Genomic DNA, 112,568 nt, shown 5'->3' with positions numbered 1-112,568 from the left:
CAGACAGCCCGCTTCGCCCGTAACAGCAAGAATACCGGCCAGCACAGCATCGACCGACGGGGAGGCGAAAACCTCGCCGCAGACGGCGGCGGTCAGCATGCCCTCGCCCACAAAACCGGCGTGTGCGGGCTCGTGACCTGACCCGCCGCCCGAGATGAGCGCGACCTTTGACTTGTCCCAGTCAGCGCGGCACACGACCTTGATATGCGGGTAGCCATCCAGCCTGCAAAGCGCGCCGCCGGATGCGGCCAGCACCCCGTCGATTGCATCGGTGACGAGCGTGTCTTTGGTGTTGATGAACTGCGCCATTGCTCTCTCCCTTCAGTAAATCCGGTCGCCCTGCGCATCAAAGCACAAGGGGTCCCGGGGGGTGATCCGGACGTGCCCGCCGGGTGTGTAGTCCGTATGCGGGTCAGCCAGAGTTGTGATGTTATGTCCGTCCAGTTGCAGGTGCAGACGGCTGTGATCGCCGAGCCGTTCGATACGGCCGATTGTCGCTTCGCGACCTTCGCCCTGGGCGACGTGTTCGGGCCGCAGACCGATCCGGTGTGCGCCTTTTGGGGCGGTGCCGAAAAGATCGGCGGGCAGAATGTTGATGCGCGGCAGACCAAGCCGTGACGCCACATAGACCGAGTTCGGGTTTTCGTAGATGTCGCGCGGCGTGCCGTATTGCACCAGCCGTCCCTCGTTCAGCACGCCCACATGGGTGGCCATGGTCATCGCCTCGATCTGGTCATGTGTCACATAGAGGATCGTGGCACCGAGGCTGGCCTGGATGCGCTTGAGCTCGATCCGCAGATCGGTGCGCAGCTTGGCATCCAGCGAGCTGAGCGGCTCGTCCATCAGATAGACCTGCGGCTCGCGCACCAGGGCCCGCCCGATAGAGACGCGCTGCATCTCGCCGCCCGACAGTGCCGTCGCCTTGTTGTCGAGCTTGTGAGAGATCTGCAGGACAGAGGCGACCTCGTTCACCTTGCGGTCGATCTCGTCCCGCGGGGTTTTCAGGATCGGGGATTTCAGCGGAAATTCCAGGTTTTCGCGCACGGTGAGATGCGGGTAGAGCGAGTATTGCTGAAACACCATGGCCACATCGCGCTGGGCCGGTGTCTCGTCGCGCAGGGGGCGCCCGCCAATGCTGATCTCGCCCGCGTCGAGCTTTTCCAGGCCCGAGATCAGGCGCAGGGTTGTTGTCTTGCCCGCCCCTGTCGGGCCCAGCAGAACCACAAATCCACCATCGGGAATGGTCATGTCGATCTCTGCGACACCGACGGTGTCTCCGAAGGATTTGGAGACACCTTTGAGGACGACCTCAGCCATTGGAAAGCACCTCGTGGTTCAGGTCGGACACCAGGGCCTGACCGGAGTTTTTGTCAAAGAGCGTGATGGTGGCAGGATCAAATCCAAGGCCGATTGTTTCGCCCACGGTGGCCTTTTTCCCCGCGGGGACACGGGCTTTGAGATCACCGTTGGGCGTATCAAGCGTGATGATCTGGGTGGTCCCGAGGTATTCTGTTGCCAGGACCTCGCCCCGGTAGGTGCCGCTGTCAGAGAGGGCAACATGCTCGGGCCGGACCCCAAAGACCAGACTGCCCGTTGCGCCCTGCCGCTGGCGCGGTATCCCCAGCGCCTGGCCATTCATCTCGACGCTCTGAGCGCCCTCGCCGACGGTGCCCTCGAACGCCAGAAAGTTCATCGACGGCGAGCCGATGAAGTCGGCGACGAACATTGTGGCGGGTTTGTCATAGATCTCCTGGGGGGTGCCGAACTGCTCGACCACAGCGTTGTTCATCACCACGATCTTGTCGCCCATCTGCATCGCCTCGAGCTGATCGTGGGTCACGTAAACGGTGGTCGCGTTCATGCGGTCGTGCAGGGCGCGCAGCTCTTCGGACATATGTTCGCGGAATTCCGCATCGAGCGCGCCGAGCGGCTCGTCCATCATAAAAGCCTTTGGATCCCGTACGATAGCACGCCCGAGTGCCACGCGCTGACGGTCACCGCCGGAGAGACCGCCCACCGGTTTTTTCAGAATATCGCGGATGCCCAGGATGCCCGCGACCTCGTCCACCTTGTCGCGCACAGCGGCGCGTTTCATGCCCTGGCTGACCAGCGGATAGCTGAGGTTTTTGTAGACGTTCATATGCGGGTAGAGGGCGAACATCTGGAACACAAAGGCGATGTCGCGCTGGCTGGGGGGCTTCTGGCTGATCTCTTCGCCGTCGAGATAAATTTCGCCCGAGGTGGGCAGCTCCAGGCCCGCAATCATGCGCAGTGTTGTGGTCTTGCCGCAGCCCGAGGGGCCCAGCAGCATAAAGAATTCACCGTCCTCGATGGTAAAGGAGCTTTCCTTTACCGCCGTGAAATCCCCGAATTCCTTGCGGACGTTTTTGATAATTATCTGCGCCATTATATGCTCTGCCGGTCAGGGGTTTTGAGTGTAGCGGGCGGGGCGATCCGGAAAGGCCGCGGCGCTGCGTGAGGTGTCAGCCATTTCGTCATTCCGGAAAGTGGGACACGACGATGAACATCACCGTGCCGATCAGGGTTGTGATGAAGGAATAGGTGTACCCCCACATCACAAACGGCTGCATCAGCATGAAGACACCCAGTGCGATGAGGATGGTCGCGACCATCTCCCAGGGGCCGCGTCTGAAGCGCAGCAGACCGGTGAAAAAGTTGCTCATGTCAGGGCCTCCCGGAGGGTGATTTCGGGCTGTCGGTGGGCTGTCGGTTTTGCGTCGGTATTACGTCGGTAAAACGTCGGTGCGCGGCGCGCGGTGGGGCAGGGTCTGGTTAAGGTCATTTGCGTACCGCTTTGAGGCGTGAGTGCCGTCCCGAAAAGGCGCCGGGGGCGCGTTTCAGGCGCGAACGGGCGGAGCCCCGGAGGTGAACTGTGCTGTATCATTTGCGTACCGCTCCGAAGGTTATCCCGCGCAGCAGGTGCTTGCGCAGCGCCACGGTGAAGATCATCACCGGCAGCAGGAAGATGGTGGCGCCAGCGGCCACGGCGGGCCAGTCGAGACCGCCGACCCCGATGATCGTGGGGATGAAAGGCGGGGCGGTCTGGGCGGTGCCGGAGGTCAGCAGGACCGCAAAGGCGTATTCGTTCCAGGCAAAGATCAGGCAGAAGATTGCTGTCGATGCGATGCCGGTAGCAGCCTGGGGCAGCACGACTTTGTAGAAGGCCTGGAAGCGGGTGTAACCGTCGATCAGCGCGGCTTCCTCATATTCGCGGGGGATCTCGTCGATGAACCCCTTGAGCAGCCAGACCGCCAGGCTGATGTTGACCGCCGTGTAGAGCAGGATCATGCCCAGATGTGTGTCGGACAGACCGAGCTGGCGGTACATCAGGAAGATCGGGATCGCCACCGCGATGGGCGGCATCATCCGCGTGGAGAGAATGAAGAACAGCAGGTCATCGGCCAGGGGTATTCTGAACCTGGAGAAGGCATAGGCGGCAAGGGTGCCCAGAAAGATGGACAGGAAGGTGGAGCCGAAGCCGATGATCACCGAGTTGAGGAACCGCTCGCCGAATTTCGACGGACCCGCGATGACCATATCGTACTGGCGCACGATGTCTTCGTACCAGGTCTCTGGCGGGTTGGCGGCCAGGAATTCGTCCGTCTGCCGGGTGCGGGTGGTGAACAGGTTCACGTAGCCTTCAAGCGTGGGTTCAAAAAGCACCTTGGGCGGATAGCTGATGGCATCTGCGGGGGATTTGAACCCGGTCAGCATGATCCAGGCCAGCGGGATCATGGTGATCACCGCGTAGAGGATCACGAGGCTGCCGGCGAACCATTTCGACCGTTTACTGGGTTCTGTGACGGAGAAGCTGCTCATGATGGGGCGCCTGTCTGATGGGCTGTGATGAAGAGGGGGCTGCCTGCCCCCAACGCCTGCGGCGTTTCCCCCGGGGATATTTGTGGCCAGAAGATGCGGGGCGCGCTGCGGGGTGCCGGTGTCATCGTTCTTTGACCTTGTTGAGGGCTTTGACGTAGATGCTGGCGAGGCCAAAGACGGTGACGAAGAGGATGATCGCATAGGCCGAGGCGTAGCCGGTGCGCCATTTCTCGAAGGCCTCGCGCTTGAGGTTGATGGAGGTAAGTTCGGTGGTGGAGCCGGGGCCGCCGCCGGTCAGCTGGACGACGAGGTCGAACATCTTGAAGTTTTCGATGCCGCGGAAGAGCACGGCCAGCATCAGGAAGGGCAGCACCATCGGGATGGTGATGGTGAAGAACTGCCGGAGTTTGGAGGCGCGGTCGATCTCGGCTGCCTCGTAGATATAGTCGGGGATGGAACGCAGGCCCGCCAGACAGATGAGCATCACGAAGGGCGTCCACATCCAGGTATCCACGATGACGATCGACCAGGGGGCGAGATCAACAGAGCCGAGCATCTCGAAACTTGAGGGGTCTTTGCCGGTGAAGAAGGCGATGATGTAATTGAACAGGCCGATCTGCGGCTGGTAGAGGAATTTCCAGAAGTTGCCGACTACGGCCGGGCTGAGCATCATGGGCAGCACGATGATCGTGGTCCAGAGGTCGTTGCCTTTGAATTTTTTGTTGATCAGCCAGGCCAGGGTAAAGCCGATGAGCACCTGAAAGAAGATGGTCCAGAACAGGAAATGCGCTGTCGCCTGCATGTTCAGCCAGATGTCGGTGTCTGTCAGGATGCGTTCGTAGTTGCGCAACCCGACCCATTCGACCTCGCGGTTCAGGCGGTTGGCGCGGAAGTTGGTAAAGCTGAGACGGATCGTCCAGATCAGCGGGAAAATGTTGATCGCCAGCAGCAGGAAGATCGTGGGGGCCACGAAGATCCAGGCGATGGCGCGGTCGCTCAGGCCTTTGATCTTGCGGGCCACGGTGGGCGGTGTGGCCCGGGCCGCGCGGGAGACAGGAGTTTCGGACATGTGGACGCAACTTTCCCGGGGCGGGACGGGCGGGGCCGTCCTGCCGGTTGGTCAGGAGACAGGGTGGGGCCCGGTTCGGAATGGGCCCCACCCTGAGGTGAGGGTCAGAGTTTGCCTTCGTCCTCGAAGGTTTCTGTCCAGTCCTCGATCAGCTTGTCGAGCGCTTCCTGGGCTGTGCCCTGATCGGCAACCACATAGTCGTGGATGCGTTTCTGCATGGCCAGCAGCAGTTCGGCGTAGGCCGGTTCCTGCCAGAAGTCCTGTACCGCGCCCATGGCTTCGAGGAAGTCACCGGCAAAGGGGGCGCTGTCCACGAAATCGGGGCTTTCCAACACGGCCTTGTGGGCGGAATAGCCACCCAGATCCCACCATTTCTGCTGGACCTCGGGGTTGGCGAACCACTTGATGTACTCAAGCGCTGCGTCCTGCTTGTCGGAATAGGCCACCACCGAGATGCCCTGACCGCCCAGTGTGGAGCCGGCCTGGTTTTGCGGCGGGTTCACGAAGAAGTCGATCTTGTCGCCGCCGGTGTTCGGGTCTGCATAGAGGCCCGGGAAGAAGGCAAACCAGTTCATTGCCATGGCCACCTGGCCCGATTTGAAGGCGTCGAGGCTTTCCCCCATGTAGGAGTTTGTGTAGCCCGGAGGCGTCGCGGTTTTGTAGAATTCTTTATAGAATTCCAGCGCCTCGACGGCTTCTGCGGAGTTTACAGCGCCTTCCATGTCATAGGCGCCCGGGGTGTTTTCGTATTTGAAACCCCAGGGATAGAGCGCGGATGTCACGCCCATGGTGATACCTTCGGAGCCCCGTTCGGTGAAGATCGCAGCGCCATAAACGGTCTGGCCGTCGATTTCACGGCCCTGGAAGAACTGCGCAATTTCGAGCATCTCTTTCTGGGTTTTCGGCTCGCCCAGCTCGCGGCCTGTTTCGGCTTTGAAGGCGTCGCGGATGTCGTCACGTGCGAACCAGTCTTTGCGGTAGAACCAGCCGTTGGCGTCGCCCATGGCGGGCAGCGCGTAGTAGTTCGGCGTGCCTTTGGGCCACGTGGAATAGGCATAGACGGTGGCATCGGCGAAATCGCCCATGGAGATGCCTTCGGCGTCGAAGAAGTCGTTCAGTTTCACGTAGTGGCCGTTTTCCGCGCCGCCCCCGATCCACTGGCTGTCGCCGATCAGCAGGTCGCAGAGTTTACCGCCCGAGTTCAGCTCGTTGAGCATCCGGTCGGCAAAGTTGGGCCAGGGGATAAACTCGAAGCTCATGTTGTGGCCGGACTGGGCTTCGAATTCCTTGCTGAGCTCAACCAGAGCGTTTGCCGGATCCCAGGCGGCCCAGCAGAGCGTCAGATCGTCTGCCTGGGCTGTTGCGCCAAGGCTGGCGACGGCCATGCTCAGCGCGCTGACGGTGGTCAGTTTTGAAAATTTCATGTGATTCCTCCCTATGAGTCCTGTCCGACCGGTCGCTGCCGATTCGGTTGATGACTGTCTGTGACGCTAAATGAGGTGCGTACCTCATGTCGACATATTTTTGAGGGACGTACCTCAAAAAGGGCTTAACTCAATGTTTTTAAATATATTAAAGATTCCTTAACCATAATATCGATTGGCCGGGTGCCCGGGTCAGTGCCGCAGAGAGGTCAGGAAGATTGCCGTATTTTCCGCTCGCGCCAGATGATCATCAGCCCGCCGGCGATGATGAGGAGTGCGCCGGGAAAGAGCTGTTGCCAGGGCGTTTCGTCAAAGAAAATCCAGCCGAGGATAAAGGCCATGGGGATGCCGAAATAGCTGAACGGAGCGAGATCGCTCTGTTCGGCCATGCGGTAGGATACCACCAGAAAGAGCACCGCGGTGCCGCCGAAAGCACCCATGGCCATGAGCCAGCCCAGTTCTGCCGTGCTGGCAACGGGGCTGAAGCCCCCCAGCGCCAGGGTGATCAGGACGGATGCAACCAGGGCCGCGACATTCGAATAAAGACTGATCAGCGGGCTGGGCACATCATCGTCGATCATCCGGGACGTGACGCCCACCAGCGCATAGCAGACCGCAGCACCCAGCGGCAGCAGCGCGTAGGGGGTGAAAACATCCGTGCCGGGCCGGACGATCAGGATCACGCCGACAAACCCGATGACTACGGCGCCCCAGCGCAGGCGCCCCACCTTTTCCCCCAGAAGGGGCACGGCCAGGGCAGTCATGAACAGCGCGTTGGAATAGGAGATCGTCGCAGCGGTGGCAAAGGCGAGCACCGCAAGCGAGGCATAAAAACACAGCTGTGCCATGGTCACGATCAGCCCGCGCAACAGCGCCAGTTTCCACTGGCGTATCCGCAGCGGCCTGCCAGCGGTGCGCCAGCTGCGCGCCGCCATCAGCGCGATCATCGCGGGAAACAGCCCGAAGAGGTTGCGCCAGGCCGACAGTTCAACGGCGGAATAGCGATCCGACAGTAGCTTGATCACCAGCCCCATGGCATCAAAGAGCGCGAGGGCAATCAGGCTGAGGACAATGGCGAGGCCGGTCCGGTCGGTGGGGCGCATCGGGGGGAAATTCCGTTCTGGGTGCGCCCAGCTTGCCCATCGCGGCGCGGGTGTCACGCAAATTCGTCTGCGTCAGCTGTCGGGGTCGACGCGCCCGCGCAGGGATTTGACTTCTCCGCGTACCTTTTTGGCTTTGAGCCTGCGTTTTTTGGAGCCCAGGGTCGGGCGCGTGGCGATGCGTTTTTTTGGCGCGACGAGTGCTTTGCGTATGAGCTCTGCCAGGCGGTCGCGCACGATATCGCGGTTGCGGGCCTGGCTGCGGGTCTCGTCGCATTGCAGCACCAGCGCGCCTTCGGTCGTCCAGCGGCGCCCGGCGAGGCGTTTCAGCCGGGTTTTCACCGCAGGCGGCAGGTTGGGCGAGCGCGCGGCCTCGAACCGCAGCTCGACGGCGGAGGAGACCTTGTTGACGTTCTGGCCGCCGGGGCCGGAAGCGCGGATAAAGCTTTCCGTCAGCTCCCAGTCTTCGATTCTGATGTCTTTGCTGATCTCAAGCATCGGGGGGGGCGTCCCGGATGGCCAGACGACCCGAAATACTGACCGAATTGCCGGAGGGGTCTTTGGCGTTGGCAAAAACATAGCCGTCGGCCTTGTGCAGCGCGCCGAACTCCAGCCCGCGTTTGGCGCATTCCGCAACAAAGGCGGGCACATCGCGAATGGTAAAGACCAGTTTCACCGCCGCCTGGCCCTGGCGGATGCCCTTGCTTGCGGGGTGCAACAGCAAAACAGCGCCACCTGCTGCCGGGCGCAGTTCGACGATCCGGTCGCCGGGCAGATCGTGCCGGGTATAGCCGAAATGATTACAGTAAAACGCCGCCATTTCATCGGTTTTGCGGGTATAGAGGAGGATGCTGGAGAGCGTGGGTGACATCTGTACCTGGTCCTGACTGGTGCCGGACCAGTCTAACGTAAAAGGGCCACACTGTGAAAAAGGGCCACACTGTGAAAGTGTGGCCCAATCGAATGGTTTCAGGAGGGGGATCGGTTAGACCGAAATCCACTCAGGAGTTCTGCCCGTCAAGGGCTGCCTCAGCAGGCGACCTCCAAAGCTGTTCCGACACCTCGCTCCAATACCTTTCTTGACACTGGATCACCTCCTTTACCTATCTGTTGACGTTGACAGAATCGTCGCACAGGTTTTGGAAATCACCAAGCTTTTTTTCGTTAACGAAAGCCTAATGGGCGGCAGTTGCCCGCGCGGTGATCACACGGAAAGGGATCAGCGCCAGCAGTGCCAGGCTGAGCTTGACCATCCAGTCCGCGATGGCCAGCGAGACCCAGAGCGGGGCGGCAGGGCCGAACCCGAGGATGGGCAGAACCTCGCCCGCCCAGGAGACATCATTTGCGGGCTCGATGAAAACCAGGCTGGCGGAAAAGGCGATGGTGAAGAACAGCGCCGTGTCGACCGTGCTGCCGATCAGCGTCGAGGCCAGCGGCGCGCGCCACCAGCGGCCGTCCCGCAGGGCAGAGAAGATCGCCACATCCAGCAGCTGCGCCGTCAGGAACGCAAGGCCCGAGCCAAGTGCGATACGCAGAGTGACCAGCGGGCCAAACTCGCCGATGATCTGGGTGCCGATGAGCGAGCAGAGGATGCCCACGATGAAACCGGCAAAGACCACGCGGCGCGCGGCGGCGGCACCGTAAACGCGGTTCATCACGTCGGTCACCAGAAAGGCGAGCGGGTAGGTGAACGCGCCCCAGGTCAGCCAGTTGCCAAAGAGGAACTGCACAAGAATGTTGGACGCCACCACGATGGCGGCCATGGCAATAATGCCGGGAAGGTGAGCGCGTGTCATAAGATGTATCCGTTTTGACAAGGTTGCGGCACTTGGCAGGCCCGGTCGGGCCGACGGGCGGTCTTTACGGCGGATGGCCGGGGGGCGCAAGTCAGTCGGTGAGGATGTATTCCACAATTTCCGAGCGCAGGACGGGCAGGAAGTTGTCATCTGACACCATGGTCAGGCGGATTTGGCCCGTGCCGTCGCGCCAGACGGCGATGCCTTCGAGATTGCCGTGGGTAAAGAGCGGGGTTTGGAGAATCACGCGGATGTCCTCAAACCCTGTGTCGGTGACGGCCATGCTGCGGATCTGGCTGCGAAAGCCAAAGGGGTAGAGCCCGCGTTCCAGCAGATAAAGCCGCCCGTCGGGGCCGAAATCTGCGCCCGTGGGTTTGAACCCTTCGGCCAGTGGCAGGGTAAAGGGCTGCTCCCAGGGGTGGGGGTGGGTCCTGCGATAGACGAGCGCCTCCCAGGCACCGGAAGCGACCCCCTCGGGGATGGCAAAGAGGGTGCCGTCTGCGCTGATCGCCAGGGCCTCCATCCCGCCGTTTTGCGGCAGGGCGCGCCAGGACCGGGTGTAGGACGGCCAGACCGCCGGGGCGTCCCAGGTGTTATAGCGCAGCACGCGGTGAGCATGCTCAAAGGAGACATTCAGGCGGCCTGTATCATCCAGCGCCAGGCCCTCGGCATCCGTATGAGGAAAATCGCGCTCATTTCCGTACTGATCGACCAGCGGCTGAAAAGCGGCGATCGTGGCGCCGGTCAGGGTGCCGTTCTGCCGTGTGAAGGTGCCGGTGGCGACGTGCCCGCGGTCGGTCACCAGATACCAGGTGCTGCCGTCTGCTGTGACCTCGATCCCGGAAAAGCCCCCGGCCCAGTCTGCTTCTGTTTCGGTGGGTATCACGGCGCTCAGCTGCGCGGGCTGCTCCCCTGGCGGCACAGCGGGTGGTGCAGGTTTCAGCGCAAACCAGGGGGCGACCCCCATGGCAAAGATCAGCGGGACTGTAAAACGGCGGCGCATTGTGCGGGCAGATCCGCGAGCACAAGCTCGCGCCGGGGGGGGCGGGGTTTGGCGTTGGGATCGGGGGGCGGTGGGTTCAGGATGTTGTTGACCCAGGCCTGGGCATCCGCGCAGCCGTCGCCTGGGGGCGGCGGGGCCTGATCAATACAGCCGTCGGCACCCGCCGGGCATTTCAGCCGCACGTGGAAATGATAGTGGTGCCCGAACCAGGGCCGCACCTTGTTGAGCCACGATCTGTCGCCTTTTGCATCCTGGCACATGCGCACCTTGGCCCCCGGAAAGATGAAAATCCGCGCCACGCGCGGGTCAGAGGCGGCGGCTTTGATGATTTCCTGGTGCGCGGGCGTCCAGTTGTTGTTGACGAAAGCACCGCGTTCGCGGCGCAGGGAGATCGAGGAGATGTTTTCGCGCTCGGTCGCCGACAGCGCGAGGTTATCCGCAGGCCGCAGCCAGATATCTGCATCCAGCCCGATCTGGTGGCTGGCGTGTCCGGACAGCATCGGGCCGCCGCGCGGCTGGCTCAGATCGCCGACATAAAGACCGTTCCAGCCCGGCTGGCGCGCGGCCTTTCGGCTGAGGTCCTGGACGAAATCCACGGTTTCGGGATGGGCCCAGTTGCGGTTGCGCGACAGGCGCATGGCCTGCCATGTGGGTCCTGTTTCGGCCAGCTGCGCGGCCCCGGCGACGCAGCCTTTGGCGTAGCTGCCCAGCGGGCCGGGCTTTTGCGCCGAGGCGGCCTGTTTGGCCCCAAAGAGCTTTTTCGCGACGACATTGGCATTGCCCGAGGTCGCGATGACCGGCTCGGGCGTGGCCCGGGCCTGGGGGGCGGGAGCCTCGTCGCAGCTGGCCAGAAAGAGTGCGGCGAGAACGGTCAGAAGTCCCGTGGTCAGACGTGTCATGCGGCGCGGTCTCCTTTTGGGTTGACCCATATGAGCACAACCAGGGCGAGAACGAAAAGACCTATCAGCGGCGAAATGCCCAGACGTGCGTTCTGGGTCACGGTGGTGACAAGGCTGATCAGGGCGGGGGCCAGAAAGGCGGTTGCCTTGCCCGAGAGCGCGAAAAGGCCAAAGGCCTCTGTCGGGCGGTCGGGATTGGTGTGGCGCACCATCATCGAACGCGACGCGGCATAGAGCGCCCCGCCCGCACCACCGATGGCTGCACCACAGATAAAGAAAGTAATGTCGGGCAGCGACGAGCCTGGTGCCAGGGCTGCGCCGAAAAAGCTCTCGCGCGACATGCCGACGATCACGCTGCAGACCGCGATCAGGATGAAAATACAGACCCTGATAACGGGTTTTGGGCCGTATTTCTCGTCGAACAGCCCCCCGACCCAGGTGGCAATGGCCGCGGTGATCGCGCCGATGATGCCGAAGATTGCGATATTGGTCAGCGACCAGTCCAGCACCAACCGGGCATAGACGCCGCCAAAGCCGTAAAGCGCATTAAGCGCATCGCGGTAGAGCATGGAAGAACCCAGATAGGCCGCCAGGCTGGGGCGTTTCAGGACCTGCGCCAGCGACTCGCGCAGATCGGCCATGGCCGCCGAAAAACCGCCCTGTTTCACGGCGGGTTTCGGCTCCCGCACCCAGGCGAAATAGGGGATCATGAAAATGGCGAACCACCCGGCGATGAAGGGGCCGACAAAACGCGTGCCCTCGCTCTGGGCGGGGTCGAGGCCAAAGGCGGGAGCCAGACCGATGAGTGTCGTGCCGGCCTGCTGGTTGGCCTCGAAGAAGAACAGCAGCATGATAAAGAGCGACACGACCCCGCCCCAGTAGCCCAGCGATGCGCCCACGCCGCTGATCCTGCCGATCGTGTCCTCGTCGCCCAGGCCGGGCAGCTGGGCGTTGACGAAGATCAGCGCGAATTCGGCCGCGACAAACCCGATGGCAAAGGCGTAAAGGCAGAACCACAGCGCCGAGCCGTCCGGCACCATGTACCACAGCGCCGCAGAGGCCAGGACATAGACGCCGGAAAAGGCCACGATCCAGGGCATGCGCCGCCCGGTGCTGTCGGCATAGGCCCCGATCACCGGGCCCAGCGCTGCAATAAAGAGACCGGCCACCAGCTGGGCATTGGCCCAGACAGACTGCGCACGGGCGTCGGCGGCATTCCCGGCCATGCCGGATGCGGTGAAGTAATCGGTCGCGACACCGGCAAAATAGGGGCCGAAGATAAAGGTCAGACCCAGCGTATAATAGGGCTGTGCCGCCCAGTCGAAGGCGAACCATCCCCAGATCCGCTTCTTTTCTGCTGTCATGCCCGTGTGCCTCTTTAGGGTTTCTTAAGCTAAAACAGGCACAAGCGCGCGGCGCAAGCACTGCTTTGGAACCAGGTGCCGGACGGGCCGGGTCTTGCCCTTTGGCGGTCACCTGCTTAACTGAAGCGCAACGCAAAGAGAGGACCCCTGATGCAATCGCTGTTCGAAATCCTGATGCTGCTGCTCAACGTTGTGTGGTTCTTTATTATTGCCCATGTGATCATGAGCTGGCTGATCAATTTCCAGGTCCTGAACACCCAGCAGCAGCTGGTCGCCCAGATCTGGTATATGCTCAACCGGATCCTCGAGCCGATCTATGGCCCGGTGCGCCGCGTGCTGCCGCAGCTGGGTGGGATTGATCTGGCGCCGCTGGCGGTCCTGCTGATTGTGGCCATCCTGCGCATTGTACTGGTCAACAACTACGCGCTTTTCATCTGATTTTCCGCCTCCGGCGGGAGTATTTGGCCAAGGGTGAAGCATCGGGGCTTGTTCACGATTCCTTAGTGTGGGACTCTGCACAAAAGAGCAGATCAACCACAGGAAACAGGCATGACAGGCGCGGCGGAGCTGTTGCAGACGGTCTTTGGATTCGAGGCGTTCCGGCCCGGTCAGGAAGAGATCGTGCGCGCGGTCTCGGAGGGCGAGAACGTGCTGGCGATCATGCCCACGGGCGGCGGCAAATCCCTTTGTTTTCAATTGCCTGCGCTGATGCGGGAGGGGGTGACGGTGGTCATCTCGCCACTGATCGCGCTGATGCGGGATCAGGTGCGTGCCCTGCAGGAGGCGGGCGTGTCGGCGGGAGCGCTGACCTCGGGCAATACGCCTGAGGAAACGGATGCGGTTTTTGAGGCGCTGGAGGCGGGCCGGTTGCGGCTGCTGTACATGGCACCGGAGCGGCTGGCCTCGGGCGGGGCCATCGGGCTGCTGCGCCGGGCCGGTGTGTCGATGATTGCGGTGGATGAGGCGCATTGCGTGAGCCAGTGGGGGCATGATTTCCGCCCTGACTATCTGCGGATTGGGGCGCTGCGCCAGGAGCTGGGGGTGCCGCTGGCGGCCTTTACTGCGACGGCGGATGCGGAAACCCGGCAGGAAATCGTGGAAAAGCTGTTTGACGGCACAGCACCGCGCGCTTTTCTGCATGGATTTGACCGGCCCAATATTCATCTGGCTTTTCAGGCAAAAGACAACCCGCGCCGCCAGATCCTGGCCTTTGCCGGGGCGCGGCAGGGGCAGTCGGGCATCGTGTACTGTGGCACCCGGGCCAAAACCGAAGGGCTGGCTGCGGCTCTGCGCGAGGCGGGTCATGTGGCGATCCATTATCACGGCGGTATGGAGGCCGAAGACCGCCGGATTGCCGAACGCAGGTTTCAGCAGGAGGACGGTCTGATCGTTGTGGCCACGGTGGCCTTTGGCATGGGTGTGGACAAACCGGATATCCGCTGGGTGGCGCATGCGGATCTGCCCAAGTCGATCGAGGCCTATTATCAGGAGATCGGTCGTGCGGGGCGCGATGGTGCACCGGCGGAGACGCTGACGCTTTTTGGTCCGGAAGACATCCGCCTGAGACGGTCGCAGATTGACGAAGGACTGGCCCCGCCGGAGCGCCGGGCCGCGGATCACGCGCGGCTGAATGCTTTGCTGGGTCTGGCAGAGGCTCTGGCCTGCCGGCGCGAAACGCTGCTGCGCTATTTCGGTGAAACAGAAGTGACATGCGGGACATGCGATCTGTGCGACAGCCCGGCGGATGTATTTGATGGCACCACGGCGGTGCGCAAGGCCCTGTCGGCCATTCTGCGCACGGACGAGCGGTTTGGTGCAGGCCATCTGATTGATATTCTGACCGGCAATGAGACGGACAAAATCCGCCAGCATGGGCATCAGAGCCTGCCCACCTTTGCCGTCGGCAAGGAATATGACCGGCGCGCCTGGCAGGCGGTTTTCAGGCAGATGATGGGGCATGATCTGGTGCGCCCGGACCCCGAACGCCACGGGGCGCTGCGCATGACGGATGCGGCCCTGCCGGTTTTGCGCGACGAGGCGACGATTGATCTGCGCCGGGACAGTATCCGGGCGGCAGCGTCAAACCGCAGACCGGCGGTCAAAGCGATGGTGTCGGACGAGGACGCGCCGTTGCTGTCGGCCCTCAAGGCGAAACGCCGCGGCCTGGCGGAGGCCGCACGGGTGCCGGCCTATATCATTTTCACCGACCGGACGCTGATCGAGATGGCGGAAAAGCGCCCGCGCACCCTGGATGAGATGGCGGGGATCGGCGGTGTCGGTGCCAAAAAACTCGACAGCTATGGTGACGCTTTTCTGGAAGTGATCGCGGGGGAAGCACCACAGATGCACCCGACGCGGCGCAAACTGGCCGGTCGGGCGGCGGGATCGGTCTATGACCGTCTGCTGGAAGTGCAGGCCGAACTGGCGCGCGGTGCGGGCGGGCAGGACAAACCGCTGAGCTGCCCCGCCTCTTTGCTGGCACGGATCGCACAGCTGCATGCGCCGGATGCAGCGCTGCTGGAAAAACTGCTGGGGGACAGGCGGGCCGAGCGATTTGGCCCTGCCTTTCTGGACGTCCTGCGGGAGGCGGGCTAAGTCACGCGCAGGAACCGGATGAACGGGTGAGGAGACGAATATGCTGGTGGTGATTTCGCCTGCCAAACGACTGGACTGGGCCCCGCGCGATGTGGCGACCACCCAGCCCGATTTTCAGGACGATGCGCAGCGTCTGGTGCGCACGGCGCGCAACCTCACCCTGGGCAGTCTCAAAGGGCTGATGGGGCTGAGTGACGATCTGGCCAGGTTGAACCGGGACCGGTTTCAGGCCTTTGAGGAGACACCGGATGCAGAGCTGACACGGCCTGCGGCGCTGGCTTTTGCAGGCGATACCTATCAGGGGCTGGAGGCGGCAAGCCTGTCGCCGGATGATATGGCCTGGGCGCAGGAGCATCTGCGCATTCTGTCGGGTCTTTACGGGGTGCTGCGCCCGCTGGATGCGATCCAGCCGTACCGGCTGGAGATGGGCAGCCGTCTGAAAACCCGCCGGGGGGCGAGCCTCTATGACTACTGGCGCGATCAGCTTTCCAAAGCGCTGAACGCGCAGGCGGAAAATGTCGGTACAGAGGTGCTGGTGAACTGTGCAAGCCAGGAATATTTCGGCGCAGTTGCACCCAGGGCGCTGAAACTGCGGGTGATCACACCGGCGTTTATGGAAGACAAGGACGACGGCAAGGGCCCGCGGATTGTGAGCTTTTTCGCCAAAAAGGCGCGCGGTGCCATGGCACGCTTTGTCGTGGAAAACCGTCTGCGTGATCCTGCGGGGCTGGAGGATTTCGACAGCGGCGGGTACCGGTTTGAGGCCGGGCTCTCTGAACCGGACCGTCCTGTGTTTGTGCGGCCCTATCCGGCTTCCTGATCGGGCTCCGGTACGGGGCTGATGGCGCCTTCGGGGCAATGGGCCAGAATGCGGGCGATGATCTCGGGCTTGCGCAGCGGCTTGGTCATGTAGTGATCGAGCCCGGCAGCCAGGATCTCCTTTTCATCGCCGGCCATGGCGTGGGCCGTCAGCGCGACAATGGGTACGCGGGTGCCGCTGTCTTTTTCGAGCTTGCGTATCTCTTTGGCGGCACCTTTGCCGTCGAGCCGCGGCATCGAGATATCCATGAAAATCAGGTCGGGCTCAAAGCTTTGCCATTCTTCAACGGCTTCGATTCCGTCGCAGGCAAATTTCAGATCGATGTCGAGGGTTTTGACCATTTTTGAGAAGACCAGGCGGTTGGTTTTATTGTCCTCTGCGGCCAGCACGCGCATCTGGCGCGGTGTCGCTGGTTCCTCGGGCGGCGCTTCTTCGGCCGGGGCGGCCCGGGTGTCTTCTGCTGCGGCACCCTTGTGCCGGAACCCCGGCATTGCGGGGGCGGCCGCCGTGGTGGCATATTTGCCAAAGACCTCTTCGGACAGCCAGGAGTAGAGATCACTGCGCAGGAACGGGCGCTGCAGCATCTGATCAGCAGACTCCCGGTCGGGGCTTTTGCGGGCGTGGCTGATGTTGCGACAGAGCGCGTAGACCGGCCCGGTGTGTCCTGCGTCCCGCATTGCGGTGGCCAGCGTCAGACCGTCCTGATCCGGCAGATCCCGGTCCAGCATGACCAGATCAACGGATGTATCCAGCTGCTCCAGCGCAGCTCTGGCAGTGTTGCAGGCGGTGACCCGCAGCCCCAGTGTCTCCAGCTGAATGCGCAGGTGGTTCTGTTCGGCCCGGGCAGCATCCACCAGCAGCACGTGACGCAGCGCCTCTGCGGGTGCCGGTGGGGTGAGCGTTGCGGGGCCGGTGCATTTCAGGGTCAGGCTGAAGCTGAATTCCGAGCCGATGCCTTCTTCTGAGGTGACGCTGATATTGCCACCCATCATCCTGACAAGACGCTGGGTGATTGCCAGGCCCAGCCCGGTACCGTCAAACTGCCGGTTGCGTTCGTTTTCGACCTGATTGAATTCGCCGAAGACGTGGCTGATCTGATCTTCGGGGATGCCGATGCCCGTGTCGCAGACACTGACCGTCAGCTCCAGCGCGTCGTTTGCCTCTGCCGGGGTGCCGCGCACGCGCACGGTGACATGCCCCTCTGCGGTGAATTTGACCGCGTTGCCGATGAGATTCGTCAGCACCTGGCGGATGCGTCCCGGATCTCCGATCAGGTCACTGGTCAGGCCGAGGTCATAGTCCATCAGCAGGCCGACGCCTTTTTCATGGGCCGAGGACTGGAGCAGGGTCAGAATATCATAGATCGACTTTTCGAGATCGAAGGGTTCGGGATGCAACTCCAGGCGGTCGGCCTCGATCTTGGAGTAGTCCAGGACGTCGTTGATGATGACCAGCAAGGCTTCACCCGAACGTTTGATCGTATCGACGTAAAGCTGCTGTTCTTCGTCCAGCCCGCCTTCGAGCAGCAGATCGGCCATGCCGACCACACCGTTCATCGGCGTGCGCAGCTCGTGGCTCATATTGGCGAGGAAGGCGGATTTGGCACGGTTGGCACTCTCGGCCACGGTCCGCGCGGCTTTGAGCTTTTTCTCGTATTCGACCGATTCCGTGATGTTCAGACCCAGCGAGATAATGTCGCCATCAGGGCCACGCTGGTCCAGCAGGCGGATGTACTGCCCGTTCCACAGCTGGATCACCTCGGGCTGTGGGTCGGGGGATTGTACGCGGTCGATCATGTACTGGCGCCAGTCAGCAGGTGCCATATCGCCGGTATTCACAATCCCCTCGTCCGTCAGCAGTTGCAGGATGGTGACATAGTTCACCCCGGGTCTGACGTCTTCCAGCCCGTCAAACACCGCGAGATAGGACGGGTTGGCCATGATCATTTCAAGATCGGGAGAGAAAAAGGCAAAGCCGTCCTTGATGGTTTCGATCGAATGCCACAGCCGCCGTTCGACGCGCTCGATTTTCTCCTGAGCCGCACTGAGATCCGATTTGACACGTTTGTTTTCGTCGCGGACGGTCGCCACTTCTGCCCGGGTTTCGACGATCTGATCGGACAGGTTGCGCGCGTGCTGACCCAGTTTGCGATTGGCAGCAAAAAGCTCCGCCTGCTTGACCTCCAGCAGGCGTTCTGCGGCAAGCCGCCGTCGTCGTTCTTCTGCCAGTAGATTGGCAAGGGTCATAAAATCATTCGCCTGCAGCTTTGTGCTGACCGGCCTGTGATAGGCGCTGCGTGGTGAATAACGGCTTAATGCGCGGGGCCAGGGCGCCCCTGATCGCAGAATTTTTGCCCGAAAAACAGCCCAGGCGCGTCAGCGGCGTCCTTCACGTAACCATGCGGTTGTAATGAGCGCGGCAGCAAGCAACAGCACCAGCCAGCCCGGCAGAAGCGTCGTCTGACGCACGTCGCGGGTTTCATAGGCATCTCTGGGAGTCAGGCCAATCCAGCCGCGCCCGGCTGCGGGGCGCCCTTCGCGCACGTCGCGCAGACGGGGCAGGCCGTTTTCCAGCCGCAGGATTCCCCCCCGCAGGCTGGCGACAACCGGTTGCAGGATGTCGCCGGTTGCAATCGTCTGTTCAAACTCTTTGGGGGCGGAGGGCCCCAGACCGATCACGGCGATCTGCTCGCCGTTCTCAAGCCGGTAGAGGCCGATCTCCGGCCCCTCGAACACGGTCTCAAACACGCCGGGACGGGCCTCGGACAGCTCAAGTTCCGTCACATTGCCCGATGGGTCCGTCAGCCGCAGAGGCGGCACGGTTTCTTCCAGGGTGCGGCGCTGAATACGCATGGTCTGGCCGGTGGCCTGGGCAGACAGCGCCTCTTCTTCGAGCTCGGGCTCTTTCATCATCCAGTGGGCCAGACGGCGGAGCAGTTCCAGCTGCGGGCCGCCGCCTTCATAACCACGGCTCCACAGCCAGGCGTGATCAGAGGCCACCAGCGCCACGCGGCCCAGCCCGACACGGTCCAGCACCAGAAGCGGGCGTTCGCCGGTGCCGGACATGACCGTGTGGCCGGTGGTGTCGGTGATGTCCACCTGGCGCAGCCAACGCCCCCAGTCACCGCCCCCGGGCAGATCCGTTGTCACCGGGTGGCGCGTGCCAAGCTCTGTAACAGTGGGCCGGTAAGGCTGGTCTACCACCCGCGCGGTCGGCGCGCCGGGCAACACCGACCCCAGCGGAGAGCGATAAAGACTGTCCGCACCGGCAAAATCGGGCCCTGCGGCGACCAGTACGGCACCGCCCGCGCGGATGTAGTTGGCAACGTTGTCGAGATAGAGCGAGGGCAGGATACCCCGGCGTTTGTAGCGGTCGAAAATGATCAGATCAAAGTCGTCGATCTTTTCCAGAAAAAGCTCGCGGGTGGGGAAGGCGATGAGAGACAACTCGCTGACCGGCACACCGTCCTGCTTTTCGGGGGGGCGCAGGATCGTGAAGTGTACCAGATCCACAGAGCTGTCTGATTTCAGCAGGTTACGCCATGTGCGCCCGCCGGGGTGCGGCTCGCCCGAGACCAGCAGAACGCGCAGGCGGTCGCGCACACCGTTCATCTGGATCAGGGCCTTGTTGTTGCGGTCGGTAAGCTCGCCCTCGGCCAGCGGGACGGTGAATTCGATCACATTGCGCCCGCCGTGCGGCAGGGTGACAGGCAGCTCGATATCCTCGCCCAGTGGCACCTGGAACTCCTGGGGCTCGGCCCCGTCCACGGATATCTGCAAGGGTGCTATCACAGCGCCCGGGGGGGCGGCACCCATATCCTCGATGCGCAGGGTCAGGGTGACCGGCTCGCCGATGATGGCAAAGGCGGGTGCGTTGCGCACCGAAAGGCGGCGGTCCCAGTCGGTTTCTTCACCGGTGAGCATCAGGTGCATGGGAGCCGGCAGATTTACCGGCAGATCCGCGTCATGCACGCGCCCGTCACTGAGTGCGATGATCCCGGCGATGCGCGCACGGGGTTCTTCGGCCAGGGCTGCAGACAGGGCCGTCATCAGCTGCGTGCCCGCGTCGCCCTCGCCATCGGGTACGGTCACGCGGCGCACTTCGGTATTGCTGCGCGCGGCGATCCGGTCTGCCAGGGTATCAGCCGCTGTGGCGGTCTGGTCCGGCCGGTCCGAGAGGGTCTGGCTGGCGCTTTCGTCCTCGAGCATCACCACGATATCGGTCAGCGGCGCGCGGTCTTCCTGCTGGTAAGAGGGATTGCAGAGCGCGCCCAGCACCACCAGGGCAGCCAGCCCGCGCAGCGGCCAGCCGTTAAGCCCGCGCAGCCCGGCCAGCACCACGGTGGTCACGGCAATCACCGCAACAACGGTGATCATCGCCCAGGGGACGAGAGGGTCAAAGATAACGGTGCCGGTCACTGGCCAAGCCTGTCGAGAAGGGCAGGGACATGCACCTGGTCTGATTTATAGTTGCCGGTGAGAACATGCATGATGAGATTGACACCAAAGCGGTAGGCCAGTTCGCGCTGCCGCTCGCCGGTAAAGCCACGCCCGACCGGCACCATGGGGGCGCCGTTTTGTGTAATGGCCCAGGCGGCGGCCCAGTCGTTGCCGCCAATGACAACCGGGGTCACTCCGTCATTGAGGTTGCGGAAGGGCATGCCTTCGATCTGTTCGGCATCGGGTGGTGCGGCCTCGACCCAGACCTCGCGGCTGGTGTGGCGGCCCGGAAAGTCCTGCAACAGGTAAAAGGTGCGCGTCAGCACGTGGTCTGTGGGCAGTGGTTCCAGCGGCGGGATATCCAGGGCGGCGGCAAGATCCTGGAGTTTGCGCCCGTTGGGGCTGGAGCCGCCAAAGCGCGAGATATCCGCGTCGCGCGTGTCAAACAGGATCAGCCCGCCGGAGCGCAGGTAGGCGTTGAGTTTGGCATAGGCTTCGGCCGAGGGGCGCGGCTGGTCCGGTGTCACGGGCCAGTAGAGAATGGGGAAAAACGCCAGCTCGTCCATTTCCAGGTCAACGCCTACAGGTTCGGCAGGCTCTACCGACGTGCGGAAATACAGCGTCTGCGACAGACCGGTCAGCCCGGCCTGCGACAGCTCATCCACCCGTGCATCACCGGTGCGTACCCAGGCCAGCGCCAGTTCGGCCGTGGCATTCAGCGCAAAGGCATCCGCTTCGGCATCGGCATCGGCGGTCTGTGCGCTGCCTGGTCCGGTGGGCATCAGAAGCAGCGCCAGAACCACGGCAGCGGCGGTGTTCACCCGCCCCAGTAAGCGCCCGGACAGGGCAAGCGAGGCGACGACATCTGCCAGCAGCAGCAGAACCGAGAGGCTGAGCAGCCATCCGGCAACGGGTTGTTCGGGCGGCACGGCAAAACCGCGGATCGGAATGTCAGCAGGCCAGGCCGCCGGGGTCAGCGTTGTCTCTGCGCCGATCACATTGCGCGCCAGACGCCGGTCGCCGTCGGCATAAATGCCAGGCTGCATGTCCGGGCCCGCGGGCGCATTGATCAGATCGGGGCCGGGAACGCCGGGCAGATTGCCCGCGTCCGACAGGGTGCCAAAGCCGTCCATCACCTGTTCGGGTGTCCAGGTTGTGCCGTCCAGCTGTGCGGCATCCGGTGCCGAGGCAGAGGAGGAGACAGCCAGCCGTTCGAGCATCTGCACAAAGAGACCAGAGAGCGGCAGCGTGGACCAGTCTGCCGTGGCGGTAATATGAAAGAGCACAATCTGTCCCTGTTCGCGGGTTTTCCGGGTCACCAGGGGCGTGCCGTCTGTCAGCTCGGCAATCACGCGTTCTGCCAGTGTCGGATCGGGCTGGGCCATGACCTGGCTGGTGATCTGCACGTCATCGGGGATGCGCAGGCCGAAAAAGGGCGAACTTTCCCGGAATGGGGCCAGGGTTTTCGGCTGTCCCCAGCTCATGGCACCGCCGACAGTACGCCCGCCTGTGCGCAGACGGACGGGCATCATCGGATCCTCGTCGATGCGCGAGATATCACTGGCGGCCACCCGTGGCCCGGCAAAACGCACCAGCATCCCGCCTTCGTCGATCCAGGCACCAAGCCCTTCGGTTTCGGCAGGCGACAGAGTTGCGACATCGGCAAGGACGATCACATCCGGGTTGGCAGGCAGCACATCGCTGATTGCGCCGCGGATCAGATCGGCATTGGGGGCCAGCGCCTGCTCAATGTAGTGCAGCGGCGAGAGCAGCTGGAGACCCTCGCGGCTTTCCCGTCCGGCGATCAGCGCGACCTCGCGGCGGCGGAGCGCGTCATCGGCCAGCGTGGTGGCCCCGGCAGAGCGCTGCCCCTGAATGTCAAACCGCGTGATGCGCGCGCGCAGTTCGGCTGGCAGCGACAGGGCCGTTGATGCCTCTGTCTCGCCCGCTGCAAAAACAGCACCGGCGCTGGCGAGTATCGACGCGTTGCCCGCAGGGTCGCGCCCCTGGGCCTGGATGGTAATTTCGCGTTCCGGCCCGCCGGCTGCGCGCAGGGCGGTCAGCTGTACCGCGCCGTCCTCAAAACCGGCAGGTGTCAGGGCCAGAACGTTTGCCGCCGTCTGGTAAATCTCAACGGCACCTGCGTTGCGGAAAGCGCTCAGCACATCCTCGCGGCCCGGGAAATCAAGGCCGTCACTGAACCACATGGTATCAAACCCGCCAAGCGCGTCGGCAAAAGAAACGGCCATGGCGGCGCGCGCGGCATCAGGTTGCCAGGCGGCGGGGCGGAACCCGGGCAGGCGGCTGCGCCAGGCATCAGCAGCCTGGAAAACCGGGGGCTCGGGCCGGGCCATATCCAGAAAGGCAACGGTGCGCCCGGCGCGGCTGGCGCGGGTCAGCTGTGCCTCAACGGCCTCTGCCTGTTCGGACCAGCGCGTGGCACCGCCCCAGCTGCCATCAAGGACAATAAGCAGCGGCCCGTCGCCCTGTGCGGCATCCGCTTCGGGGTTCAGCACCGGACCGGCGAGGCCGATGATAATCGCCGCGACTGCCAGCATGCGCAGCAGCAAAAGCCACCAGGGCGTTCGGTCAGAGACGGTTTCGTCGTCCTTCAGCCCCAGCAACAGCGCCACGCCCGGAAAGCGACGGCGGATCGGCGCAGGCGGCACGGCACGCAGGATGAGCCAGAGGATCGGCAGCGCAAAAAGCGCCATCAGCAGCCAGGGCGCCGTGAAACCTATCCCCCCCAGAACCGTCATCTGATGCTCCCGGTGTCGAGCGCACGGTAAAGCCACAGGAGTGCGGATTGTGCGGTGCTGTCTGTGTGATGCAGGCCGTATTGCCAGCCTGTTACGGCGCAGAGCTCGGAGAGTTCGGCCTTGCGGCTAGCCAGCCGGTCGAGATACCGGTCGCGCAGGTCGCTGGCCTTGAGCGTCTCATGGCTCAGACTGCCGCCCACACTTTCGAAAATCGTGCGTCCGCGAAAGGGAAAGGCCTCCTCAGACGGGTCAAGCAGATGCAGCAGTACGCCGCGCACGCCCCGGTCTGCGGCCTTGGTCAGGGCCAGCCGGACTTCGGAGACATCGCCCATGAAATCCGAAACAAACACCGCCCTGGCAGAGGGGATCATCGCGCGGTGCTCGGGCGGGCTGTAGTCGTCCGTCGCGTCGGTTGTGAACATCTCCGCCAGACGCAGGATCTGGGTATTGCCGCGCCGCGGTGGCAGCGCGGTGCCGGTCAGCCCCACACGTTCGCCGCCACGCACCAGCAGAATGGCTGCCGCCAGCCCGAGCAGCCTGGCGCGGTCTGCTTTCTGCGGGAGGTTGTCGTTGCTGGTGAAGCGCATCGATGCGCCCTGGTCCACCCAGAACATCACTGACTGGGCAATCTGCCATTCCCGTTCGCGCACGAATTCCGTATCGCCCCGCGCGGACCGGCGGTGGTCGACCATGCGGCGGCTGTCACCGGGCTGGGCCGGGCGGTACTGCCAGAAATCATCCCCCATGCCGGAACGCCGCCTGCCGTGATCGCCCAGCAGGACAGAACCCGCCAGGTGTTCGGCACGGGCCAGCAGCGCCGGAAGCGAGGCGGCTTCGGTTTCAGCACCGGCACGGAGGGCGGTTGCTGTGCTCACGCGGCGGCCTTCGCTCCGGCAAGTCCGGCGGCGGTCTCGTCGATCAGGCCCTGCAGGCTGTCGCCCCGGGCACGCGCTGCAAAGTTCAGCGCCATCCGGTGGCTGAGCACAGGCCGCGCCATATCGAGTACATCCTCGGCCGAGGGCGCAAGACGCCCCTGCAGCAGCGCGCGGGCCCGCACTGTCAGCATCAGCGCCTGCGCGGCGCGGGGTCCAGGACCCCAGGCAACGGTCTCGCGGACCTGCTGGCTGGCGCTTTCTTCTTCGGGGCGGAAGGCGCGGACCAGATCGAGGATCATCTCGACCACGCTGTCGCCCACGGGCATCCGGCGCAGCAGCTGTTGCGCGGCCAGCAGCTCGCCGGCGGTAAAGACTTCGGTTGATTTCGCCTCGCCGTCCCCGGTGGTGGCCAGCAGGATGTCGCGTTCGGTGGTGCGGTCCGGATAGGGGACGTCAATCTGTACAAGGAAACGGTCCAGCTGCGCTTCGGGCAGGGGATAGGTGCCCTCCTGCTCAATCGGGTTCTGCGTGGCGAGCACGTGGAACGGTACACCAAGCGCGCGGTTTTCGCCCGCAACGGTAACCGTTTTTTCCTGCATCGCCTGGAGCAGCGCGGATTGTGTCCGTGGTGACGCGCGGTTGATCTCGTCGGCCATCAGAAGCTGGCAGAACACCGGCCCCTGGATAAAGCGAAAGGCGCGCGAGCCGTCCGGGGCGGTGTCCAGCACCTCGGAGCCCAGAATGTCGGCTGGCATCAGGTCGGGCGTGAACTGCACACGGTTGCCGTGCAGGCCCATGACCGTGGACAGGGTTTCGACCAGGCGGGTTTTCCCAAGGCCAGGCAGACCGATGAGCAGCCCGTGACCTCCACAGAGCAGTGCGGTCAGCGTCAGATCGACGACACGCTCCTGCCCGATGAACCGTTTGGTGATCGAATCTCTGGCCGCGTTCAGCTTCTCACCGAGCGCTTCGATCTCTGCGACCATGTCTTCTGCATCACTCATGACATTGTTCTCCGATGGGTTATATGTCTGATGTAACTCTATCGCGACGAAGGGAAATGGCAAAAGCTATGAGTGGACAAAAAACCGTGACCCCTTCGGCGGAAAGTCTCGCTGCATCGTTAACTGCCGCAAAAACACGCGGATTGCCGCCCGTTCATCTGTGGAATCCGCCGTTTTGCGGCGACCTCGACATGCGTATTGCGCGGGACGGTACATGGTTTTACCAGGGCACGCCGATCGGCAGGCCCGGACTGGTGAAGCTGTTCTCGTCAATACTTAAGAAGGAAGATGGTAAATATTTCCTTGTCACGCCGGTAGAAAAGGTTGGGATCACGGTTGATGACGCCCCTTTTGTCGCCGTCGACTTTGAGGCGACCGGCGCAGGGGCAGAGCAGACACTGCGGTTTGAAACCCAGGTCGGCGACAGGATGCGCGCAGGTCCGGACAACCCGATCCGTGTGGTGCGCGACGCGCAAACCGGTGAACCGTCGCCCTATGTTCTGGTGCGCGCTGAGCTTGAGGCGCTGATCGACCGCAAGAGTTTTTACCGGCTGGTGGATCTGGGCGTGCATCACGATGACTGGTTTGGCGTCTGGTCGGGGGGTACGTTTTTCCGGATCATCCCCAGTGCCGAGCTGCCCTGAAACCCGCTCCGACACTGTGAGCGTTGCTCTGCGGACACTCTGCTGAATTTGTCGAATCTGAGCACGCTGCAGGCCCTTGGGTCCGGCAGAAACCGTCTCTAACGTGCAGAACAGTGAATTGGAGGTGTGGTGATGCGGATCGCGGCAAACCTGGACCGGCTCTGGGCCGATCTGCCATTTCTGGACCGTATTGAAGCCGCCGCGAGAGCCGGGCTGACAGGCGTTGCAGTACCGTTCCCCTATGACATGCCCGCGCGGGAAACACAGCTGGCTTTGTTGCGCGCAGGCCTGGATCTGGTGCAGATCATGGTGCCGCCGCCAAACTACACCGGCGGGGTGCGCGGCTTTGCTGCGGTGCCGGAAAGTGCCCGGCGGTTCCGATATGATATGCGGCGCGCGCTGCGCTATGCGCATGAGCTGCGCGTCACCAGCCTGCATGTACTGGGGGGCGTGGCCGCGGGTGACGCGGCACGGGAGACACTGGTGGAGAACCTGCGCGCCGTGGCGGATGATCTGCCGGGTCATATTTCTCTGACCATCGGGTGCGAAGCGGAACCGGGGGCGTTTTTGTCCGACAGAGACACCGCGGTGGAAGTGCTGCGCGAGGTTGCCTCGGAGCGGATCGGGCTGGCGCTGGACCTGCCGGTCGATGCTGCCGCCGCCGACACGGCGCTGACAAACTGTGCGGATGTTGTGAAGGTCATCTGCCTGCCCGAGGATCCGGGTGCTGGCGGGGTTGCGCTGCGACAGTCCCTCGCCGCCAGCGGATATGACGGCCTGGTCATCGCGGCCTGGCCGCTCTCTGGTCAGTCCGCGCCAGACCTGACAGGACTTAAAGCGCTGACTGCCAGCTGAACCGGATCAGTGCGCCACAGCCCAGTTCGCCCCGGTGCCCGCATCCACCGTCAGTTTCACGTCCAGCTTTACAACCGGGTCAGCGGCATTTTCCATGATGTCCCGCGCGGCAGCGATCAGATCATCCTCTGAGCCCTGATCCACCTCGAACAACAGTTCATCGTGTACCTGCAGCAGCATCTTGGCAGGCAGGTTTTCGATAGCCGGTGGCATACGGATCATCGCCCGGCGGATCACGTCAGCCGCCGTGCCCTGTATCGGCGCGTTGATCGCGGCGCGCTGGGCAAATCCGGCGCGGGGGCCTTTGGCGGCAATCTCGGGCGTGTGGATGCGCCGGCCAAAAAGCGTCTCTACATACCCATGTTCTTTCGCAAAGGCCTTGGTGTCGTCCATATAGGTGCGGATGCCGGGAAAGCGTTCAAAGTAGCGGTCGATAAAGCCCTGCGCTTCTGAGCGTGGAATGCGCAGGTTGCGTGCAAGTCCAAAGCCGGAGATGCCGTAGATCACACCAAAGTTGATCGCCTTGGCGCGGCGGCGGACGTCAGGCGTCATCTCCTCCATCGGCACGTCGAACATCTCGGACGCCGTCATCGCATGGATGTCCTGACCATCGGCAAAGGCCTGTTTCAGCGCCGGGATATCAGCAATATGGGCGAGGATACGCAGCTCGATCTGGCTGTAATCCAGCGCGACGAGGGTCTTGCCCTCTTCGGCGACAAATGCCTCGCGGATGCGGCGGCCTTCTTCGGTTCGGATCGGGATATTCTGCAGGTTGGGGTCTGTTGAGGCCAGCCTGCCGGTCGATGCGCCCGCGATGGAGTAAGAGGTGTGTACCCGACCTGTGTCCGCGTTGATGTGATCCTGCAGCGCATCCGTATAGGTCGATTTCAGTTTGGAAAGCTGCCGCCAGTCCAGCACGCGCGCGGGCAGTTCGTGCATGGTGGCGAGGTCTTCGAGCACGTCCGCGCCGGTGGCATAGGCACCCGTCTTGCCCTTTTTGCCGCCCTCTATCCCCATCTCATCAAACAGGATTTCGCCCAGTTGCTTGGGAGAGCCGACGTTGAATTTACGGCCCGCCAGTTCATAGATCTCATCTTCCAGCCCGGCCATTTTCTGGCTGAAGGCGTTGGACATCTGCGACAGCGTGTTGCGGTCCACTTTGATGCCCGAACGTTCCATGCCAGCAAGCACCGGCACCAGCGGGCGCTCCATGGATTCGTAGACACGTGTGACCTGTGCGCGGTGCAGCATCGGCTTGAAATGCTGCCACAGACGCAGGGTGATGTCCGCGTCCTCGGCGGCGTAGGGAACCGCATCTTCCAGTGGCACCTTGTCAAAGGTGATCGCCGATTTACCAGAGCCTAACAGGGGCTTTATCGGGATCGGCGTGTGGTTGAGATGGCGTTCCGACAGCGTGTCCATCCCGTGCCCGTGCAGCCCGGCGTGCATGGCGTAGGACATGAGCATTGTGTCCTCGATCGGGGCCACATCCACGCCGTTCTGCGCGAAAATCTTGGCATCGTATTTCATGTTCTGCCCGATCTTGAGGATCGACGGGTCCTCGAGCACAGGTTTCAGCATATCCAGCGCGTCCTGGACCGCCATCTGCCCCTCTGCCAGCGCGTCCGAGCCAAAGAGATCATCGCCCCGGTGCGCTTTGTGGATCAGCGGGACGTAACAGGCGCGCCCGGGACGCACACACAGCGAGATACCCACCAGATCAGCGCGCATTTCGTCCAGACCGGTGGTTTCGGTGTCGACGGCGACATGCCCGTATTCATAGATTTCATCGATCCAGGTCTGCAGCGCTGCGGCATCGCCGACCTTTTCATAGCCCGCACGGTCAAAGGGCACGTCCTCGATCTGTGGCGCGTCGGGGGCGGCGGCGGGCGTGTCCTCGATGGCGGGCGGCTCCACGCCCAGCTGGTCCGCGATCCGCTTTGTCAGGGTCCGGAACTCCATCTCGGCCAGGAAAGGCATCAGGGCCTCGGGGTCCGGGTCGCGTACTTCGAGATCATCGAGGGTAAAGTCCAGCGGCGTGTTTTCATCCAGCAGCACCAGCGTGCGTGACAGGCGGATCTGCTCGGCATGGTCGATCAGGGTCTGACGGCGTTTGGGCTGTTTGATCTCTTCGGCGCGCTCCAGCAGCGCATCCAGATCGCCGTATTCGTTGATCAGCAGGGCGGCGGTTTTTACGCCGATGCCGGGCGCCCCCGGCACGTTGTCGACGGAATCGCCCGCCAGCGCCTGCACATCAACCACGCGGTCCGGATAGACACCGAATTTCTCGAACACCCCCTCGCGGTCGATGCGTTTGTTCTTCATCGCATCCAACATTTCCACACCGTCGCCCACCAGCTGCATCAGGTCCTTGTCGGAACTGATGATCGTGCAGCGCCCACCGGCGGCACGGGCCTGCACGGCCAGGGTCGCGATGATGTCGTCTGCCTCGAAACCCTCTTTTTCCTTGCAGGCGATGTTGAAGGCCTCGGTCGCGCGCCGGGTCAGGGGGATCTGCGGGCGCAGGTCTTCGGGCATGGCCTCGCGGTTGGCTTTGTACTGGTCATAGAGGTCGTTACGGAATGTATGGCTGCCCTTGTCAAAGATCACAGCCACATGGGTGGGGGCGTCCGGGCCGGTGTTTCCCTCCACATAGCGGTGCAGCATGTTGCAGAAGCCCGACACCGCCCCGATGGGCAGCCCGTCTGACTTGCGGGTCAGCGGGGGCAACGCGTGATAGGCGCGGAAAATAAATGCCGATCCGTCGATCAGATGAAGATGGTGCCCTTTGCCAAACGCCATGCCGGTCTCCTCAGATGCCTGTCAGCGTTCATGGCGCGACGGCGGCCCGAAGTCCAGAACCGTAAAGGCACAAGTGGGTGTCCGGAGCGGTTGAAAAATCCCTCAGGGACCATGCATCACGCGATGTGATGAGATCTGTAACTTCAGACGCCGCCACGTGATCGGGGTTTTCGCCGGGCGCTTCAGCCGCCCAGAATCGAATCAAGGTTCTGCATGAGCCCGACAAGAAGCATCGCACCGGCAATGATCAGAGCTACAATCAGTACCACCTGCACAAAAATCGCGGCGGCGCTGATCGCGATGCCGCAGGTTGCAGCGCGTTTCGGCTCGCGGCGGATATACGCGATGATGGCACTCAGAACGCCCATCACGCCCAGTGCGGGGGTCGCCGCCATCAGAATGCGGTCAATGTCCCATGCGGGCTGCACGATGGTTTCCGGCGGCTGCGGCACGCCCTGCACAGCACGCTGGGCGGCGGCTTTCATGTTCCCGGCAATGTCACCAAGTGTGGTGCCGATGTCCGGCTGCGGGCTGAACGGGCCTGCATAGAGCACCAGAAGGGCGGTCAGCATCCCAAGAGCGCCCAGCCCGATGGCTGCGCTGGAAAAGAAAATACTCTGGTTCTGATCGTCCATTTTTGTGGCTCCCCGATGTGCGCTGCGCAGGGATAGCCGACAATCATGGCAATTTCTGGCCGTGGATCAGGCTTTATCGGCAAAATCGCGATGGATGTATTTGCAGTCGCAGTACCCGCATTCGACCCAGCCCGTGTCTTTGGGGATCTGCAGCCAGACGCGCGGGTGGCCCAGTGCGCCCTCTCCGCCGTCACAGGCAATGCGGTAGCTGTCGACAATCTTGGTTTCGGGCGCTTGCAGGGTCATCAGGGCTTCCTCGGGATCGCTTGGGCCCCGTTATGACCAAAGCGCGTGTGCGGGGCAAGCCTGTCTGCGGTTTTCCGGAGTCAGGATCTGTCGATACGCAGCTGATAGCAGTTGTTGCGGGCGGACCGGACGTGGATGAAGGCCACGCGCGGGTTCGCAAAAACGCGCTGGATTTTGTCGGCGATCCGGGGTGTGGGGGTGATTTCGCCGGTGCCATAGACGATGCGTTCATCCGCTGAATACCCTTTGAGCAGATAGTCCGGCGATGTTTGCAGGATGTCGGGCACCACGTCTGCCGCGGCCCTTGTGCAGGGGGCAGCACAGACAAAGACCGGCCCGGTTTCGGCATAGGGCTGGAGCGTTGCAAAGGGGCGGTGTGCGAGAATCAGCATCGCCTCGCCTTTGGGGATGTCGCGCAGGCAGTGACGGCAGGGGTTTCCCTGTCCGTCGGAAACCGCGCGCTCGGGCGTCTGTCCGTTGTCATCGGGTGCGCCGGCCTGCCATTTCCGGACGGTTTCAGTCTCTGTTGCGGTGTATCTGTGCATATCGGGGTCCTTTCGTCTGGTGCCGGTATGGCGCTGTTCCCGCGTTCGTGCGACCCGGATTTTGCGCAATCACAAAAGGACTCCAAATAAGAACAAAAGGTGAATATAAGAGAAGCCTGCCATGTTTACCGAGCTCAGCATCACCTCGAATTTCTCGTTCCTCAAAGGGGCTTCCCACCCGGAGGAATATGTCTCCCGTGCCGCCGCACTGGGGATGGAGGCGCTGGCGATTGCGGACGAGAATTCCGTGGCGGGGATCGTGCGGGCGCACGCCCGGGCCCGCGAGATTGCCCGCCAGGTGCAGGAGCGCCAGAACTGGGATGCGCAACATGGTCTGACTGGTCCGCCGGCACCATCAGGTGCATCCGTCCGCCCGCCGCTTTACGTCCGCCCGCGGCTGATTCCTGCAGCACGCCTGGTGTTCACCGACGCCTGCCCCGTGACGGTGCTGCCTGAAAACCGCGCGGGCTGGGGTGCGCTCTGCCGGATTCTGTCGGCAGGTCGTCTGCGCGCCGTGAAAGGGTCCTGCGATCTGCAGCTGAGTGATCTGCTGGAGCGGGGCGGGGGGGTGCAGCTTATCCTCTGGCCACAGGCGCAAAGGGCAGAGCGCGGCGCGGGCGGGTGGGTGCAAACGGCGCAGGCGCTGACGCGCCGCTTTGCCGGAAAGCTGCACATCGGTCTGCACCCTGTCTATGACGGGCGCGATGCAGAACGCTTTGCAGCATTGACGGCAGAGGCCAACCGTCTGGGCCTGCCAACACTCGCCAGTGCCGCGCCGCTCATGCATCACGGTGCGCGCCGCAAGCTGGCGGATGTGGTCACGGCCATCCGTCTGGGCCGCCGGGTGGATGATCTGGGCCGTGACGCCCTGCCCAATGGCGAGGCGCGCCTGCGCTCAGAGACCGAGATGCGGCGCCTCTTTAAAGGGTTCGGGGACGCGGTCGATCGCGCATATGCCCTGTCACAGAGACTGGATTTCTCGCTGGACGAGCTGCGTTATGAGTATCCGCTCGAAGGGACAGAGACAGAAACACCCACCGAACGGCTGCGCCGGCTGGCGTATGAGGGGCTGGACTGGCGGTATCCGTCCGGTGCCCCGGAAAAGGTGCACAGGTTGCTGGAGCATGAGCTTACCCTGATCGCTAAACTGAAATACGAGCCCTATTTCCTGACGGTGCGCGACATCGTGGCCTTTGCCCGCAGCCGGGATATTCTGTGCCAGGGGCGCGGGTCGGCGGCCAATTCGGTGGTCTGTTACTGCATGGGGATCACGTCGGTCAGCCCCGAGATCGGCACAATGGTGTTCGAGCGTTTCGTCTCTGAGGCGCGGGACGAGCCGCCTGACATCGATGTGGATTTTGAGCATGAGCGCCGTGAAGAGGTGATCCAGCACATTTATGAGCGTTACGGCCGTCACCGCGCGGGGCTTTGTGCGACGGTGGTGCATTATCGCGGCAAACGCGCCATTCGCGAGGTCGGGCGCGCCATGGGCCTGACAGAAGACACGATTTCGGCGCTCTCCTCGCAGCTCTGGGGGTTTTTCTCGACCAGAGGCATCGAGGCGGAACGCATGGCCGAGATCGGTCTGGATGCCGGCGACCGGCGCCTGCAGCAGACCCTGGCGCTGGTGTATGAGATCAACGGTTTCCCCCGGCACCTGTCGCAGCATGTGGGTGGCTTTGTCGTGACCGAGGGTCGTCTGGACGAGCTGGTGCCCATCGAGAACGCCACGATGGAGGGCCGCACGGTCATCTGCTGGGACAAGGATGATATCGAGACACTGGGCATTCTGAAGGTGGATGTGCTGAGCCTTGGAATGCTGACCTGTATCCGCAAGGCCTTTGATCTGCTGAAGGTGCATCACCAGACGAGCCATACCCTGGCGACGCTGCCGCCCGAGGACGAGCAGGTCTATGACATGCTCTGCCGGGCAGACAGTATCGGCGTTTTTCAGGTCGAGAGCCGGGCGCAGATGAATTTTCTGCCGCGCATGAAGCCGCGCAATTTCTACGATCTGGTGATCGAGGTGGCGATCATCCGCCCCGGCCCCATTCAGGGGGATATGGTGCATCCCTATATCCGCCGGCGGAATGGCGAGGAAGCGGTCAGCTTTCCCTCGGACGAGCTGGGCGAGGTGCTGGGCAAGACGCTGGGCGTGCCGCTTTTTCAGGAGCAGGCGATGCAGATCGCCATCGTGGGTGCGGGCTTTACCCCCGATCAGGCGGACCGGCTGCGCCGCTCTCTGGCAACGTTCAAAAAGCACGGGAATGTCAGCGAATTCCGCACGCTGTTCCTGCGGGGGATGAAACGCAAAGGCTATGAACAGGATTTCGCCGAGCGCTGCTTTTCCCAGATCGAGGGGTTCGGATCTTATGGGTTTCCCGAAAGCCATGCCGCAAGCTTTGCCCTGCTGGTCTATGCCTCGGCCTGGATCAAATGCCATCATCCGGGGATTTTTGCCTGTGCATTGCTGAATTCCCAGCCGATGGGGTTTTACGCACCGGCGCAGATCGTACGGGATGCGCGCGAGCATGGGGTCAGGGTGCGCCCCGTCTGTGTGAATGCCAGCTTCTGGGACAATACGATGGAGCCTGACGGCCAGGGCGGGCTGGCGCTGCGCCTGGGGTTCCGCCAGATCAAAGGGCTGAGCGAGGAGGATGCCAGCTGGCTGACAGCGGCCCGGGGTAATGGCTACCGCTCTGTCCGCGATGTCTGGCGGCGTGCGGGTCTTGCCCCGGCAATGATCGCGCGGCTGGCGGAGGCAGATGTTTTCGCCGGGCTGGAGATGTCCCGGCGCGACGCGCTCTGGGAGGCCAGGGCACTGGTGCCGGGCGCGCCGCTGCCGCTTTTTGCCGGAGATATCGAGGGAGAGGCGATTGATGAGCCAGCCGCCCTGCTGCCGGAAATGACCTTGGGCGAAGAGGTGGTGGAGGATTATGTGTCCATGCGGCTGACGCTCCGGGCGCATCCGCTGGCGCTGTTACGCCATATGCTAACGCCCGGGCCGTGTGGCGAGGCCGGGCAGATTCGTGCCTCCGGCGGGGATATTTAAAGCCAGAAGAAGCCGGCCGCCGGGAAACAGGTTCACCCGCGCCGGATCAGCCGTTACAAGGCCAGAAACACAAAACGTGGAGACGAGCAGATGAGCGCACCAAAACCCGTTGTTTTATGTATTCTCGATGGGTGGGGGATCAGTGACCGGCGCGAGGGAAACGCGCCTCTGCTGGCCGATACGCCGAACATAGACCGTCTGATGGCGACCTGTCCCAATGCCACGCTGGTGACCTATGGGCCGGATGTAGGCCTGCCGCGCGGTCAGATGGGCAATTCTGAGGTCGGACACACAAACATCGGTGCGGGCCGGGTGGTTGCCATGGATCTGGGACAGATCGATCTGGCGATAGAAGAGGGCAGTTTTGCAGAAAACCCCCGGCTCAGAGACTATATCGCTGCGCTGAAGGCCACAGGCGGTACCGCGCATCTGATGGGTGTTGTGTCGGATGGTGGCGTGCATGGACATATCAGCCACATGATTGCTGCGGCAAAGGCTCTGCGCGATGCGGATCTGCCAGTGGTCATTCATGCGCTGACCGACGGGCGCGATGTGGCACCAACCTCAGCGCCCGAGTTTATTGCGGACCTCATGGCGAAACTGCCGCAGGGCGTCACGGTTGGCACTGTTACGGGCCGGTATTTTGCGATGGACCGGGACAACCGCTGGGACCGGGTGGAAAAGGCATATGCCGCAATTATCCGGGGGGGTGGTGCGCAGGCGGCAACGGCATCAGAAGCTGTGCAGGCTGCACATGCGCGCGGCGAGAATGATGAATTCATCGTGCCGACAGTGATCGGGGATTATGCCGGTGCCCAGGACGGTGACGGGGTGTTCTGTCTTAATTTCCGCGCGGACCGGGCGCGCGAAATCATGGCAGCCATCGGCGCGCCGGCGTTTGACGGTTTTGATCGCGGCAGACGTGTGGACTGGGCGGCACTGATGGGAATGGCGCAGTATTCAGAGGCACATTCCGCCTATATGACGGTCATGTACCCCAAGCCGGAAATCGTAAACACACTGGGCGACTGGGTGGCGCAGAAAGGCTTGCGGCAGTACCGCCTGGCGGAAACCGAAAAGTACCCGCATGTGACGTTTTTTCTGAACGGTGGCGAGGAAGTTTCTTTCAGCGGTGAAGACCGGAAGATGCCAAAATCACCGGATGTTGCGACCTATGATCTGCAGCCGGAGATGTCAGCGGGTGAGGTAACGGATGCTTTTGTCGGCGCGATAGAGGCAGGTTACGACCTGATTGTCGTGAACTATGCCAACCCGGATATGGTCGGGCACACTGGTGATCTGGCTGCCGCGATGCGGGCCTGCGAGGCCGTGGATCAGGGTCTGGGGCGGGTGCTGGACGCACTGGAAAAGGCAGGCGGTGCGATGATTGTCTGTGCGGATCATGGCAACTGTGACGTGATGATTGACCCGGCAACCGGCGGGCCACACACCGCGCACACGCTGAACCCTGTGCCTGTTGTTGTCGTCGGTGCGCCCGGGGGGGCTGTTCTGTCAGACGGGCGTCTGGCTGATCTTGCGCCGACGGTTCTGCATCTGATGGGGCTGGAGAAACCGGTTGAGATGACAGGCAGGTGTCTGCTCTCATGAAGTTTCTGGCTGTACTGATTTTTATGCTGCCGGTGTCTCTGGCGGCCGATACAGCACAGGATGCCCGCGATGCACTTGGGCGACTGGAGGCGGCGCAGGCAGAGTTGGAGGAGGCCACCTCTGCCCGTGACAGAGTGCGGGCACTTACAGAAACAATTCATGCCTTTGAGGATGGTCTGTCGGCGGTGCGCAGTGGTCTGCGCCGCGCCGGCGCGCGTGAGGCTGATCTGGCGGCTGATCTGCAGCGCCGGGATAAAGAAATTGCCGGCCTGCTGAGCACGCTGCATGGTGTGGGGTCCGGACCCTCGCCTGTGATGATGCTGCATCCGCAGGGGCCTGCAGGCAGTGCACGGGCGGGCATGATCCTGACGGCACTGGCACCGGAGCTGAATGCACGGGCCATCGGGTTGCGGGAGGATTTGCAGGAACTGCAGCGGCTGCAGAGCCTTCAGTCTGATGCGGAACTGCGTCTGAGCGAGGGGCTGACCGATCTGCGGCAGGCCCGTGCGCTGCTCAGCGAAGCGATTGCAGACCGCAAAGAGTTGCCGCGCCGCTTTACCAACGACCCGGTGCGGGAGGCGATCCTGATTGCTTCTGCCGATACACTGGACAGTTTTGCGCGCGGTCTGGAACGCATTTCGGAAAACGAGACCGGCGAGCCATGGCTGGCGGCCGAGGTGCCGCAGGGCGATCTGCCACTGCCAGCCGTCGGCGACGTGCGACGCGCCGCCGGTGAGGCCGATGCCGCCGGTGTTGTGCGCCCGGGAATAGTGTTGGGGACGCTGCCCGGTGCATTGGTGACGGCGCCGGTGGATGCGACTGTCCGGTATGCGGGCGCGCTGCTGGATTTCGGGAACGTCGTCATCATAGAGCCGCATTCGGATGTTCTGATGATCTTTGCGGGCCTCGAAACCCTCTATGGCGCTGCCGGTGAGGTCGTCGGGGCGGGTGCGCCGCTGGGCCTGATGGGCGGTGTGCAGGCAACAGCCGAAACAGAAGTTTCAACAGATAGTGATCGGACTGGCGCACAAGCGACAGAAACGCTCTATATAGAGGTCAGAAAGAATAATGTGCCTGAGGACCCGAGCCTCTGGTTCCGAACGGATAAGGATAGATAACCGGTATGAAGAAATTTGCTATGGCCGCACTGGGCGGCACGCTCGCGGGTGTGCTGGCGACCACGCAGGTTGCTGGTCCGCTGCTCGCGCAGGATCAGCAGCGATCCGGGAATGTGTATGAACAGCTTGATCTGTTTGGTGACATTTTCGAGCGTATCCGCGCCCAGTATGTAGAAGAAGTCGACGCCGGAGAGCTGATTGAGGCCGCAATCGACGGTATGCTCACCTCTCTGGACCCGCATTCCAGCTATCTCAGCCCGGACGATGCCGCGCAGATGCGCGTTCAGACGCGCGGTGAGTTTGGCGGTCTGGGGATCGAGGTCACCCAGGAAGAGGGCTTTGTTAAAGTTGTCTCGCCGATAGATGGCACACCGGCGGATGAGGCTGGCATGGAAGCGGGTGACTTTATCACCCACGTCGACGGCGAATCGGTGCTGGGTCTGAGCCTGGATGAGGCCGTCACGATGATGCGGGGCCCCGTTGGCTCGGAGATCATCATCACGGTTGTCCGCGAAGGCGAGGCAGAGCCCTTTGACGTATCGATTATCCGCGACACGATCAAACTGACCGCTGTGCGCACACGGACAGAAGGCGACACAGTTGTTCTGCGGGTCACCACATTTAATGACCAGACCTATGCCAACCTAGAATCCGGTCTGAAAGAACAGATCGAAGAGGCCGGCGGCATGGATCAGATCAATGGCATTGTCGTGGATCTGCGCAACAACCCCGGTGGCCTGCTGACCCAGGCGATCCGTGTCTCGGATGCCTTCCTCGAAAAGGGTGAGATCGTCTCGACCCGCGGACGCGAGGTTCAGGATGGTGAGCGTTTCAATGCCACGCCGGGTGATCTTGCCCAGGGCAAGCCGATTGTGGTGCTGATCAATGGCGGTTCGGCCTCTGCATCCGAAATTGTGGCTGGTGCCTTGCAGGATCACCGCAGGGCCATCGTTGTGGGCACGAAAAGCTTTGGCAAAGGGTCGGTTCAGACCGTGATGCCCCTGCGCAGCGATGGGGCGATGCGCCTGACTACAGCGCGGTACTACACGCCGTCAGGTCGTTCGATCCAGGCGCTGGGTGTTTCGCCAGACATTATTGTCGAGCAACCCCGTCGCAGCCCTGAAGAAGATACCGCAGAAGAAGAAGCGCGTACCTCCCGCTCTGAAGCGGACCTGCGCGGCAGCCTGAACAATGACAGCCTGTCGGATGATCAGATTGAGCAGATCAAAGCGGACCGGGCCAAAGCAGAAGCCGCTGCCGCCCTGCGCGAAGAAGATTATCAGCTGGCCTATGCGATCGACATTCTGAAAGGCCTGTCAGCAATCGGTTCCCAGGACTGAACGAGGGCAGAGACTCGTAATATTCAAATCCCCCGCTGAAGTGTCAGCGGGGGCTTTTTCTTTTCCCGGGCAGTCACCTGCGGTGCCGGATGATCCGGTTTCAGAATGGTGGCGCGGCGTTCGTGCCATGGCGGCTCAGAATGCCGAGAGCTGTTGCGCCCGCATCGCGCGTCAATGATGCCAATAACGGTATTTCCCGCTTGTAAGCCCGGGTTTTGAGCCCGGATCGCCAGTGTCTTCAAAAAGCATCGCCCCGCACGAAAAATGCGCGGGGCGCTTTGGTCACAGCTCCATGTACTCATGGCCCTCGTGTTTGCCGCCCGGATGGGTCACTGCACCCAGGTATGTCGGCCCGACCAGCTGCGCGTATTTCCACAGGGCACCGGCGCCATAAATCGTCTGGCGCGGGCCTTTCCAGTTTTCTTTGCGCGTTGCGAGTTCGTCGTCAGTCAGATCAACAGAAATCGTGCCTTCAAGCGCGTTGAGCGTGATCATGTCGCCATTTTCCAGCAGCGCGATAGGCCCACCGTGTGCCGCCTCTGGTCCGACGTGGCCCACACAGAACCCGCGTGTCGCGCCGGAGAAACGCCCATCGGTGATCAGCGCCACCTTTTTGCCCATGCCCTGACCGGAGAGGGCCGCTGTGGTGGCCAGCATCTCGCGCATTCCCGGGCCGCCTGCGGGGCCCTCGTTGCGGATCACGAAGACATCGCCTTCCTCATAGGTGCGGTTCTGCACCGCCTCAAAAGCGTCCTGCTCGCATTCGAACACGCGCGCCGGACCGGTGAAAAGCAGGTGCTGCGGTTCCATTCCGGCAATTTTCACAATCGCGCCTTCGGGGGCCAGGTTGCCCTTGAGGCCGACAACACCGCCGGTTTTCGACAGCGGTGTTTCCACCGGATAGATCACGCGGCCATCAGCTTCGAGGCTGACTTTGTCGATCTCTTCGCCGATGGAATAGCCCGTGGCGGTCATGCAGTCTTCGTGGATCAGGCCCGCTTTGCGCAGTTCTTTCATGACAACCGGAACACCGCCTGCCTCGTACAGGTCTTTGGCCACATAGGCCCCGCCCGGTTTGAGATCGACGAAATATGGGGTGTCGCGGAAAATCTCGCAGACGTCTTCAAGGAAGAAATCGATGCCAGCCTCATGCGCCATGGCGGGCAGGTGGAGACCCGCGTTGGTTGATCCGCCCGTGCAGGCAACAATACGCGCGGCATTTTCAAAGGCTTCGCGCGTGCAGATGTCGCGCGCGCGGATGTTTTTCTCGATCAGGTTCATCACGGCCGCACCAGAGGCTTCGGCATAGGCGTCGCGGCTTTCGTATGGTGCGGGTGCCCCGGCGGAATTGGGCAGTGCCAGGCCGATCGCCTCGGACACACAGGCCATGGTGTTGGCGGTGAACTGGCCACCGCAGGCACCGGCAGAGGGGCAGGCCACCCGCTCAAGGATTTCCAGTTCGGCCTCAGACAATGAGCCGCTCTGCTGACGTCCGACGGCCTCGAACATGTCCTGAACGGTCAGGTCACGGTTGGCGAAATCCTCGGGTACCGCGGCACCGGTTGGCGCGCGGCCCGGCAGGATGGAGCCACCATATAGGAACACCGACGGCACATTCAGACGGATCATCGCCATCATCATCCCCGGAAGCGATTTATCACAGCCCGCAAGACCGACAATCGCATCATAGCAGTGCCCGCGCATGGTCAGTTCCACCGTGTCCGCAATTGCCTCGCGGGAGGCGAGCGAGGAGCGCATGCCCTCGTGACCCATGGCGATACCGTCGGTCACCGTGATTGTGGTGAATTCGCGTGGTGTGCCGTCTTCGCGTTTCACACCCATTTTCACCGCCTGCGCCTGACGGTTCAGCGCGATGTTACAGGGCGCGGCTTCGTTCCAGCAGGTGGCGACCCCCACCAGCGGCTGGTGAATTTCCTCATCCGTCATCCCCATCGCGTAATAGTAAGAACGGTGTGGTGCGCGTGCCGGGCCTTCGGTGACGTGGCGGCTGGGCAGTCTGGATTTGTCAAAGCGCGGTGTGGACATGGAATTACCTCTTCCTCGGACAGTGCCAGACCGGAATAGCCATCCGCCTCAGGCGCTGCAAGGCTCAAGCGTTCATTCGTGCACAGGTATGCAGCGGCACTGCGCGCTTGTATTGGCAAAACTGCGCGCCTAAGTTGTCCAGCAGGGCGAAATCCGGCTGCGCTGTGTTGTGGCCGAGGGCGACCTGTCCCCGGACCATTCGGAAAGCCGGTTTATGGAACCAACACTTTTCTCCTTTATCTGGAAGTTCTCGCGCAAAGAGCAGCTGTTTTTGCTGTTCTTCACGATTTTCACCTTCCCGTTTCTCTATGCGACGCTGGAACTGCCCAAGCGGATCATCAACGACGCGATCGGGGCAGATAAGGACGTCGTCACTGTTCTGGGTACAGATTTCAGCCAGACGCAGTTTCTGCTGACGCTCTGCGCGCTTTATCTGGGGTCCGTTCTGATTCACGGGCTGCTGAAAATGCGGCTGAACACCATGAAAGGTGTGCTGGCGGAAAGACTGCTGCGCCGCTTCCGCTACAGACTGATTGGCCGGATGATGCGTTTTCCGCGCGCCTATTTCCGCTCCACCAGCCAGGGCGAGCTGGTGTCGATGGTCACTTCAGAGGCGGAACCGATGGGCGGCCTGATGGGCGATGCCGTGGCACAGCCTGTGTTCCAGGCCGGTCAGATGCTGATTATCGTGATCTTTCTTTTTGCTCAGAGCGTGTGGTTTGGCATTGCAGGGATTGCGCTTATTCCGCTGCAGGCCTGGCTGATCCCGATGCTGCAGCGGCAGATCAACCAGTTGAATAAAAAACGCATTGTCGAAGTGCGTCAGCTCGCAGCCGAGATCGGAGAAACCGCAGCCGGTATCACCGACCTTCGGACCAACGGGGGCTGGCGGTACCGTCTGGCGGGCTTCACCAGCCGTCTGGGCCGGCTGTTCGAAATCCGCTTCCAGATCTACCAGAAAAAGTTTTTTATGAAGTTTCTCAATAACTTCATTACACAGCTGACGCCGTTCTTTTTCTATTCCGTCGGCGGCATTCTGGCGATCCGGGGCGAGATCACCGTGGGGGCTCTGGTGGCCGCTCTGGCAGCGTACAAGGATCTGTCCAGCCCCTGGAAAGAGCTTTTGACCTACTACAACCAGGTCCAGGATATGTCGCTGCGCTGGGAAATCGTGACTGAGCGGTTCGCGCCGACAGGCATGATCGATGAGGCGCTTTTTGAGGGCGAACCAGAGGAAATTCCACACCTTGATGGCGCGATCTCTGTCCGGAATGCCACGGTGCGCAATGCGGACGGAAACGCGGTACTGGAAGGGATCAACCTGGAGATTCCCGCCGGAGCCCGTGTAGCGATCAAGGTGCCCAGTCAGGTCGAGCGCACAGCCTTTGCCGAGCTTCTGACCCGCGAGGTCATGCCCGCGCGCGGCAATATAACGATTGCAGGTCACGATCTGGCCGGGCTGCATCAGGCGGTCATCGCCGCGCGGATCGGATATGCACATTCGCGGCCCTATCTGTTTGACGGAACACTGGGTGACAATCTGCTGATGCCGCTCAAATCCAGCCCCAAAACGGTGCTGTGGGACCCGGATCGCAAGGATCGCACCGCTATCGAAGCACTGCGATCCGGTAACAGCCCCGACAGCCTGCAGGCCGACTGGCTTGATCCGGGGCTTGCGGGTCTCAGCTCAGCCGAGGAAATCCGTGGCTGGTGGTTCCAGCTTGTCGAGGCGATGGGCCTTGATGAATTCATGTTCCGCCGGATGCTGACCGCGCGTATGGATCCGGAAGATCACCCCGAACTGGCGTCGCGTCTGGTCCGGCTGCGCGAAGAGGTGCACGGCATTCTGAAAGAGCAGGGTCTGGATACAGTTGTGAACCGGTTTGATCCGGACGTGTTCAACCCCTCTGTCCCGCTGGGGGGCAACCTGATGTTCGCCGCTCCGAAACGCGACATCAGCCAGCAGGGTCTGGCCGCCGAGCGCGATTTTCTGTCGCTGATCATAGAGCTTGGCCTGGCCGAGCAGGGTATTGCCATTTCGCAGACACTGATCGAAACACTGCACCAGACCTTTGGCATGGATGGTACAAGCCACCCGCTGTTTACGGCTCTGGGGATCGAAGACACGCTTTATGAACGCCTGGTAGACATCGCGGCCCGGCGCCAGGACAAGGGCGATCAGGCACTGACCGAAGAGGAATTTGCGCTGCTCCTTACGGTGCCTTTTGCATTCAGCGCCGAGCAGATCGGTCCGGCTTTCCCCGAGACGTTCAAAGAAGAGATCCTGCAGATCCGCAAAGCCAAGAGCGAGGAAATGCGGGCCCGCGCGCAGGATCTCTTTGTGCCCATCTCACCGGATAATTACCTGCCACGTCTGACCGTTCTGGAAAATGTGCTCTATGGAAAACTGTCCGCAATTGCGGGCGTCAAAGGAGAACTGGTCGAGGATATCGTGTCCGAAGTTCTGTCACGGCACGACCTGAAACGGCTGGTGGCGGAAACCATTCTGGACGTGCAAACGGGCCTGGGTGGCTCCAACATGGCCTCTGTTTTCCAGGAACGTGCCGCTTTCAGCCGTGCGGGCATCAAACGCCCCGATATCCTGATTCTGGATACCGTTCTGGCCAGTCATGACACGGAAACCCGCAGCCGGACCCGCAGCCGTCTTCAGGAGCTTTTGCCCAAAACAACGCTCATCTTCCTCGAGGAGAAATTCGCCAACCCCGAAGCCTACGACATCTACGTTGAAATCCAGAACGGCCGGATCGATGGTGAGGCGTCGATGGAAACGCAGGATGAGAGCGACAGCGGATCAGACGACCTGCGGCGCAAAATCCGGGCAATCTCGCGCACTGATCTGTTTGCCAATCTCGACGCGCGCAGTCAGCGTCTTCTGGCCTTTTCCGCGACCTGGTTCACCGCAAAGCCAGGCAAGCGCATATTCTCGATGGGCGAGCGGGCGGACGCGGTTTATCTGTGCCTGTCTGGCCGCGCCATGATGAGCTATCGCGACGATGATGATGTATCGCGGGATGTGACCGCTGTGGAACCAGGCAGGCTGATCGGTGATCTGGCGATTATTCTCGATGAGCCCCGCCAGCTGGATCTGGCCGCTGTGGAGGAGACGAAGTTCCTGCGGATCGGGGCCGAGCAGTTCCGCTCGGTAATCGAAGATGATCCTGTGGTGCTGATGCGTCTGCTGCATACTGTTGCCGAACACCTGACGGGTGCGGCCGAATTGCTGCGCGAGGCGCGGGTCAATGTGCGGGACCGTGCCGTGGAACTGACCGCCGCTGCAGAGGGTGAACCGGCAGGCGAGCCGGAAAAGACCGGCGGCTGAAGGATGCTGAACCAACAGGATTACCGCGCCCATGACGCGCTGATTGAACCGGTGCGCAAAACGGCGCAGCTTTGGCGGCTGGTTATGGGGCTGATTCTGGTGGCCGGCGTTTACCTGCTGTGCAACCAGATGTTCTTTCAGTTTCTGGGAACGATTCTGGGACCGGGCGCGATTGAATTTTTTGTCGGGCTCAATGCAGGCGTGTCCCCGGTCAGCATGCTGGTTCTGCTGATGACTTTCGGCTTTATGATCTTTGGCGTTGCGATTGCTGTCCGGGTCGCGCACAGCCGTGGCATTACCAGCGTTTTCGGGGATATTCGTCAGACCCGCCGGCAGTTTACAGATGTCCTGATCGTTTTGCTCATTCTGAACGTGGCGCTGGTTATCCTGCCGCCCTGGGGCATGGGGGGAACCCTTGAACCTAACCTGAACCCTGCCACGTGGGCGCTTTTGCTGCCGTTGTCCGTGGGGGCTGTCTTGATCCAGGTCAGTGCCGAGGAGGTGCTCTTTCGCGGATATATCCAGCAGCAGCTGGCGGCGCGCTTCAGAACACGGCTTATCTGGCTTGCAGTACCGTCGCTGCTGTTTGGGCTGGGTCACTATATGCCGCTGGAGGCCGGACCAAATGCCTGGCTGATCGCGCTCTGGGCGGTGATCTTTGGCCTGCTGATGGCGGATCTGACCGCACGGTCAGGCACGCTCGGACCCGCAATTGCGGTCCATTTTGTCAACAACATCGCGGCAATCCTCTTTGTGTCTCTGCCGGACGGGCTGTCGGGGCTGTCGCTGTATGTGACGCCGTTTTCGATGGCCGATACCGATACGCTGCGCGCCTGGCTGCCGGTTGATTTTGCGTTGATGTTTGTCAGCTGGCTGGGCGCACGCCTTGCTCTGCGCCGCTGATTGCACTTTCCGCAACGCAGCCTTATTTAGGGACTGAACGTAACAGGGGTGGCGGTATGAACTGGATCACGAACTATGTCCGGCCGAGGATCAATTCGATCTTCTCGCGCCGCGAGACACCGGACAATCTGTGGACCAAGTGCCCTGAATGCGGAACGATGCTTTTTCACAGGGAAGTGTCAGACAACCTGAATGTCTGCACCAGCTGTGACCACCACATGCACATCACACCAAGAGACCGCTTTCAGGCGCTGTTCGATGGCGGGGTCTTCACAGAAGTCGCGGTTGAAGCACCGGGTGTGGACCCTCTGAACTTTCGTGACCAGAAGCGGTATCCTGACCGTCTGAAAGCCGCGCAGAAACAGACCGCTGAAAAAGAAGCGATGCTGGTCGCGCAAGGCGAGATCGGTCGGACACCGATCGTTGCGGCGGCCCAGGACTTTTCCTTTATGGCCGGGTCTATGGGCATGTATGTCGGCAATGCGATCATCGCCGCTGCGGAAGAGGCGGTGAAGCTCAAACGCCCCCTGATCCTTTTCTCTGCCGCCGGGGGCGCGCGGATGCAGGAGGGGATCCTGTCGCTGATGCAGATGCCGCGCACAACCGTCGCAGTGCAGATGCTCAAAGAAGCGGGTCTGCCGTACATCGTGGTGCTGACCCATCCGACGACCGGTGGTGTGACGGCAAGCTATGCCATGCTGGGCGACGTTCACATTGCAGAACCCAATGCGCTGATCTGCTTTGCGGGTCCGCGCGTGATCGAACAGACAATCCGCGAAAAGCTGCCCGAGGGGTTCCAGCGTGCAGAATATCTGTTGGATCATGGGATGCTTGACCGTGTGACGCCGCGCGGTCAGATGCGCGAAGAGCTTATCACCATAACCCGCATGCTGCTGGGCATGCCGCCCGCTGTTCGCGCTGACCTGCCCGCACCCGACCCCGAGCAGGAAGCCACGGCAGAAGCCGTTGATGCGATGCTCGAAGAGGCGGATCTCGCGCCACAGGACCCCGCAACGAAATGACGGTGGCCACATCTGACGTCATTCTGGAGCGGATGATGGCGCTGCATCCCAAGGTGATTGACCTGACGCTGGACCGAGTCTGGCGTCTGCTGGATGCGCTGGGAAACCCGCAAAACGACCTGCCGCCTGTCATCCATCTGGCTGGAACAAACGGCAAAGGGTCGACGCAGGCGATGATCCGTGCCGGGCTGGAGGCTGCGGGCAAAAGAGTTCATGCCTATACCAGCCCGCATCTGGCGCGCTTCCATGAACGGATCCGCGTGTCGGGAGAACTGATTTCGGAGCCGGACCTGACGGCTGTTCTGGACGAATGCTATGCCGCCAATGGCGATGCCGACATCACCTATTTCGAGATTACAACCTGTGCCGCCCTGCTGGCCTTTGCGCGGGCGCCGGCGGATTTTACTCTGCTGGAGGTCGGTCTTGGAGGGCGTCTGGACGCGACCAATGTGGTTGATGCCCCTGCACTGACAGTGATCACGCCGGTGTCGCTGGACCACCAGCAGTTTCTGGGCGACACGCTCGGACAGATTGCGGGTGAAAAGGCGGGAATTATCAAGCGGGGTGTTTCCTGTGTTGTATCGCGTCAGACCGACGAGGGAATGGATGTGATCGAGAGCGTCGCCGCCCGCCACGCCGCCCCGTTACTGGCCTGGGGGCAGCACTGGCATGCTGCGCCGGACCGGGACCGTATGGTTTACCAGGACGATACAGGCCTGCTGGACCTGCCGCTCCCCAATCTGCCCGGCGCACATCAGATCATGAACGCGGGTGCCGCGCTGGCGGCCCTGCGACATCTTGGGATCGGAAACGATGCCTGCGAGGCTGCTGTAACACGGGCGCACTGGCCGGCCCGCATGCAGCGTCTGCGGGAGGGTCCGCTCGTTGATACCGCCGGTGCGGCAGAGCTTTGGCTGGACGGGGGCCACAACCCTGCAGCAGGCGAGGCGCTGGCGGCACATCTGGCGACACTGCCGGAGCGACCGACCTGGCTGATCTGTGGTATGCTGAACACCAAGGATATCGGCGGCTACATGCGCCCGCTGGCGGACTGTGCGGATGGTCTGGTCGCGGTCTCCATACCCGGTGAACGCAACACGCTGAGCGCGGAACAGACGGCGGCTGCGGCATCGGGTGCGGGTTTCGATGCCTCCCAGGCGGAAAACACTGCCGGGGCCGTGGCACAGATCATATCGCACACCCCGCACGCCCGTATTCTGATCTGTGGGTCGCTGTATCTCGCCGGGGCTGTCCTGCGCGAAAACGGGTAAAGCGCGCCAGGATCACTGCAAAATACAGTTTCGCAAGGTGGCTGTTGGCGGTGCGCGCGGCGGGCGTCCCGATCTGGAATGCTCTGACAGACTGAAATCTGCGCCGAGCGGGAACTGCGCCTCCCGGGGGGCACATTCATGCCGGGCATCCGGCCATATGCCGGCCATCCCGTATGCTCCTGCGCCGACAGCGTGGGGCCTGCGCGCCACGGACCCGTTGTTGCGGGCGGTTGCGGTGCAGCCCGGAGACTAAAGCCCCCATCCCTCTGACTGCATCTCGCGCAGGCGGGATGCTGTACGCTCAAACTCGAAGGTGCCCTCGCCCTCCAGATAGAGCATTTCCGGCTTGGCAGCCGCAGAGCAGATCAGCCGCACACGCGCCTCATAGAGCGCGTCAATCAGGGTTACGAACCGCTTTGCCTCATTGAAATTGCTGCGCGACAGGGTCGGGATGTTGTCCAGCATCAGAACGCGGATGGTTTCGGCCAGCACCAGATAATCTGCCGGACCCAGATGCCTGCCGCAAAGGTCGTGAAACCCGGCACGGGCAACGCCATTCCGAAACGCAGGTATCTCAACCTCCCGGCCTTTGACCCGGAGCACCAGCGGGTCTGCGGGACCACCGCTCAGATCCTGCCAGACGGCATCCATTGCCGCGCGGCTGTCACTGTTGATCGGCGTAAAATACACCTGTTGCCCACCCAGGCGGTTCTGCCGGTAATCTGTCGGGCTGGTCAGTTCATGCACCACCATCTTTTCCTGGATCAGTGCGATGAACGGCAGGAAAAGATCACGGTTCTGACCGCCTTTGTAGAGATCATCAGGCACCCTGTTCGATGTCGTTACAATGACCACGCCGTCTGCCAGAAGTGCTTCGAACAGCCGGCCGACGATCATCGCATCGGTGATGTCAGTGATCTGCATTTCGTCAAAAGCCAGCAGACGCACAGAAGCGGCAACCCTGGCGGCGACAGGGGCGATGGCATCGCTGGCGCTGGTTTTGCGTACCTCGTGCAGGGCCGCATGAATTTCCTGCATAAACGCGTGAAAATGCACCCGCCGCGCCGGCACATCGCCCAGATGATCGACAAAGAAGTCCATAAGCATGGACTTGCCGCGCCCGACCCCGCCCCAGAGATAGAGGCCCCTGGGGGGCTCGGGTGCTTTGCGAAAGAAACCTTTTTTCACCGGTGTGCTGAGTGCGGTCCTGATCCGCTCAAATTCGGGCAGTACGGCGATCTGGGCAGGGTCCGGTTGCAGCGTGCCTTCGGCGGCCATCCGGTTGTAGATATCGAGCAGCAATTCCATCTTTCCGGCATAGCCTGGCCTGCGCGGTGGGGAAAGAGGCGGACACATCAGGAAAACTGATGCGAGGACAAAAACTCCTGATTTGACGGGCGCCTGCCAATCGTTACGGTCGCGGCAGGTCAGGAGTAACCACATGTCCGAACGCGCCCCACTCTTTACGCCGGTTCTGATTGTCGGGCTGGTGATCATCATGGTCAGCTTTGCCATCCGCTCGACATTTGGCCTGTTCCAGATCCCGATTGCCGAAGAGTTCGGCTGGCTGCGCGCCGAGTTTTCGCTGGCCATCGCCATCCAGAATCTGGCCTGGGGAATCGGGCAGCCACTGTTCGGCGCACTGGCCGAAAAGATCGGGGACCGCAGAGCGATTGTCCTGGGCGCAGTATTCTATGCGCTGGGTCTGGTGTTGTCAGCGAATGCGGTGTCACCCCTGGAGCATCAGCTTTACGCCTGGTTGCTGGGCTTTGGCATTGCAGGCACGGGGTTTGGGGTGATCCTCGCTGTTGTTGGCCGTGCGGCATCGGACGAAAACAGGTCTATGTCACTGGCGATTGTCTCGGCCGCGGGCAGTGGGGGGCAGATTTTCGGCCCACCCGTTGCTGAATGGCTTCTGAGCGTCATGCCCTGGCAGAGTGTCTTCATTGTTTTTGCCGTGGCGATCATGGCGGTGATGCTGACGCTGCCCATGATGCGTGCACCGGCCATGGCGAGCAGGTCAGAGCTGGATGAAAGCCTCGGCGAGATTCTGGTCAAGGCGTTCAAAGACCCTTCTTATACCTTTATCTATCTGGGTTTTTTCTCCTGTGGCTATCAGATCGCCTTCATCACCGCGCATTTCCCGGCCTTTGTGACCGAGCTGTGCGGCCCGATCCTGCCCGGTGGCATGCTCGATAACATGGGTATCAGCACGACATCAGCCCTGGGGGCGGTGGCCATCTCGCTGATCGGGATCGCCAATATCGGCGGGACGCTGATGGCGGGCTGGCTGGGCAAGCGGTATTCCAAAAAGTATCTGCTGGCAGGCATCTACACGGGCCGTACGATCGTGGCCGCGCTTTTCATCATGTTCCCGATTACACCGGAGAGCGTCATTCTGTTTTCGGTTGCGATGGGAGCTTTGTGGCTGGCGACGATACCGCTGACGTCGGGTCTGGTCGCGCATATCTACGGCCTACGCTACATGGGAACGCTGTATGGTATTGTGTTCCTCAGCCACCAGCTGGGCAGTTTTCTGGGCGTGTGGCTCGGAGGCCGGATGTACGACATCTACGGCGATTACACGGTTGTCTGGTGGATCGGCGTGGCGGTTGGTGCTTTCAGCGCCATCATCCATCTGCCCATCCGCGAACGCCGTCTGGAAGGGCTCAGAACGGCTTAACCGCTCTGATGAGTAAAGGCGTGGATATGATCAAGGACCTGCTTTACGTGAGTATGGGCCAGCCCGTGACCCGCATCTTCGAGGATGATGGTCTGAACGTCCGGGTTCCATTCCACCAGTCGGTCAGCTGCAGCAATCGGGATGACATCATCGTTCCGACCCCAGACGGCGAGAACGGGCACGCCTTCGGTGTGCAGGGTTTTATGTGCGGGTTGCAGGTCTGATTTCAGCGCACCCCGCAGGCTGGCGGCCACAGAGGGAATGTATCCGCGCCAGTTCAGCTCTTGTTCCTGCAGGCTGGCAATGCGCTGACTGGCACCGGGTTGCTTCCGCTCTGCGGCAATCCCACGGCGCAGAATGTTCGGGTAAAACTCCAGCATCAGCCATGTGCCCACAACGGGCAGCGTCATCATCCGGCGAAACAGCGTAGCGGACAGGTTGCTCATGCCTGCCGGTGCCAGCAGGACAACCTGGCGGATGGCGACGGCCTCGGCGGCGGCAAAAGCAGCAGCGATTGTGCCCCCCATCGAATAACCGATGACCGTTATGTCATCGTCAACACGCTCGTGATCCAGCAGCTCGCTCAGCTGTCGTCTGAAAAATGCAATGTCCTGAGTGCCTTTGGGCCGGTCCGAGTATCCGCGTCCATAGAGATCATAGGTCAATACCCGAAAGCCGATCTGTGCAAGACCCTGTGCAATCCCGCGCCACACAAAAGACGGCGTTGTCAGCCCGTGAATGCAGACCGCAACAGGGCCGTTTTCCGGCCCGGTCCACTGATAATGGGTGACGCCGTCAGACAGGCGGGCAAACTGACCCGGCGCGTCCACCCGCGTCTTGTCCGTCATCTTTTTACGCGTTGCCTCGATCACCAGTGGGGTGGCAATGACAGCTGCAAAAATGAGATATGCCCACATCATGCGCGCGCCCTCCAGCGATCAAGGATGTATCGGCTGGTCATCAGATCCAGATGCGCGCCGCCACCATTCTTGAACAATGTGATTTCATCTGTGGACTGCCGGGCGAATTTTTCGGGGGTATAGTAGTCACTGACAATCTGCGACGCGTCAAAGGCCCCCTGGCTGATCGGGATTTTAAGCTCTCCGATGTGGCCCACGGTCGTATCAAGACTGTCGACAAAAACGCGCGCGCGGCTCAGGGCGGTGTCATCCGCTTCACGCATGTCTGGCCGGTAAGCACCGATCAGATCGATGTGCTGACCGGGTTGCAGCCAGTCACCCCGCAGAATGGGTTCGGTGGTCATTGTGGCGCTGGTCACGATATCTGCACCGCGCACAGCGGCTTCCAGATCGTCTGCCACAGTGACCCCGCCCAGCTGCCCGGCGAGCTGTTCGGCGCTGGTGCGGGTTCTGTTCCAGAGTGTGAACCTGGCGCCCGGGAAAGCCGCCCGGTAGGCCGCAAAAAGCCCGCGCGCCTGGGTCCCCGCACCGACGATCAGAATGTTTTCGCTGTCGGGCCGCGCCAGACGCCGGGCGGCCAGCAGGCTGTCGCCGGCGGTTTTCCATTTGGTGACCAGGTGAAAGTCGATGACGGCTTCCAGCAGACCCGTGGCATCGGCATAGAGTGTCACACCACCGTTGATTGTCGAAGTGTCGCTTCCTGCGTTGCCAGGAAACACCGTGGCCGATTTGACGGCCAGACCCAGCCCGTCAATCCAGGCCGCACGGTTCAGCAGCGTGTCATCGCCACGATAAAGAAACGTGTCTGCAATTTCGGCGCGGGGCATCAGATGGCCTGTCGCCAGAGCATCCGTCAGCCCAACCCAGTCAAGCAGGGCGTCGCCTTCGTCGAACGAGATGAAAGGCGGTGTCATGCGGCCTCGGTTTCTGTCAGCAGCCCCGCAGATACCAGCCGGTCAGCCCAGCCTTGCGGCCCGTCAAAAAGATGCGTCTGCCAGCCGTGTTTCTGTGCCGCCTCAATGTTGTCCGCGCGGTCATCCGCAAAAAGCAGGGCAGCACCGGACAGACCGGAGGTTTCTTCGACCGTTGCATAGATCGCCGGGTCGGGTTTTGTCATCGCGAGGTGGCCCGAAATGAAATCGCGGTCAAAATCGCGCAGGAACGGGTAATGCGTTGCCGCGTAGTCGTAGCTTTCAATACCGAAATTGGTCAGGGAAAAGACCGGCACGCCTCTGGCCTGAAGCGCCTTCATCAGCCGTACCGAATGATCGATGACCGGGGTGGCCATTTCGATCCAGCGGTCGTGCCACATGCGGATTTCATCGCGCCACTCGGGGTTCTTGTCCGCGGCGGCATAGATGGTGTCGGTGAAATGATGGCCGAGATCCACCAGCTCGTTCATGCCGTGCAGATCCACAGTATCGAACATGGCGCGGCGGCGCTCTTCTCCAATGACCGCATCATAGAAACGTTCCGGCTGCCATTCGATCAGCACATTTCCGATGTCAAAAACAACCGCCTGTGGTGTCACACTGCTCATGCGCGCTCTCCTTTTGGCAACAGCTAACGCAGCGTCCGGGCTTTGCGCAAGCACTGCTCGAGCGCATTCAGAAACCTTGAGCGGTCCGCCTTGGTGAAACCCTTGCCGCCGCCCTGGCGAAACGGGTCCGCGGCACGCAGATCGGCCATCAGATCACGGGTTGCCAGCACATTGCCGATATTGGCCTGGGTCAGCGGCTCGCCATTGTGTTTGAGCACCTGTGCACCCGCTTCGACGCATTTCGCCGCCAGCGGGATGTCACCGGTAATGACAACATCCCCAGGGCCGCAACGCCCGGCGATCCACATGTCGGCGATGTCCGGGCCATCAGGTACGATTACTGTCTCTACGAGCGGGTTTTGTGACGGGCGCAGGCCGCCATTGGACACGACAAACATCTTTACGCCATGCCGTGTGGCGACCTTTTCGGCCTCTGCTTTGACCGGACAGGCGTCCGCGTCGATGAACAGCGATGTCATGCGTAAAGCGCGTCCGCGTGGAAAGCGACGTGCTCTTCCATAAAGGTCGAGATGAAGAAATAGCTGTGATCGTATCCCGGTTGCAGACGCAGTGTTGCCTGCTGGCGTCGGGCATTCACGGCCAGGGCGAAGGCTTCGGGTTTCAGCAGGTCGATGAACTGGTCGTTGGTGCCGGTGTCGACCAGTATCGGGCCGTCGAACCCTTTTTCCTGCATCAGCAGGGTGGCGTCGTGCGCTGCCCATGACGCCTCATCGTTGCCCAGATAGGCGGTGAACTGTTTGCGGCCCCAATCGCTTGCCGTGGGGTTGGAGATCGGTGCAAAGGCCGAGACAGAACGGAAACGCTCCGGTAGCGACATCGCCATGGTCAGTGCGCCGTGTCCGCCCATTGAATGCCCGGTGATCGCCTGACGGTCCATATCGAGCGCAAAGTTATCGTCCAGCAGTGCGGGCAACTCTTCAGTGATGTAATCCCACATGCGAAAGTGCGGGGCCCAGGGTGTCTGGGTCGCGTTCACATAGAACCCCGCACCCTGACCCAGATCATAGGCTTCGTCGTTTGCCACATCCTCACCGCGTGGAGAGGTATCTGGAAATACCAGCGCGATGCCCTGTTCAGCGGCCCAGGCCTGGGCACCTGCTTTGGTCATCGCGTTCTCATGGGTGCAGGTCAGACCGGAGAGAAACCACAAAAGGGGTACAGGCCCGTCTTTGGCCTCTGCGGGCAGAAAGAGGGCAAAGGTCATGTCGCAGGCGCAGCTGTCGGAACTGTGTGAATAGACGCCCTGCGTGCCGCCAAAGCATGCGTTTTCCGAGATGGTTTTCATGTGCGCTCTCCCAAAGATGTGTTTCGTTGTGGCTAATGCCTCGGCGACGGTGCGGCAAGCCCCGATGCTCAGGCAGCTGTAAACCAGGCGATAACGGCGCTGACAGTTACAATGCTGATGATGGTCGAGACCAGGATGGCCGTCGAGACGCGTTGCGGCGCCACACCATAGTGCTGGGCCAGGATGTAGACGTTCCCAGCGACAGGCAGGGCAGCAGCCGAGATCACAACGGTCGCGGTATAGCTGTCCACCGGAAAGAGCCAGATCACCCCGACAGCCACCATCAGCGGGTGCAGGCCCAGCTTGCAGAAGGTCAGCCAGAGTGCGGTTTGCATCCGTTCGGCAGATTTTCCTGCCAGCGACGCACCAATCGCAAAGAGCGCACCGGGCGTTGCGGCCGCACCCAGAATGGTCAGAAAGTCATTCATCGGGGCAGGAATGGGCAGCTCAAGCGCGGCCCAGGTCAGGCCCGCCACAACAGAAACAATCATCGGGTTGCTGATGAGGCCCAGGCCGACAGTCCGAAAGGCGCCAACGCTCAGTCGCCCTTCGCGCGACAGGGTGATCAGGATGACAATCAAGCCGGAGAAAACAATCAGATCAACGCTGACCGTCATCACAACCGGCCCGATCGCTGCCTCTCCCAGCAACAGAGTCAGCATCGGAATGCCCAGAAAACCGACATTTCCGATGACAGCGCATTGTGCCTCGACCGCTGAGACCTCAAGGCTCTGGCGGCGCAACAGCGCAACAGCTGTGGCAATCAGGTATACGGCTATGGTTCCGGCGAGATATCCCAGAACGAGGTTCGTATCCCAGACGTCAGACAACTCCAGATTTGATGTGAACCGGAAGATCATCGCCGACAGGGCAAAATAGAAAACGAACTTGGTCAGATAGGCGGTGGCTTCGGCTGTGAAAAACCGCGTATAGCCGGCCCAGTAGCCCAGCCCGATAAGCGCGAAAAAGGGCAGGGTTTTCAGGAAGATTTCTATCATGGGACCGGTCTGCCCGGATCAGGCGCTGATATCAACCCGACCCGATCAGAACACCGGCAGCAAAGACCAGTGCGCCCCCGACAACGACCTGAAAAGCAGCACGAAAGAACGGTGTCTGCATAAATCTGTTCTGGATCCAGGCAATAGCCCAAAGCTCGATGAAGACAACGATGATCGCGATGACCGTTGCGGTCCAGAAGTCAGTGATCAGGTAAGGCAGGGCGTGCCCCAAACCGCCGACTGTGGTCATCACGCCCGATGCCACGCCGCGTTTCACCGGCGAGCCACGCCCGGAGAGCTGACCGTCGTCAGAGGCAGCTTCGGTGAAGCCCATGGAAATCCCGGCACCTACCGAGGCTGCGAGGCCCACAAGAAACGTCGTCCATGTATCCTGGGTCGCAAAGGCTGTGGCGAAAATCGGCGCCAGTGTCGAAACAGAACCGTCCATCAGCCCGGCAAGGCCCGGCTGGATCCATGTGAGAATGAACTGCCTTTTAGCGGCGTCTTCCTCCCGGTCGCGGGCGTCACCGCTCAGATGTTTCTGCTCCAGCGCTTCGGCGGTGTTCTGGTGGCCGGCCTCGGCGGCTGCCAGGTCTCCCAGAAGTTTGCGTGTGGCCGCATCAGCGGTTCTGGCTGCCGCCTGCAGATAGAATTTCTCTGCCTCGCGCTCCATTGCCTCCGCCTCGGCACGGATACGTTCCAGCCCGAGGTTCTCGACCAGCCAGATGGGGCGGCGGTTGTAATAACCTGCGACATGTTCCCGGCGGATCAGAGGAATGACATCGCCAAAACGCTTTGTGTGCAGGTCGATCAGACGCTGACGGTGCGTGTCCTCCTCGGCGGCCATACCGTCGAATACTTTTGCACTGTCCGGAAAATCTGCGCGCAGCCTTTCCGCATATCCCCGGTAAATCCGGGCGTCATCTTCTTCTGATGATATCGCCAGAGCGAGGATTTCCTGCTCTGACAGATCACTGAAGCTCTTGCGGGACAGGGAAAATCGCATACAGGCCTCCATTGTTTAGAATGATTCTAATTGCCTCTGTCCTGGGTTTCAATCCGCTTTGAGCCTGCTGTGTGGTTTTCCCTTGGAACTGAACCGCCCGGTTTATATTGTGGAGCCAATGCCGGAGGCCAGATGACAGAAACCAAAGAGCTTATTCGCAAGGGCCGGAAATTCGATCAGGTTCTCAACGGCGCTCGCGACGTCTTTATGGCCGATGGGTTTGAAGGGGCGAGCGTGGACGAAATTGCCCGGGTCGCGAATGTCTCCAAGGCCACGCTCTATAGCTACTTTCCCGACAAACGGCTGCTTTTTATGGAAGTGGCGCGCAGTGAATGCCAGCGACAGTCCCGCGACGCGCTCGACAATATTGATATGGATGCCGAACCCCGGGATGTCCTGACGCAGACGGGTCGCCATTTTCTGACATTTATCAGTTCGGAGTTCGGACAGCAGATTTTCCGTATCTGTGTTGCGGAATCAGACCGCTTCCCAGAGCTGGGCCAGCGGTTTTACGACTCCGGTCCGGCCGTGTTCCGGGCAGAGATGGCTGCATACTTTGAACGGGCCCAGGGCCGCGGAGAGCTGGTGATCGATGATTTTGTGCTGGCAGCCGATCAGTTCGGGGAGCTGTGTAAGGCAGATGTCTGGCCGCGTCTGATCTTTGGGGTGATCCGCTCGGTCTCACCCGAAGAGATCGAGCGCGTTGTGGCAGCTGCGGTTGAAACCTTCATGGCACGCTACGGCGCCTGACGGGGGACTCGACAGCCTGGCTGTCGCGGGCTACTTCTGGATAGAACAAAACAAGAACATTAATGATTCTACTGTCTTTGCTGCCACAATGACTGACCGAAGAATTCTGTCCCTCTGGTTCCCGCGTCTCGGGGCTGACCGGCTGATGCGTCTGGAGCCGCAGCTGCAGCAGATGCCTTTTGCCGTTGTCCGGGAGGTCGCCAATATGCAGGTGCTCAGTTCCGTTAACCCGGTTGCGGCCGGGTTCGGGATACGAACCGGCCAGCCTGTGCGGGATGCGCATGCCATGTGCGAAGGGCTGGTGACCCGCGCCCGGAATACTCAGTCTGAGAGAGCATTTTTATCTGTCCTTCAACGCTGGGCCGGGAAGTTCAGCCCCTGGGTGGCGACCGAAGCAGATGACGGCCTAGTGGTTGACCTGACCGGGTGCGCGCATCTGTTCGGGGGCGAGGCCTCGCTGATGGAGGTGGTGCAGCAGGACTGTAACGACCTGGGCCTTGCCGTACGGATGGGGCTGGCAGACACCCGTGGTGCGGCATGGGCACTGGCCCGCTTTGCCGGGCAGGCCGCCGGCGCGCACCGGTCCGGCGATGCCATCGACCAGGAAGCGCGCGCCACACGCTCCCGCGCGGGCAAGCGGCGGCACTGGACACGGGGCGGGGCGGCGCCCGTCATGCAGCCGGGCCGTCATGCGGCGACGCATCGGATTGCAGCCCCGGGGCAGACCTATTCCGCGCTCAGCCCGCTGCCGGTTGCGGCGCTGCGCCTTGATGATGGGGTCGCTGAACAGCTGGCGCGGTTGGGCCTTCGACGGATCGGGGATCTGCTGGGACAGCCGCGTGCCTCACTGGCGCGCCGTTTCGGGCGTGGTCTTGTGATGCGCATGGATCAGGCGATGGGTTCCGCCCCTGAACCGGTTTCCCCTGCAAAGCCGCCGGATCATTTCGCCGTGCGGCTGACACTGCCCGAACCGATCGGCCTGGAGGCTGATATGCTGGCCGGTATCGATCGCCTGCTGCCGCGGCTTTGCGCACAGCTGCGGGACAAGGGGCGTGGAGCGCGGCGCGTCAGGCTGCAGGCCTTTCGCAGCGATCATGACATTCAGTCTGTTGATATCGGCCTTGCACGTCCCTCTCATGATCCGGATCGCATCAGGCCTCTGCTGGCGATGAAGCTTGAGACAATTGATGCGGGTTTCGGCATTGACATGCTGCGGCTGGAAGCCCTGCAGTCAGAGCCGTTGCATAACCGCCGGGCGGTTGGCCATCTGGATGCGGGGCAGGCGGTAAACAAACGTCTGGCCAGTAATACTGCGACAGATGACCTGATCGGGCGGATCGGCGCGCGGGTTGGTCTGGATGCTGTGACACGCCTGTATCCGACAGAAAGCCATATCCCGGAAAAAACCAGCAAGGTAATGGCGGCGGCCTGGTCTGCGCCCTATGGCGGAGACTGGCGGCGTTCTGCCACGCCCCGCCCGTTGCTGCTGTGGCAGCCGGAACCGGTCAACGCACCTGATACCCCAAAGGTGCCTGAAGTTTTTCGCTGGCGGGGCCGGACGCTCAGACGTCGCCGGGCTGTTGGTCCGGAACGCCTGGCACCGGAATGGTGGCTGGATGATCCTGACTGGCGCACAGGTGTGCGAGACTACTGGGTTACGGACACCGAGGATGGGCAGAAGCTGTGGCTGTTCTACGGGCACGGCGGTACCATGTCGTCCGGCTGGTTCTGTCATGGTTCTTTTGCCTGACCGGCTGCGCGCGCGCAGAAAATCAACCGGTATTTTTTCGGCGCGCGCGCCGATTTGCATTCAGTTCGCGCAGGCGATCAAAGCTCTTTTTCCCGAAAACTCTCCGCATAAGAGCCCGGAAGTCCACGATCCCGTTCAGTGACAGGTGCGACAGCTTTAAAACCTGTTTTGCCCGCACTGTTGGAAAAGCGCCGGTACCAAGACCTGCCTGGACCTGCTTCAGCAGAGCCGCGCGTCGCTCAAAGAAAGCGCTGTCCGGTTCTATCGATGGGCTGGATTTGCGAAGGTGGACAAAGAACTCATGGCCCAAGGTTTCTGAGACCTCAAGGACCTCGAGATCCAATTCACCCAGATAGATAAGGTCACGCACCATCAGTTCAAAGGTTTCTCCGAACATTGCACTGAAATGCGAGTCGACATAGTCAAACGGCCCGTTCAGTCGGTTCAGATAGGCGTCATACTGCTCCCTCAGGTTCGTGGTCGGATCGAAACGGTCTGGCTGCAGGCGGTCCATACTAAATGCAAGATGCCTGTCATCGATATCAGCGTATTCTGCGTAAACACTGGACGCCTCGAAAATACGGGATGGCGCTGGCAGCGGTAAAGGGTTGTGATACGCCTCCAGCCAGTCCGACAATCGCGTCGGGAATCTGAAATGATCAAAGCAGGTCCGAAAATCGGGAACGGCCATGCTCAGAACACCGCCTTCTTTAAGTACCTCAGAGCAATCCTTGAGGAACTTCAAGGGATTAGGAAGGTGTTCGAAATTATGCGAAGAAACGATGTAGCCAATCTGATGTTCTGCACGGAGCTTTTCTGTCAGCGCCGCCAGTTCACTGGCGTCTCCGACCAGATCAACCTCTTCAATAAGCGCCATCTTTTCCGAATCCACAAACGCATCTGACGCCGCACGTTCACGTATCGTAGTCGTATGAAAAACATCGACATTTATCGTGTTGTAGCCATCTCTTCGGGATGCAATCGGCGTACAGTATGGTGCAATTTCGATGCCAGTATCGTTCTTGTCCACGTACCGGCGTAATTCTTCCAGGCGATTGAACTTCTTTGTCATGCTGCCTCTTGAGAATGCGGATTATCCGGGCTGCCGAACAATCGGACACAGCAGGCGCAGGGTCAATATAATATGCGAAATGCCTGGAAGTGCACACTGATCAAGTATGGCCGCGCTTTCATCGAGCACAAAAAAGGGCGCCCCGGTGGAGCGCCCTTTCTGAAACTGTTGATCCCGGCGTATCAGGACTTTTTGCGACGGCGGGCAATGCCCAGACCGGCAAGACCTGACATCAGGAGCACCGCACCGGCCGGAAGCGGCACAGGTGAAATGTCGGCTTCGACGCGCAGGATAGAAGGGTTCCCGTTTGCAGATGCATAGAGCAGCGTGAAATCGCCCGCGTCAGCAGTGAAATCGGTGAGCCTTCTGGACGTAGGCGGCGCGCTGACGCCACCACCGACGTTGTTGCCTTCGAGCGTGATGCCATCGTCATGTGTGATCAGACCGTTCAGTGCATTCCCCGCAAAAGAGCCGAAGATTTCAAAGAACGTGGTGGTCACATAGCTGCCCTGGCTCAGCAGGGTGCTGGACAGATCAATGCTGGAGCTCACAACAGAATAGCTGCCGCCTGCGCTGGTCAGGAAGTTGTCGATTGTTGTTGTCGAGCTGCCGCCGCTGCCGATGCCAAAGTCCAGCGCGCCGGTGTATTCGATCACGGCGTCAATGGCCTGTGCGTCAAAGTTCGACCGCGTTGCAGCGGAGTTCGACCGCGTTACAACATCACCCGGTGCGTCGCTGTCGTCAAAGTTGCGGATATTGATTGTGTACGTGCCGCTCAGCGTGGCGGCTGTGGCTTCTGCTGCAAGCATTGTCATGGCTGCAGCGGCCGCAATAATTGTGTGTTTCATCATCGGAACACGTCTCCTTGTTAAAACCGCCCGTGCAACATGCAGGAGGGCGTTACCGTCGCTGTCGGTATACGGCCAGATGCCGTTGGGTTTAAGTAAAATTGATATAAATATGAGTATATGGTTAACGCCGCTCAGAAAAACGGACGTTATGTCTGGCGCTGAAAACAGCACCAGATTTCGCAGGGGATCAAGGCGCTTTATTCAGCCGCGGTTGTCGATAATCCGAACGGCTTTGCCCTGTGAGCGCGCCACAGAGCCCGTTGGACCCACGGTAACCGAAACGGATATCCCAACGGTCTGTTTGATGTGATCCGCCAGGGCGCGGGACAAGGCATCGCTGTCTGAAGTCTGATCGGCGGCTTCACACAGCACTGCCATCTGGTCCATCCGGTCCGGGCGCGACAGTTCGATCTGGAAATGCGGGGCCAGTCCTGCCGTGGCCATGATCGATTCCTCGATCTGCGTGGGAAATACATTCACGCCTCGCAGGATGATCATATCATCCGAACGCCCGGTCACCTTTTCCATCCGGCGCATGGACCGCGCGGTCCCCGGTAGCAGACGTGTCAGATCCCGGGTGCGGTAGCGGATAATCGGGAAGGCCTCCTTGGTCAGCGAGGTAAAGACCAGCTCCCCCCGTTCACCTTCTGCAACCGGTTCGCCAGTCGCGGGGTCAACAATTTCGGGGTAAAAGTGATCTTCCCAGACATGCAGACCGTCTTTGGTTTCCACACATTCATTTGCGACGCCGGGACCCATAACTTCGGACAGGCCGTAGATATCAACCGCATGCATGTCAAAGGCGGCCTCTATTTCCTGCCGCATGGCGTTGGTCCAGGGCTCGGCACCGAAAATCCCCACCTCCAGCGGGCTTTCGCGCGGATCGAGGCCCTGCGCTGCATATTCGTCAAGCACGGACAGCGCGTATGAAGGGGTCACCGTGATTCCCTTTGGCCGGAAATCCTCGATCAGGCGCACCTGGCGCTGGGTCATACCCCCCGACACCGGCACTGTTGTCAGCCCCAGAGCGTCCGCGCCCAGGTGGATGCCCAGCCCGCCGGTAAAAAGACCATAGCCGTAAGCATTGTGCAGCAGATCACCCGGTTTCAGGCCAGAGGCACGCAGCGAACGGGCCACTACGGCACCCCAGTTCGTCAGATCATTCTGTGTATAGCCGACCACGGTTGGCTGGCCCGTGGTGCCGGACGAGGCGTGGATACGCGCCACCTGGTCACGTGGCACGGCAAACATGCCAAAGGGGTAGTTTGCCCGAAGATCAGCTTTTTGCGTGAAAGGGAAACGCGACAGGTCGGAAAGCATCCTGAAATCCGACGGATGCACGCCCGCAGTATCAAAGCTCTGGCGGTAGTGCGGGACATTGTCGTAGGCGTGCTGCAGCGACCAGCGCATCCGTTCGGTCTGCAACGCTGTGATCTCGTCGCGGCTGGCTTTTTCGATGGGGTCGAGAGTGCCCGGATCGGGGGTGAGGTCTTTCATTCTGGCGCTCCGTCTTCCGGGTAGTGCTGGCCTTTTACCGTGCGGGACAAGCCACGGAAAACGGCAATCTTTTCGTTTTTCTGGTTGGTAACTTCTACATCATATACCCCGGACCGGCCGCTGCGCGACACTTCGGTCGCGGTGGCCGTCAGGTGATCACCGGCGGCTCCGGGCTGCAGATAGGTGATCTGGTTCTGCTGTGCGACCGTGATCCTGTTGTAGGAATTGCAGGCAAAGGCAAAAGCAGAATCGGCCAGCATGAAAATAAAGCCGCCGTGGCACATACCATGACCGTTCAGCATCTGATCTGTCACTGGCATGCTCAGGCTGGCGGCACCCGGTGCAACAGACACGATGGTCATGCCCAGGCTCTGGCTGGCAGTGTCTTTTTCCATCATGAGGTGCGCGCAGGTTTCAGCGCGCTGCTGATCCGTTGTCTGTCCGGACATTTATGTGTTTCCGATTTCACTCCTTGTGTCATGATCGGTAACATATGGAAGGCTCTGTGTATATCCTTTCATGAAGGGCTTGATTTGAGCGCTGAACAGCGCAACTCTTGATCCATGAACTACCAGGTGCCGCCTTCGGGCAATCTTCATCATCTGCCGCCTCAGCAGGTCGCATTTCACCGCACCGAACTGTCGGTGATCCTGTCACTTTATGGCCGGTTTGTTGCTGCCGGTGAATGGCGGGACTATGGCATTTCGTGCCTGCGCGAGGTCGCCGTCTTTTCTGTGTTTCGCAGAACGGCAGAAAACCCGCTCTACCGGATCGAAAAGCGCCCGCGCCTGCGGGACAAGCAGGGAATGTACGCCGTCGTTGGCATGGACGGGCAGATTATGCGCCGGGGTCATGATCTGCGCACTGTTCTGCGGGTCCTGGAGCGCAAGCTGATCCGCGCCGTGGAGTAATCAGCCCGGCTGCACAGAAAGTCGTTTGTGCGCTGTGACAGCCCCGCCACCCTGTGTCTCGATACGGATGATAGCCTCTTCGATAGGTTCAAATGCAACGGCCATATGCCCGGCGTTTGCGTGGATCAGGGTGGTATCATCTGTCACCAGCGCCACGTGACCTTTCCAGAACAACAGGTCGTTGCGTCTGACGGCTGCGCCGGCAGGCAATGGTGTCCCGAGATCACGTTTCTGCTGATCGCTGTCGCCGGGGCAGGGTATGCCGCAGGCCAGGCATGCGGCCTGAACCAGGCCTGAACAGTCAATGCCAAAGCCCGAGTTGCCACCCCAAAGGTAGGGTGTTCCCAGAAAAAGCGCCGCAACGGCCGACGGGTCATCTGCCAGAACGTCCGCCCGGTGAACCTGCTGGCGCGGTACAAAACCAGCAGCTGTTTCTATGAAAGTCGCCGTTTCTGACAGGGCCGTAAGCCGCGCACCGAAACTCAGGCTGCAGCGTTCTGGGGATTTAATATCAGCGGCACTGTAGGCATGTGCTGTGCGCAGGGTCACTTGATGTGTCGGCTGCACAGCGGGCCCGAGTGACCTCGTCGGTACATAACCGCAGTAGCCATCGGTCTCTGATCTGACCAGCGCATGGTCTTTGATGCGGTTCAGTATGCGCACCGGTGCGCCCATCAGCAGCTGACGATCACGCAGGCCGCCGGGACTGCGCAGCAGGTCCGTCAGCGGCACTGCCACCGCGGCTGGCTCATCCAGCCTGACCAGTGCCGGATCAGGCCGGGTGCGCGGATCGGTCATTGCGTTGTCATCTGCCCGATGGTGTCGAGCAGTGCGCGCGTGGCCTGGCCGGTACCGCCTTTGGCGCGGGCGGGTGCCTCTGCCGGATTCCAGCCGAACACGTCAAAATGCATATAGGTGCTCTCGCCCACAAACCGGCGCAGGAAAAGGGCGGCGGTGATTGAGCCCGCAAAACCACCTTTGGGCGCGTTGTCCAGATCGGCGATGCCAGGCTCAATCATCGCCTCATAAGGAGCATGAAAAGGCATGCGCCAAACGGGATCATCCGTGCGCGCAGCATGATTTTCCAGCGCTTCCACCAGGGCCGGGTCATCACAGTAGTAGGGCGCCAGATCAGGCCCGACGGCCACGCGCGCCGCACCCGTCAGCGTCGCCATAGAGATAATCAGATCAGGGTTTTCTTCCTGGGCGAGGGCCAGTGCATCCGCCAGAACCAGCCTGCCCTCGGCATCGGTGTTGTTTATTTCCACGGTCAGACCCTTACGGGATGGCAGGATATCACCGGGCCGGAACGCGTTGGCTGATACTGCGTTCTCAACAGCTGGTATCAGCACGCGCAGGCGGATGCCGGTTGCCGTTGCCATAAGCATATGCGCCAGCCCCAGTACGTTCGCTGCCCCGCCCATGTCCTTTTTCATCAGTGCCATCGAACCACCGGGCTTGAGGTTCAGACCGCCGGTGTCGAAACACACGCCCTTGCCCACCAGAGTGATCTGGGGACCGGTGTCCCCCCAGCGCATGTCAATCAGCCGGGGGCTGCGGTCGGAGGCGCGCCCGACTGTGTGGATCAGCGGGAAATTCTGCGCCAGCAGGTCCTCGCCATGAATGACCGAAATTGCCGCGCCGTGCCGGACAGCCAGATCACGGGCGGCGTCCTCCAGCTCGGACGGCCCCATGTCATTCGAGGGCGTGTTAATCAGGTCACGGGTGAGAATTTCGCCCTCTGCGATGGCCTGCAGCCGCTGCACATCGATACCGTCCGGCGGAGAGAGGCGGGCACCCATGCTGCTGGCTTCTGCATAGCGGTCAAAGCGGTAGCCTGCCAAAAGCCACCCGAGTGCTTCGCGTTCCAGCCGGTCGTCCGGAATGCCAGAGGCGATTTTATATGTCCCCGCGGGCAGTTTTGCCGCAGCGGCAGCCAGATGGAACCTGGCCCGCTGGCGACTGTGATCGGTGCCATACCCTGCCAGTGCCATAGTCGGCGCGCCATCTGCATCCGGAATGACCAGTGCCTGCCCGATGGCGCCTTTGAAACCGTTCGCTGCTGCCCATCTGGCAACGCGTTCGGGTTGTGCACTGAGCCAGTCAGCGCATTCAGACTGGTCGACAACATAAAGCGGGAGCGGTGCAGTTTCCGCATCGGCAAATGCTACGGTCATGACAAAAAGGCCTTTCAGGAGGTGTCTCCTGTCAGCCTAGCCTGATCGCAGCGCTGTGCAACCTGTCAGATTGTAATGTCCTGGAGATCCCAGATTGCGGTCAGGGATTGTTCGCCGATCCGCAACAACCGCGCGAGTGTGGCTGCGATTGCGGGCTCGTCGGTGCTGTCTATCGCATTGATCACATCACCGGAGACCCGGGCCAGAACGTGCATGCCAATCTGATCCGCGATCGCAATGAGTGAACGTGCACATTTGCGCAGGTCTTCTCTGGTACCGTTCTGATGCAACCTGCCGCAGTGCGACAGGCGCAGCGCAAGCTCTTCCATTGCCCGGCAGACGACATCCTCTGCTCCGGCCTCTCCCAGTTCGGCATAAAGTGCACTGAGACGGTCCTGATCGACGTGCACTTTCTCTTTCAGCCTGATGTTCAGGACCTGATCCATTTCATTCACCCTAAGTCGCGCCCACCGCGTGGGAAAGGTATCGCACGATATTTGTATCCAAAGTGTTGAGAGCAGAGGGTGATTTCGCTCGAATTTAAGATGTATTCAGGGTAATCGGGTTCCGCAGCAGAATTTTACGGAACACAGATGAAACAGGCCAAACCACTCCCCGGATACCTTGTGCAAAGGTATCACGGTTGGAAAGCAACCGGTTATGCGGACAACGAGGCATGGTATCGAAAGCTGGCGAGTGACGGTCAGCACCCGCGTGCGATGGTTATCTCCTGCTGTGACAGCCGGGTTCACGTCACCTCCATTTTCGGGGCGGACCAGGGCGAGTTTTTTATTCACCGCAATATCGCCAACCTGGTGCCACCCTTTACGCCCGACGGGGACCATCATGGTACGTCTGCCGCTGTGGAATATGCGGTTACAGTGCTGAATGTGACGCACCTGATAGTGCTGGGACACTCGGGCTGTGGCGGTGTACGCGGCTGCATTGACATGTGTCAGGGCAACGCGCCGGAGCTGGAGGAAAGCCAGAGTTTTGTCGGCCGCTGGATGGATATTCTGCGCCCCTGGTATGACCTGGTTGCAGAAGAAAAGGATGCCGGGCAGCAGGCGCGCCAACTGGAAAAGCATGCAGTTGTGGCCAGTCTGGAAAACCTGATGACGTTTCCGTTTGTCAGCGACCGCGTGGCATCCTCGACACTGACACTGCACGGGTTGTGGACAGATATTGGTGAGGGTGGTCTGGAGTTTTACCAGCCCGCTGAGAATGTTTTCAAACCGGTCTGAGTGACGTCGCCGCTGGCCTGCAGCATCAGACAATGAAGGGAAAGTTGTGGAGCAGATACTGACACTTGCAGGAAACAACCTGCTGTCTCCGATCATTCTGTCATTTGCGCTGGGCGTTGCGGCTTCGCTGGCTCGGTCCGATCTGAGCGTGCCCGAGGCTGCGGCAAAAGCCTTGTCGATCTATCTGCTCTTTGCGATCGGTTTCAAGGGCGGGGTCAGTGTCGCCGCGCATGGCATTGACATCACACTTGGGTTGTCGCTGCTGGCCGGGATCATTCTGTCGGCGGTTTTGCCGCTGATTGCCTTTGGCCTTCTGTCGGTGATGACCGGGCTTAGCAGACTGGATGCAGCTGCTGTTGCCGCGCACTACGGATCGATCTCCATTGTTACCTTTGTAGCCGCAACTTCTGTTCTTGAGAGCAGCGGGATCGCCTCCGAAGGGTACATGGTCGCGGTGGCGGCAGCGATGGAAGCACCGGCGATTCTGTCCGCGCTCTGGCTGATATCGCGGGGCGGCGACGGGCGCCGGATGGACAGTGATCTGTGGCGCGAGATTATGCTGAACGGATCGATCGTCTTGCTGGTGGGCTCCTTTGTGATCGGCTGGGTGACCGGAGAAGAAGGGCTCGCAGAGATCTCGAGCTTTATCGTTGCGCCCTTCAAAGGGGTACTGTGCCTCTTTCTGCTGGACATGGGGCTGGTTGCAGGCCGCGGTTTGCGCGGTGGCAGTGGCGTTCTCCGACCCGGGGTGCTGGCTTTTGGTGTTCTGATGCCTGTGATCGGCAGCGCGTTCGGCCTGGGCACCGGGTTGCTTCTGGGGCTGTCACCGGGCGGTGTTGCCCTGATGATGGTCCTTTCGGCCTCTGCCTCTTATATCGCCGTGCCGGCTGCGATGCGTGTGGCCCTGCCCGAGGCGAACCCATCCATTTATCTGACGCTGTCGCTTGGCGTCACGTTCCCCTTTAATCTGACGCTGGGTATTCCGCTCTACATCGCGGTTGCTACCACATTCACGGGAGGCTGAGACATGCAGACCCACAAGGCCAAACGGGTGGAAATCACCATAGAGGCAATCATGCAGTCGCGACTGACGGATGCCCTGACCCGCGCGGGTGTGACCGGGTTCACGATCCTGCCGGTTCTGGGTGGATCGGGCCGGTCAGGTGCCTGGACTCGGTCCGGAGAAATCGGCCGTGCGGCTGGAATGGTGCAGGTCATCTGCATTATCCGGGATGACCGGTTGAGTGCATTGCTGGACGCCGCTTTCGAGGTCGTGGAACGACATATCGGCGTTGTGAGTATTGTTGACTGTGAAGTGCTGCGCGCCGAGCGATTTTAACCATTTTTAAACCAAAATTAAGCAATGCTGCTGGTATGAATAAACGTACCGTAACAGTGCAGCTTCCGGCTGATCTTGCTTTGGCCGTCCATGATCTGGCGACTGAGAAAGAAGGGACAGTTGGCAAAATTGTCGAAGACCTGTTGCAGGCGCATATTCTTAACCGCAAGTCATCGCGCAAACAGACCGAGGAAGTGAACGAACGGCTTGTTTTCGCGCTGCAAAAGCTGCTTTTCCGGGACATGGCCGAAGCCGCCAGCTGGGAAGACCTGGACAACCGTCTGCGCCGCCATGGCTACTTTCTCAAAGTTGCCTGGGGCGGTTTGTCCCTGCATACAGAGACCAGTGGTTACAAGCTGTGCAACGCACATGATCTGGGTTTTTCATACGCAACTTTCCTGCGTCGATTCGGCCCGGGAAAGCCAAAGGATCCGCGCGAAATCTGAACGCGCCCGCAAGCCATCCGGGATACGGATCCGGCTCTGAATTCAACAACACAGGCATTCGACCGAGAAAGTCCTCACCGGGCCTCGTGCGGTGCATAAAGGCCCGCTCTCTCAGGGTCGGGCATCTGCTCAGGGGCCTTGTATCTCAGGAAGGGGAAAACTGCGCGTAATCCCCGCAGGGCCCCGTGTTTTTCGACCCACAGCGCATATTCCACGTAAGTCGGATCTTCTGAGAGGTGCTTTTCCTCTGCTTTGGCACGCAGCAGGTAAACCGTATTCAGGCAAAGCATCAGGCAGATATTCTGCAGGGCTACCTCATTGCTCTCTGTAGAAAAGAACGGCACCGTCAGCAGCCACCAGGATGTGTTTTTAAAGAAATACGACGGATGCCGGAACCATCGGAACGGCCCGTTGGTCAGGATGCCGCGGTTGGTAAGGTTGGAGAACCGTATGCCAAAGGTGACATTTGCCCAGACCCAGCCGACCTTGGAAATGATGATAGCGACGCCCCAGATGTAAAACCAGATACCGGTATTTTCGGCGAACATTTCCAGCCAGCCGTTGCCGTCGGTATGGTCAAGATAGCGTTTGCCGATCAGCCCGTAAAAAGGCGCATAAACACAAAGCGTAACTGTCCAGCCCCAGAACAGATTGTTCGGGGTTCGGATGTGCGCATTCGCAAGGCGGATGGTCAGTATATATCCAATCGTCGCAATCGCCAGATCAAGCCCAACAGCGAATTTGGAAACATAGCGTACAAACATCCGGAAGTTGTTGAATGCATTCCCGATCGGTTCGTTGATCAGAAACTGCACGGAGCTTGCAAAGTACACAAACATCAAAGGCAGGAAAAAACCCTTGATGATCCAGTTCAGAAAATGCCGCCTTATCTCTTCGCCGGATGCGGTGTTCCGTTTGCCGATAAACATCTGGCCAACGACGAAATATTCGTCTTCCGGTTCCTTTTGCCATTTGTCGATCAGCCAGAAATACACCGTGCTCAGAAATACAAAGGCAAGCGCGTAGTCCCGGCAGAAGGTCCAGAAGGGGAGGTAGAGGTCGCGCGCGTATTCCGGAAAGAGCCAGTAGGCAAAGGCAATCAGCCCCAGCGTTCCCCAGAGCCCCAGCAGCTTGATGCAGATACGTTCCCAGTTGGCCGGCTCATGCCCGCGCAGCGTAAACCCCTGCAGCCCTGCGGATGGCTGGCGGTGTGCCTTGAGGAAAACCAGTTCGTGCAACAGCATTGGAAGCGCCGTGCCGATCATGGCGATGACGGTAGCGTTGACCCGGTCAAATCCTGCCTTGCTGAGAAAATAGAGCGAAAGAGAAAATCCGAGCACGCCGAGCATGCCCGTGGTCTGGCGGGTAACGCTTGGCGGTGGGCCCGGATTGTGTCGATCAGACATGTTTTGCAGCGTCCTGCGCAGGGTTTTTCCACGCGATACCAGAAGATGTGAGCAATTTGATGCAAATTTTGTGCACGGCGTCTGTCATTTTTCGGATGCGTCGTATTTCTGCATGTCCGGTGTTATTCCGCGAAACCGGTTAACAAACGCATTACCGTTTGCAAAAACGGTAGGTGGTCAGGCTGAAAAAACCCGCCGGACCGTAATCCGACGGGCATATTGTTGGTTCTGGCCGAACGCTTACCCTTTGTTCAGGACTTCGCGCCCCAGCAGCTCAGCAATCTGGACGGCGTTCAGGGCAGCACCCTTGCGCAGGTTGTCCGACACGCACCACAGGTTCAGGCCGTTGTCGATCGTGCTGTCCTGGCGGATGCGGCTGATGAATGTGGCGAAATCACCAACACATTCGACGGGCGTGACATAGCCGCCGTCTTCGCGTTTATCGATCACCATGACGCCCGGCGCCTCGCGCAGGATCTCGCGTGCCTCGTCTTCGTCGAGATGGTCCTCAAATTCGATATTCACCGCCTCGGAGTGACCGACAAAAACCGGCACGCGCACACAGGTCGCCGTGACTTTGATCTTCGGATCGACGATCTTTTTCGTCTCCGCCACCATTTTCCACTCTTCCTTGGTCTCGCCTGAGTCCATGAAGACGTCGATATGCGGGATCACGTTGAACGCGATCTGCTTGGTGAATTTTCTCGCCGGTTTGTCATCGGTCGGGTTGTAGATCGACTTTGTCTGATCCCAGAGCTCGTCGATCCCCTCTTTGCCCGCACCGGACACAGACTGGTAGGTGCTGACCACCACGCGTTTGATAGTTGCACGGTCGTGCAGCGGCTTGAGGGCCACCACCATCTGCGCGGTCGAGCAGTTCGGGTTCGCGATGATGTTCTTTTTGGCGTAGCCGTGGATCGCCTGCGGGTTCACCTCTGGTACGATCAGCGGCACGTCCGGGTCATAGCGATAAAGCGATGAGTTATCGATCACGACACAGCCCGCGGCGGCAGCTTTGGGCGCGTATTTCTTTGTCGCATCCGAGCCAACGGCAAAAAGCGCGATGTCCCAGCCGGTGAAATCAAACGTGTCCAGGTCCTTTGTCTTGAGCGTCGTATCGCCAAAGCTGACTTCCGTGCCGAGCGATTTACGGGACGCAAGTACCGTCAGCTCGTCCACCGGAAAGTGGCGTTCGGAAAGAATGTTCAGCATTTCGCGGCCCACATTGCCTGTGGCACCCGCAATAACGACGCGGTAACCCATCTGTTTGACTCCAATATATGTGTGATGGTGCGCGCGTCTTATACCCGCGCGCGGCTGGTGGAAAGGGGGCACCGACCGGAATGACGGTCGTGTGACATCAGGCCTGCCGACCGCGACAGGTCAACCCATGCCGTTTATCCATTTTGACGCCGCGGCTTTCCCGTTTTCCAGCAGCAGGGCAATGTCCATCGCAACCGCAACAAAACGCGCTCCGGCCTCCAGCGAGGACCGGATCATCCCCTCGTCGGTGGTCAGAATGCCAGGGGCCTTGCCTGCATCCGCAATCCGTTTCAGAGCACCAAGAATCGTCTGCACCATATCCGGGTGCATTGTCTGCCCAAGGTATCCCATGCTGGCCGACAGGTCGGCGGGGCCGATAAACACACCGTCTACCCCCTCCACCGCCAGGATCTCATCAAGGTTATCAAGCCCGGTTTTGTTCTCGACCTGAACCAGCAGACAAATCTGCGCGTCCGCCGTCGGACCATAGTTTTCCATCTGGCCAAAGTCTGAGACGCGGCCCACGGCATAGCCGACACCGCGTGTGCCGTTCGGCGGATACCGGCAGGCACGCACAAGTTCACGCGCCTGGTCCGCAGTTTCAACCATGGGCACCAGCACAGACTGCGCGCCGACATCCAGCACCTGTTTGATGATCCAGGTTTCGCCAACGGGCACACGCACGACCGGGTGGCTGGCACTGCCCTTGAGCGCGATCATCTGATCGCGGATCGAGCGGATGTCATTGGGAGAGTGCTCGCCGTCAATCAGCAACCAGTCAAAACCGGCACCGCTCAGAATCTCCGCGGTGTAGGGTTCGGCCATGCTCATCCAGCAGCCAAAAAGGGTCTCGCCGTCGGCCAGCGCTTGTTTGAAAGTATTTGTCGGGGCGGGCATGAGCATTCCTTGCTTTGGTATCAGAATGCCAGAGTAGTCGCAGGACCCGGGAAAATGCCAGACGGAAAGATGCATGCAGTCTGTTGCCGTACCACCTGCGTCGCTTAAACCGGCTGCAGCATCAGGCTGGTTGTAGTTCCAGACTGTACACTGCTACCCGTCTTTGCAGCTGACAAGCCGGGGAATGTGTTGCCGGGAGCTGACCCTGTGGCCTGCCCAGGCACCAGTAGAACCGGTTGTGGGAGCAGTTAATAAGAGGCCTGGCAGCCCGGACCCCGGCAGACCCTCAGATCACCCTGATCACATCCTTGTCGATGGCCAGCATATAACCGCGACGGGCAATGTTTTTGACCAGGAGTTCAGAAACGATCTGATTTCCCAGAGTATCGCGCAGGCGTTTGATGCGGGTGGCACCGGCGGCCTCCTCACAATCAGCGGGGCTGCGTCCGGAGATCACGCCTTCGATTTCCGATCCAGACAACACATCATCGTCCATCCGTGCCTCGGCCAGCACGGACATGGTTTCCATTGCAGCATCGGTCAGCTTAAAGCCGAGGTTGTTGAGATAAACCGTGTTCTCCTCGCGGCTGATCAGCAGCGAGGAGACCTGAATGCCCGCGCGTTCGATCTGGGCCATACGGCGATTGAACCCCACCAGCAGCACCAGGAAAACCAACGCCGCGATGAGCATCGCCGTGGCAAAGACAAGCAGTACGAAAATAACCAGACGGTAACTGGCCAGAGTATCGGAAAATGCGGTGCCGGACTGGGCCAGGATTTCGAGCAGTTTGATTTCGGCCTGCGCCGTCAGGTTGTCATTTTCAATGAACAGACGTTCGACGCGGGCGTTAAAGGCATTGGCGTCGGGCAGTGCCCAGAACAGCATTACGGCGGCTATGGCCAGTATCAGGACAATCCCCACGATGCCGAAAACCGCAATCCGGCCGCCAGAGCGGCGCATGTCAGAAGCGGAGGTAGTTTGGTCCTGCACTCTGTTTCCTTTCAGCAAGCCCGTCGGCATTAAACACTGACACGATGTTCAGCAAGGTCCAGCCCTGTGCGGCGAGGCGCGCAGAAAGCTCTGCTCTGGCACCCTGTTTCGAGCACTGTGAAATTTCTGCCACGCCATAGTGCAGCCGCAGCGGGTTGTCCTGTTTGGCCTTGTAATCGGCGTAGCAATCCGCGGCCTGTGCTGCATTCCCGGCGATGATTGCGACGGTCAGTACAAGAATATGAGCGATCTGTTTCATGCTTCAACTGTGCGCGGGAGCAGCGGGATATTCAATAACAAAGGGGGTTTAGCCCTGCTGTTATCCGATAACAGCCGCACGATATTGCCTGTCCGGGGGGGATGACCCCAGTTTGGATGCACAACAGGCCACCCGTCAGCGAACGGCCCGCAGACACATCGAAAGGACAACGCACATGCACAGGAAATTCATCGCCACAGTCACCGCCGCCGCGATCTGTATCACCGCAGCAGGGGTTGCACCGGCACGTGCAAATGAGGATGTGCTGCGGGCGCTGGCGGCAATTGCCGGCGTCGCAATCGTCGCCAAGGTCATCAACGACCGGAATGACCGCAAGCGCGAACAGACGGTCACACGCAACACCTATCAACCGGTCCAGCGAAACCTCGAACCGGTCTATCGGCTGGAGCCGCGTCCCCTGCCCAGGCGGGTGCAGCGCCGTCTGCTGCCGGGAGACTGTCTGCGCAGCATTCCGACGCGTGACCGGACCTACCGCATTTTTGGCAAGAAATGCATGGAGAGAAACTACAGCTACACCGATGAGCTGCCCCGGACCTGCAAGGTGAAGTTCAAAGGCCCCAACCGCAAACGCAAGGGCTGGGATGCCCGTTGCCTGCGCCAGGAGGGCTATCAGTTGGCCCGCCGCTGAGGACGGGTCATCGACGGTACCCCGGTCCGCCGGAGGTCCCGTACCTGAGGAGGTGGTGTTCGGGCATTGCCTCCTGCTTTTAACCAGTGTGACGCGCGTTCCGGGAAGGGAGCGCGCGTTTTTTCTGATCAAAATGGTTGCGCTGCAGGTGTGTTCGTCGGATCACGTCATTATGAAGCCGGACTTTGAGATGGAAAAGGCGCTGATCGCGCGCGGGGCACTGCGGGTGGCGGGCGTCGATGAAGTAGGCCGCGGGCCGCTGGCGGGGCCGGTTACGGCGGCGGCGGTTATCCTCGACCCTCAGAACATTCCGGAGGGACTGAACGATTCCAAACAGCTGAGTAAAAAACGCCGCGAACATCTCGCGGAGCTGCTGAAAGACTGTGCCGTGGTTTCCGTAGGCCATGCAAGCGTGGCCGAGATCGAGCAGGAGAACATTCTGCGCGCCAGTCATATCGCCATGCAGCGCGCCCTGGCCGGGTTGCATACAGCTCCTGATCATGTGCTGATCGACGGCTCGATGATCCCGCGGGGTCTCAACCTGGCGGCGACTCCGGTGGTCAAAGGTGACACCCGGTGTCTGTCGATTTCCGCCGCGTCGATCGTGGCGAAAATCGCCCGTGACAGGATCATGGTGGATTTGGCGCAACAGCATCCGGGGTATGGATGGGAAACCAACATGGGATACGGATCAAAAAGCCACATATCCGCGCTTCAAAATCTTGGGCCAACCCCACACCATAGACGGACATTCAAACCCGTCCACAACATGTTGTATCAAGAGAAAATCGTAAGCGATTGATTCAAAAAAGAATTTGACCGCGAATCAGGTTTGACTCATCTTGGTCTCAACCAACGAGTGCAAAAGCACCGGGACAGAGGCAGAAAGATGAACACAAAAACCAAGAGCGCGGCGGCGCTCCCCCTGAACACGATTCTGAACGGTGACTGCATCGAATTGATGAACAGTCTGCCCGAGGCGTCGGTAGATCTGATCTTTGCGGACCCACCGTACAACCTGCAACTCAAAGGCGATCTGCATCGTCCCGACAACAGTCGCGTGGATGCTGTGGATGACGCCTGGGACCAGTTCTCGAGTTTCTCGGCCTATGACGAATTCACCCGTGGCTGGCTCAGTGCAGCGCGCAGGCTGCTCAAGCCCAATGGCGCGATCTGGGTTATCGGCAGCTATCACAACATTTTTCGGGTGGGCGCTGCACTGCAGGATCAGGGGTACTGGATCCTGAACGATGTGGTCTGGCGGAAATCCAACCCCATGCCCAATTTCCGCGGTAAACGTTTCACCAATGCGCATGAGACGATGATCTGGGCGGGGCGGGATGAGACCAGCAAGTACACCTTTAACTACGAGGCTCTGAAGGCGCTGAATGAAGGCATTCAGATGCGCTCGGACTGGGTGCTGCCGATCTGTACCGGCCATGAACGGCTGAAAGATGACAGTGGTGAAAAGGCGCATCCGACGCAAAAACCGGAAAGCCTGTTGCACCGTGTTCTTGTCGGTTCAACCAATCCCGGCGATGTCATTCTTGACCCGTTCTTCGGGACTGGCACAACCGGCGCTGTGGCGAAAATGCTGGGCCGCGACTTCATCGGGATCGAACGCGAGGCAGCTTACCGTAAGGTCGCCGAGAAGCGGATCAGCAAGGTGCGCAAATTTGATCGTGAGGCGCTGCAGGTCAGCGCGTCCAAACGCTCTGAACCCCGTGTGCCCTTCGGACAGCTGGTTGAACGCGGCATGCTGCGTCCTGGCGAAGAGCTTTATTCCATGAATAAACGTCACAAGGCCAAGGTACGTGCAGATGGCACGCTGGTAGGCGACGACGTCAAGGGATCTATCCACCAGGTTGGTGCCGCACTGGAAAAAGCGCCAAGCTGCAATGGCTGGACCTACTGGTGTTTCAGACGCGACGGGAAAACTGTGCCCATCGACGTTCTGCGCCAGCAGATCCGGTCCGAAATGCAAAACTGACCACACAGATTATCGAACACCGCCGGTGCCTGTGGCCTTCTGAACGAGGCTGCCTGTAAAGGCACTCACCTCAGACCCCGCCTTTATGGCGGGGTTTTTTTCAGTTTGTGTATCTTTTGCGCGGTTTCTTTTTCTCGTTTGCGACCAGCGCATCGTGAATAAAGCGCGCACCAAAGTTAGACTTGTCAACGACGTGTTTGACGCCGGCGATCTCGGCCTTCTGGTACATAAAGGGTGTCGGGAAATCGCTGACCATGATCACGGGGATGTTCGCGTGATCCGGATCCTCGGACAGCTCGACCGCAAAATTCGCACCGATACCGTCCGGCAGGCTGTTATCGAGCAGAATGAGATCCGTGCTCATCTTGGACACACGGTCGCGTGCTTCTGCCAGTGTTGCCGCCATCACGACCTGCATGTTGCCAAAGCTGCGTGCCAGGATACGCCGGAACTTTTCCTGGTCAAAGCTGCTGTCTTCTACGACGAGGCACGTTCCGGAATTGCCCGTACCTGCTGCCACTGCCTGATTGTACATTGCTGACCCTCTCACCACTTCACCTGATCAGGACCATGTCAGAAAAGCCCTAACAAATGGTTGTCAGGCCCGGTGTGCCGCGTCCTGTGGCCAGTCGGTGACCCCGGGATAGTGTCTGGCGCGCCAGGCATGGACCCTGGGGTTCATCATCCGGCGCCACAGCGGCGGAATCATCGCGGCCATCGTCATGATGGGATACCCGAACGGCAGCTGCGGGGCATCATCTGCCGGATAGGTCTGCAGAACCGGGAACCTGCGATCCGGTTTGAAGTGATGGTCTGAATGGCGCTGCAGATTGATCAACAGCCAGTTTGACGCTTTGTGATCAGCGTTCCAGGAATGATGCGGGCGCACCGGCTCATACCGCCCGTTGTCCAGCTTCTGCCGGGTCAGACCATAATGTTCGACATAGTTGACCAGTTCCAGCTGCCAGATGGCTGTGACAGCCTGAAAGAGGAACAGTCCGATGGCGGTCCAGCCCCCCAGTACAAACGCCAGGGTCAGCATACCGGCCTGCAATGAAACGTACCTGTAGAATGGGTTGCCAGGATGGCCCCACGATGCGCCACGCCTTGCCTGCATCCCGGCCTCTGCCCGAAAGGCTGAAACCGCCGACTGAAACAGGACCCGTGGATAGTACCTGTAAAACCCCTCATTGTAGCGGGCCGTTACCGCATCCCGGGGGGTGCCGACCCAGCGGTGGTGTACCAGCAGGTGTTCAGATCTGAAGTGGGAATAGAGCACCATCGCCAGCAGAATGTCAGCCATCCAGCGCTCCAGACGGCTGCGCTGGTGCATCAGTTCGTGGCTGTAGTTGATGCCGATTGTGCCGGTGATCACACCCACGCCGAAAAAGAGCCCGATACGCTCGGCAGTGCCCAGATGCTCCGCATGCGGGACGTACCAGATCAGACTGAACAGCGTCACAAACTGCAAAGGCGCCCAGATCACTGTGATGGCTGTATGCGATTTAAGGCGGGTGTCAGGGGTTTCCGGATCAGGATTGCCGGTATTCCGCCCAACGGCCAGATCCAGCCCGGAGAACAGATACCAGGTAAAGACAGGCAGGAGCATCACGCTCCACCCGCCCTGCCATGCCCCGAAAAACGCAAGAGGCGGCAAGCCGAGGGCCACCCAGAAAGGGACCGGGCTCAGCAGGGGGGTCTCTGAGGTCGTACTGTCAGACATGGGGTGATCCTAAGGCGGTGGACTGATCAGCGCCATGGGTGGACTTGGAGGCAGTCATTCTGACAGATCCAACGCTTTGCGCATGACCGTGGGCAGGTCAGACGGCCGGAAATCACCAGGCAATACGAATCGGCCACGATCGGGTGCGGCGTCTGCCGGCAGGTCGGCCTTCAGCACATGCAAAATCAGGTGAAAATGCGTGAAGGTGTGGCGGACTTCACCCGCGCGCACCTGCCAGTCGCCCGCACAGGGGGGTGGTACTTCGGGCAGGGGGAGTGCGCTGTCCACCCAGTCGGAACCGGGCCAGCCGAGCATCCCCCCCAAAAGCCCTTTGTCTGGCCGGGTCTCCAGCAACCAGGCACCATCCGCACGCCGCCCGATAAAAACAGTGCCGTGGCGCACGGGTTTGGGCTTTTTCGGCGTTTTCTTTGGCAACTCGGGTGCTGTGCCTTCGGCGCGGGCCACACAGGGCTCGCGCCAGGGGCAGATCCCACAGGCCGGAGAGCGCGGCGTGCAGATCGTCGCCCCGAGATCCATCACCGCCTGGGCATAGTCGCCGGGACGTACCCGGGGTGTCAGCATCTGCGCTTTTTCCATCAGCGCTGGTTTTGCATCCGGCAGGGGTGTGTGGATGTTGTGCAACCGGGCCATCACCCTTTCCACGTTCCCATCAAGCACGGCAAAAGGCTGGTCAAAGGCGATAGATGCAATGGCTGCCGCCGTGTAGGGCCCGATCCCCGGCAGTTTCAGCAGGGCAGCATGATCCGCCGGGAAAAGACCATCATGATCACTGACGACAGCGCGTGCGCATTTCAGCAGGTTGCGCGCGCGGGCGTAATACCCCAGACCGGCCCATTCGCCCATAACGTCCGCATCCTCTGCCGCGGCGAGATCGCTGATTGCTGGCCACCTGTCTGTGAAACGGCGAAAATAGTCCCGAACGGTTGCCACAGTTGTCTGCTGCAGCATCACCTCGGACATCCAGACACGGTAGGGATCGGGCGCGATACCGGCCTGGCGGTCCGCGGGCGAAACGCGCCACGGCATTTCACGCGCATGCACATCATACCAGTCCAGCAACTGGTCGCTGAGGCTGTCGCTCACAGATGTGTTATAACGCAATCTTTATCTCCGACAGGGTCACACCGGGCTGGCTGGCAGGGCGTTCACGGTCTATGTTACCGCGCAGGTTCTGAGGGAAGATAGCGATGCCGCCGCGCCGCGCCAGTACAAAAGGGTTCAAACAGACGTCCAGTCTGTTGCAGGGTCGGATCCGCCGGGCCAGCGAGAGCCGCGGGTTTGCCCAAAGCCGTCTGCTGACCCAGTGGGAAGAGATTGCAGGATCCGAAACAGCGGCGATTTCCCGCCCTGTCGAGGTCAGCTATGGCCGGGGCGGTATGGGCGCAACGCTGACGTTGCTGACCACCGGGTCCAACGCACCAATGCTCGAGATGCAAAAAGAGAAGCTGCGCGCGCGGGTGAATGCGGTCTATGGTTACAACGCCATTGCGCGTGTGCGTATCACCCAGACGGCGGCCACTGGTTTTGCCGAAGGGCAGGTTGAATTTGCGCCCCGCGCACCTGAGGTCTCCGAACAGCCTGCTGACCCCAAAGTCCGCGCGCAGGCCCAACAGACGGCCAGGCCCGTCGAGGACGAAAAACTCCGGGCGGCTCTGACCCGCCTGGGCGAGAACATTCTGAACAGAACAAACCGATAAAAGGGAAATTCCATGTCGCGTATGATGATCGTTTCGGCTGCTGTAGCAGTCATCGGGCTGGGTGCCTGGTTTGTAACCAGCCCGTCCGGCACAGAAGAAGCCGCTGTCGCCCAGATTGACCCCATTGGTGCTGCCAATGCGCAGGAAGCGGATATCGATACTTCGGGCGTGGTGGAAATGAGGCTCGGTAACCCGGACGCACCTGTCACGGTTATTGAGTATGCCAGCTTTACCTGTCCGCACTGTGCAAGCTTTCATGCCGGTGCCTACAAGCAGCTCAAGGCCGATTACATCGACACCGGCAAAATCAACTTTGTCTACCGCGAGGTCTATTTTGATCGTCCCGGTATCTGGGCATCGATGATCGCGCGCTGCGCGGGCACGCCCACGGCATTTTTCGGCATAGCCGATCTGATCTATGAGGGTCAGTCCACCTGGGCCCGTGCCGGCGACATGGTGTCGATTGTTAATGAACTGCGCCGTATCGGTCGTCTGGCCGGGCTGGACGGTGACACGATGGAGGCCTGCCTGCAGGATGCAGAAAACGCACGGACGCTGGTGGCGTGGTATCAGGAGAACGCCCAGGCCGACGGTATCGAAAGCACTCCGAGCTTTATGATCAACGGCAAGAAATACACCAACATGGCGTATTCTGACATGGCGGCACTGATCGACGCAGCAGCAGAGTAATGTCCGCGCCACTGGACGGACTGAAAGTTGTCGAACTGGCGCGGGTGCTGGCGGGCCCGTGGGCTGGTCAGACGCTTTCCGATCTTGGGTGTGATGTTGTCAAAGTCGAAAGCCCCGCAGGCGATGATACGCGACAGTGGGGCCCGCCCTTTGTCACGCGGGATGAGGATGTATCGGCCGCGTATTTTCATTCCACGAACAGGGGCAAGAAATCCGTCACAGCTGATTTTCGCACAGCAGAGGGGCAGGCAAAGGTCCGCGCCCTGCTCGCGGATGCGGATATCCTGATCGAGAACTTCAAAACCGGTGGGCTGGCAAAGTACGGCCTGGACTATGAAACCCTGTCGCGCGATTTTCCGCGTCTGATCTACTGCTCCATAACCGGTTTTGGGCATTCCGGTCCCTATGCCTCGCGCGCGGGCTATGATTTCATCATTCAGGGCATGTCCGGGCTGATGTCCCTGACGGGAGAACCCGAGGGACAGCCGCAGAAGTACGGTGTGGCGATCACGGATATTCTGACCGGCATTTATGCCACCGCCGGCATTCTGGCAGCCGTGCATCAGCGCACGCAGACCGGTCGGGGCCAGCATATCGATATGTCGCTGATGGATGTTGCGGTCGCTGTGACATCGAACCAGGCCCTGAACTACCTCACCACCGGCAAGCCGCCGCAGCGCATGGGTAATGCGCATGTGAACCTGGCACCTTACCAGGTTTTTGACTGCGCAGACGGTCATGTCATTATCGCAACGGGCAACGATGGTCAGTATCAGCGCCTTTGCCGTCTGCTGGGACTGTCTGAAATGGCGACGGCGCCGGATTTCCTGAAAAATGAAAACCGGCTGGCCAACCGTGGGGAGATGATCCGCCGTCTGACCGCGGCCACGCTTGAGCGGACACGGGACGATCTGCTGGCCGCCTGCGAGGCCGAGGGCGTGCCCGCAGGACCGATCAACGATATGGCAGATGTGATGGCTGACCCGCATGTTCAGGCGCAGGGCATGGAAGTGTCACTCGACGGTGTTCCGGGCATCCGCGCGCCCTTCACGTTTTCCGACGCAACGCTTGCGCTGCACAGACCAGCGCCCAGACTGGGTGAAAACGACAGCGACTGACCCCGTCAGGGGGCTTTGAGGCCTGCAAGCGTCGCCGTCAGCGCGTTTGGTGTTTTTTCAAATTGCAGGCGCACGGGCAGGGTAATGACCTTTGTCCGGAAGGAGAGCGGCAGACGTACGGCATCTTTTTCCGTTGTGACCAGCTGTGCGCGACGGGACCTTGCGTCTGCTTCCAGCCGGTTCATCAAGGCCGTTGTCAGCGGCTGATGATCATCCAGTGGCTCTGCATGCACGAGATCGGCTCCGAGACCCCGCAGCGTTGCAAAGAATTTTTCGGGATGTCCGATGCCGGCAAAGGCGACGGCGCGCATGTCTGACCAGTCCATTCCGGTTTGCAAAGGTTCCAGAGATGCGCGCACGTGCGGAATGGTCAACGCCGCTGGCAGCGTCGCATCAAATGACGCCTGGGCTGACCTGTCTCCTATGGACAACAGTATGTCCGCGCGTCTTAGCCCTGCCTGAACAGGTTCGCGCAGCGGTCCCGCGGGCAGGCATCTGCCGTTGCCAAAACCCTTTTCCGCGTCAACCACGACAATGGAGATGTCCTTGTGCAGGGCCGGGTTCTGAAACCCGTCATCCAGGACCACCACTGTCGCCCCGGCCTCCTGCGCGGCAGCGCCTCCCGCGGCGCGGTCTTCCGCCACCCAGACTTCGGCAAAGGCCGCCAGCAAAAGTGGCTCATCACCGACATCGCGGGCTGTGTGCCGGGCGGGATCAACCCGCACGGGCCCTTTCAGCCGTCCCCCATAGCCGCGCGTGACGACATGCGGTGTGTGAAAGGCATCAGACAGCGCGGTCAGAACAGCAATCACAGTAGGTGTCTTGCCTGTGCCCCCGGCATTCAGGTTACCCACGCAGATCACCGGCACATCCAGCCGTGCATCAGCAGTGCGCGCCACGCGGCGGGCGGTCATGTGGCCGTAAATCCACCCCAGGGGCGCAAGCAGCCTCGCGCGCAGGGCAGGGCGTTCAGGCGGCGTGTCCCAGAATTCAGGCGCCTTCATGTGCCTGTTCCTCGCGTGCATCCAGTGCTGCCTCGACCATGCCGATGACCTGGTCTGTCAGCGCCGCCCCTTTACTGATCACATCCCAGCCTGCATGCGCCATGGCGGCAGCCTGATCGGGCGAAATGAGCTGCGTGACGGCGGTGCTGAGGCTGCTCGCGTCATTGACGATTCTTGCGGCACCTGCCCCGGCCAGGCGTGAATAAAACGCCAGATAGCGGCGTACGTTCGGCCCATAGAGCACAGCAGACCCAAGGGCGGCGGCCTCGAACGGATTACAACCGCCATATCCCGGAACCAGCGAACTGCCCAGGAAGGTCACCGGCGCCACCCGATAGAACAGTCCCAGGTCGGCTGCATCATCTGCAAGCAGGACCTGGGTCGCATCATCGGGCTCTTCTCCGGCGGACCAGTCGCACAGGCGCATCCCGTCAGCGCGGACCATATCGGCGAAATCACCGGCCTCTCTGGCCTGTCCGGGGTGCAGGATCAGCAGCAGCCGGTGGGACAGCCGTGAGGCATTGCGGTGTGCGGCCAGCACGGGGCCTGCTTCTTCTTTTTGCAGGCGGGCAGCGAGCCAGACCGGTCTGCCGCCCAGAAGCGTCGACAGATCGGACAAGTCTGTATCATCACAGGGCAGCGCCTGTCCGCCCGCCTGAAGCGGGGGTGCGCGCTGCACTTTCTGCCCCGAAATGCCCAGACTGGTGAGCCGTTCTGCGGCGGATGGGGAACGGGCGAAAATGGCATCGAAACCGGACAGGACCGTACGGGTGACATCGGGCAGCCAGCGTTCGTGCCTGCTGTCAAAACCGTCGCTGTCCGCATCAATCAGGATCATCGGGCACTCTGTCTGCTGGACGCGGTCGATCAGGGAGGGCCGCAGTTTGCCCCAGACCCAGATGCCAAAATCCGGGCGGTAGTTATCCAGAAACAGACTGATAGCATCCGGGTGCTCTGAGGGAAGGCAATCAAGTGTTACGTCAGCGGGTGGCGTCCACTCGGTCCGGACGGTGTTCAGCGCACCGGAATCAGGCAGAGTAACCAGAATCTGCACGCCATGCCGCACGCTGGCGATGCGCAGTGCAATGTCCTGTACCGCCAGAAAGTTTTCCGGTTCTGCGGCATGTATCCACACCAGTTCGCCGTCACTGCGGGCGGCGGTGGGGACGAAAGTGCGGTCTGCTGTATGGCGCGACAGCGCGCGCCAGGCCGCCAGCCCGATGGAGCGGCCCATGTCAGCCTACCCCAGTTCTTCCGTGGAAGAGGCAGCGGCTTCTTCGTCGCGCAGGCGATGCAGATGCGCGATGAAATAGCGCATATGGGCGTTGTCCACAGTGCGGTGAGCTTCGGATTTCCACGCATCATAGGCAGACTGATAGTCCGGGAAAATGCCCACAATGTGGATGTCGTCCACATTCTTGAAGGTGCTGCGGGTCGGGTCTGTCAACTCGCCGCCAAAAACGAGGTGGAGCCGCTGTGTCATGGGAATGTCCTCTGTGCGGGGTGATTGGGTCTTAGGTTGCGTATATGCCCGCCGGGGTCAAGTCACGCGGGACGGGTATCTCAGCCCTGGAGCGCACGCATAAGGCCCGGGTGCATGGCTGGTCCGGCTGCGACAACCCCGTCCAGCCGGGGCGCGGGGTTGTTGAAACGCAGCGGCCGGCCCTTGCGGTCGCTGCAGATGCCGCCCGCTTCGGTCACGATCAGTGCGCCTGCGGCGATGTCCCATTCCCATGCCGCGCGGAACGTCAGCATCGCATCAAAACGACCTTCTCCCACAAGGCTCAGCCGGTAGGCCAGGGACGGACGGTGCGCACGCCGGAACGCCGGTATCGCTCCGGACCAGTGCGACGCGTCCATAACCGGTTTGGTTGCCAGGATATCCGCATCCCCGGGGTCATTGCGCGGGGATGCCGCAATCGGGTTGCCGTTGAGAAACGCACCACCGCCCAGAGCAGCCGTATAGAGCCTGTCGCGCAGAGGCAGACAGACAGCGCCGGCGGTGACCTTTCCCTGATGCACCACAGCAACCGAATGCGCCCAGGTGCGCGACCCTTCGACAAAACTGCGGGTTCCGTCGATGGGATCGACGATGAAAACGGTGTCCTGTCCAAGGCGTTCTGCGTTGTCTTCTGTCTCTTCGGACAACCAGCCATAATCGGGCCGTGCAGCGCGCAGGACTGTTTCGAGATAGCTGTTCACGGCCAGATCTGCCTCGGTCACGGGACCTGCACCACCGGGTTTGTCCCAGCGGCGGGCCGACCCGCCGGTAAAGCTTGTCGCAACCCGCCCGGCAACGCGCACAGCATCCGAAATGAGCGCCAGATCAGTTCCCTGCAAGGGTCATTCCCGACACCAGCAATGACGGCACACGCCTGCTCAGGTGTTCGCGTGCGTCGTTTGCGGGCACAACGGACATCAGCATATCGCGCAGATTTCCGGCGATTGTGCACTCATTGATGGCACCCGTAATCTCGCCGTTTTCGATCCAGAGCCCTGCGGCGCCGCGAGAATAATCCCCGGTGTTGGGGTTGATGGTCGATCCGATCATAGACGTCACCAGCAGGCCCGTGCCCATGTCACGGATCAGATCGTCGCGGCTGGCCGTTCCAGGTGTCAGCGTCACATTCGAGGTGCCCGGCGACGGGGCAGAGGATGTGCCACGGCTTGCATTGCCCGTTGACGGCATACCGAGTTTGCGGCCCGTCGAAAGATCCAGTGTCCAGCCGGTCAGCGTGCCGTTGTCAACGATTGTCCGTGCCTGTGTCGGCAGGCCCTCTGCGTCAAAGGGCCGTGAGCCGGGAGTGCGCGGGCGGTGGGGCTGTTCCAGCAGGCTCAGCCCGTCCGGCAGAACCTGTTGGCCAAGCGCATCACGCAGCCAGGACGCACCGCGCGCAACAGAACTGCCGTTTACAGCAGCAAGAAGGTGGCCGATGAGCGACGACGAAATGCGTTCGTCGAACAACACAGGAAAGCTGCCTGTCGGAGGTTTGCGCGCCTCCAGACGTGCCAGTGTCCGTTCTGCGGCCTGCCTGCCGATATCTGCAGCGCCGCGCAGGTCTGCCTGAAAAATACGGCTGTCTGCATCGTAATCGCGTTCCATGCCGGACCCGGTCCCTGCAATGGCAACGCAGGACAAGCCGCGGTCGGTCCGTTTGTACCCGCCTGAAAATCCATTGCTGGCAGCCAGGAAAATCTCGCGCGCTGAGTATCCGGCAGAGGCGGACTGCACCTGCGTGATGCCGGCAACTTCCAGTGCGGCTTCCTCTGCGGCGACGGCGTCGTCCTGCAATGCTGCGGGTGAAGGTTCCGGGGTGGGATCGGCCAGTTCAAGCGCGTCAATGTCGATTCCGGGCGACAGCTGAGAGGGGTCAGCAAGACCACAGAACGGGTCTTCGGGTGCTTCACCGGCCATGGCAACCGCGCGCTGCGCCATTTCCTCGATGGTTCTGTCGCTGGTGTCAGAGGCGGATACAGTAGCACTGCGTTGTCCCAGAAAAACCCGCAGGCCCATGTCTGTGCCCTCTGAGCGTTCGGCCTGTTCCAGAACACCCGCCCGTACGTCGATGTTTACCGACGTCCCGCGGACGACAATGGCATCTGCTGACCCCGCGCCTGCGTGCCGGGCGGCTGCGAGCAGCCGGTCTGACAGATCCTGGATCGACTGGGTCAAGGGAAACCTCCGTTCGGCCTTTGGGGGACGACGTAGCGGCACAGCCCCTCTCCTGCAAGGGGAGCCGCGAAAAAGGCCTTAGTACCCGTGGTGGTATGCTTACTGAATGCGCTGGCCGTTCGCGATGATGTGGCCCTGCTCATTCATTTCAATCCGCGAATTCAGCGTGTCCGGTGCGTCGCCCGGCACGGCCAGCAGACCCAGCATCATGCGCGCGCCCATAGCCTGTTCCTCGGGCATCAGGCCGATGGCCACCAGCTTGTCCAACAGGCCATTGCCACCCTTCAGGCTCAGATCAAGACCACCTACCGGGCGCGGTACGGGCATATCGGTTTCGGGAAAGGTGAAACTGCCCTGACCTGTCAGTTCTGCACCGGCCAGATCCAGGCGCAGCTCGCGGACGTCAAGGCTCTCGATGTCAGCCGGGGCTTCACCGTTTTCTCCGGCAGCTGCAATTGAAGCAGGGTCGAGGAAGTCGAACAATACACGCGCCTTGCCTGCGAGATCGATGATCAGCGTCGCCGGATCGCGGGGCAGAGCACCGCCCCTGTCAAAAATGCTCCACAGGAAATCGTCCATCGTCAGGCCTTCCAGCTTCAGGACTGCCGAAAAATCTGCCGGCTCTTCTGATTCACGCAGAGGCATGCCCATCGAAAAGCCCGTGCTTTCGGCGGCAAACCCAAACGGAAAGGGGTACGCGCTGCCCTGGTATCGTGCAACCACGTCATTTTGTGTGCCCTCATACCGGATACCTTCAGCACTCATCGCGATGTCGAAAACAGTGCTGTCAGACGCGAGGCTCAGATCAAATTCCCCGGCAGAGCCGCTGGATACCACCTGGTGGGTTGCGGCACCCATGCGCATTTCGCCGTCCGTGGAAAAGCCCCGTTCCAGCATTTCACTCATATTCAGCGGATCCGCGACAATGGCGGGCAGATCAGAAACACCCTCAAAACTGAGCGCACCGATATCCCCGGTCAGCCGTCCCTGACCGTCGCCGACCGCATCGGAAAACCTGATCAGATAGGTCGCGCCGCCGGCCTGCATTTTCTGATCATACATCCGGCTGGCAGCCAGCTTCATCGTTGTGGTGCCGGTTATGTTGCTGGCCGTTCCCTCAGCGTTATAAAGCGATTTACCATCGACCTCAGGGCCAGACGTCAGAAAGGAAATTGTATCTGCGTCATAGTCATAAACGATTTCTGCAGGCGTTCCGGATGCACGGGCCGACAGCCCTGTCTGGCGGTATTCGACCATACTGGTCACGCTTTCGCCGTCAGGAGCCGTAAACTCCGTTACAACCGGAAAGACAGATGGCAGGCCGATGCTGACCGCGCCGTCATCGGTTTCCGTCAGTGCGATGTCGTCCAGTTCCATGCGCATGGCGCCTGCATCCTCGCCCAGCGAGCCGGTGACAGAGATATTACGGATGGTCAGCGTGCTTCCTTCGCGGGTTTCGGTGCCCGAAATCTGATATCCGATCCCAGCCATATAAGCACCGATGTCGTTCCAGATATCATCTGCGGTAATGTCTGCTGTGGCTGGCGCTGCGATGAAAAAACCTGCTGCAGCGGCAGCCAGGGAATTCTTTAAATAATACATACTGCGGTCCTTCGGAAAAGTTCGTGCACATGGTCGGCTATGCCTGGTTGATGGTCAAGAGGCAGCCGGGGGTAGACGGTGGCCAGCCGCGTTATTACCTGTACCACAAAGCCATAACCGGAGGGCGACATCATGGACATGAGCAATAAAACTGTTGTGATCACAGGCGCAAGCCGTGGGATCGGAGCTGAAACAGCGCGGGTTTTTGCTGCGGCGGGTGCGAATGTCGTGCTGTTGGCGCGCAGCCAGGGCCCGATAGCGGACCTTGCCGGAGAGATCGGAGCACAGGCCATCGCGATCCCCTGCAATGTCGCGCGCTACGGCGAAGTGGCCGCCGCGATGGAAACGGCCGCGGCGGAATTTGGCAGTATCGATGTTCTGATCAACAATGCAGGTGTGATTGAACCGATCTCTCATCTGAGTGCTGCAGACCCGGCCGGATGGTCTGATGTAATCGACATAAACGTCAAAGGCGTATTCAACTGCATCCATTCAGCACTGCCTGTGATGAAATCAGGCGGCGGTGGTTCGGTGCTCACCATCAGTTCCGGCGCAGCACACGGCCCGGTCGAGGCCTGGAGCCATTACTGCACATCCAAAGCGGCGGTGAATATGCTTAACCGGTGCCTTGATCTGGAAGAGGCAGAAAACGGGATCCGTGCCATCGGGTTGTCACCGGGCACTGTGGCCACCCGGATGCAGCGTGAAATCAAGGCATCCGGCATTAACCGTGTCAGTCAGCTTGACTGGAGTGATCATATCCCGGCCGACTGGCCGGCGCGCGCGCTGCTGTGGATGTGCGGCCCGGAGGCGGACGCATGGAAAGGTCAGGAAATATCGCTGCGGGATGAGGATATTCGCAGAGCAGTGGGACTGATCTGACGTCCTGCTACCGTTTGCGACGCCCGCCTGGCACCCTGGACAGAAAGCCGGGCGGCCGTCGCGCGACCCATTCAACGAATTTGGCCAGACGCGGATGCGACCGCAGCGCTTCGGGCGTGTTGTACTCGCGGGCAAGCTCCGCCTCGCTCAGTGTTGCGTGGATTTCACGGTGGCAGATATGGTGAAGAAGAACCGTCGGCCCGCCCTTGCCCCCTTTCAGCCTGGGAATGAGATGGTGATGGCTCTGTTTGACGTCCGGTGGGATCGGTCGCTTGCACAGGGGGCAGATGGGGTCGGACATAGGGCTTGCTCTGTCATTGCGGTGCAGGCATGAACCTGTGTGGGGACATGCACAAGTAAAGAGGGCCTGCACGTGGAATTCGACCTTTCCACCCAACCGGAGATTGTTCAGCAGGCTGCAGGCTATGCCCTGCAGGTGTGGGAGCTTGCCATGTCCTGGGCGCTCAGCCCCGCCGCATGGTCTCAGTTTGCGCTTCTGATTGTCGCCTGGCTCCTGGCTGTGGTCGCGGCCCGGCGTCTGCGCGGGTGGCTCGTTCCGGTTCTGACGCCTGCTGCTGAGTCTGAGAATATGCTGGCACAGGGGCGGCGGTTTGCGCTGACACTGTTGCCCTTGCTGCTCCCACTTCTGGCCTATGTCTTTACAGCAATCGGTGAAAGCGTTGTCCGGTCGGTTTTCGACAGCGGTGCTGTGATCGCCTTTGGCAAGCGGGTTTTCATGTTTGTCGCGGCCCGTACGCTGGCGCGCGAGATCCTGCAGGATCCGCTGCTGAAACTGTTGGGGCGGTACATCCTGATACCGGTCGCTGCGCTCTATGCGCTGGGTCTGCTGGATCTGCTGGTGGACAAGCTCAACGCCATGACGGTCAGCCTCGGCAATATCTCCTTTTCCGTGATGTCGCTGGTGCGGGGCATTATCGCCGGTGGTGTTCTTTTCTGGCTGGGTGGCTGGTCTAACCGCCAGACGTCGCAGTTCATTGAAAAGCAGGAAGAGATGCGGCCGTCTTTGCGGCAACTGCTGGCCAAAGTGGTCGAGTTCAGCATTTTCGGTGTCGCGTTCCTGCTGCTGCTGAACATCATGGGGATCAACCTGTCTGCGCTTGCTGTGATCGGCGGGGCGGTCGGTGTTGGTCTGGGTTTCGGACTGCAGAAAATCGCCTCAAACTTTATCTCCGGGGTGATCCTGCTGATCGAAGGGCAGGCGACGGTTGGGGATTATGTCGAACTGGATGGGGGCGAATCCGGCCAGATCGTCAGAATGACAGCACGCGCAGCGATTCTCGAGACTTTCGATGGCCGCTGGATCGTGGTCCCAAACGAGGATTTCATCACCACCCGGGTGACAAACTATTCAGACAGCGGCTCTGCCAACCGCTACGAGGCACCCTTTTCCGTGAGCTACGACACAGATATCAATCTGGTCCCGGACATCATCGAGGCCGCCGTGGCGACCCACCCGGATGTTCTGGATGCGCCCTATCCGCCTGACTGCGAATTGCGCGGCTTTGGGGACAGCGGGATCGATTTTGCCGTTGAATTCTGGGTCAACGGTCTGGATGACGGCCCCAACAAATACACGTCGGATGTGCTGTTTCTGATCTGGAACGCGCTGAAAGAGCACGACATCGAGATCCCCTATCCGCAACGGGTGGTCGAGATCAAAGGCGGGTTACCGCAGGCAGAGGCGTGAAACATGCGCTGATCGTCGGTGCGGGCCCTGCGGGGCTGATGGCCGCCGAAATCCTGTCAGCTGCCGGCTTGTCTGTGACACTTTGCGATGCCATGCCATCTGCCGGACGCAAGTTTCTCATGGCGGGCAAATCGGGTCTGAACCTTACAAAAGATGAACCATTCGAGCGACTGCTGCCGCATTATGGCAAGAGTGCACAATGGCTACGGCCTGCGCTGTCGGGGTTTGACGCCACCGCCGTACAGACATGGGCGCGGGGGTTGGGGCAGGAGATTTTCACAGGCACAACCGGGCGGGTGTTTCCCAGGGCGATGAAGGCCTCGCCGCTGCTGCGGGCATGGCTGGCGCGGTTGTCGGCACAGGGTGTGCTGCTGCGCACCAGAACCCGGTGGCTGGGGTGGGAAGACGGTTTGGCGGTTTTTGACACACCGCAGGGCCAGGAGCGTATCCCGGCAGATGTAACTCTTCTGGCACTGGGCGGGGCAAGCTGGTCGCGACTGGGGGCGGACGGCAAATGGTCGGCGGCTCTTGCGGCTGCCGGTGTGCCGCTGGCCCCGTTTGCGGCATCCAATGCGGCGCTGGCTCTGTCCTGGACAGGCCACATGAAACCCTGGTTCGGCACGCCGCTGAAAGCAGTCCGATGGCAGGCTGGCGATGTATCCTCGCGGGGGGAGGCGGTTCTGTCTGCGCGCGGTCTGGAAGGCGGCGGCATCTATGCGCTGTCAGCAGCGCTGCGCGAGGGGGCGCCGCTGTTTGTTGATCTGATGCCAGACATGGAACGCTCGGTTCTCCTTGGCGCTAAGGCTCCGAAAAAAGGCAGGAACCTCGCGCACTGGCTCAAAAGCACCCTGCGTCTGCCTGCCGTCAAGGCAGCTCTCGTGTTCGAAATGCTGAAGGGCGCGCCCGCCTCAAGAGATGCCTGGCCGGATGCGGTCAAAAACCTGCCGATCAGGCACATGGGTTTTTTGCCCATGGACGAAGCGATTTCGACCGTGGGCGGGGTCACCCGTGATGCTTTGGACGCCGACCTGATGCTGCACGGGCTGCCGGGCGTTTTCTGTGCGGGCGAGATGCTGGACTGGGACGCCCCAACGGGGGGGTATCTGATCACGGCCTGTCTGGCGACGGGCAGGCAGGCCGCACTCGGTGCGCTCCGTTATCTGGATGCGGCGGCCTGATAGGCCGGGCGTTCCCGCAGCCTGCGCGCGTATTCAAACAGCTTTTCATCCACGCGTGGGAATTTCGCGCCCACGGACCAGTTGATGCAGTGACAGGCCAGAATGTCCGGAATTGTCAGGCTGTCGCCCATCAGGAACGGTCCCTCCAGCATGTCCGACAACCGTGCGGCTGAGGTGCTGAACTCGGCTTTCAGCGATTCTTTGACAGCTGGCATACGGATATCTTCCGGCAGCACGAAACTGTGTTTGGCAGCAGCCCACAGAATCGCGTCAAATTCATCAATCAGCCAGAATGTCAGCGCGTCCTGTTTTGCCCGCGCAACGGTGCCGGCTGGTGCCGTCAGCTTATCGTGTTTGTCAGCCAGATAAGTCACGATGGCCATCGAATCGGTCAGAACGGCCCCGTCATCCAAAAGCGCCGGTACTTTCCCGCTCGGGTTATACCGCATGGCGTCTTCGGACCTTGGTGGTGCCGGAATATGGTCATAGGGCGCGCCTATTTCCTCGAGCATCCACAGCACGCGCATGGCGCGGGATTTTTGCGGACCGATCACAGTATACATTCACGGGCTTCCTTTTGCTGGCGGTTCGGCTGAACCTGTCATGGGGACAGGCAACTGACAACTGCTGACGAAAACTGGCAGGAATGCGGGGTAGCCTGTCTTTATCAGACAATGAAAGGAATGCGGAATGTCCCAGACCGGAAGCTGCCTTTGCGGCGCTGTAACCTACAGCATCACCAACGACATCACAGAAACAGGCGCATGCCATTGCGAGATGTGCCGCCGGTGGAGTGGCGGTGTTTTCCTTGGGATGGAAGTGCCGGGAGACGACCTCAAAGTCAACGGCTCTGAAAACCTGACTGTCTATGCATCATCTCCCTGGGCAGAGCGCGCGTTCTGCAAAAAATGCGGCAGCAGCATGTGGTACCGGGTTACAGCTCCCGGGCCGCACCACAACACCCATCATATCGGGCTGGGCACAATGGATGACGCATCCGGCGTGACCCTTACGGGCGAGATATTCATCGATAAAAAGCCGGATGGATACAGCTTTGCAGGTGACACGCACAAAATGACCGCCGCCGAGATGATGGCCCTGTTTGGCGGTGGCCCGGATTAACGCGCGGCCAGCATCGCAAGACGGATAAAGGCGCGTTCGACCAGCGCCATACCCGGTGCATGCTGTCCGGCCGAGCGCAGCTGCAGATCAGTGTCGGTGAGCAAAGTCAGCGCAGTTTCAAGCCGCTGCGCGCCCCATTTCCGTGATTGTGCAAGCATCCGGTCCCGGTTTGGACCAAAGATCGCAGGTCGCCCGGTCGTGTCGCTCGCAGCCCGGTGCAGCGCACGGAAATGGCGCATGGCGCCGATACACAGGCCAACCGGCGTCGCCCCCTGGGCGGCCAGTTTCTGCATTACGGGGCCGATTTCCCGGGCGCGGGCCTCGGCAACGACCATCAGAATGTCATCAATGGCCGCTTCCGTTGAGGTGGGCGCACAGGCTACCACGTCCTCAATTCTGACAGGCTCTGTATCGCCCAGTTTATACAGGGCCAGTTTCTCGACCGTCTGGCGAAAATCACCGGGGTCAATGGTCTGTGCCAGATCGTTCAGGGCGGCCAGCACATCACCTGGTGGGATTTCGAGGCCCGCGTCCCTGAGGGCGTGTTCAATTTCAGCGCGGGTGGGCGGGTTGTCGTATATCCCGACGGCATAGGCATTGGGGTGCGCCTCGAATGCCTTGCGCAGTTTCGACGTGGGCTTGAGATCACCGGCGGTCACCACGATCTGGGCATCGCCCGGCTGCCATTCTGCCAGCGCAGACAGGATCGCCGGGGCGGAGTTTTCATTGGCGTCCTCTGCAAACACCGCGCGTTGCCCTGGGAAAAAGCCTACAGCCTTTACCGCGTCGAGCAGCAGAGCCGGGTCCTTGCGGATATCATTGCCGTTCAGACGGGTCAGCCGCATTTCCTCTTCGGCAGCGGGGCCGAGCAGTGCTGCCAGCATCTGCTGGCGTTTGAGCGCCACGCGCATACCGTCCCGCCCGAAAATCAGCACACCGGTCCTGGCTGCTTCCGGTCTGGCGAAATAGCCGGTGGCGTCACGTGTGGACAGCTTCATGTCAGATCAGTGCTGAACAGTCTGATGATGACCTGATCGGCCAGCAAAACCATCAGCCGTTTCTGCGCGTCTTCTTCTGCTGCAATGGTTGCCACGGTTGTTCCCGTCGCCGAGTAACCGGTGAAATTATCAACAGAGCCTGATGTGACGATGCGCCCGCTGGCTGTGTCGATCAGCGTGTAATCGGCCGTGCCCAGAACGTTAAACCGGGTAATGTCGCCTTCGCGGTCCACCGCGAGGCTCTCCTGGCGCGTCGATACATCCACCGACAGCCTGTAGCCGGGATCAGCGGCGCGGCCCAGGCGTTCTTCGATTCTGCGGGTGATGAGATAGCCGTTCTCTGTGTCGGGCTCATCCACAAGTGTTCTGTTCTGCAGGCCGCTGCCGCTGCCGCCCGGACTGTACACCGGCGTGAAACCGCAGGCTGCCAGTGCGAGTGGCAGGCAGATCAGAGCGCGGCGGCTATACAACGACATTCACAATTCGTCCCGGCACAACGATTACCTTTTTCGGCGTGGCCCCGTCGAGGGTCCGGATGACAGCCTGATCTGCAAGGGCGGCTTTTTCAACCTCTTCCTTACTCATATCCGCAGGAACGCTGATTTCAGCACGGCGTTTTCCGTTCACCTGAATGGGCAGCGTGACGGTGTCAGACACCAGAAGCGCTTCATCAGCCTTCGGCCAGGTGGCTGTTGTTACCAGCCCCTCACCGCCCTGATGGGCCCAGATGTCTTCAGCAAGGTGCGGGGTCATCGGGGACATCAGCTGTGCCAGTGTCATGATCGCCTCGCGTTGGGCGGCATAGCCGGCCCTGGACTTCTGCAGGGTCGCCGTAAACGCATACAGCTTTGCAATTGCCGCATTAAACCCAAAGCTTTCGATCCCCATTGTGACATCATGGATGCAGCTGTGCAGCGCGCGGCGCAGTTCATCGTCGCCTGTTCCCCTGGCGTCTTTGTCCATTTGTCCGATGCGGTCACACAGGTTCCAGACACGACCAAGGTGTTTATAGGCGGCCTCGGCACCCGAGGCGGTCCATTCCACGTCGCGTTCCGGGGGGCTGTCGCTGAGAACAAACCACCGGGCGGTATCAGCACCATAAGCTGAAATGATGTTGATCGGGTCCACCACGTTCTTTTTGGACTTGGACATTTTCGCGGACGGAACGATTTCAACCGCTGTACCGTCTGCCAGTTTTCCCTCGGTGACATCTTCGGGCAGGTGATAAACAGGCCGGTCTTTGTCGTCACGCGTCTGATAAATCTCGTGCGTTACCATTCCCTGGGTGAACAGCGCGTCGAATGGCTCGATCGCGGTGTCCGGCAGGTGGCCGGTGATCTGCATCGCCCGGGCGAAAAAGCGCGAATAGAGCAGGTGAAGAATCGCGTGCTCGATCCCGCCAATATACTGATCCACATTCATCCAGTAGGCGGCGTCCTCTGCCACTGTGGGTGTTTCAGCGCGCGGTGCCGTGAAACGCGCGAAATACCAGGAGCTGTCAACGAAAGTGTCCATCGTGTCTGTTTCGCGCAGAGCTGGCTTGCCACAGGCCGGGCAGTCACAGTCGCGCCAGGTCGGATGCCGGTCGAGCGGGTTGCCCGGCGTGTCAAAATCGACGTCATAGGGCAGCTCAACAGGCAGATTTTCCTTTTTCTCCGGAACGACGCCACAGTCGTCACAATGCACAACCGGGATAGGGCACCCCCAGTAACGCTGGCGGGAAAGACCCCAGTCACGCAGACGGTATTTTGTCTGCCCGGTGCCCAGCCCCCTGGCCTCAAACCAGTCGATTGTTGCGTCGATACCGTGCTGCCCGGTTGTCTGATCGATTCCGGCAAAGTGATCAATATACTGAACTTTTTCGGTTTTCGCGGGCACCAGCGCTTCTGTCCCGACCTCTGTTTCATCGCCGGGCAGGTAAAAGGCATTCTGAACCGGCAAATCATATTTTCGGGCAAAATCCAGATCGCGCTGGTCATGCGCCGGGCAGCCAAAGACGGCCCCTGTCCCATAGTCCATCAGAACAAAGTTACCGATCCAGACGGGCAGTTCGACACCATCATAAATCGGATGCTTTACCCGCAGTCCGGTATCGATGCCTTTCTTTTCGGCTTTTTCCATTGCGGCTTCGGTGGTGTCCATTTTCCGGCATTCGCCAATAAAGGCTGCGAGCGCGGGGTTATCCGCCTCCAGCGCTTTGGACACCGGGTGATCAGGAGAGACCGCGATAAATGAGGCACCGCGCATCGTGTCGGGGCGTGTCGAGTAACACATGATCGTGCCGTCACCATCGGTGCGGGCAAAGGGAATATCGATGCCGCGGCTCTCGCCGATCCAGTTCTCCTGCATCAGACGTACCTTGGCGGGCCAGTTGTCCAGACCTTCCAGAGCGTCTTTCAGCTCACCTGCCATATCGCTGATCTTAAAGAACCACTGTGTCAGCTCGCGCCGCTCCACCTCTGCGCCCGAGCGCCAGCCTTTGCCGTCGATCACCTGCTCGTTGGCCAGAACGGTCATATCCACCGGGTCCCAGTTGACCTGAGCGTTTTTGCGATAGACCAGACCGGCCTGAAGGAAATCGAGAAACAGCGCCTGTTGCTGTCCGTAGTATTCCGGGTCACAGGTTGCGAACTCGCGTGACCAGTCGATGGACAGGCCCAGCGGTTTCATCTGGTCGCGCATGTCCCTGATATTGCCATAGGTCCAGTCCTTGGGGTGACCGCCTATGGCCATCGCCGCATTTTCCGCAGGCATACCAAAGGCATCCCAGCCCATCGGATGCAAAACATTGTGCCCGGTCGACATTTTGTAGCGGGCAATCACATCGCCCATTGTGTAGTTGCGAACGTGACCCATGTGGATGCGCCCGGACGGATAAGGAAACATCTCAAGTACATAGTATTTGGGTTTGTCCGCAGAGCGCACAGCCCTGAAGACTTCTTGGCTGTTCCAGACATCCTGCCAGCGTTTTTCAATCTCGGCCGGGGTGTAACGCGTCATGATTGCGTCCTTTTTAACGTATCAGCGCCGGGACCCGGTTTTGAACGGTGCCCGGCGCGGGAAAGAAAATTCAGTGTCCTGACCGTCGTGCCTGTCAGAGATTTCCCTCGGCATTCCGGATCTGGCGGGCGCGGGTCAGAATGGCATCTTCCACAGCGCGGATTGTCGAGGCGCTCGCCGGGCCATTGCGGGTCTGCAGTGACAGGTTCAGAGAGCGGGCCTCCAGCGCCGGGTCATCAATCAGCACGGTTGCGCGGTAGGCGCGGCTGCCGCCGGGTGGGGTGCCGAAGCCCGTTACAATGACCCCTGTAAACGGATCAACAGACTGAACCGGCAGAAACTCGAGCACTTCAAGCGACGCGGACCACAGGTATTTGTTCACGTTGGTCCTGGTTTCGACGGCACCTGCATTCAGGAAAGCTTCCCAGATGGTGGTGCCGGTAGATTCGTTTCGCTCCCGCGCGCTGGTATCGGCAGCTGCACCGCCTGGCGTGACAGAAGAACTCTGGGTTGCAGAGCCGCCGCAACCGGCAAGTGTCAAACAGAGGAAAGCCGCTGCAATCCTTTTCCCGGAGGTGTTCGTTATCATATAAACCTGCCTGTTTTTCGCCTTTGATCCGTTTACTTGAGAAGTCCTGACACCGCAAGCGGCAGGCGGTTCGGCAGGTGGACGGATCCCACACATCTTGGTGTGGCATCAAAGCACCACCTTGGGGGAATACGGACGGCCATTCAGGGCCAGTGCTTGAGATCGAACCAGCCTTAGGACATTACACCAACACACCCGGGGTGCACGCAGCCTGGGAAAACTTCTGAACCTTAGGGACAACGACATGAAAAAAGTTCTTCTTACATCCACGATGCTCGTTGCATCTGCCGGCATGGCAGCTGCCGAGGTCACATTCGACGGTTTCGGCCGCTTCGGCCTGTTCTATTCCGAAACAGACGTTGCTGGTCTGAGCGACACACGCATCGAACAGCGTTTCCGCCTGAACATCGTCGGCTCCGCCGAAACAGATGGCGGCGTTGAGTTTGGCGCACGTCTGCGTATCCAGTCCGACGAAGATGGCACAGCAACTGCTGGCTCCACCACATACGGCAACGGCAACGGCGGCGTTGTTTCCGCTCCGGAATTCAACGTAACAGCAGGCGGCTTCCGTCTGGACGTTGGCAGCACATCCGACGTAATCGACTCCGGCGACGTTGTTGACTACTACGGTTACGGTGTTGGTCTGACATCCTTCCTCGAGCAGTCCAGCGACTTTGGCCTTCCAGCGTCCGGCTTCGGCGGCGGCGGCAGCGTTGCTCCGACCATCAAAGCACGTTACTCTGCAGGCGACTTCACAGTTGCAGCGTCTTACACAGACAACGCAGTTGACACAAACGCCTCCGAGTACCAGGTCGGCTTCGGCTACAACTTCGGCAACTACTCTGCAGGCATCGCCTTCGGTAGCGAAGAAACAGCCGGCGACGACAATGACTTCTGGGCAGCTTCCTTCGGCGGCACAGTTGGCACAATCGGCTTCTCGCTGCTGATCGCTGACGAAGACATCAAAGACGACACAGCCTTCGGTGCGTCCGTTCTGATCCCGGTTGGCGCGGCAACAGAAGCGCGTATCGTAGTTGCTGACAACGGCATCGACGGTGACGACACAGCATACGGCGTTGGCTTCCGTCACAGCCTCGGCGGCGGCGTATCCCTGCGCGGTGGTATCGGTGAAAACAACGCTGGTAACACAACTGCTGACCTGGGTGTGATCTTCGACTTCTAAGTCGACCTCACAACCTGAATATCGGGGCGGACCTTCGGGTTCGCCCCTTTTCTTTTGTGCAGGGAAATTATCTCTGTCAGAACACGGTCAAAACACGGGAGATCGCCGGATGGCACTTGAGGATATTGCGCGGCGTATAAACGCGGCAACGGAAAATGCCGGACGTGCCGCAGGGTCGGTACATCTGATCGCAGTATCCAAGGTGCAGCCCGATGAACGGGTTCGGAGCGTTCTTGAAAAGGGTCACAGATCTTTTGGTGAGAACCGGGTGCAGGAGGCCGCTGGCAAATGGCCGGGTTTCCGTGAGGATTTTACAGACATTGACCTGCATCTGATCGGCCCCCTGCAGACGAACAAAGCCCGTCAGGCTTTTGAGCTCTTTCAGAGCATCCATTCTGTCGACCGGCCAAAGCTGGCGAAAACATGTGCGCGTCTGGCACAGGAAACCGGCGCGTGCCCGGAGTTATTTGTTCAGGTCAATACCGGCGAGGAACCACAAAAGGCGGGTGTTCTGCCCGGCGATGCGGATGCCTTTGTCAAAGACTGTCTTGGGATGGATCTGCCTGTGCGCGGTCTGATGTGTATCCCGCCGGCGGATGAGGAACCTTCTCTGCACTTTGCGCTTCTGGCAAAAATCGCAGCGCGCAACGGGTTGACCGGCCTCAGCATGGGGATGAGCGGAGACTTCGAATCCGCTATCGCTCTCGGCGCGACGCATGTGCGCGTTGGCTCTGCGATATTTGGTGAAAGAACCCCTGCCTGAGGTGCTGTGCGAAAAGTCCGTTTCACAGAACGGCCCATGAAATCATAGATTCCCGCGCGTTACGTGACGCGTTAGTTGTTTCGTCAGACGCCAGTGCCCACGATCAGACGTGTTTGCAGGGTGATCAGCGGCGCGATCCGGTGCAGGTTATTTCTGGAAAAAGCAACGCAGCCTTCGGTCGGATATCCGGGCCGCCGGTGTTGATGAATAAATATAGCTGATCCGCGCCCTTTCACGGCATAGGGCCAGTTCCAGTCTGTCAGAATGATCAGATCATACAGCGGGTCCGGGCGCCGGAGCGCCTCGTGACTGTGTGGGTAAGGGGCCCGGACCATCATGTTGTAGTCTTCGTGCGTTACGTCATCTGACCACAGATCACGCGGGCCGATGGGCAGGGCCCAGTTTGTCGGACGCGCTAATCTGTCAGGTCGGTAAAGCATTCCGACAATCCGGTGCACGCCTTGCGGTGTGGCACCGTCACCTTCTTTTTTCCGACCCGAGATGCCGCCACGTCCGATGCTGCAAGGCCAGTACCGGCCCCGGAACCGAACGCCGCGCGGTGTCAGCACCATGTCAAACGGCGTCATTTCAGGTGACCCGACTTGCGCTGTTTCGTTTCCAGATAGGCGCGGTTGTGGCGGTTCTGTCCGACATGCAGGGGCACCCGCTCTGTCACGTCCAGCCCGCAGCTTTGCATCATATTGGTCTTGGCCGGGTTGTTTGTCATGAGGCGCACAGCCTGAAACCCAAGAGAGCGCAGGATATCAGCGCCCAGCCTGAAATCCCGCTCATCATCCTCGAAACCCAGCCGGTGGTTGGCCTCGACGGTGTCGAACCCCTGATCCTGCAAAGAGTACGCGCGCATCTTGTTGGCAAGCCCGATGCCGCGTCCTTCCTGGTTCATGTAAAGAAGTACACCGCTGCCTTCTCCACCCATTTGCGCCAGGGCCGCACGCAGCTGCGGGCCACAGTCGCATTTCAGCGAGCCCATCAGATCTCCGGTAAAACAGGCCGAATGCAAACGCGCCAGGACCGGTTTGCCGCGATCCGGGCGTCCGACTTCGACCGCATAATGTTCTTCGCCGCCGTCTTCCGGGCGAAAAACATGCAACCGGCCTGCCTCGGATACCTCCAGCGGCAATCGGGCGCTGACGACACTGTGCAGCGGGCTGCGAATATCGAGCGCGCTGGCAACAGCTTCGGTCTGCAACAGCGTCAGACCGTGCATGGATGCAAATTCCGCTGCGTTGTCCACAGCAACCACCACGGCCGCGGGCAGTAAGCGTGCCGATTTCACAAGTCGGACGGCGACACGGTGCGCGCCTGCGTCCCCGGTGCGCGCACTGGCCAGAGGGCCTTTCATAGGGTTCATCAGGTCGCCGGCCGGATCTGCCACCGCCTGAATCCAGACGGTCTTGACTCCATCGGGCGTTTCGATTCGCGCGATGTCCCCATCGTATGCGCGGGCCCGCAGCGTTTCGGCCCGCCGTGCCGTAATCGCCAGAACCGGCCGGTGGCCAAGTGCGGCAAGGTCATCCAGCCGCGCCTGTTCCAGGGTTTCTGCAGCCATAATGACCACCGGCAGGGTGCCATCCAGCACAACGGGAACGCCCATGCGCAGGTCGGCACGGGCACGTGCAAGGCGTTCATTCAACGTTGGAGCGATGGTCATGATGTTACAATGCCTGACTTTTGCGGCGCTGATCTAGGGTAAACGGGCCGGAATTGAAACATTTACCCGGCGTTGTAACACGAGGCTGTGAGAGATTTCATCCTGCGCTTGTCTGAAAGGAATTAAAACCACATTTCTGTTTCAACACGAGGGAGAGACCCATGGCACAACTGAAAAAAATTCTTCTTGTCGATGATGACGACGATCTGCGTGAAGCGCTCAGCGAACAGCTGATCATGACAGAGGACTTTGATGTCTTCGAGGCAGCGAACGGAGCGGACGCAATGGTGCGTGCCAAAGAGGCGCTTTATGATCTTGTTATCCTCGATGTGGGTCTGCCCGACACGGATGGTCGCGAACTTTGCCGTCTGATGCGCAAACAGGGTGTGAAAAGCCCGATCCTGATGCTGACCGGACACGACAGTGATGCCGACACCATTCTGGGTCTCGACGCCGGTGCAAACGACTATGTCAGCAAGCCATTCAAGTTCCCGGTGCTTCTGGCGCGTATCCGGGCACAGCTGCGACAGCATGAACAGTCCGAGGATGCTGTGTTCCAGCTTGGGCATTATACGTTCAAACCTTCGATGAAGATGCTGATCACCGAGGACGACAAAAAAGTTCGTCTGACGGAAAAAGAAACCAATATTCTCAAGTTTCTTTACCGTTCCACCGACGGCGTCGTCGCACGGGACGTTCTTTTGCATGAGGTCTGGGGATACAATGCGGGTGTCACGACGCACACGCTTGAGACGCATATTTACCGTCTTCGCCAGAAAATTGAACCAGATCCGTCCAATGCGCGCCTTCTTGTGACCGAATCCGGTGGTTACAGGTTAATGGCATAGGGCACGTTCACATTTTGACGTGCGTCAATGAAACGTTAACTAAAATGCTCTAGGCTTAAGTTATCCCGCGCATGTCCGGGTTATGACATGCACCTCCCTGTTGGACTTGGCCGGGCTTTATGCCCGGTCTTTTTTTGTCCGGTCGATTCCTGTGACCCGGGAGAGGCCCGGCGCTTGCTGCTTTTTCGACGTTAACCCGCAGACGGGGCATGGTGCAGCAGAACGCGTCGGGATACTGTGCTCCAGATTCATTTGCCGGAGCCCTTCAGATGCCTTTTTCCCTCGCGACCTGGAACATCAATTCCGTAAGACTGCGCGCTGATCTGGTGCTGAAACTGCTGGCCGAGCAAGGCCCGGATGTCCTGTGCCTGCAGGAATGCAAAAGCCCGGTAGATAAGATGCCGCTCGAAGCTTTCGCCGCCGCCGGTTACGCGCATTGCGTGGCGCGTGGCCAAAAGGGATATAACGGTGTCGCAATCCTGTCCAAACTGCCCCTCCGCGAAGCAGGGTCCGAGGACTTTGCCGCGCTTGGGCATGCGCGTCACATCGCCGGGCAGCTGGACAATGGCGTGACGATCCACAATTTCTACGTGCCTGCCGGAGGCGACAAGCCTGACCGGGCAATCAATGAGAAGTTCGGCCAGAAACTCGACTACCTGACCGACATGCGTGACTGGTTTCACCGCGAAAAACCTGAAAAATCGATCCTGGTCGGCGATCTGAACATTGCGCCACGCGAAGACGATGTCTGGGATCACAAAAAACTGCTCAAGATTGTCAGCCACACGCCGATTGAGGTTGAGCATCTGGCGCAGACGCAGGATGCGGGCGGCTGGGTGGATATCACGCGCCAGGACATCCCGGAAGGGCGGCTTTACAGCTGGTGGTCTTACCGCGCCGCTGACTGGGACGGGGCCGACAAAGGCCGCAGGCTGGACCATGTCTGGGCCACGTCGGATATCGCTCAGGCCGGGCACTCCAGCCGTATTCTGCGGTCTGCGCGGGGCTGGGAAAAGCCAAGTGATCACGCACCGGTATTCGCCACTTTTGACCTTTGAATTCGACGTAACGCTCCCATATAACGCAGACGCGACAGAACAGGACGGACGACATGATGGATCTGAACCTAGGTGCGGCACCTGCTGCGGATGACCTGATCAAAGACAGCACAGAGGCCACCTTCATGGCCGATGTAGTTGAAACCTCGCAGACAATTCCGGTGATCGTGGATTTCTGGGCACCCTGGTGCGGGCCCTGCAAAACGCTGGGACCACAACTGGAGGAAGCCGTACGCGCGGCCAAAGGCGCGGTGAAAATGGTCAAGATCAACGTTGACGAGGCGCAGATGATTGCCGGTCAGCTGCAGATCCAGTCGATCCCCACGGTTTATGCATTTCACAAAGGTCAGCCTGTGGATGGCTTTCAGGGTGCAGTACCGCCGTCGGAAATCAAAGCATTCGTCGACCGCGTCATCAAGGCAGGTGGCGGCGAGGCCCCCGGTGAACAGCTGGATGAAGCCGTTGCAGCGGCAGAGGAAATGCTGGGAGAGGGAGCGGCAACAGATGCGGCCCAGACCTTTGCGGCGATTCTGGGTGAAGACCCGAACCATGCAGGTGCGTATGGTGGCCTGGTGCGCGCGCACATCGCCATGGGCGAGCTTGATCAGGCAGAGGCCATTCTGAACGGCGCGCCAGCCGAGATTTCCAAGGCCCCTGAACTGGAGGCAGCGAACGCCCAGCTGGAACTGGCCCGGCAGGCAGAGAGGGCTGGCCCGCTGGACGATCTGCGCTCGGCTGTAGAAGCTGACCCGGACGATATGCAGGCCCGTTTTGACCTTGCTCAGGCGCTGCATGCAAACGGGGATGTCGAGGCAGCAGTGGATGCTTTGCTGGAGCTGTTCCGCCGGGACCGGGAATGGAACGATGGCGCCGCAAAGGCCCAGCTTTTCACAATCTTTGAAGCCCTCAAGCCCAATGATCCGATCATGCTGAACGGACGCCGCAAGCTGAGCTCAATGATATTTGCCTGAGGGCCCGGACGGGCTACGTCGATTATCATGATCAACGCTGCAGAGCTCCCCGAGACGATTGCAATCTTCCCCCTGCCCGGGGCGCTGTTGTTGCCCCGGGCCCGGCTTCCGCTGCATATTTTCGAACCCCGATATCTGCAGATGCTGGAAGACGCGCTGAAAACGCCGACGCGGATCATCGGAATGATCCAGCCGAATGAAGTCCCCGGGCGAAACGGGAATGGTCTGCACACGATTGGCTGCGCCGGCAGAATAACGCAGTTTTCTGAAACCGAAGACGGCCGGTATCTGATCACCCTTGGTGGTGTGTCCCGGTTCCGCGTCGCAAAGGAGGTCGAAGGGTTCACACCCTACAGGCGCTGTGATGTGCAATGGGATGGCTTTGACCGTGATCTCGGTCCCGAAGAACGTGACCCGGGTTTTTCGCGCGAGACGTTTCTGTCGTTGTTGGAACGGTACTTTGATGCGCGCGAATTGTCGGCAGACTGGGATACGCTTAAAGAAGCAGATGATGAGCTGCTCATCAATTCCCTGTCGATGATGCTGGACTTTGATCCCGAAGATAAACAGGCTCTGTTAGAGGCACCATCGCTGCCCACACGGCGCGAGACCCTTGTCACTCTGATCGAATACACCCTGCGGGGCGGTACAGAAAGCGAGATGATTCAATGACCGACGGCGCAGTTTCAGTCGAGCGGCGGATGCTGGAAGCGCTGATCTGCCCGCACACTCATACTACGCTGGAGTATGACGCAGAACGCCAGGAACTGATCTCGCGTCAGGGCAAAATGGCTTATCCGATCCGGAACGGTATCCCTGTGATGCTCGCGGATGAGGCGCGCGCGCTCGACTAGAGCGGCCGGCCCTTCATGAGGCGCGGCAACTCTCCGGTCAATCCAGCTGCTTCACGAATAAAGCCGCGCCGCAGTGCCGGAAATTTCCCTACAATCCCCATGCCAATGTCGCGCGTTGCGCGTAAAATTGGGTTATCATTTGAAAACAACCGGTTGAACGTATCTGTCGCAAGCGCGAGCGTTGTGTTGTCGAACCGTCGCCATGTCTGATAGGCGGCCAGAGTTGTTTCTGATCCGATGTCCTCGCCACGCCGCCGCGCATCTGTGATGACTTCGGCAAGCGCTGCAATATCTCTGAAACCTGCATTCAGGCCCTGACCCGCGATGGGATGGACACCGTGGGCTGCATCCCCGGCCAGCGCGACACGCGGCGCTGTCATAGAGTTGGCCAGCGACAGAGACAGCGGATAGCTGTAGCGGGCACCAGCAAGCTGAATGTCACCGAGGAAGCTGCCGAAACGCGGGCGCAGAACGTCGAGATAATCTGCATCACTCATGGCGTTGATCCGGGCAGCATTGGCCGTGGTTTCGCTCCACACTATAGAGGCGCGATTGCCTGTCAGCGGTAAAATGGCAAGAGGCCCCGGTGGCATAAAGAACTGATGTGCGACGCCATTGTGGGGCAGTTCGTGCCTGATGGCACAGACCAGCGCTGTCTGATCATAGCTCCAGCCGGTTCTGCCAATTCCGGCGCGTTGCGCGGTTTGTGACCCCCTGCCGTCACAACCGACCAGCAGCCGGGCGCGGATCCGGCGTCCGTCATCAAGTGTCACGGTGATGCTCGTCGCGTCGGCAAGCTGATCAGTAACCCGGACACCATTGATCCGTGTAACAGCGGGAGCCTGGTTGATGGCTTGTTGCAACGCGGGGCGCAGATGCCTGTCCTCGACCATATAGCCCATCGGGCCCTCTTCGATCTCGGCATGATCAAAATGCATGAAGAAGGGCGAGGGCCCTTCACCCGCACGGCCATCTGTTACCTTGATGTCCAGCATCGGCTGCGCGTTGTCTTCGAGGCCGTCCCAAAGCCCGGTCGCCTGCAGCATTCTGGTGGATGACAGCGCCAGCGCATAGGACCGGCCATCAAAACCGGCATCCGCAAAGGTTTGTTCGGGCAGGGCGTCAATGATAGTGACCGATACACCGGCTTCTGCAAGCGCAATCGCCAGGGCTGGCCCGTTCAGCCCGCCGCCCACGATAACAATGTCGCTGTCCGTATCCATGCTGTGTTCCTGCACGGCTGGCGGGGGATTGTCCATGCGCGCTTGCGTCGCTACCGTTCCGCCAGAAATGAAGTACCGGGGGTTCTGACATGCAGGAATGGCTGAAAATGACCGCAACCGCGCTGGGGCGTGGTATCGGGTCGGGCGAGATCGACCCGCGGGTGCTGACCCGGACTTACCTCGATGCCATCGACGCACACCCCCAGCGTGACCGTATATATGCGCGCGTGACCGCAGACCGGGCAGAGGCCGAAGCCGCCGCAGCAGCAGAACGCGCGCGTCTGGGCCAGCGCCGGTCCATGCTGGATGGCGTTCCGATCAGTTGGAAGGACCTGTTTGATACTGCCGGAACGGGCACAGAAGCAGGCTCGCTGTTGCTGCAGGGCCGCGTCCCGGAAAGGGATGCGCAGGTGCTGGCAAACGCAACCGCAGCAGGTCTGGTCTGTCTGGGAAAGACCCACATGAGCGAGCTTGCGTTTTCAGGTCTCGGGTACAATCCAAGTACGGCAACCCCGCCCTGTGTAAACGATCCTGGCGCGGTACCAGGTGGTTCTTCATCCGGCGCTGCCGCATCGGTGGCATTTGATCTGGCCGCAGCTGGCATAGGGTCGGACACCGGCGGCTCTGTACGTATCCCTTCTGCCTGGAACGATCTGGTGGGTCTCAAGACCACAGCCGGGCGCCTCAGCCTGGAGGGGGTTGTACCGCTGGCGCTCAGGTTCGACACGGTGGGGCCTCTGTGCCGTTCGGTCGAGGACAGTGCCCACCTGCTGGCAGCCCTGGAGGGCGGCAGGCCAGCCGATCTGACGGGTGCCACGCTCGCGGGCAAGCGGTTTGCAGTTCTGGAAACAGTTGCAATGGATGACGTGCGGGATGTTCCGCTCAGCGCCTTTCAGGAAACGGTTGTCAAACTGGGCAACGCGGGCGCGCAGATCAGCCGTATCCACATACCGGAAATCTCTGACGCGATGGCGCTTACGACATGTCTTTACACGTGCGAGGCTTATGGGCTCTGGCGCGATGTGATCGAAGCCAACCCGGAGGCCATGTACGCTGAGATACTGGAAAGATTCCGTCTGGGGCGTAACCATTCCGGCCCGGACTATGTCGCGGCCTGGGCTGCACTGGAGGCGGCCCGCATGGCCTATGACAAGACCACTGCTGGATTTGATGCCGTGATCCTGCCCACTGCTCCTATCCTGCCGCCAAATCTGGAGCGTCTGAATACGGATCATGACTACTATGTGACCGAAAACCTCCTGTCGCTGCGCAATACACGCATCGGGAACCTCATGGGGCTCTGCGCGCTGAGCCTTCCAACCGGCACACCGGGGTGTGGTCTGATGCTGATGGGCGCCCCGGATCAGGAGGAGGCGTTGCTGCGCACCGGGGTCGCGGCAGAGGCCGCTCTGGCCTAAAAGCCACAAATTGTGATTTAGCTGCGCGTTTTTCTGGACGCAGGCCAGTGCCTTAGGTACTTTGGGGGAAACGGGACGCGAATGATCCCGACCTGAGGCAGTTTTATAATGGTGTACCCCGAGCGGTTTTCGAACCTTCCGGCTCATGCGTGGCCGCGTCTGCGCGCTCTTTTAGACGTGCATGAAGGTGGCGGCACGCCGGTTCATATGACAATTGGTGAGCCGAAACACCCGTTTCCAGCCTGGGTGACCGACAAGATCGTCGAGAATGCCGCCGGATTTAACAGCTATCCTCCGAATGATGCGGCACCGGCACTGAAAACAGCCATCTGTGGTTTTGTGCAGCGGCGCTATGGCGTCCCGCTTGATCCTGAAAGCAACGTTATGGCGCTAAACGGGACACGGGAAGGGCTCTACAATGCGGTCATGGCGCTGTGCCCCGAGACCAAGGCAGGCGGGAAACCCGCAATCCTGATGCCAAACCCATTCTATCAGGTCTACATGATTGCGTCCCTGTCCGTGGCGGCAGATCCGATCATGGTGCCTGCGACAGCCGAAAATGGCCATCTGCCGGATTACAGGAGCCTTCCGGAAGAAGTTTTGAACCGGACTACGGCTGCGTTTATCTGCTCACCTGCAAATCCGCAGGGGGCAGTCGCCAGCGAAGCGTACTGGCGCGATCTGATCGAGCTGGCCGAGCAGTACGATTTCCGCGTTTTTGCCGATGAATGCTATTCCGAGATTTACCGTGGCCAGGCACCTGTGGGTGCGCTGCAGGTGGCGCACGAAATGGGCGCAGACCCGGAACGTGTGGTGATATTCCACTCGCTCTCGAAGCGTTCAAACCTGCCAGGTCTCCGCTCCGGATTTGTTGCAAGCGGCGGGAAGAACATAAAAGAAATCAAGCAGCTGAGAAACTATGCCGGCTCACCTTTGCCTTTGCCGGTGCAGATGGCGTCCGCAGCGGTCTGGGACGACGAGGAACACGTCGTGGAAAACCGGGCGATGTATGTCGAAAAGTACGAAGTTGCAGACCGCATTCTGGGCAATGTCCCCGGTTACACCAGCCCGGAGGCCGGGTTTTTCCTGTGGCTGCCGGTCAGAAACGATGAAGAAGCAGCGGTAAAGCTGTGGTGCGAAACAGGCGTGCGGGTTCTGCCCGGCGGGTACCTAGCGCAGGACTGGAACGGGGTGAACCCCGGACAGGGGTATATCAGGGCCGCAATGGTGGCTCCAAAAGCGGAAACGGCGCGCGGGATCGAACTGATCCGCGATTGCCTCTATCCGCAATAAAGCACGAGGGATCAGAGCTATGGCATATCAGACAAAAGGGCGCGATCCGCTTCTGGACAGCAACATGGCCCAGGCGATGGAAAAACGGGGCAGGGAGCTTTTCGGGCTTGTTCTGATTGCTCTGGGGCTGATGGCCTGCGCGATGATCGCCTCTTACACGCCGGATGATCCAAACTGGATGGTCTCCACCGATGCGCAGACTCAAAACTGGATGGGCCGGACCGGGGCGTCGATAGCGGCACCGCTGTTCATGATTGTCGGCTGGGGTTCCTGGGGTCTGGGGATCGTTCTGCTCGCCTGGGGGCTGCGTTTCGCCCTGCATACCGGCGCTGAACGGGCCGTGGGCCGTCTGATTTTTGCACCGATCGCCATCGCTGCGGGCTCGATTTATGCTGCAACCCTGACGCCTGCGGGCAACTGGCTCGACACGCACAGCTTTGGTCTGGGCGGTCTCTTTGGCGATACGGTCATGGGGGCATTGCTGACGCTGCTGCCCATCGGATCGGTTGTGACGGTCAAACTGATGTCTTTCCTAATGGCGCTGGGTATTCTGGCACTGGGCGCATTTGTTCTGGGCTTTACCCGGGATGAGCTGAAGCGGATCGGGCGCTTTCTGCTGCTGGGGCTGATTATGGTCTATGCTGGCATCAGGGCTCTGCTGGGAATGAGTGCCAGCAGCACCATCAATGCAGCCCAGCTTGTATCTGCCCGTGCGGCCGACCGTCGTGCGCGTGCACGCGAAGCTGCTGAACAGGCGACTGAAATTGCGCCTCCCCCGGCAAAACCTGCATTCCGTGAGCCGGAAATCAGCAAACCAGGTATCTTTTCCAAAATGCCGGGTCTTGTGCGGCGCTCTGATGTGATGCCCGAACAGGAACTGGTGGATGCCGGAGACTTTACCGACGACGTGGACGCCCCTGGCGAAGATCGGATCAAGGCCCGTATCGCTGATGTGATCAAATCACGTGTCAGGTCCGGAACCGCCGTGCATACGCCAACGACGGCACCGCTGACCAGAGGCCGCGGACGCGGGCCCGACCCGCTGGTTCTGGACACCACCGGTCTGCGGGCCGAGCCGCCGCTGACGAGTGGTGGAAATGCCGTGCCGCCCGCACCGGTGTTTGACGAAGACATTGCAGAATTCACCGAAGAGCCACCCCTTCAGACACCTGAAATCCCGGTTGCAGAGCCGCGCCGCGTTGTGCAGCAGCCTGCGCGCAAACCTGTCCAGCCCTCCCGCCGGGCACAGGCAGAGGCGCAGCCGGCTCTGTCGTTTGATGAAACGCACCCCGGTTTTGAGCTGCCACCACTCAACCTGCTGGAAAACCCCGTTGAAGTTCCCCGTCTGCATCTGAGCGAAGAAGCGCTGGAAGAAAATGCCCGCATGCTTGAATCTGTGCTGGATGACTATGGGGTGAAGGGCGAGATTGTTGCGGTGCGCCCCGGCCCTGTTGTCACAATGTACGAACTGGAGCCTGCACCGGGTTTGAAGGCCAGCCGTGTAATCGGTCTGGCGGATGACATCGCGCGATCAATGGCCGCCCTTTCGGCGCGCGTCTCTACTGTGCCCGGGCGGTCCGTGATCGGCATTGAGCTGCCCAATGAGAGCCGCGAGAAAGTTGTCCTGCGCGAAATCCTGTCGGCACGCGATTTCGGCGACAGCAATCAGCGGCTGCCACTGGCCCTGGGCAAGGACATTGGCGGTGACCCTGTCGTGGCCAACCTGGCCAAAATGCCCCACCTGCTGATTGCCGGTACAACGGGTTCGGGTAAATCGGTTGCGATCAACACGATGATCCTTTCGCTTCTCTACAAGCTCACGCCTGAAGAGTGCCGCATGATCATGATCGACCCCAAAATGCTGGAACTCAGCGTTTATGACGGTATTCCGCATCTGCTCAGCCCTGTTGTAACAGATCCCAAAAAAGCGGTTGTTGCGCTGAAATGGGTCGTGGGCGAAATGGAAGAGCGGTACCGCAAGATGTCCAAAATGGGCGTGCGGAACATCGAAGGTTTCAACGGTCGCGTCCGTGAAGCGCTCTCAAAGGGCGAGATGTTCAGCCGGACAGTTCAGACCGGATTTGATGAGGACACCGGCGAGCCTGTGTTCGAGACGGAAGAAAACACACCCGAAACGCTGCCCTATATCGTCGTCATTGTGGATGAGATGGCCGATCTGATGATGGTCGCGGGCAAGGAAATCGAAGCCTGCATTCAGCGTCTGGCACAGATGGCGCGTGCCTCGGGCATTCACCTGATCATGGCGACGCAGCGCCCGTCGGTGGACGTGATCACCGGTACGATCAAAGCCAACTTCCCCACGCGGATTTCTTTCCAGGTCACCTCGAAAATCGACAGCCGTACCATTCTGGGCGAGATGGGTGCCGAGCAGCTGCTGGGCATGGGCGACATGCTTTACATGGCGGGCGGGGCCAAGATCACCCGGTGTCACGGTCCTTTTGTCTCGGATGAGGAAGTTGAGGAGATCGTAAACCACCTCAAAGCCTATGGAGAGCCGGACTACATCAAAGGCGTTGTCGAAGGGCCGTCTGAAGATGCGGAAAGCAACATCGATGCCGTTCTGGGCCTTGGCGGAAACACAGACGGCGAGGATGCGCTTTATGACACGGCGGTCCAGGTCGTCATCAAGGACCGCAAGTGTTCCACAAGCTACATTCAGCGCAAACTGGCCATCGGGTATAACAAGGCCGCGCGCCTTGTAGAGCAGATGGAAGAGCAGGGTCTGGTATCGCCGGCCAATCACGTGGGCAAACGTGAGATTCTCGTACCTGAACAGGGCTGAAATCAGGGAACTTTTCCGCTTATGCCGGTGTTTGCTATCGCATAACACCGGCCTGCGCCCTAGATGATATTGCAGGCAACGACGCAGTGAGGTGCTTGTGATGAAGGTGATCAGACGAAGTGTTCTTGGGTTTGTACTGGCCTTTGCCGCGCTGGGACCTGCGCAGGCGGATCAGCTGTCGCTGAACGCGATTTCCAACTATCTGAACGCACTGAAAACGGCTCAGGGCAGTTTCACACAGATCAACGACGACGGATCGCTGAGCACGGGGCAGTTGTATATCCGACGACCGGGCCGAATGCGGTTTGAATACAACCCGCCTGAACAGGCGCTGGTGATCGCCGAGGCAAACGCAGTAGTCATTATTGATAAGAAATCGAACCTGCCGCCGGAAAGCTATCCGCTGCGCCGCACGCCGCTGTCACTGATCCTCGCGCGGAACATCAATCTTGCTCAGGCGCGCATGGTAACTGACCACAGTTTTGACGGGACAGCCACGGTGGTGACGGCCCAGGATCCGGACAATCCGGAGTATGGCAACATCCAGATGAGTTTTACCGACAATCCGGTCCAGTTGCGCCAGTGGACTGTCAACGACGCCAACGGCGGCACGACCACGGTTATTCTGGGAGAGTTCGAGACAGGAATATCCCTGTCATCCAGCCTGTTTGACGCGGGCCGCGCCCTGAAAGAGCGCGACCGCTGATCCGTCAGCGCGCAGCCCGGCAACCGGCAAGCTGTGCCTGATAGGTGTCCGCACGCGCATCAACCCTGCCGGCCACATTCAGCAGCCAGGATTTGCGGTTGTAAGACCCCCGTGCATAGCCTGTATGCCCTTCGTGATACGCCAGATACTGGTTGCGCGTGTCATAGAGCGGAATACCGTTCCGTTCACGACTGATGTTCATGTACCAGCCCATAAAGTCGCTGGCGTCTTTGATCCGGTCCCGTCGCGCAAAGCGTTTTCCCGTCGCGCGCTGGTAATCTTTCCACGTGCCGTCAAGTGCCTGGGCATATCCATAGGCGCTGGACTGGCGGCCCACCGGTATGACGCCCAGGGCATATCTGTGCGGTGTGCGCGCATTCGCGACGAACCGGCTTTCCTGGTGGATGGTGGCCATCTGGACGTGCACGGGCACACCCCATTTGCGTTCCGTTGCACGGAAAGCTTTCATGTACTGCGGGCGCTCCTGAACCAGCCGGCACGCGTTGTCCAGATTACGCGGTGCCGAGGACTGGCCACCTCCACAGGAAGCAACCAGCAATACCAGTCCTAATGCGCGAAGAGTTCTGCTCATCTGCCTCTCGCTTTTTATATATTTTTATTGAGTCGACTGTACCCGAAAACCCTGCTCAGGGAAATCCTGTTTTCTATAACAAAAAAGCCAGCAAAACAGGCAGCGATGCAACCGACATGAGCGTTGAGGCGACAACGAGACCGGCCACTTCCTCGGCTTTGGCCCCGTATTTTTCCGCCAGCATATAGGATGTCACGGCAACCGGAGTTGCCACCTGCAGCACCAGAACGCCAAAGGCTACAGGCCCGAGATCAAACCAGCTGGCGGCCGCCCACGCAACGCCCGTGCACAGGGCCAGTTTCACGGCACTCAGGGCAACGGCCCGCACCATGCCACCGGCCTTCAGCCGTGCGACTGCCACGCCGAGCGTTATCAGCATGAGCGGAATGCCAATCTGCCCGATGAGGTTCAGCGTATTGGTCAGAAAAACAGGCGTCTGCCAGCCCTGCCACATGAAAAGCAGGCCCAGAACTGTCCCACCGAACAGGGGCTCACGCAGGATTTTCAGGAGTGATCCCTGGCCCGCGACCATCCAGATACCAAAGGTGAAGTTCCAGATCAGCATGACCGCGAACACAATAATCGCATAGCTCAACCCTTCGGCGCCAAAGGCGAAAAGAGCCAGCGGCAGACCCAGATTGCCGGTGTTGCCAAAGATCAGCGGGCTTGTGTACGTCCGGTGTTCGATCCGCAAAAGGGCGACCAGTGCCAGAACAACAACAGTCAGAATGCCATAGGCAACCGCCGAGGCCAGAGAGAGCGCTGTCAGAGCGGCGACGTCAATCTTTGTTTCCATAAGCGAAACAAAGATCAGGCAGGGCAGGGAAAGGGACATTGCGAGCTGCGTTACAAACTGCAGCCTGTACTCCAGACCACACTTTACCCAGGCGTAGCCAACGGCCGCCAACAGAAAGACGGGAGCTACAATTTCGAGCACTGTCAGCGCAAGGTTCACAATCTGTTTCCCGAAATTGACGTCCTGTAAATGGACAATTAGCTATTGAACCGTTTACTAACGGACGATAGGCCCTGCAATGTTATGATCAGAACACGCGCGAAATATCACCTTGGACAGATTGTCCGGCACCGGAAGCATCCCTTCCGGGGCGTGATCTTTGACGTGGATCCTGAATTTGCCAATACCGATGAATGGTATGAAGCCATTCCCGAAGACAGCCGCCCTGCCAAAGAACAGCCGTTTTACCATCTGCTGGCCGAGAATGAGCAGAGCTATTACGTGGCTTATGTCTCGGAACAGAACCTTGTGGCGGATTATTCCGGGGAGCCTGTGGACCACCCGGATATCCCTGACCTCTTTGGTCCGTTCCAGAACGGCGCCTATCCGCTGCACTTTCAGATGAACTGACACGCGCGTTCAGTAGCCCAAGGCGCATCCGTCTTTGCGCGGGTCACTGGCACCTTCCAGTACACCATCGTCGCGGAGAAGAATGGCCTGAGCGCCACCGATTGCTGTGTCGGGGATGCTGACGTTGTGACCCATATCTGACAGTTCCTGGCGCACTGTATCGCTGTAACCACGCTCAACCTTCATATCACCCTGATCCGAGAACGACCGCGGCGCGTCGATCGCAGCCTGCGGATCCATCCCGAAATCGGCCAGATTGCTGGCAAAGCGCGCATGGCCGTTCGGCTGGTATGCACCGCCCATCACCCCAAACGGCATGATTACACGCCCGTTTTTGCGCACCATTCCGGGAATAATGGTATGAAGCGGGCGTTTGCCCCCTTTCATTTCGTTGGGGTGGCCTTCTTCAAGGGTAAAGCCGGCCCCGCGGTTTTGCAGCAGAATGCCGAATTTG

At 60.4% G+C, this 112,568-nt stretch carries 108 protein-coding genes (2 of these 108 running past the window's edge); 43 read left to right on the top strand and 65 right to left on the bottom strand.

Annotated elements, in window-relative coordinates; genetic code table 11:
* The 14 genes from Q1A34_RS08125 to Q1A34_RS08060 all read right to left on the bottom strand — a co-directional run.
* Nucleotides 1-309, bottom strand: the 5' end (the start) of a protein-coding gene (locus Q1A34_RS08125) for a dihydroxyacetone kinase subunit DhaK (protein WP_300032863.1). Its footprint begins 1,323 nt before the window's first position; 309 of the gene's 1,632 nt are visible here — the first part of the coding sequence; the start codon lies at nt 307-309; its stop codon lies beyond the left edge, outside the window.
* Nucleotides 310-321: 12 nt separating this feature from the next.
* Nucleotides 322-1,317, bottom strand: coding sequence for an ABC transporter ATP-binding protein (locus tag Q1A34_RS08120; RefSeq protein ID WP_300032861.1), 996 nt, complete (start codon nt 1,315-1,317; stop codon nt 322-324).
* Nucleotides 1,310-2,407 carry an ABC transporter ATP-binding protein gene (locus tag Q1A34_RS08115; RefSeq protein ID WP_300032859.1) on the bottom strand — a complete coding sequence of 366 codons (1,098 nt, stop codon included), beginning with the start codon at nt 2,405-2,407 and terminating at the stop codon, nt 1,310-1,312. Before Q1A34_RS08115 ends, Q1A34_RS08120 begins: the two co-directional genes overlap by 8 nt.
* A gap of 88 nt (nt 2,408-2,495) precedes the next feature.
* A complete protein-coding gene (locus tag Q1A34_RS08110) occupies nt 2,496-2,684 on the bottom strand; it encodes a hypothetical protein (protein WP_300032857.1) in 189 nt (62 codons plus the stop codon).
* Between the two features lie 217 nt (nt 2,685-2,901).
* Entirely contained in the window at nt 2,902-3,840 is a 939-nt protein-coding gene (locus Q1A34_RS08105; RefSeq protein ID WP_300032855.1) for a carbohydrate ABC transporter permease, read from the bottom strand.
* A 121-nt stretch (nt 3,841-3,961) separates the two neighbouring features.
* Nucleotides 3,962-4,909: a carbohydrate ABC transporter permease gene (locus Q1A34_RS08100; protein WP_300032853.1), complete on the bottom strand. Its 948-nt coding sequence runs from the start codon at nt 4,907-4,909 to the stop codon at nt 3,962-3,964.
* Nucleotides 4,910-5,013: 104 nt separating this feature from the next.
* Nucleotides 5,014-6,333, bottom strand: coding sequence for an extracellular solute-binding protein (locus Q1A34_RS08095; RefSeq protein WP_300032851.1), 1,320 nt, complete (start codon nt 6,331-6,333; stop codon nt 5,014-5,016).
* A gap of 209 nt (nt 6,334-6,542) precedes the next feature.
* Complete coding sequence (locus tag Q1A34_RS08090) at nt 6,543-7,436, bottom strand: DMT family transporter (RefSeq protein ID WP_300032849.1); 894 nt, start codon at nt 7,434-7,436, stop codon at nt 6,543-6,545.
* 72 nt (nt 7,437-7,508) lie between these two features.
* Nucleotides 7,509-7,931, bottom strand: coding sequence for an alternative ribosome rescue aminoacyl-tRNA hydrolase ArfB (arfB, locus tag Q1A34_RS08085; RefSeq protein ID WP_300032847.1), 423 nt, complete (start codon nt 7,929-7,931; stop codon nt 7,509-7,511).
* Nucleotides 7,924-8,304 carry a VOC family protein gene (locus tag Q1A34_RS08080; protein ID WP_300032845.1) on the bottom strand — a complete coding sequence of 127 codons (381 nt, stop codon included), beginning with the start codon at nt 8,302-8,304 and terminating at the stop codon, nt 7,924-7,926. Before Q1A34_RS08080 ends, arfB begins: the two co-directional genes overlap by 8 nt.
* Nucleotides 8,305-8,608: 304 nt before the next feature.
* A complete protein-coding gene (locus Q1A34_RS08075) occupies nt 8,609-9,229 on the bottom strand; it encodes a queuosine precursor transporter (protein ID WP_300032843.1) in 621 nt (206 codons plus the stop codon).
* Between the two features lie 91 nt (nt 9,230-9,320).
* Nucleotides 9,321-10,232: an esterase-like activity of phytase family protein gene (locus Q1A34_RS08070; protein ID WP_300032842.1), complete on the bottom strand. Its 912-nt coding sequence runs from the start codon at nt 10,230-10,232 to the stop codon at nt 9,321-9,323.
* Complete coding sequence (gene mepA / locus Q1A34_RS08065; protein WP_300032841.1) at nt 10,205-11,131, bottom strand: penicillin-insensitive murein endopeptidase; 927 nt, start codon at nt 11,129-11,131, stop codon at nt 10,205-10,207. Before mepA ends, Q1A34_RS08070 begins: the two co-directional genes overlap by 28 nt.
* Nucleotides 11,128-12,495, bottom strand: coding sequence for an MFS transporter (locus Q1A34_RS08060; RefSeq protein ID WP_300032840.1), 1,368 nt, complete (start codon nt 12,493-12,495; stop codon nt 11,128-11,130). Before Q1A34_RS08060 ends, mepA begins: the two co-directional genes overlap by 4 nt.
* A 150-nt stretch (nt 12,496-12,645) precedes the next feature.
* Between Q1A34_RS08060 and Q1A34_RS08055 the strand changes: the two genes are divergently transcribed.
* The 3 genes from Q1A34_RS08055 (at nt 12,646) to yaaA (ending at nt 15,910) form a co-directional block, all read left to right on the top strand.
* Complete coding sequence (locus Q1A34_RS08055) at nt 12,646-12,933, top strand: YggT family protein (RefSeq protein ID WP_300032839.1); 288 nt, start codon at nt 12,646-12,648, stop codon at nt 12,931-12,933.
* A 111-nt stretch (nt 12,934-13,044) separates the two neighbouring features.
* Complete coding sequence (recQ, locus tag Q1A34_RS08050) at nt 13,045-15,090, top strand: DNA helicase RecQ (protein WP_300032838.1); 2,046 nt, start codon at nt 13,045-13,047, stop codon at nt 15,088-15,090.
* Between the two features lie 40 nt (nt 15,091-15,130).
* Entirely contained in the window at nt 15,131-15,910 is a 780-nt protein-coding gene (gene yaaA / locus Q1A34_RS08045) for a peroxide stress protein YaaA (RefSeq protein WP_300032837.1), read from the top strand.
* Here the strand turns inward: yaaA and Q1A34_RS08040 are convergent.
* From Q1A34_RS08040 to Q1A34_RS08020, 5 genes are all read right to left on the bottom strand, one after another.
* Nucleotides 15,895-18,156 carry a response regulator gene (locus Q1A34_RS08040; RefSeq protein ID WP_300032836.1) on the bottom strand — a complete coding sequence of 754 codons (2,262 nt, stop codon included), beginning with the start codon at nt 18,154-18,156 and terminating at the stop codon, nt 15,895-15,897. The two genes, yaaA and Q1A34_RS08040, sit on opposite strands and share 16 nt — an antisense overlap.
* Nucleotides 18,157-18,285: 129 nt before the next feature.
* Nucleotides 18,286-20,328 (bottom strand): hypothetical protein, encoded by a 2,043-nt coding sequence (locus Q1A34_RS08035; RefSeq protein ID WP_300032834.1) that lies wholly within the window; start codon nt 20,326-20,328, stop codon nt 18,286-18,288.
* On the bottom strand, nt 20,325-23,108 hold the full coding sequence (locus Q1A34_RS08030) for a DUF4159 domain-containing protein (protein ID WP_300032832.1): 2,784 nt from the start codon (nt 23,106-23,108) through the stop codon (nt 20,325-20,327). Before Q1A34_RS08030 ends, Q1A34_RS08035 begins: the two co-directional genes overlap by 4 nt.
* Nucleotides 23,105-23,983 (bottom strand): DUF58 domain-containing protein, encoded by an 879-nt coding sequence (locus Q1A34_RS08025; RefSeq protein ID WP_300032830.1) that lies wholly within the window; start codon nt 23,981-23,983, stop codon nt 23,105-23,107. Before Q1A34_RS08025 ends, Q1A34_RS08030 begins: the two co-directional genes overlap by 4 nt.
* The gene (locus Q1A34_RS08020; protein WP_300032828.1) at nt 23,980-24,987 is read right to left on the bottom strand and encodes a MoxR family ATPase; all 1,008 of its coding nucleotides are present in this window, start codon (nt 24,985-24,987) and stop codon (nt 23,980-23,982) included. The genes Q1A34_RS08025 and Q1A34_RS08020 overlap by 4 nt, the downstream gene beginning before the upstream one ends.
* Nucleotides 24,988-25,055: 68 nt before the next feature.
* Here Q1A34_RS08020 and Q1A34_RS08015 point away from each other — a divergent pair, with 68 nt between their 5' ends.
* Together Q1A34_RS08015 and Q1A34_RS08010 are read left to right on the top strand one after the other, a co-directional pair.
* Nucleotides 25,056-25,631: a DUF1285 domain-containing protein gene (locus tag Q1A34_RS08015; protein ID WP_300032826.1), complete on the top strand. Its 576-nt coding sequence runs from the start codon at nt 25,056-25,058 to the stop codon at nt 25,629-25,631.
* A 132-nt stretch (nt 25,632-25,763) separates the two neighbouring features.
* Nucleotides 25,764-26,486, top strand: coding sequence for a TIM barrel protein (locus tag Q1A34_RS08010; protein ID WP_300032824.1), 723 nt, complete (start codon nt 25,764-25,766; stop codon nt 26,484-26,486).
* A gap of 6 nt (nt 26,487-26,492) precedes the next feature.
* On the opposite strand, the gene polA is transcribed toward Q1A34_RS08010, so the two are convergent.
* From polA to Q1A34_RS07990, 4 genes are all read right to left on the bottom strand, one after another.
* On the bottom strand, nt 26,493-29,288 hold the full coding sequence (gene polA / locus Q1A34_RS08005) for a DNA polymerase I (protein ID WP_300032822.1): 2,796 nt from the start codon (nt 29,286-29,288) through the stop codon (nt 26,493-26,495).
* Between the two features lie 182 nt (nt 29,289-29,470).
* Nucleotides 29,471-29,923, bottom strand: coding sequence for a hypothetical protein (locus tag Q1A34_RS08000; protein ID WP_300032820.1), 453 nt, complete (start codon nt 29,921-29,923; stop codon nt 29,471-29,473).
* A gap of 66 nt (nt 29,924-29,989) precedes the next feature.
* On the bottom strand, nt 29,990-30,169 hold the full coding sequence (locus Q1A34_RS07995) for a zinc-finger domain-containing protein (protein ID WP_300032818.1): 180 nt from the start codon (nt 30,167-30,169) through the stop codon (nt 29,990-29,992).
* 80 nt (nt 30,170-30,249) lie between these two features.
* Complete coding sequence (locus Q1A34_RS07990; protein WP_300032816.1) at nt 30,250-30,714, bottom strand: DUF1203 domain-containing protein; 465 nt, start codon at nt 30,712-30,714, stop codon at nt 30,250-30,252.
* Nucleotides 30,715-30,835: 121 nt separating this feature from the next.
* On the opposite strand from Q1A34_RS07990, the gene Q1A34_RS07985 reads away from it, so the two are divergent.
* The 4 genes from Q1A34_RS07985 to Q1A34_RS07970 all read left to right on the top strand — a co-directional run bounded on the left by Q1A34_RS07985 (nt 30,836) and on the right by Q1A34_RS07970 (nt 37,832).
* Nucleotides 30,836-33,766 carry an error-prone DNA polymerase gene (locus Q1A34_RS07985; protein ID WP_300032814.1) on the top strand — a complete coding sequence of 977 codons (2,931 nt, stop codon included), beginning with the start codon at nt 30,836-30,838 and terminating at the stop codon, nt 33,764-33,766.
* Nucleotides 33,767-33,856: 90 nt separating this feature from the next.
* Complete coding sequence (gene gpmI, locus Q1A34_RS07980; RefSeq protein WP_300032812.1) at nt 33,857-35,374, top strand: 2,3-bisphosphoglycerate-independent phosphoglycerate mutase; 1,518 nt, start codon at nt 33,857-33,859, stop codon at nt 35,372-35,374.
* Nucleotides 35,371-36,492, top strand: coding sequence for a peptidoglycan DD-metalloendopeptidase family protein (locus Q1A34_RS07975; protein ID WP_300032810.1), 1,122 nt, complete (start codon nt 35,371-35,373; stop codon nt 36,490-36,492). The genes gpmI and Q1A34_RS07975 overlap by 4 nt, the downstream gene beginning before the upstream one ends.
* Before the next feature lie 5 nt (nt 36,493-36,497).
* Nucleotides 36,498-37,832 carry a S41 family peptidase gene (locus Q1A34_RS07970; protein WP_300032808.1) on the top strand — a complete coding sequence of 445 codons (1,335 nt, stop codon included), beginning with the start codon at nt 36,498-36,500 and terminating at the stop codon, nt 37,830-37,832.
* Nucleotides 37,833-38,114: 282 nt separating this feature from the next.
* On the opposite strand, the gene ilvD is transcribed toward Q1A34_RS07970, so the two are convergent.
* Nucleotides 38,115-39,878, bottom strand: a complete 1,764-nt coding sequence (gene ilvD, locus Q1A34_RS07965; protein WP_300032806.1) for a dihydroxy-acid dehydratase — start codon at nt 39,876-39,878, stop codon at nt 38,115-38,117.
* A 214-nt stretch (nt 39,879-40,092) separates the two neighbouring features.
* On the opposite strand from ilvD, the gene Q1A34_RS07960 reads away from it, so the two are divergent.
* Genes Q1A34_RS07960 through Q1A34_RS07945 form a run of 4 tightly spaced genes read left to right on the top strand, consistent with a single transcriptional unit; the run spans nt 40,093 to nt 46,414 of the window.
* A complete protein-coding gene (locus tag Q1A34_RS07960) occupies nt 40,093-43,218 on the top strand; it encodes an ABC transporter transmembrane domain-containing protein (RefSeq protein ID WP_300032804.1) in 3,126 nt (1,041 codons plus the stop codon).
* A gap of 3 nt (nt 43,219-43,221) precedes the next feature.
* Entirely contained in the window at nt 43,222-44,121 is a 900-nt protein-coding gene (locus tag Q1A34_RS07955) for a type II CAAX endopeptidase family protein (protein WP_300032802.1), read from the top strand.
* A gap of 56 nt (nt 44,122-44,177) precedes the next feature.
* Entirely contained in the window at nt 44,178-45,143 is a 966-nt protein-coding gene (accD, locus tag Q1A34_RS07950; protein WP_300032800.1) for an acetyl-CoA carboxylase, carboxyltransferase subunit beta, read from the top strand.
* A complete protein-coding gene (locus Q1A34_RS07945) occupies nt 45,140-46,414 on the top strand; it encodes a folylpolyglutamate synthase/dihydrofolate synthase family protein (protein ID WP_300032798.1) in 1,275 nt (424 codons plus the stop codon). The genes accD and Q1A34_RS07945 overlap by 4 nt, the downstream gene beginning before the upstream one ends.
* Nucleotides 46,415-46,663: 249 nt before the next feature.
* Here Q1A34_RS07945 and zapE read toward each other — a convergent pair whose 3' ends face one another.
* Entirely contained in the window at nt 46,664-47,722 is a 1,059-nt protein-coding gene (gene zapE, locus Q1A34_RS07940) for a cell division protein ZapE (RefSeq protein ID WP_300032796.1), read from the bottom strand.
* Between the two features lie 133 nt (nt 47,723-47,855).
* Here zapE and Q1A34_RS07935 point away from each other — a divergent pair, with 133 nt between their 5' ends.
* A complete protein-coding gene (locus Q1A34_RS07935; protein ID WP_300032794.1) occupies nt 47,856-49,097 on the top strand; it encodes an MFS transporter in 1,242 nt (413 codons plus the stop codon).
* Here Q1A34_RS07935 and Q1A34_RS07930 read toward each other — a convergent pair.
* The 7 genes from Q1A34_RS07930 to mbfA all read right to left on the bottom strand — a co-directional run bounded on the left by Q1A34_RS07930 (nt 49,094) and on the right by mbfA (nt 54,867).
* Nucleotides 49,094-50,017, bottom strand: coding sequence for an alpha/beta hydrolase (locus tag Q1A34_RS07930; protein WP_300032792.1), 924 nt, complete (start codon nt 50,015-50,017; stop codon nt 49,094-49,096). The genes Q1A34_RS07935 and Q1A34_RS07930 overlap by 4 nt on opposite strands.
* On the bottom strand, nt 50,014-50,931 hold the full coding sequence (locus tag Q1A34_RS07925) for an ornithine cyclodeaminase (protein ID WP_300032790.1): 918 nt from the start codon (nt 50,929-50,931) through the stop codon (nt 50,014-50,016). The genes Q1A34_RS07930 and Q1A34_RS07925 overlap by 4 nt, the downstream gene beginning before the upstream one ends.
* Entirely contained in the window at nt 50,928-51,548 is a 621-nt protein-coding gene (locus tag Q1A34_RS07920) for an HAD family phosphatase (RefSeq protein ID WP_300034087.1), read from the bottom strand. Before Q1A34_RS07920 ends, Q1A34_RS07925 begins: the two co-directional genes overlap by 4 nt.
* 32 nt (nt 51,549-51,580) lie before the next feature.
* Nucleotides 51,581-52,036 (bottom strand): YaiI/YqxD family protein, encoded by a 456-nt coding sequence (locus Q1A34_RS07915; RefSeq protein ID WP_300032788.1) that lies wholly within the window; start codon nt 52,034-52,036, stop codon nt 51,581-51,583.
* Nucleotides 52,033-52,863 carry an S-formylglutathione hydrolase gene (gene fghA / locus Q1A34_RS07910; RefSeq protein ID WP_300032787.1) on the bottom strand — a complete coding sequence of 277 codons (831 nt, stop codon included), beginning with the start codon at nt 52,861-52,863 and terminating at the stop codon, nt 52,033-52,035. Before fghA ends, Q1A34_RS07915 begins: the two co-directional genes overlap by 4 nt.
* Before the next feature lie 68 nt (nt 52,864-52,931).
* On the bottom strand, nt 52,932-53,861 hold the full coding sequence (locus Q1A34_RS07905; RefSeq protein ID WP_300032785.1) for an AEC family transporter: 930 nt from the start codon (nt 53,859-53,861) through the stop codon (nt 52,932-52,934).
* Between the two features lie 31 nt (nt 53,862-53,892).
* Nucleotides 53,893-54,867 carry an iron exporter MbfA gene (gene mbfA / locus Q1A34_RS07900; protein WP_300032783.1) on the bottom strand — a complete coding sequence of 325 codons (975 nt, stop codon included), beginning with the start codon at nt 54,865-54,867 and terminating at the stop codon, nt 53,893-53,895.
* A gap of 132 nt (nt 54,868-54,999) precedes the next feature.
* Here mbfA and Q1A34_RS07895 point away from each other — a divergent pair, with 132 nt between their 5' ends.
* A complete protein-coding gene (locus tag Q1A34_RS07895; protein WP_300032782.1) occupies nt 55,000-55,617 on the top strand; it encodes a TetR/AcrR family transcriptional regulator in 618 nt (205 codons plus the stop codon).
* 88 nt (nt 55,618-55,705) lie between these two features.
* A complete protein-coding gene (locus Q1A34_RS07890) occupies nt 55,706-57,367 on the top strand; it encodes a DNA polymerase Y family protein (protein ID WP_300032781.1) in 1,662 nt (553 codons plus the stop codon).
* 22 nt (nt 57,368-57,389) lie between these two features.
* Here the strand turns inward: Q1A34_RS07890 and Q1A34_RS07885 are convergent, their stop codons facing one another.
* From Q1A34_RS07885 to paaI, 4 genes are all read right to left on the bottom strand, one after another.
* Complete coding sequence (locus Q1A34_RS07885) at nt 57,390-58,439, bottom strand: methyltransferase domain-containing protein (protein ID WP_300032779.1); 1,050 nt, start codon at nt 58,437-58,439, stop codon at nt 57,390-57,392.
* Between the two features lie 182 nt (nt 58,440-58,621).
* Entirely contained in the window at nt 58,622-59,290 is a 669-nt protein-coding gene (locus Q1A34_RS07880; protein ID WP_300032777.1) for a VPLPA-CTERM sorting domain-containing protein, read from the bottom strand.
* A 201-nt stretch (nt 59,291-59,491) separates the two neighbouring features.
* Nucleotides 59,492-60,787: a phenylacetate--CoA ligase PaaK gene (gene paaK, locus Q1A34_RS07875; protein WP_300032775.1), complete on the bottom strand. Its 1,296-nt coding sequence runs from the start codon at nt 60,785-60,787 to the stop codon at nt 59,492-59,494.
* Entirely contained in the window at nt 60,784-61,185 is a 402-nt protein-coding gene (paaI, locus tag Q1A34_RS07870; RefSeq protein ID WP_300034085.1) for a hydroxyphenylacetyl-CoA thioesterase PaaI, read from the bottom strand. Before paaI ends, paaK begins: the two co-directional genes overlap by 4 nt.
* 165 nt (nt 61,186-61,350) lie before the next feature.
* Here paaI and Q1A34_RS07865 point away from each other — a divergent pair, with 165 nt between their 5' ends.
* A complete protein-coding gene (locus Q1A34_RS07865) occupies nt 61,351-61,698 on the top strand; it encodes a DUF2794 domain-containing protein (RefSeq protein ID WP_300032773.1) in 348 nt (115 codons plus the stop codon).
* Here Q1A34_RS07865 and Q1A34_RS07860 read toward each other — a convergent pair whose 3' ends face one another.
* From Q1A34_RS07860 to Q1A34_RS07850, 3 genes are all read right to left on the bottom strand, one after another.
* The gene (locus Q1A34_RS07860; protein WP_300032770.1) at nt 61,699-62,496 is read right to left on the bottom strand and encodes an NlpC/P60 family protein; all 798 of its coding nucleotides are present in this window, start codon (nt 62,494-62,496) and stop codon (nt 61,699-61,701) included.
* Nucleotides 62,493-63,875 (bottom strand): M17 family metallopeptidase, encoded by a 1,383-nt coding sequence (locus Q1A34_RS07855; RefSeq protein WP_300032768.1) that lies wholly within the window; start codon nt 63,873-63,875, stop codon nt 62,493-62,495. The genes Q1A34_RS07860 and Q1A34_RS07855 overlap by 4 nt, the downstream gene beginning before the upstream one ends.
* A gap of 65 nt (nt 63,876-63,940) precedes the next feature.
* The gene (locus tag Q1A34_RS07850) at nt 63,941-64,321 is read right to left on the bottom strand and encodes a hypothetical protein (protein ID WP_300032766.1); all 381 of its coding nucleotides are present in this window, start codon (nt 64,319-64,321) and stop codon (nt 63,941-63,943) included.
* Nucleotides 64,322-64,468: 147 nt separating this feature from the next.
* Between Q1A34_RS07850 and Q1A34_RS07845 the strand changes: the two genes are divergently transcribed.
* Genes Q1A34_RS07845 through Q1A34_RS07830 form a run of 4 tightly spaced genes read left to right on the top strand, consistent with a single transcriptional unit; the run spans nt 64,469 to nt 66,904 of the window.
* Nucleotides 64,469-65,119, top strand: a complete 651-nt coding sequence (locus tag Q1A34_RS07845) for a carbonic anhydrase (RefSeq protein WP_300032764.1) — start codon at nt 64,469-64,471, stop codon at nt 65,117-65,119.
* A gap of 46 nt (nt 65,120-65,165) precedes the next feature.
* Nucleotides 65,166-66,143 carry a sodium-dependent bicarbonate transport family permease gene (locus Q1A34_RS07840; RefSeq protein ID WP_300032762.1) on the top strand — a complete coding sequence of 326 codons (978 nt, stop codon included), beginning with the start codon at nt 65,166-65,168 and terminating at the stop codon, nt 66,141-66,143.
* Nucleotides 66,144-66,146: 3 nt separating this feature from the next.
* Nucleotides 66,147-66,458, top strand: coding sequence for a transcriptional regulator (locus Q1A34_RS07835; RefSeq protein ID WP_300032760.1), 312 nt, complete (start codon nt 66,147-66,149; stop codon nt 66,456-66,458).
* Between the two features lie 35 nt (nt 66,459-66,493).
* Nucleotides 66,494-66,904 (top strand): hypothetical protein, encoded by a 411-nt coding sequence (locus Q1A34_RS07830; RefSeq protein WP_300032758.1) that lies wholly within the window; start codon nt 66,494-66,496, stop codon nt 66,902-66,904.
* A 74-nt stretch (nt 66,905-66,978) separates the two neighbouring features.
* Here Q1A34_RS07830 and Q1A34_RS07825 read toward each other — a convergent pair whose 3' ends face one another.
* The 5 genes from Q1A34_RS07825 to Q1A34_RS07805 all read right to left on the bottom strand — a co-directional run bounded on the left by Q1A34_RS07825 (nt 66,979) and on the right by Q1A34_RS07805 (nt 71,720).
* The gene (locus tag Q1A34_RS07825; RefSeq protein ID WP_300032756.1) at nt 66,979-68,310 is read right to left on the bottom strand and encodes an isoprenylcysteine carboxylmethyltransferase family protein; all 1,332 of its coding nucleotides are present in this window, start codon (nt 68,308-68,310) and stop codon (nt 66,979-66,981) included.
* A gap of 240 nt (nt 68,311-68,550) precedes the next feature.
* Nucleotides 68,551-69,573, bottom strand: coding sequence for an aspartate-semialdehyde dehydrogenase (locus Q1A34_RS07820; RefSeq protein ID WP_300032754.1), 1,023 nt, complete (start codon nt 69,571-69,573; stop codon nt 68,551-68,553).
* A gap of 120 nt (nt 69,574-69,693) precedes the next feature.
* Nucleotides 69,694-70,470 carry an HpcH/HpaI aldolase/citrate lyase family protein gene (locus Q1A34_RS07815; RefSeq protein WP_300032752.1) on the bottom strand — a complete coding sequence of 259 codons (777 nt, stop codon included), beginning with the start codon at nt 70,468-70,470 and terminating at the stop codon, nt 69,694-69,696.
* 286 nt (nt 70,471-70,756) lie between these two features.
* Nucleotides 70,757-71,461 carry a hypothetical protein gene (locus Q1A34_RS07810; RefSeq protein ID WP_300032750.1) on the bottom strand — a complete coding sequence of 235 codons (705 nt, stop codon included), beginning with the start codon at nt 71,459-71,461 and terminating at the stop codon, nt 70,757-70,759.
* The gene (locus tag Q1A34_RS07805) at nt 71,433-71,720 is read right to left on the bottom strand and encodes a hypothetical protein (protein ID WP_300032748.1); all 288 of its coding nucleotides are present in this window, start codon (nt 71,718-71,720) and stop codon (nt 71,433-71,435) included. The genes Q1A34_RS07810 and Q1A34_RS07805 overlap by 29 nt, the downstream gene beginning before the upstream one ends.
* Before the next feature lie 175 nt (nt 71,721-71,895).
* Between Q1A34_RS07805 and Q1A34_RS07800 the strand changes: the two genes are divergently transcribed.
* From Q1A34_RS07800 to Q1A34_RS07790, 3 genes are all read left to right on the top strand, one after another.
* On the top strand, nt 71,896-72,369 hold the full coding sequence (locus tag Q1A34_RS07800) for a hypothetical protein (RefSeq protein WP_300032746.1): 474 nt from the start codon (nt 71,896-71,898) through the stop codon (nt 72,367-72,369).
* A 172-nt stretch (nt 72,370-72,541) separates the two neighbouring features.
* On the top strand, nt 72,542-73,171 hold the full coding sequence (locus Q1A34_RS07795) for a ribonuclease HII (RefSeq protein WP_300032745.1): 630 nt from the start codon (nt 72,542-72,544) through the stop codon (nt 73,169-73,171).
* 87 nt (nt 73,172-73,258) lie between these two features.
* On the top strand, nt 73,259-74,359 hold the full coding sequence (locus Q1A34_RS07790) for a site-specific DNA-methyltransferase (protein WP_300032744.1): 1,101 nt from the start codon (nt 73,259-73,261) through the stop codon (nt 74,357-74,359).
* Nucleotides 74,360-74,459: 100 nt separating this feature from the next.
* Here Q1A34_RS07790 and Q1A34_RS07785 read toward each other — a convergent pair whose 3' ends face one another.
* From Q1A34_RS07785 to mutY, 3 genes are all read right to left on the bottom strand, one after another.
* The gene (locus tag Q1A34_RS07785; protein WP_300032743.1) at nt 74,460-74,894 is read right to left on the bottom strand and encodes a response regulator; all 435 of its coding nucleotides are present in this window, start codon (nt 74,892-74,894) and stop codon (nt 74,460-74,462) included.
* 63 nt (nt 74,895-74,957) lie between these two features.
* The gene (locus Q1A34_RS07780; RefSeq protein WP_300032741.1) at nt 74,958-76,082 is read right to left on the bottom strand and encodes an alkane 1-monooxygenase; all 1,125 of its coding nucleotides are present in this window, start codon (nt 76,080-76,082) and stop codon (nt 74,958-74,960) included.
* A 54-nt stretch (nt 76,083-76,136) separates the two neighbouring features.
* The gene (gene mutY / locus Q1A34_RS07775) at nt 76,137-77,186 is read right to left on the bottom strand and encodes an A/G-specific adenine glycosylase (RefSeq protein WP_300032739.1); all 1,050 of its coding nucleotides are present in this window, start codon (nt 77,184-77,186) and stop codon (nt 76,137-76,139) included.
* A gap of 104 nt (nt 77,187-77,290) precedes the next feature.
* On the opposite strand from mutY, the gene Q1A34_RS07770 reads away from it, so the two are divergent.
* From Q1A34_RS07770 to Q1A34_RS07760, 3 genes are read left to right on the top strand one after another with little or no spacing between them, the layout of a single operon-like run.
* Nucleotides 77,291-77,800, top strand: a complete 510-nt coding sequence (locus Q1A34_RS07770; RefSeq protein ID WP_300032738.1) for a DciA family protein — start codon at nt 77,291-77,293, stop codon at nt 77,798-77,800.
* Nucleotides 77,801-77,812: 12 nt separating this feature from the next.
* A complete protein-coding gene (locus Q1A34_RS07765; RefSeq protein WP_300032736.1) occupies nt 77,813-78,490 on the top strand; it encodes a DsbA family protein in 678 nt (225 codons plus the stop codon).
* On the top strand, nt 78,490-79,608 hold the full coding sequence (locus Q1A34_RS07760) for a CaiB/BaiF CoA-transferase family protein (RefSeq protein WP_300032735.1): 1,119 nt from the start codon (nt 78,490-78,492) through the stop codon (nt 79,606-79,608). Before Q1A34_RS07765 ends, Q1A34_RS07760 begins: the two co-directional genes overlap by 1 nt.
* A gap of 5 nt (nt 79,609-79,613) precedes the next feature.
* On the opposite strand, the gene lpxK is transcribed toward Q1A34_RS07760, so the two are convergent.
* The 6 genes from lpxK to Q1A34_RS07730 all read right to left on the bottom strand — a co-directional run bounded on the left by lpxK (nt 79,614) and on the right by Q1A34_RS07730 (nt 85,887).
* Nucleotides 79,614-80,612, bottom strand: coding sequence for a tetraacyldisaccharide 4'-kinase (gene lpxK / locus Q1A34_RS07755; protein ID WP_300032734.1), 999 nt, complete (start codon nt 80,610-80,612; stop codon nt 79,614-79,616).
* Nucleotides 80,599-81,846, bottom strand: a complete 1,248-nt coding sequence (locus Q1A34_RS07750) for a glycosyltransferase N-terminal domain-containing protein (protein ID WP_300032733.1) — start codon at nt 81,844-81,846, stop codon at nt 80,599-80,601. Before Q1A34_RS07750 ends, lpxK begins: the two co-directional genes overlap by 14 nt.
* Before the next feature lie 6 nt (nt 81,847-81,852).
* Nucleotides 81,853-82,095 (bottom strand): DUF4170 domain-containing protein, encoded by a 243-nt coding sequence (locus tag Q1A34_RS07745; protein WP_300032730.1) that lies wholly within the window; start codon nt 82,093-82,095, stop codon nt 81,853-81,855.
* A gap of 80 nt (nt 82,096-82,175) precedes the next feature.
* Nucleotides 82,176-82,952, bottom strand: a complete 777-nt coding sequence (locus tag Q1A34_RS07740) for a 3'(2'),5'-bisphosphate nucleotidase CysQ (protein WP_300032728.1) — start codon at nt 82,950-82,952, stop codon at nt 82,176-82,178.
* Nucleotides 82,939-84,285, bottom strand: a complete 1,347-nt coding sequence (locus tag Q1A34_RS07735; protein ID WP_300032726.1) for a TldD/PmbA family protein — start codon at nt 84,283-84,285, stop codon at nt 82,939-82,941. The genes Q1A34_RS07740 and Q1A34_RS07735 overlap by 14 nt, the downstream gene beginning before the upstream one ends.
* A gap of 99 nt (nt 84,286-84,384) precedes the next feature.
* Nucleotides 84,385-85,887: a DUF2125 domain-containing protein gene (locus Q1A34_RS07730; RefSeq protein ID WP_300032725.1), complete on the bottom strand. Its 1,503-nt coding sequence runs from the start codon at nt 85,885-85,887 to the stop codon at nt 84,385-84,387.
* Nucleotides 85,888-86,019: 132 nt separating this feature from the next.
* Between Q1A34_RS07730 and Q1A34_RS07725 the strand changes: the two genes are divergently transcribed.
* A complete protein-coding gene (locus tag Q1A34_RS07725; RefSeq protein WP_300032723.1) occupies nt 86,020-86,769 on the top strand; it encodes an SDR family oxidoreductase in 750 nt (249 codons plus the stop codon).
* Nucleotides 86,770-86,776: 7 nt separating this feature from the next.
* On the opposite strand, the gene Q1A34_RS07720 is transcribed toward Q1A34_RS07725, so the two are convergent.
* The gene (locus tag Q1A34_RS07720) at nt 86,777-87,070 is read right to left on the bottom strand and encodes an HNH endonuclease (protein WP_300032721.1); all 294 of its coding nucleotides are present in this window, start codon (nt 87,068-87,070) and stop codon (nt 86,777-86,779) included.
* 72 nt (nt 87,071-87,142) lie between these two features.
* On the opposite strand from Q1A34_RS07720, the gene Q1A34_RS07715 reads away from it, so the two are divergent.
* Nucleotides 87,143-88,477: a mechanosensitive ion channel domain-containing protein gene (locus Q1A34_RS07715; RefSeq protein WP_300032700.1), complete on the top strand. Its 1,335-nt coding sequence runs from the start codon at nt 87,143-87,145 to the stop codon at nt 88,475-88,477.
* Nucleotides 88,474-89,655 (top strand): TIGR03862 family flavoprotein, encoded by a 1,182-nt coding sequence (locus Q1A34_RS07710; RefSeq protein ID WP_300032698.1) that lies wholly within the window; start codon nt 88,474-88,476, stop codon nt 89,653-89,655. Before Q1A34_RS07715 ends, Q1A34_RS07710 begins: the two co-directional genes overlap by 4 nt.
* Here Q1A34_RS07710 and Q1A34_RS07705 read toward each other — a convergent pair.
* Entirely contained in the window at nt 89,634-90,218 is a 585-nt protein-coding gene (locus tag Q1A34_RS07705) for a glutathione S-transferase family protein (RefSeq protein WP_300032696.1), read from the bottom strand. The two genes, Q1A34_RS07710 and Q1A34_RS07705, sit on opposite strands and share 22 nt — an antisense overlap.
* A gap of 127 nt (nt 90,219-90,345) precedes the next feature.
* Here Q1A34_RS07705 and Q1A34_RS07700 point away from each other — a divergent pair, with 127 nt between their 5' ends.
* The gene (locus Q1A34_RS07700) at nt 90,346-90,777 is read left to right on the top strand and encodes a GFA family protein (protein ID WP_300032694.1); all 432 of its coding nucleotides are present in this window, start codon (nt 90,346-90,348) and stop codon (nt 90,775-90,777) included.
* On the opposite strand, the gene holA is transcribed toward Q1A34_RS07700, so the two are convergent.
* From holA to Q1A34_RS07680, 4 genes are all read right to left on the bottom strand, one after another.
* Nucleotides 90,774-91,775 carry a DNA polymerase III subunit delta gene (gene holA / locus Q1A34_RS07695; RefSeq protein WP_300032693.1) on the bottom strand — a complete coding sequence of 334 codons (1,002 nt, stop codon included), beginning with the start codon at nt 91,773-91,775 and terminating at the stop codon, nt 90,774-90,776. The two genes, Q1A34_RS07700 and holA, sit on opposite strands and share 4 nt — an antisense overlap.
* Nucleotides 91,772-92,251: an LPS assembly lipoprotein LptE gene (gene lptE, locus Q1A34_RS07690; protein WP_300032692.1), complete on the bottom strand. Its 480-nt coding sequence runs from the start codon at nt 92,249-92,251 to the stop codon at nt 91,772-91,774. Before lptE ends, holA begins: the two co-directional genes overlap by 4 nt.
* Nucleotides 92,238-94,775 (bottom strand): leucine--tRNA ligase, encoded by a 2,538-nt coding sequence (gene leuS / locus Q1A34_RS07685; RefSeq protein WP_300032691.1) that lies wholly within the window; start codon nt 94,773-94,775, stop codon nt 92,238-92,240. Before leuS ends, lptE begins: the two co-directional genes overlap by 14 nt.
* A 94-nt stretch (nt 94,776-94,869) precedes the next feature.
* A complete protein-coding gene (locus Q1A34_RS07680; RefSeq protein WP_300032689.1) occupies nt 94,870-95,364 on the bottom strand; it encodes a DUF3576 domain-containing protein in 495 nt (164 codons plus the stop codon).
* Between the two features lie 244 nt (nt 95,365-95,608).
* On the opposite strand from Q1A34_RS07680, the gene Q1A34_RS07675 reads away from it, so the two are divergent.
* Together Q1A34_RS07675 and Q1A34_RS07670 are read left to right on the top strand one after the other, a co-directional pair.
* Entirely contained in the window at nt 95,609-96,547 is a 939-nt protein-coding gene (locus Q1A34_RS07675) for a porin (protein WP_300032687.1), read from the top strand.
* Nucleotides 96,548-96,656: 109 nt separating this feature from the next.
* Entirely contained in the window at nt 96,657-97,310 is a 654-nt protein-coding gene (locus Q1A34_RS07670) for a YggS family pyridoxal phosphate-dependent enzyme (RefSeq protein WP_300032685.1), read from the top strand.
* Between the two features lie 83 nt (nt 97,311-97,393).
* On the opposite strand, the gene Q1A34_RS07665 is transcribed toward Q1A34_RS07670, so the two are convergent.
* Both Q1A34_RS07665 and ribA read right to left on the bottom strand, forming a co-directional pair.
* A complete protein-coding gene (locus Q1A34_RS07665; RefSeq protein WP_300032683.1) occupies nt 97,394-97,897 on the bottom strand; it encodes a L,D-transpeptidase family protein in 504 nt (167 codons plus the stop codon).
* Nucleotides 97,894-98,982: a GTP cyclohydrolase II gene (gene ribA, locus Q1A34_RS07660; protein ID WP_300032681.1), complete on the bottom strand. Its 1,089-nt coding sequence runs from the start codon at nt 98,980-98,982 to the stop codon at nt 97,894-97,896. Before ribA ends, Q1A34_RS07665 begins: the two co-directional genes overlap by 4 nt.
* Before the next feature lie 161 nt (nt 98,983-99,143).
* Between ribA and Q1A34_RS07655 the strand changes: the two genes are divergently transcribed.
* The 5 genes from Q1A34_RS07655 (at nt 99,144) to Q1A34_RS07635 (ending at nt 102,713) form a co-directional block, all read left to right on the top strand.
* Complete coding sequence (locus Q1A34_RS07655) at nt 99,144-99,830, top strand: response regulator transcription factor (RefSeq protein ID WP_300032679.1); 687 nt, start codon at nt 99,144-99,146, stop codon at nt 99,828-99,830.
* A 269-nt stretch (nt 99,831-100,099) separates the two neighbouring features.
* Complete coding sequence (locus Q1A34_RS07650; RefSeq protein ID WP_300032677.1) at nt 100,100-100,888, top strand: exodeoxyribonuclease III; 789 nt, start codon at nt 100,100-100,102, stop codon at nt 100,886-100,888.
* Nucleotides 100,889-100,941: 53 nt separating this feature from the next.
* Nucleotides 100,942-101,859: a thioredoxin gene (gene trxA, locus Q1A34_RS07645; protein ID WP_300032676.1), complete on the top strand. Its 918-nt coding sequence runs from the start codon at nt 100,942-100,944 to the stop codon at nt 101,857-101,859.
* 27 nt (nt 101,860-101,886) lie between these two features.
* A complete protein-coding gene (locus Q1A34_RS07640) occupies nt 101,887-102,531 on the top strand; it encodes an LON peptidase substrate-binding domain-containing protein (RefSeq protein WP_300032675.1) in 645 nt (214 codons plus the stop codon).
* A complete protein-coding gene (locus Q1A34_RS07635) occupies nt 102,528-102,713 on the top strand; it encodes a Trm112 family protein (RefSeq protein ID WP_300032673.1) in 186 nt (61 codons plus the stop codon). The genes Q1A34_RS07640 and Q1A34_RS07635 overlap by 4 nt, the downstream gene beginning before the upstream one ends.
* On the opposite strand, the gene Q1A34_RS07630 is transcribed toward Q1A34_RS07635, so the two are convergent.
* Nucleotides 102,710-103,936 (bottom strand): UbiH/UbiF/VisC/COQ6 family ubiquinone biosynthesis hydroxylase, encoded by a 1,227-nt coding sequence (locus Q1A34_RS07630; RefSeq protein ID WP_300032671.1) that lies wholly within the window; start codon nt 103,934-103,936, stop codon nt 102,710-102,712. The two genes, Q1A34_RS07635 and Q1A34_RS07630, sit on opposite strands and share 4 nt — an antisense overlap.
* An 89-nt stretch (nt 103,937-104,025) precedes the next feature.
* Between Q1A34_RS07630 and Q1A34_RS07625 the strand changes: the two genes are divergently transcribed.
* The 4 genes from Q1A34_RS07625 to Q1A34_RS07610 all read left to right on the top strand — a co-directional run bounded on the left by Q1A34_RS07625 (nt 104,026) and on the right by Q1A34_RS07610 (nt 110,156).
* The gene (locus Q1A34_RS07625; protein WP_300032669.1) at nt 104,026-105,354 is read left to right on the top strand and encodes an amidase; all 1,329 of its coding nucleotides are present in this window, start codon (nt 104,026-104,028) and stop codon (nt 105,352-105,354) included.
* A 108-nt stretch (nt 105,355-105,462) separates the two neighbouring features.
* Complete coding sequence (locus tag Q1A34_RS07620; protein WP_300032667.1) at nt 105,463-106,647, top strand: aminotransferase class I/II-fold pyridoxal phosphate-dependent enzyme; 1,185 nt, start codon at nt 105,463-105,465, stop codon at nt 106,645-106,647.
* A gap of 19 nt (nt 106,648-106,666) precedes the next feature.
* The gene (locus Q1A34_RS07615; RefSeq protein ID WP_300032665.1) at nt 106,667-109,450 is read left to right on the top strand and encodes a DNA translocase FtsK; all 2,784 of its coding nucleotides are present in this window, start codon (nt 106,667-106,669) and stop codon (nt 109,448-109,450) included.
* Nucleotides 109,451-109,550: 100 nt separating this feature from the next.
* On the top strand, nt 109,551-110,156 hold the full coding sequence (locus tag Q1A34_RS07610) for an outer membrane lipoprotein carrier protein LolA (protein WP_300032663.1): 606 nt from the start codon (nt 109,551-109,553) through the stop codon (nt 110,154-110,156).
* Nucleotides 110,157-110,160: 4 nt separating this feature from the next.
* Here Q1A34_RS07610 and Q1A34_RS07605 read toward each other — a convergent pair whose 3' ends face one another.
* Together Q1A34_RS07605 and Q1A34_RS07600 are read right to left on the bottom strand one after the other, a co-directional pair.
* Nucleotides 110,161-110,748 carry a lytic transglycosylase gene (locus tag Q1A34_RS07605; RefSeq protein WP_300032661.1) on the bottom strand — a complete coding sequence of 196 codons (588 nt, stop codon included), beginning with the start codon at nt 110,746-110,748 and terminating at the stop codon, nt 110,161-110,163.
* A gap of 73 nt (nt 110,749-110,821) precedes the next feature.
* Nucleotides 110,822-111,703 carry an AEC family transporter gene (locus Q1A34_RS07600; protein WP_300032659.1) on the bottom strand — a complete coding sequence of 294 codons (882 nt, stop codon included), beginning with the start codon at nt 111,701-111,703 and terminating at the stop codon, nt 110,822-110,824.
* Between the two features lie 84 nt (nt 111,704-111,787).
* Here Q1A34_RS07600 and hspQ point away from each other — a divergent pair, with 84 nt between their 5' ends.
* Nucleotides 111,788-112,114, top strand: a complete 327-nt coding sequence (gene hspQ, locus Q1A34_RS07595) for a heat shock protein HspQ (protein ID WP_300032657.1) — start codon at nt 111,788-111,790, stop codon at nt 112,112-112,114.
* 9 nt (nt 112,115-112,123) lie between these two features.
* Here the strand turns inward: hspQ and Q1A34_RS07590 are convergent, their stop codons facing one another.
* Nucleotides 112,124-112,568, bottom strand: partial view of a gamma-glutamyltransferase family protein gene (locus Q1A34_RS07590; RefSeq protein ID WP_300032655.1) — the end only. Its footprint extends 1,133 nt past the window's final position; only the last 445 of its 1,578 coding nucleotides appear in the window; the start codon falls outside the window, past its right edge; its stop codon occupies nt 112,124-112,126.

This window comes from uncultured Roseobacter sp., from assembly GCF_947491795.1.
GTDB lineage: Bacteria > Pseudomonadota > Alphaproteobacteria > Rhodobacterales > Rhodobacteraceae > Roseobacter.
This window is presented reverse-complemented; position numbering and strand designations above follow the sequence as displayed.

Bases quoted from the DNA above. Each gene is read 5' to 3' on its own strand.
- Q1A34_RS08095 (WP_300032851.1), bottom strand. From the start codon at position 6,333: ATGAAATTTTCAAAACTGACCACCGTCAGCGCGCTGAGCATGGCCGTC.
- Q1A34_RS07625 (WP_300032669.1), top strand. From the start codon at position 104,026: ATGCAGGAATGGCTGAAAATGACCGCAACCGCGCTGGGGCGTGGTATC.
- Q1A34_RS07725 (WP_300032723.1), top strand. From the start codon at position 86,020: ATGGACATGAGCAATAAAACTGTTGTGATCACAGGCGCAAGCCGTGGG.
- Q1A34_RS08060 (WP_300032840.1), bottom strand. From the start codon at position 12,495: ATGACAGCAGAAAAGAAGCGGATCTGGGGATGGTTCGCCTTCGACTGG.
- Q1A34_RS07620 (WP_300032667.1), top strand. From the start codon at position 105,463: ATGGTGTACCCCGAGCGGTTTTCGAACCTTCCGGCTCATGCGTGGCCG.
- Q1A34_RS07745 (WP_300032730.1), bottom strand. From the start codon at position 82,095: ATGACACAGCGGCTCCACCTCGTTTTTGGCGGCGAGTTGACAGACCCG.
- Q1A34_RS07705 (WP_300032696.1), bottom strand. From the start codon at position 90,218: ATGTATACTGTGATCGGTCCGCAAAAATCCCGCGCCATGCGCGTGCTG.
- Q1A34_RS08105 (WP_300032855.1), bottom strand. From the start codon at position 3,840: ATGAGCAGCTTCTCCGTCACAGAACCCAGTAAACGGTCGAAATGGTTC.
- Q1A34_RS07655 (WP_300032679.1), top strand. From the start codon at position 99,144: ATGGCACAACTGAAAAAAATTCTTCTTGTCGATGATGACGACGATCTG.
- Q1A34_RS07835 (WP_300032760.1), top strand. From the start codon at position 66,147: ATGCAGACCCACAAGGCCAAACGGGTGGAAATCACCATAGAGGCAATC.
- Q1A34_RS07615 (WP_300032665.1), top strand. From the start codon at position 106,667: ATGGCATATCAGACAAAAGGGCGCGATCCGCTTCTGGACAGCAACATG.
- Q1A34_RS07915 (WP_300032788.1), bottom strand. From the start codon at position 52,036: ATGACATCGCTGTTCATCGACGCGGACGCCTGTCCGGTCAAAGCAGAG.
- Q1A34_RS08055 (WP_300032839.1), top strand. From the start codon at position 12,646: ATGCAATCGCTGTTCGAAATCCTGATGCTGCTGCTCAACGTTGTGTGG.
- Q1A34_RS08075 (WP_300032843.1), bottom strand. From the start codon at position 9,229: ATGACACGCGCTCACCTTCCCGGCATTATTGCCATGGCCGCCATCGTG.
- Q1A34_RS07720 (WP_300032721.1), bottom strand. From the start codon at position 87,070: ATGTCCGACCCCATCTGCCCCCTGTGCAAGCGACCGATCCCACCGGAC.
- Q1A34_RS07825 (WP_300032756.1), bottom strand. From the start codon at position 68,310: ATGTCTGATCGACACAATCCGGGCCCACCGCCAAGCGTTACCCGCCAG.
- Q1A34_RS07895 (WP_300032782.1), top strand. From the start codon at position 55,000: ATGACAGAAACCAAAGAGCTTATTCGCAAGGGCCGGAAATTCGATCAG.
- fghA (WP_300032787.1), bottom strand. From the start codon at position 52,863: ATGAAAACCATCTCGGAAAACGCATGCTTTGGCGGCACGCAGGGCGTC.
- Q1A34_RS08110 (WP_300032857.1), bottom strand. From the start codon at position 2,684: ATGAGCAACTTTTTCACCGGTCTGCTGCGCTTCAGACGCGGCCCCTGG.
- Q1A34_RS07630 (WP_300032671.1), bottom strand. From the start codon at position 103,936: ATGGATACGGACAGCGACATTGTTATCGTGGGCGGCGGGCTGAACGGG.
- Q1A34_RS07925 (WP_300032790.1), bottom strand. From the start codon at position 50,931: ATGACACCGCCTTTCATCTCGTTCGACGAAGGCGACGCCCTGCTTGAC.
- Q1A34_RS07995 (WP_300032818.1), bottom strand. From the start codon at position 30,169: ATGACCCTGCAAGCGCCCGAAACCAAGATTGTCGACAGCTACCGCATT.
- Q1A34_RS07850 (WP_300032766.1), bottom strand. From the start codon at position 64,321: ATGGATCAGGTCCTGAACATCAGGCTGAAAGAGAAAGTGCACGTCGAT.
- Q1A34_RS07635 (WP_300032673.1), top strand. From the start codon at position 102,528: ATGACCGACGGCGCAGTTTCAGTCGAGCGGCGGATGCTGGAAGCGCTG.
- polA (WP_300032822.1), bottom strand. From the start codon at position 29,288: ATGGCGTTTGGCAAAGGGCACCATCTTCATCTGATCGACGGATCGGCA.
- Q1A34_RS07770 (WP_300032738.1), top strand. From the start codon at position 77,291: ATGCCGCCGCGCCGCGCCAGTACAAAAGGGTTCAAACAGACGTCCAGT.
- lptE (WP_300032692.1), bottom strand. From the start codon at position 92,251: ATGTCGTTGTATAGCCGCCGCGCTCTGATCTGCCTGCCACTCGCACTG.
- gpmI (WP_300032812.1), top strand. From the start codon at position 33,857: ATGAGCGCACCAAAACCCGTTGTTTTATGTATTCTCGATGGGTGGGGG.
- Q1A34_RS07960 (WP_300032804.1), top strand. From the start codon at position 40,093: ATGGAACCAACACTTTTCTCCTTTATCTGGAAGTTCTCGCGCAAAGAG.
- Q1A34_RS08080 (WP_300032845.1), bottom strand. From the start codon at position 8,304: ATGTCACCCACGCTCTCCAGCATCCTCCTCTATACCCGCAAAACCGAT.
- lpxK (WP_300032734.1), bottom strand. From the start codon at position 80,612: ATGAAGGCGCCTGAATTCTGGGACACGCCGCCTGAACGCCCTGCCCTG.
- Q1A34_RS07730 (WP_300032725.1), bottom strand. From the start codon at position 85,887: ATGTATTATTTAAAGAATTCCCTGGCTGCCGCTGCAGCAGGTTTTTTC.
- ilvD (WP_300032806.1), bottom strand. From the start codon at position 39,878: ATGTCCACACCGCGCTTTGACAAATCCAGACTGCCCAGCCGCCACGTC.
- Q1A34_RS07885 (WP_300032779.1), bottom strand. From the start codon at position 58,439: ATGACAAAGAAGTTCAATCGCCTGGAAGAATTACGCCGGTACGTGGAC.
- Q1A34_RS07650 (WP_300032677.1), top strand. From the start codon at position 100,100: ATGCCTTTTTCCCTCGCGACCTGGAACATCAATTCCGTAAGACTGCGC.
- Q1A34_RS07680 (WP_300032689.1), bottom strand. From the start codon at position 95,364: ATGATAACGAACACCTCCGGGAAAAGGATTGCAGCGGCTTTCCTCTGT.
- zapE (WP_300032796.1), bottom strand. From the start codon at position 47,722: ATGGAATTGCTGCTCGATATCTACAACCGGATGGCCGCCGAAGGCACG.
- Q1A34_RS07845 (WP_300032764.1), top strand. From the start codon at position 64,469: ATGAAACAGGCCAAACCACTCCCCGGATACCTTGTGCAAAGGTATCAC.
- Q1A34_RS07905 (WP_300032785.1), bottom strand. From the start codon at position 53,861: ATGATAGAAATCTTCCTGAAAACCCTGCCCTTTTTCGCGCTTATCGGG.
- Q1A34_RS08040 (WP_300032836.1), bottom strand. From the start codon at position 18,156: ATGACCCTTGCCAATCTACTGGCAGAAGAACGACGACGGCGGCTTGCC.
- Q1A34_RS08090 (WP_300032849.1), bottom strand. From the start codon at position 7,436: ATGCGCCCCACCGACCGGACCGGCCTCGCCATTGTCCTCAGCCTGATT.
- paaK (WP_300032775.1), bottom strand. From the start codon at position 60,787: ATGAAAGACCTCACCCCCGATCCGGGCACTCTCGACCCCATCGAAAAA.
- Q1A34_RS07880 (WP_300032777.1), bottom strand. From the start codon at position 59,290: ATGATGAAACACACAATTATTGCGGCCGCTGCAGCCATGACAATGCTT.
- hspQ (WP_300032657.1), top strand. From the start codon at position 111,788: ATGATCAGAACACGCGCGAAATATCACCTTGGACAGATTGTCCGGCAC.
- Q1A34_RS07945 (WP_300032798.1), top strand. From the start codon at position 45,140: ATGACGGTGGCCACATCTGACGTCATTCTGGAGCGGATGATGGCGCTG.
- Q1A34_RS08100 (WP_300032853.1), bottom strand. From the start codon at position 4,909: ATGTCCGAAACTCCTGTCTCCCGCGCGGCCCGGGCCACACCGCCCACC.
- Q1A34_RS07605 (WP_300032661.1), bottom strand. From the start codon at position 110,748: ATGAGCAGAACTCTTCGCGCATTAGGACTGGTATTGCTGGTTGCTTCC.
- accD (WP_300032800.1), top strand. From the start codon at position 44,178: ATGAACTGGATCACGAACTATGTCCGGCCGAGGATCAATTCGATCTTC.
- Q1A34_RS07795 (WP_300032745.1), top strand. From the start codon at position 72,542: ATGAAGCCGGACTTTGAGATGGAAAAGGCGCTGATCGCGCGCGGGGCA.
- Q1A34_RS07670 (WP_300032685.1), top strand. From the start codon at position 96,657: ATGGCACTTGAGGATATTGCGCGGCGTATAAACGCGGCAACGGAAAAT.
- Q1A34_RS07700 (WP_300032694.1), top strand. From the start codon at position 90,346: ATGTCCCAGACCGGAAGCTGCCTTTGCGGCGCTGTAACCTACAGCATC.
- Q1A34_RS08010 (WP_300032824.1), top strand. From the start codon at position 25,764: ATGCGGATCGCGGCAAACCTGGACCGGCTCTGGGCCGATCTGCCATTT.
- Q1A34_RS07890 (WP_300032781.1), top strand. From the start codon at position 55,706: ATGACTGACCGAAGAATTCTGTCCCTCTGGTTCCCGCGTCTCGGGGCT.
- Q1A34_RS08115 (WP_300032859.1), bottom strand. From the start codon at position 2,407: ATGGCGCAGATAATTATCAAAAACGTCCGCAAGGAATTCGGGGATTTC.
- arfB (WP_300032847.1), bottom strand. From the start codon at position 7,931: ATGCTTGAGATCAGCAAAGACATCAGAATCGAAGACTGGGAGCTGACG.
- Q1A34_RS08070 (WP_300032842.1), bottom strand. From the start codon at position 10,232: ATGCGCCGCCGTTTTACAGTCCCGCTGATCTTTGCCATGGGGGTCGCC.
- Q1A34_RS08020 (WP_300032828.1), bottom strand. From the start codon at position 24,987: ATGAGTGATGCAGAAGACATGGTCGCAGAGATCGAAGCGCTCGGTGAG.
- Q1A34_RS07955 (WP_300032802.1), top strand. From the start codon at position 43,222: ATGCTGAACCAACAGGATTACCGCGCCCATGACGCGCTGATTGAACCG.
- Q1A34_RS07930 (WP_300032792.1), bottom strand. From the start codon at position 50,017: ATGATGTGGGCATATCTCATTTTTGCAGCTGTCATTGCCACCCCACTG.
- Q1A34_RS07860 (WP_300032770.1), bottom strand. From the start codon at position 62,496: ATGACCGATCCGCGCACCCGGCCTGATCCGGCACTGGTCAGGCTGGAT.
- Q1A34_RS07805 (WP_300032748.1), bottom strand. From the start codon at position 71,720: ATGAAACAGATCGCTCATATTCTTGTACTGACCGTCGCAATCATCGCC.
- Q1A34_RS07815 (WP_300032752.1), bottom strand. From the start codon at position 70,470: ATGCCCGCCCCGACAAATACTTTCAAACAAGCGCTGGCCGACGGCGAG.
- Q1A34_RS07970 (WP_300032808.1), top strand. From the start codon at position 36,498: ATGAAGAAATTTGCTATGGCCGCACTGGGCGGCACGCTCGCGGGTGTG.
- recQ (WP_300032838.1), top strand. From the start codon at position 13,045: ATGACAGGCGCGGCGGAGCTGTTGCAGACGGTCTTTGGATTCGAGGCG.
- Q1A34_RS08120 (WP_300032861.1), bottom strand. From the start codon at position 1,317: ATGGCTGAGGTCGTCCTCAAAGGTGTCTCCAAATCCTTCGGAGACACC.
- Q1A34_RS07800 (WP_300032746.1), top strand. From the start codon at position 71,896: ATGCACAGGAAATTCATCGCCACAGTCACCGCCGCCGCGATCTGTATC.
- Q1A34_RS07985 (WP_300032814.1), top strand. From the start codon at position 30,836: ATGTTTACCGAGCTCAGCATCACCTCGAATTTCTCGTTCCTCAAAGGG.
- Q1A34_RS07785 (WP_300032743.1), bottom strand. From the start codon at position 74,894: ATGTACAATCAGGCAGTGGCAGCAGGTACGGGCAATTCCGGAACGTGC.
- ribA (WP_300032681.1), bottom strand. From the start codon at position 98,982: ATGACCATCGCTCCAACGTTGAATGAACGCCTTGCACGTGCCCGTGCC.
- Q1A34_RS07855 (WP_300032768.1), bottom strand. From the start codon at position 63,875: ATGACCGTAGCATTTGCCGATGCGGAAACTGCACCGCTCCCGCTTTAT.
- Q1A34_RS07665 (WP_300032683.1), bottom strand. From the start codon at position 97,897: ATGACGCCGTTTGACATGGTGCTGACACCGCGCGGCGTTCGGTTCCGG.
- yaaA (WP_300032837.1), top strand. From the start codon at position 15,131: ATGCTGGTGGTGATTTCGCCTGCCAAACGACTGGACTGGGCCCCGCGC.
- mepA (WP_300032841.1), bottom strand. From the start codon at position 11,131: ATGACACGTCTGACCACGGGACTTCTGACCGTTCTCGCCGCACTCTTT.
- trxA (WP_300032676.1), top strand. From the start codon at position 100,942: ATGATGGATCTGAACCTAGGTGCGGCACCTGCTGCGGATGACCTGATC.
- Q1A34_RS07765 (WP_300032736.1), top strand. From the start codon at position 77,813: ATGTCGCGTATGATGATCGTTTCGGCTGCTGTAGCAGTCATCGGGCTG.
- Q1A34_RS07760 (WP_300032735.1), top strand. From the start codon at position 78,490: ATGTCCGCGCCACTGGACGGACTGAAAGTTGTCGAACTGGCGCGGGTG.
- Q1A34_RS07610 (WP_300032663.1), top strand. From the start codon at position 109,551: ATGAAGGTGATCAGACGAAGTGTTCTTGGGTTTGTACTGGCCTTTGCC.
- Q1A34_RS07830 (WP_300032758.1), top strand. From the start codon at position 66,494: ATGAATAAACGTACCGTAACAGTGCAGCTTCCGGCTGATCTTGCTTTG.
- Q1A34_RS07865 (WP_300032773.1), top strand. From the start codon at position 61,351: ATGAACTACCAGGTGCCGCCTTCGGGCAATCTTCATCATCTGCCGCCT.
- mbfA (WP_300032783.1), bottom strand. From the start codon at position 54,867: ATGCGATTTTCCCTGTCCCGCAAGAGCTTCAGTGATCTGTCAGAGCAG.
- Q1A34_RS08030 (WP_300032832.1), bottom strand. From the start codon at position 23,108: ATGACGGTTCTGGGGGGGATAGGTTTCACGGCGCCCTGGCTGCTGATG.
- Q1A34_RS07675 (WP_300032687.1), top strand. From the start codon at position 95,609: ATGAAAAAAGTTCTTCTTACATCCACGATGCTCGTTGCATCTGCCGGC.
- Q1A34_RS08000 (WP_300032820.1), bottom strand. From the start codon at position 29,923: ATGGACGATCAGAACCAGAGTATTTTCTTTTCCAGCGCAGCCATCGGG.
- Q1A34_RS07750 (WP_300032733.1), bottom strand. From the start codon at position 81,846: ATGGGCCGCTCCATCGGGCTGGCGGCCTGGCGCGCGCTGTCGCGCCAT.
- leuS (WP_300032691.1), bottom strand. From the start codon at position 94,775: ATGACGCGTTACACCCCGGCCGAGATTGAAAAACGCTGGCAGGATGTC.
- paaI (WP_300034085.1), bottom strand. From the start codon at position 61,185: ATGATGGAAAAAGACACTGCCAGCCAGAGCCTGGGCATGACCATCGTG.
- Q1A34_RS07640 (WP_300032675.1), top strand. From the start codon at position 101,887: ATGATCAACGCTGCAGAGCTCCCCGAGACGATTGCAATCTTCCCCCTG.
- Q1A34_RS07935 (WP_300032794.1), top strand. From the start codon at position 47,856: ATGTCCGAACGCGCCCCACTCTTTACGCCGGTTCTGATTGTCGGGCTG.
- holA (WP_300032693.1), bottom strand. From the start codon at position 91,775: ATGAAGCTGTCCACACGTGACGCCACCGGCTATTTCGCCAGACCGGAA.
- Q1A34_RS08015 (WP_300032826.1), top strand. From the start codon at position 25,056: ATGAGTGGACAAAAAACCGTGACCCCTTCGGCGGAAAGTCTCGCTGCA.
- Q1A34_RS07790 (WP_300032744.1), top strand. From the start codon at position 73,259: ATGAACACAAAAACCAAGAGCGCGGCGGCGCTCCCCCTGAACACGATT.
- Q1A34_RS07780 (WP_300032741.1), bottom strand. From the start codon at position 76,082: ATGTCTGACAGTACGACCTCAGAGACCCCCCTGCTGAGCCCGGTCCCT.
- Q1A34_RS07820 (WP_300032754.1), bottom strand. From the start codon at position 69,573: ATGGGTTACCGCGTCGTTATTGCGGGTGCCACAGGCAATGTGGGCCGC.
- Q1A34_RS07990 (WP_300032816.1), bottom strand. From the start codon at position 30,714: ATGCACAGATACACCGCAACAGAGACTGAAACCGTCCGGAAATGGCAG.
- Q1A34_RS07975 (WP_300032810.1), top strand. From the start codon at position 35,371: ATGAAGTTTCTGGCTGTACTGATTTTTATGCTGCCGGTGTCTCTGGCG.